The organism is Chryseobacterium sp. TB1-D10 (assembly GCF_059803555.1).
Window position 1 is genome coordinate 173,015 of record NZ_JAPFHB010000007.1, and the last position, 99,323, is coordinate 272,337.

Below are 99,323 nucleotides of genomic sequence, written 5' to 3' on the forward strand. Positions count from 1 at the left end.
TTTCCGTAGAAGCACATCACGGTTTGATGGATGGTTTTCATCTGGCGAAATATTTGGAGGCGTTTCAGAGGGAATTAAATTTGGAATAGTCTTATTTATTTATGTTTTCAATCAAGACCTGCTCCAGCGGAGCAATCTGTTTGTAGAAAATAATTCAACCAACACAATCGAGCTCCGTAGGAGTTCAATTTTTTACAGTAAAATTGAAACAAAATGTCAATTTCAACAGAAATAAATCATGCTCTCGAAATCCTCGCCATCCCTGAAAAAGCTGAATTTCTCCCAAAGTTTTTCAAAACCGGAAAAGGCGAATACGGTGAAGGTGACCTTTTTCTAGGCGTCATTGTTCCAGACCAAAGAAAAGTCGCAAAGGAATTTTATAATAAAGTTTCTCCTAAAGAACTCAGCGAATTGCTGTCTTCAGAAATCCACGAACATCGTTTGACGGCTTTGCTGATGTTGATTCTGAAATTTGAAAAGTCAAAAGAAAAATCCCAGCAAAAAGAAATCATCAATTTTTATTTGAGCCATCTCGATCATATTAATAATTGGGATTTGGTGGATACATCGTGTTACAAGATTTTGGGTCGATATTGTTTTGAAAATCAAGAAGAAAAGCTATTAGTTGATTTATCGAATTCTGATAAAATGTGGGAAAAACGCATTGCGATTGTCGGAACGATGTATTACATCAAGAAAGAAAGTTTTGAACTCACTAAAGAATTTGCAGAGAGAAATCTCCATCATCCACACGATTTGATGCATAAGGCCAACGGCTGGCTTCTTCGCGAAATGGGAAACAAAAATGAACAAGAATTGCTGGATTTCCTCGATCAGCATTACAAAGAAATGCCACGAACTTGCCTGCGATATGCGATTGAAAAATTGGATGAAAGTTTGCGTCAGGATTATTTGAAAGGAAGGATTTAAATTAAAGTCTTTCTTTCGGCTGAAAACAATCCTTATTTATCGAAAGAAAATTTATCTTTGTTAAAAACCAATTCCTAATTCTGTGAAGATTTTCAAATATCTCTTTCTTTTCTGCATTTTCTTCAGCTTAACAAGTTGCTTTGACATTATTGATAAAATAAGTCTGAAAGCCGATGGAAGCGGAGAATATGCTGTGATCCTGAATGCCAGTAAAAGCAAAACAAGATTGCAGTCCATTTCAAAAATGGAAACCATCAACGGCAAAAAAGTTCCTAAAAAATCTGAAATTGAAAGTAAAGTAAATCAGGCTTCCAATATTTTCAAAAGTGTTTCGGGAATCAGCAATGTGAAAACCAGTCTGGACTTCGATAATTTCATTATAAAACTGAGCTGTAATTTCAAAAAGATAGAAAATATCAATACAGGTTTGGAACAGCTGAAAGCAAAGAACATCATCGGGAAAACAATTCCAACGCAATTGTACAAACAAAATGTCGCCGAAAAGACGTTCATCAGAAACAAAATTGGAAGTTACAAAAACGATTACGACAAGCTGAGCAAAGCGGACAAAGAGGTTTTCAGCGATGCGACTTACACTTCAATCTTACAATTCGAAAACGTCATAAAATCCCAAACCAACAATTCTTACACAGTTTCGCCCAACAAAAAAGCAATAAAACTGAGTGGAAATATTTTGGATTTTATTCTTCAGAAAAAACAAATTCAGAACAACATTTCATTACAGTAAAAACAGGAAAAATATCAAACTATGAAATCAATTTTATTCAAAAAACAACTTATATTTTTCTTGATATTCTGTTGCGGTTTTGCTTTTTCTCAAACCAAAATCCAGGTTCCGGCCAATGCCGTTTTTTATATGGAAGTGAATGGAAAACTGCTGAATAGCAAAACAAACTGGCAAAAGCTGAATCCAATTTTACAAAATCTAAATAAAAACGATCAGGAAAAACCAACCTGGAAAGATTTCTCGGACACGGGAATTCAGAAAGATGCGAGACAATATCACTATGTCAGTTTCAACGATTCTGTGAAAACTTATACAGCACATTTGGTTTTGGAAGATGCTGTGAAATTTCTGGATTTTATTAAAGTTTCAGCAAAGAAAGAACTTGAAATTACGAAGAAAAACAAATATTCTTTTGTCAATTTGAATGACGATACTTTTGTGGCTTGGGATGGGAAACGAGCAGTTGTGACCGGAATCAGCTACACGAAAAAGTTGCCAAAATTTGATTACGATCATCCTATTGACAGTGTGGCAGCAGTGGCTGATTCTGCGGTAGCAATGATAGACAGCGTTGCAGCTGCGACAGATTCTACTTATTACGAACCTGAAAAACCCTTCAATTACAAAGATGAAATCAAGTATCTGAAGGACGAAATCAAATACCAGAAAGAAGATATCAAGGAACATCAGGAGGAAATCGTTCGCCTGCAAAAAGATATTAAATATCTGGAAAAGCATCACAAATATCCTGAGGAAAAAAAGTCTGCGGAAGTTGCTGATGTTGACGAAGTTGCCTCTGCAAAACCAACGGAAGAATATGATGAGGAAGCGCAAGATTTGAAATATCAGAAGGAAATGGATTCTATCAAAATGGTTGATTTCAAAATCGTGAAAGCCTTTGCGGAAAAGGATTTTGATAGATATTTCGATTCCAACCTCGAGATCGAAACGCCAAAGGAAATGGTCAAATTTCAAGATTTAAATTCCGATGTTTTTATTTATTCCAATTATGGTGAGATTTACAGAAATGGCGTTTACAAGGACGTGCTGAAGCTCTACAGTTTTGGTGATCTGATTGATAATCTTTACAATGCGGACTCTTCTTATAATTTATATTTTGATAAAAATAAAGTAAAAGTAATAAGTAATTATCAACACAGAGACCGCGAAATTCAAAAGCGTTTTTCAGCACTTTATAATGGTAAGAAAAATAAAAAACTGATGTCTTTGATTTCTGACAAAAGTGTAGGTTATTATGCAATAAACGTAGATGGCTACAGATATTTTGACCTAATGTACAGCTTATTCGAAAGTAAAAATGAGAATGGCAAATACCAAAAAGAACTGGAACTGATGATGGAAACGGTGAAGATTGTTCTGGATGAAGAAGCGATCTCCAAAATCGCTCCCGGAAACGGTATTTTTGTTCTCAATGATTTGAAAAACAAAAAAATAGATTACACAGATTATGAATACGATGAAAACTATAACAGTAAAGAAATCAAAAAAACGAAAGACGTTGTAGTTCCGGATTTCACGTTTGCATTTGCGACAGAGAACGAAAATTATTGGAAACGTGTTTTTGAAGTTTTGACTTCCAACAAAGAATTATCGGAGAAATTTGCTAAAAATGGTAACATTTATTATCTGAAAAAAGATCCTAAAAACAGCAATTACATCGATCAAATCTATTTCACAGTGAAAGACAATATTGTCTATCTGACTACTTCACTGGAAAACCTTGCTCCTAAAAAGCAATCGTCAGATTCGGAAAAATGGGCGAAAGATGCTGCCAAACATCCGTCCTCCGGAACGATTAATATGCAGAGATTGCTTCAGGGTCTGGAAAAAGAATTCAAAACCATTTCCCAGAAAGAAGGTTTTGATTTGTTCAGGAAAAATATTGGTGATGTTTATTTTAAAAGCGAAGTGAAAAAAGAAAGCATCGAAACCGAATTCAACTACACAACGCCGAATTCCTCCGAAAACAGCCTGATGTATTTCTTTGATTTTTGTAACGATTTGATTAAATTTTCTGAACCGAAAACAGGGAAAGCTTTGTAAATGAAAAGATTATTCATCTTTATCTCATTTGTTTTTGTGCTCGGTGTTATCAGCTATTTTTTGTGGTCTGTCAAGGATAAAGATTTAAAAGCTGTTCCCAAGAATTCGGATGTGGTGGTTTTGGTTGATGCTAAAGAATTGAAAGAGCAATATGTGTTTTCTTTAATAAAGAATCCATCCAAATGGTTTGAAACTTCGAAAAATTCTAGTGAAAATTGTGGAGTAGAAGTTCCGGATTATATTCAGATTTTTCATTTGAAAGACACCAGTTTTTCCTATTGGTACAGTGTTTTTGAGATTTCTCATAAAGATAAATTGCTTTGTTTTCTGAAGAAAAAAGATTTTAAATTAATTAATGGCATCTACACTAGAGATCAATTTTCAGTAAAAATCGAAGCTTCGAAATGTGTTGTCGGATTTTCAAATCCAAGTTTCAGTAAAATATCTTCAGAAATTCTTAATTCTAAAACAAAAAATTTGCACGCTGACCAACTGATCAATAATTCGGTTGCCAGCGTTTCTTATCTTGCAAAATCTAAAATTCAAAATTTTGCAGTTGATATCAATGATCACAATATTGAAATTAAAACTAAAACAACTGACGATATTTTCTCTCAGATGATTTCAGTCTTGCAGAAGAAGACGTCATTTTTGAAACTTAATTTAGATTCTGCAAACGTTAAAATTGCATCAAAATTATTCAATAAAAAACTAACTGATTCCATCAAAATAAAGTCAGTTTCTGCTGTTTCAGAACTGGAATTGGTGAATGATAAAATCATTAGTTATAGATATGATGACAACTTTAATGAAGTGGAAACAATAAGTTATCAGAAGATTCTGCAGCCTCATTATTCTATCAATTTACAAACATGGGAACCGGAGCAAACTTGGTTTTATTTTCAACAGAAAAAATGGATTAATGCCCAAAACCAGTTCACGCCAATTCCCTTTCAGCCTAATCTGATTAAGAAAAATGGGAATGAAATTTCAATTAAATCCGCAAGAAAAGAAATAGATCTCGGAGAACATTTTTCTGGTAATTATATTTTTCTTAAAAATAATCCGTTATTAATTAACTCAGTAAAATCTATTTCACAATCGCAAAAAGAAGTCATTTCGAATATTGAATACTGTTTTTATGGGAACAAAGGCGATTATTATTACCTGAAAATTACTTTTAGAATAGAAAAATTACCACTTATTTTAAGGTGATAAATAGGAAGGAATTGAGATGAATTATTTAGAGTTTTTTCCTTTGCGGATTGCGGTTCATTATTTTTTACACCTGATTTTTCCGGCAGCTATTGCTTATGCTTTTTTCAGAAAAGATTGGCGGAAGGCGTATCTCATCATGCTGGGAACGATGCTTGTAGACACAGATCATTTGCTTAGCACTCCTATTTTTGCGCCAGACCGCTACAGTATCAATTTCCACCTACTGCATACTTACTGGGCAATGGGATTTTATGTTTTGCTCACGTTTTTCAAAGGCGTTCCCAGAATCATTGGCGTCGGATTGTTATTTCACATGCTGACAGATTGGATAGACCATCAGATGCTTCTTTGAAAAATCTTAATTTCTTCTTGCGTTCACCATTTTGTGATGCATAATTCTGGCAATGTTTAAGGCTCTCAAAACGGCTGTTTCTGCATTTTCACCTTCGAAGTTTTCGTGAATGGTTTCTTCCCAAATCTGTAACCAGCGGTTGAAATGTTTCTCTTCCATCGCCATAACTTCATTGATTGGGAAATGTTTCGCCATCGGATGACCATCATAAACAGGATTTCCCAGAAGAATGCTTTCCCAGAAATTATACATTTTCGGAAGATGTTTGCTGAGTTCTATCTTCGCGACATCCGTAAAGAAAAACCCGATGAGATCATCTTTGATCACTTTGTCATAAAATTTATTGATTAAGATTTCTACATCTTCTCGGCTTGTAATGTCTTTCATTTTTCAAAATTAAAACAAATTAAAATGTAATTTTGCAATTATGTCAAAATTCAGTTTTCCCAGATTGAAGTCGATCAATGATACAGGCTTTGGGGATAATTTTTCCGGAAGATTTATCAATAAAGATGGTTATCCGAATATCAAAAAGAAAGGTGTTAACATCCTGAATCGCTACAGCTGGTACCACACGATGCTGAATCTCAAGCGATGGCAATTCATTGGGTTATTGGTTGGTAGCTATATCCTTGTCAATTTCATTTTTGCGCTGATTTATTATTTAATTGGAATAGAACATCTTACCGGAATCGATAAAAGTAATTTCCAGAATGAATTTACAGATGTTTTCTTTTTCAGCTCCCAAACCTTTACCACAGTTGGTTATGGTCGGATTGCACCCGTGGGTTTTCTGGCAAGTCTGGTGGCAACCTTCGAGGCATTCTTAGGATTGTTGGCATTTGCAATCGCAACAGGACTTTTCTATGGAAGATTTTCCCGTCCGAGAGCATTTTTACAATTCAGTGATGTGGCGCTCATCTCGCCTCACAAAGACAAGACAGGATTGATGTTCCGGATGGCGCCGTTCAAGAATACGTCTCTCACAGATGCCAGCATCACGGTTTTGACTTCATTTGAAATTATAGAAAACGGACAGACAAAAAGTTCATTTTACAATCTGAAACTTGAAGTTACAAAAATTACTTCCCTGATTCTTAATTGGACCATTGTACATTATATAGATGAAGAATCTCCTTTTTATGGATTAAATGCTGAAGATCTTAAAAATACGGACATTGAGATCATCGTTCATGTTAAGGCATTTGACAGTATATTTTCCAGTGAGGTAGTGCAGAGAACGAGTTACACATCAGACGAAATTGTTTACGGAGCCAAATTCGAAAAGATGTATGGACCAGATGAAACCAATAAGTTTACAGTTCTGAATCTCGATATGATTAATACACACTTCCCAATTATTTTACCAGAAAATTCTTAATGATGGATCTTGATTTCTATAAAAAACAAGCGCTGCAGAAACAAAAAGATCACAGAAAATTTCTGGATGGACTCAAAAAGAAACCACCGAAAAATCTGGATTATCTGGTGGTGGAAAAACACGAAGAAACTTTTCAGGAAATCGATTGTCTCAATTGTGCTAATTGCTGTAAGACTACAGGTCCGCTATACACAGAAAAAGACATCAAGCGGATTTCCAAACATCTTCGTATGAAACCTTCGGACTTCGAGGCGAAATTTCTCCGGATAGATGAAGATCAGGACAAAGTTTTGCAAAATCTGCCTTGCTTTTTTCTTAATGATGATAATTCCTGCTCGATATATGAAATTCGTCCAAAAGCTTGCCGAGAATATCCGCATACCGATAGAAAGAAATTTTATCAGATTAATAATTTGACCATTCAAAATACCTTGATTTGCCCTGCAACCTATGTTTTTGTGGAGAAACTGATGAAAGTTTTGGACAAAAAATGATTTCCAAATTAAGTTAAAGTTTACTATTTTTTCATAATTCATTAAATTATGGTTTGATGTTTGGACTTGATTGTCAAATCATTAAAAATAAAGTATTATGAAAAAGTTAATTGCAACAACAGTATTTGTAATGTTTGGGACAATGTTTATCACAGCTCAAACGACTCAGAAAAAAGACAACACAACCAAAATGAAAGACAAGCCGGCAAACGGTACAGAAATGAAGCTGCAGACGCCAGTTCAGCCAAACGGAATGAATAGAACAGTTGACACGGCGACGATGAATAACTCGTCAAAAATGCAGAATAATACAAACAGGCTACAGCAAAATCAAACATTACCAAACAACGGAACTTTGCAAAATCCAAGCACAACAATGCCAAACAATGGAACTTTGCAAAATCCAAACACAACAATGCCGAACAATTCTACAGCAACACCACAAGTGCAACCGGTGAGTCCTGTAGATCCTGCAAAAACCAAATAAATATTTAGAAAAACCAGAGCAAACTGTTCTGGTTTTTTTATGTTTTACGTTTAATGTTATTGCTGTTTAAATAGATTTAAGAAAAGTTGGTTTGATTTTTGGCTTGATTATTAAAATCATTAAAATAAATCGTTATGAAAAAGATAATCATCACCACAGCCTTTCTTGTTTTTGGAACGATGCTGACAATGGCGCAAACCACAAAGAAAAAAGAAATGAAATCAGCCACTACAAAAACAGAAATGAAAGTAAAATCTTCTGTAAAGCAAAACAATACGACCAAAATGGTGGATACTGCCAATCTTGAGCAAAGACAAAAAGAAGCAGATGAAAAATTGCAAAGACAGACCATTCCTCAAAAAGACGGATTGAATAATGAGACCGTCAGACCAGCACAACCACAGCCGGTTCCAGGACAATTAGAATAAAAAAAGCCAGAGCAAATCGCTCTGGCTTTTTGTTTTATGCTTTCCAATCTACAACGGCTCGTATAAACGCCTCTGCATTTTCAACCGGAATATTGGGTAAAATCCCGTGTCCGAGATTCACAATATATTTATCTTTTCCAAAACGGTCAATCATCTCGTGAACCATTCTCCGAATTGTCGCCGGCGTAGAATGCAATCTAGAAGGGTCAAAATTCCCCTGAAGCGTCACAGCATTATTCGTGAATTTTCTAGCTAATTCCGGCGTAATCGTCCAGTCAACACCCAAAGCGGACGCTTTAGATTTCGTCATATCTTCCAACGCAAACCAACAGCCTTTCCCGAAAACCACAACGTGCGTCAACGGAGCCAAAGCTTCTACAATCTGATTGATGTACTGCCAGGAAAACTCCTGATAATCCGCTGGCGAAAGCATTCCGCCCCAACTGTCAAAAACCTGAACAGCCGAAACGCCTTTCTCTACTTTTCTTTTCAGATAAGCAATCGTCGTGTCCGTAATTTTTTGCAATAATTTGTGCGCCGCTTCCGTTTGCAAAAAACAAAATGATTTTGCAATATTGAAATCCTTAGAACCTCTTCCCTCTATACAATAGCAGAAAATTGTCCAAGGCGAACCAGCAAATCCAATCAACGGAATCTCATTGTCCAGCTTTTCCAAAGTCATTTCTATGGCGTCGAAAACGTAACCTAACGTTTCATTCACGTCCGGAACTACCACATCACCAACTTGTTGAGCCGTTCTGATAGGTTCTTCCAGCCAAGGCCCAACGGATTCCTTCATTTTGAAATCGATGCCCATCGCTTGCGGAACCACCAAAATATCGGAGAATAAAATCGCTGCGTCCAAAGGAAATCTTCTGATCGGCTGAACCGTAATTTCTGAGGCCAGCTCCGGCGTCTGGCATCTTGTGAAAAAGTCGTATTTGTCACGAAGCGCAATGAATTCCGGTAAATATCTTCCGGCTTGTCTCATCATCCACACGGGCGGTCTTTCCACGGTTTCGCCCCGAAGTGCTTTTAAATATAGATCGTTTTTAATCATAATATAAGTTGAAAGTTGTCGGTGCAGTTGATGGACTATGATCCTTCAAAAGTTTTTTTAATTACTGACAACAGGTTTGATAATGTATTTTCTGTGCTGGTAAAAATCTCAGATTTTGTAAATGTTCTTAATTCCTGCGATGTCGTTTCTCCGATTGAAAAAAGTAATGTATTTTCTAAAGAATTATTTTTCGCAAAACTACGAACTCCACTCGGACTGAAGAAAACAACAGCCTGATATTTCTCATCGATTTTTGGATAAAGCAATTCTGTTCTGTAAACCGGGATTTTTTTGTACGAGATATTCTGCAATGGTAATCTCTCGTCCAAAATATCAAGTGCAAGGTCGCCGCAAAAATGCAAAAATTTTTCGTCGGCAGAGTTTTCTATGATAAAATTTGAAAGTTCAGAAGCATTTTTACAAAGTTTAAAAGTCCAGAAATTTTGTTTCCTGAGTTCCTTTTTTGTCTGCGAGCCAACCGCATAAATCTTGTTGTAATTTTTCTCTGCAAAATTTTCATTCGCTACAAAACCATTTTCGAAGAAAGCTTTCACGCCATTCACGCTCGTGAAAATTACCGAATTGTTTTTTAAACCGAAAGTTTTCGTTTTAATGATTTCAGTTTTGATGACCTCCACAAAATCAACCGCCATTTCAGTTCCTAATTTCTCAGAAACTTCTTCTTTGTCCAGTGATTTTGTAAAAAGGATTTTCATATTTATAAAGTCTTCGGGAGCCTCAGACTGACATTGCTAAAGTATTTATAAACTTTTTCTAATCTCATCCATCAGTTCTTTCCCGCCGTTTTCCAAAACTTTCACAGCTAATTTCGCTCCAAAATTTTCAGATTCGTTCCAGTCTAAGATTTCATCTGTTTCGATACAATCTTTTCCGTCCAGCGAACAAAGTCTTCCAACAAACCGGATCTGATTTCCAGCTAATTCAGCTTTGGCGCCTATCGGCGCAGTACATCCGCCTTCCAAAGTTTTCAGGAATTCTCTTTCTATCGTAATACAAATCTCAGTTTCCTTATGAGAAATTGATTTTAAAATATCGCTAAGTTCTGGGTTGTCAATTTTACTCGCAATTGCGACAACACCCTGAGAAGGCGCCTGCAGCAAAAATGGGATTTGCTCATATTCGACATCCAGATTCATTCTTTTGATTCCTGCTAATGAAAAAATGGTCGCGTCTGCAACGCCGTCATCCAGTTTTTTTAATCGCGTTTGTACATTTCCGCGGATGTCTGTGAATTCAGCTTCCGGAAATTCCTTTAACCAAAAAGCGCGTCTTCTCAAACTGCTGGTTGCGATTTTCAAAACATTCAAATCTAAAGATGCCGCATCTTTATTTCTTACCAAAACATCTTCGGGAAAATCACGTTCCAAAACCGCAGAAATCTGAACGTTTTCAGGCAAAAGTGTCGGAACATCTTTCAAGGAATGTACAGCAATATCAATTTCATCGTTCAATAAAGCAATGTCTAAATCTTTTGTGAAAATTCCGGTAATTCCCAATGCGTAAAGCGGTTGGTTTAGGTTTTTGTCGCCGGAACTGATGATTGGAACGATTTCCGTTTGCAGACCAAGATTTTGAAGTTTTGCTTCAACTTCGTGAGCCTGCCAAAGTGCAAGCGGACTATTTCTTGTTCCTATTCTTATGGTTTTCATTGTTTTACTGTTTGTGGATGTCGAGGATTTCTTCCATCAATTTTGTGATTTCGTCGGCGCGGGAAGGGTTTTCCATTATGTATTTCGCAAATCGATTCGTGATTTTCTGAACCAGATTGTTGGACAATTCCATATCCTCGATCTTAGCGTAATGGAATTTCTTGTGAATATTGTGCATTTCGTTTTCCTCAATCTTTTTCAAAGTATTTTTGAAATGATTGATTTGTGGAGCGAGTTTTCTTTTCTTTTCCCAATCCGCAAATTCTTTTGACATTTCTTTGATAATAGCTTCCGCTTTTGGGATTTCTTTTTTCCGCTGATCCATCGTTTCTTTGATGGTTTGCGAAAGCTGATCCACATCTATCAAAGTCACATTTTCCAATTTTCCAATTTCCTTCTGAACGTTGTTGGGAATCGAAAGATCGATGACGAGCATTTCCTTGTCTTTAGGAAAATTAGTTTCATCAATAATGTATTTCTGTGCACCGGTTGCTACGATCAGAACATCGGTTTGTTTCAGTTCCTCCGGGAAAGTTTCAAAATCGATTTGAGGAATATTGTATTTGTCGGCAATTTTCTCCGCTTTTTCAAAAGAACGGTTGGCGATTTTTATTTTGGGCTGATAGATGTGTTTTACCAGATTTTCGATCGTATTCTGACCAATTTCACCTACACCCAAAAGCAAAATATTTTTCTCGTGGATGTGTTTTGTCTGATTCAGAATATAATGAACCGCAGCGTAGGAAACTGAAGCCGAACCTGTGCTGATTCCTGTTTCGTTCTTGATCTTTTTCGAAATCTGAATTGAGGAATTAATGGCACGTTCCAGATAAGGATTAGAAAAATCTTTGTAAGTTTTGAATCTATGATAAGCATTTTTGATTTGAGAAACGATCTCGAAATCGCCAATAATCTGACTTTCCAAACCTGCAGCCACGCGAAAAAGATGAAACAATGCGTCTTCTCTTTGCAGGACATTCACATATTTCAGAAACTCCGAAAGCGAAACGCCAACTGTATTGCAATACAGTTCTGCAATGTGAAGATAATTTTTGGTAGTAGAGTAGATTTCTGTCCTGTTACAAGTTGAAACCACGAATGCGTCTCCGTAATCCTGCTCGTGGATCTGGTTTACAAAAGCTTTGATATGATCATCAAAAAACGCAAATCTGCCACGTGTTTCGGCATCTGCTTTTTCGTAACTGATGCTGAGAACGGCAAAATCGGATGTCTGATGAAATTTATTTTTAGTGCTCATTTTCAGTATGCGAATTTACGAATTTTAATACAAAGACTGTTTCCGAATATCATTTTGATAAATTGATAAAATCTATAGATACAACAAGTAATCGTATAAGAATAATAATGTTTTAGAAGATTTTTTGTAAGAGTAATAATATTTAATTTCAGATTGATTTTCAGAATTTTGAAATCTTAATTTAAAAGGAAATTTTAAGGAAATTTTAACCAAATTATTTTTAATTCGTCAGATAGAATGACTCTAAATTTATATCTTTGTAAACTTAATAATTACTGAACAAAATGGGTATATTGGATATGTTTACGCAAGAGATTGCGATTGACTTGGGAACTGCGAACACGCTTATCATACACAATAACAAAATAGTTGTGGATCAGCCGTCTATTGTTGCGATAGAGCGCTCGACTGGCAAACCGATTGCGGTAGGTGAACAAGCAAAGCATATGCAAGGTAAGACCCACGAAGATATAAAAACTGTAAGACCATTGAAGGATGGTGTAATTGCAGATTTCCATGCATCGGAGCATATGATCAAGGAATTCATCAAACAGATTCCGGGCATCAAAGGCAAATTTTTCCAGCCTGCGCTTAGAATCGTGATCTGTATCCCTTCAGGAATTACAGAAGTTGAAAAGAGAGCGGTAAGAGATTCTGCACAGAAAGTAAATGCGAAAGAAGTACGTTTGATTTACGAACCAATGGCTGCTGCAATAGGAGTTGGCATAGATGTTCAGAAGCCGGAAGGTAATATGATTATCGACATAGGTGGTGGAACAACGGAAATTGCTGTAGTTGCATTAGGTGGAATTGTTTGTGACAAATCTGTGAAAATCGCGGGTGACGTTTTCACAAATGACATTGCTTATTATCTGAGAACGCATCATAATTTATACATTGGAGAAAGAACGGCTGAGAGAATCAAAATCGAAGTTGGTTCCGCTGTGGAAGAATTGGATGTTCCAATTGACGATATTCCTGTACAAGGACGTGATCTCATCACCGGGAAACCAAAAGAGATTATGGTCAACTACAAAGAAATTGCAAAAGCACTTGACAAATCCATCATCAGAATCGAGGATGCAGTAATGGAAACATTATCATTGACGCCTCCTGAATTGGCTGCAGATATTTACAAAACCGGAATCTATCTTGCAGGTGGTGGAGCGCTTCTGAGAGGTTTGGCAGACAGGCTTCACAGAAAAACGGGACTTCCTGTTTTCGTGGCAGAAGATCCTTTGAGAGCGGTTGTAAGAGGAACCGGAATTGCTCTTAAAAATATGGATAAGTTTAATTTCCTGATCAAATAATAATTTTTCTCTAAAATTTGAATGATTGTACAGTTTTGATAAATAAGTTTTAGACTTTTATCAGATCATTTATAATTTTTCAATTATCATTTACAACTTAGATGGGTGCTTTGCTGAGATTTTTTTCTAAGAATGCTTTATTCGTGTTCTTTGTCTTCCTGCAATTGGTTGCAATTGTACTTATTTTCAGCAAAAATACAATGCAGCAAAGTTTCATTGCAGCAAAAACTGCGGCTTTCAATTCCTGGGTTTCAGGTTATATAGATGAAGGAACTTCTTATCTGAAACTGAAACAGATTAACGAAGATCTTGTTACTCAAAATAAAGCTTTGATGCTTGAACTTTACGGAAAAGATAAAGCTAAAAACCCGAGTTTCAGAAAAGTTTACGATACCATAGGAGGTGGACAGATTTACACTTTTGTAGATGGAGAAGTGGTTTTCAACAGTATCAACAGGAGAGACAATTACTATACTATCAACCGCGGACGTCTTCAGGGCGTGAGTTCCAATATGGGCGTTATTGCGCCGAAAGGAATTGCCGGGATCGTTATTAACACAACTGATAATTATTCTTTGGTAAAGTCAATCTTAAGTGTCAATAAAATCAAGATCAGCGCATCACTTAAAAAAACGGGCTATTTCGGGACATTATCCTGGAAAGGCGATGATACCAGAACAATGACGCTTTCTGATATTCCAAAATATGTTCCTCTGAAAGTTGGCGATACCGTGATAACCGATGGAAAATCTTCCATTTTCCCGGCAGGAATTTTGGTCGGAACTGTAGCCGGATATGAAGTTGACAGCAAAACAGGATTCTGGGATATTTCGGTAGAACTCAGCGAGAAAATCGGAAAACTAAGTAAAGTTTATGTCGTTCGAAACCTGAAAAAATCCGAAGTTCAGAAAATAGATGATTCATTAAAAGTTCAAATTCAAAAAGATGATCAGTAGAAACGTTGTATCAGATCTGGCTTTGATCGCACTATTGACCGCTTTTCAGATTTTTATTCTGAACAGAGTTGCTCTTTTTGGGCAGTATATTCCGGTGCTTTATCCTGTTTTTGTAATGTTTTATCCATTCTTCAGAAACAGATTTCATTTCCTGGCGTTGAGCTTTATCTTAGGATTATGTGTTGATGCATTTCTCGGAACCTGGGGAATCAATGCTTTCGCAACTACGGTTGTCGCTTACTTTAGAACAATCATATTCCGGACTTCCACAGATACTACGACAGATTTTTTCTCTTTCCAAAGTATCCAGTGGACGCAGTTCATATTTTTTATTGTAACCAGTATTTTTATTCATCAGCTTTTGGTTCAGTACATCGAATTTTTTAAGTTCGACAGATTTTTTGAAATTTTATTTAATGTAATAGTTACCAGTATAATCTCGTTTGTATTCATATTAGTCTATGCATTAGCATTTAAAATCAAGCAAAAAGTTTGAAACCACAATATCTCAAAATCATTTTCGCCCTTTCCATCATTGCATTAATTTTTATTGCAAGGCTTTCTTATTTACAGCTTTTCACAGACAGATATGCCCTGAATGCTGCAAATACATCCATCAAAATAGAATATGTCATCCCGCCGAGAGGTGTCATCTTTGACAGAAACGGAAAAATATTAGTGGGAAATCAGCCATCATTTGAAATTTCTTACACAGCTGCACTTTTAAAACCTGATTTTGATACGATAGGATTTTGTAAATTATTGGGAATCACAGAATCGGATTTCATCAAGACGATGAAGAATATTGAGAGGGAAAAATACTATTCCAGGTTGACACCGATGACTTTTATGAAAAATCTAAGTCGTGAGGAAATGGCAAGAATTCAGGAATTGATTTTCAAATATCCGGCTTTCAGCATCGTTCCGCGTCCACAGAGACAGTATGAAGTCAATACATCAGGAAATCTTTTGGGCTATACCAATCAGGTAAATGATAATGATATCAAGAAAGATTCAACCTATTATTTACCGGGAGATTTTGTCGGGAAAAGTGGTGTTGAAAAATCTTATGAAAAAGAACTTCGGGGCGAAAAAGGAATGAAGTATATCCAAAAAGACATTCGCCAAAGAAGCATCGGTTCTTACAAAAACGGAGAACTTGACAAAGAAGTGGTTACAGGTAAAGATCTGACTTTGACCATTGATTATGACCTTCAAAGAATGGCGGAAGAAATGCTCGTGAACAAACACGGCGCAGTCGTAGCCCTCGACCCAAATAATGGCGAAATCCTGACGATGGCAACAGGTCCGGACATTGATCCCAATCTTTTCACAGGTCCGGAAAAATCCAGAAATCTCTACAAATTGGCTAACGATACCATTTTCGAAAATAAGCCAACTTTTGACAGATCTGTTCAGGCTGCATATCCGCCGGGATCGACATTCAAATTGTTAACAGCTTTGGCTGCAATGGAAATGGGCGTGATGACAGACAAAACGATTTTCCCTTGCGGAAGAGGATTTTTCTATCGTGGTAAAAGTATCAAAGGCCACGGCGGTGCAGATCCGCTGATTCCTTCGATCCAGGTTTCCAGTAACTGTTATTTTACGTATGCATATCTGGCAATTTTAAAAAAATATCCCGGCAATCCTTCAAGAGGTGTTGATGAATGGAAAAAAATCATCAATAGTTTTGGCGTTGGCGAATTTCTTAATAATGATTTAGCGGTCGGTGCAAAAGGCAGAATTCCTTCTGGAGAGTTTTACGAGAAGCGAATGAAGTCTATTTATAAAGCGAATGGATCAAAGCGGACTGATTATAAAAACTGGGACGAGATGCCAACAGGCGCTTTATACAATGGGATGGGACAGGGTGATGTTTTATTAACACCTCTGCAAATGGCAAACTTTGTAGGAGCAATCGCCAACAAAGGCTGGTATTACACGCCTCACATTGTTAAATCTATTGATGGAAAACCTAATCCGGATCCAAGATTCAAGAAGAAACACATGACGATGATCCAGAATCCGCATTATTATAATGTGGTTCTTCAGGGGATGGAAGCAGTAATGATCAATGGCACCGGAAGAAGTCTCAGGTCAAAAGACTTTACACAATTGGCAAAAACAGGAACTGCGCAGGTTCCTCAGGGAAAAGATAATTCGATTTTTGTATTGATTGCGCCTGCAGATAAACCCAAAATTGTTGTGGTTGCTGTGATGGAGCACGCAGGATTTGGAGCGACCTGGGCAGGTCCGGCCTGTACTGTCATCGCAGAAAAATACATTACCGGAGAACTTAAGAGAGAAAATCTGTACAAGAAAATGATCACTTCCAGCTTTATGCCGGAGTACAAGCGACAGTATATTTCCGAAATGAAACGAAAAGGCTGGTACAAAGAGCCTCCGAAAGATACTTTGAAGCTCAAAAGAATTAAAGACAGCCTTCTGGCTATCCAAAATAAGAAATTAAAGAAAGACAGTTCCAAAGTTAAACCTCTAAAAAGCAATTCAAAATGAAGTGGGCAGAAGGGATCGATAAATTAGGAATTGGACTTTACATCATACTTTGCGTTTTCGCTATAATTAATATTAATAGTGTGGATGCAAAATTGGGAAGCAAACAGTTGATGTTTTTTGGAATCTCTTTGTTTGTTGGGATGATCATATTTTTTATGAGAACCAAATTCTTCGAGAATATGTCGGCTATTATTTATGTGGGCGGTGTTTTACTTTTGGTAGGATTATTTCCTTTTGGTACGGAGATTCTTGGACAGAAAAACTGGTACAAATTCGGTGGGTTTACGATGCAGCCTGTTGAGTTTGCGAAGATCGGAACCACGCTGATGCTGGCAAATTACGTTTCTAATCCGGATTTTAATATTAATAACAGAAAAGTACTATACACCGCTTTGGCAATTGTTGCCATTCCCGGCGTTGTAGTTTCGATGATTCCTGATGTTGGCTCACTTCTCGTATTTTTTGCTTTCGTCATAGCGCTTTACAGAGAAGGACTTTCCGGTTGGTTCTTTGGGGTTATCTTTATTTTTGCCACGACTTTTTTGATTTCGATTGCCGTAGATCCATTATTTATTACAATTGGAATTCTTATCATCGCAGCTATTTTTGTCTTCTTTAATTTTTATAAGATCAAGGGTAACTTGATGTTGATCATTGCAATTGTATTCACAGTTGGTATTCTCAGCGGATTATCATATTCCTCCGGCTACATTCTTACAAAGCTTCCAAAACACCAGCGAGAAAGAATCGAGGTTTTATACAAGGGTGAAAAAGCATTTCGAGATACTTCCGGCTACAACTTACTCTATTCCAAAACGGCCATCGGTTCTGGCGGTGTAACCGGCAAAGGTTACAAACAAGGTTCTGTGACACAAGGAAAATTTGTTCCCGAGCAGGAAACAGATTACATCTTCTGCACCGTTGGCGAAGAGTGGGGCTTCCTTGGGAGTACTATTTTAATACTCTGTTACTCCATTTTCATTGGCCGGATTTACTATCTCGCCGAGAATCAGAAATCAACCTTCAACCGCGTTTTCGGATATTGTTTCGCCTCTATTTTATTGATTCACTTTGCCATCAATCTGGGGATGGTAATGGGACTTTTTCCGACAGTTGGGATTCCGCTTCCGTTTTTCAGTTACGGTGGAAGTTCGCTTCTGGCATTCTCGATTATGACTTTTATTTTCTTCAAGCTTAACTATGCAGACAAAAACAGCCTCGTATAAAACGAAGCTGCTCTGTTCTTATTAATATAATTGAAACGACACTAAAAAAAATCTGAAGAATCAGCCTGATCTGCGAGAATCAAGAGTCATCTTTAAATTCAATTCTTCACCAACACCAGATATTCTCAGGGCTTCAGATTGATTATTGTCTTTTCAGAATTAATATTGAAGATTTTCCCGGTAAACAATTCCCGATATTGCCCGTAATAATATTTGGTATCAACACTCGTAGGAAGGTTTTTATCAGAAAAATTATAAATCGATAGAACCGCGTCACTATTTTTTTCACGGTAAATTGACAGAACATCATTCATCTGATTATTCGTTACACGGATCATTTCACCGCCATATTTTCCGTTCCACAAAGCTTGATTTTTATGTTTCAAATCAAACAATTTCTGATACATTCCATAGAACTTGTGGTCTTTCCAAACGATTTCATCTTTTTCAAAGAACTCCAGACTTCTGTCAAGTCCGGCTTCTTGTCCGCTATAAACCAAAGGCATTCCGTTGGCAGTTCCGCAAAGAACCATCGCAGTTTCCAGTCCTTTCCCGAAGTTGGAATATTGATTGCCTTCCCAGGAATTTTTATCGTGATTATCTGTAAACAACATTCTGTAAGAGTCCAAAGGAAAACTCCCGACATCGTGCGCCATATATTCGTAAAGAGCATTTGCACCTTTTCCACCGGTGGTTGCCAATTTAAGTTTGTCCCAAAGTGTCCAGGAATAAGTGGCGTCAAAAGATTTTTTGTAAAGATCTCGTGATTCCCACTCAGCCAGCATAAAGACTGGTTTTATTTGATCAAGTTCTTCTCTTGCATTTTCCCAGAAATCTACCGGAATAAAACCTGCGACATCACATCTGTAACCATCAATTTTGGCCTCTTTTACCCAATATTTCAAAGCACCAGTCATATATTCTCGAAAGTCCGGATTGTTGTAATCAAAATCGATGACGTCGTCCCAATCATACCATGGCGTTGGCTGGAAGTTGCCTTCTCTGGATTTTGTGTACCAGTCCGGATGCTCTTTTGTCAAAGGATTATCCCAAGCGGAATGATTCCCGACCCAATCGATAATGACGTACATTCCCATTGAGTGGATTTTGTCAACCAGAGTTTTAAAGTCCTTCAAAGTTCCAAAATCGGGATTCACACCTTTGAAATCTTTTACCGAATAATAACTTCCCAATTTTCCTTTTCTGTGCTGTTCTCCAATTGGGTGGATTGGCATTAGCCAAAGAATATCAACGCCCATTTTTTTGAGTCTTGGCAAATGTTTTTCAAAGGCTTTGAAAGTGCCTTCTTTGGTGTATTGTTGAATGTTGACCTCATAGATTGTTGCGTTTTTGCTCCATTCCGGATGTTTCAGTTCAACGTAAGGTTTTGGCTGATAACGTGGATCTTTGGTCTGAGAAAATCCCAAGAAAGGAATAATCAGAATTAATAGTAAGTATCTTAATGAATTCATAAGATTATATATTTCTCTAAATTAAAAAGAGTTTTTGATTTTTTTAAATTTTAATGGAAAAATAATCTGTCTGTAAAACTTTGTCAAAGATTTGAAACTTTAACAAAGTAAAAACCCTTTCAGAGTTCAAAACTCTGAAAGGGTTGTATGTAAAACCTTGTTTTGAAGACAAAGCACTCTTTTATTGTAGAAACCCGCGCCCCGACTTGAGCGGAAATCCTTTTTTGCTTGTACTCAAGTTCTATTTTGATTGAAATCGTCGTGCAAAAAAGATTGGGAGCGGAAGGCGGATAAAGGCGCCCAAAACTTAAAATAGTGGTTCGAACTTATTCAAATTATTTTAAGAATACATCTGCTCCTGCAATTCTTTGATCTTTTTATCAGAAAGATATTCATCGTAAGTCATATCTCTGTCGATGATTCCTTTTGGTGTCAACTCGATGATTCTGTTACAAACAGTTCCTAGCAATTCGTGGTCATGAGAAGACAAAAGGATGTTTCCTTTAAAGTTGTTCAATGAGTTATTCAAAGTGGTGATACTTTCCAAATCCAGGTGATTCGTAGGCTCATCAAGCAAAAGAACATTCGCTTTCTGAAGCATCATTCTACTGAACATACAACGCATTTTCTCACCTCCGGAAAGCACTTTACATGATTTTAGAGCCTCGTCTCCTGAGAAAAGCATTCTTCCAAGGAAACCTCTCATAAATTCTTCATGACGTTCCTCATCATTCTTAGTGAATTGTCTCAACCAATCTACCAGATTGATATCATCCTGGAAGAAAGTCGTGTTGTCCAAAGGCATATGAGACTGGTTTGTTGTAACACCCCAAGCGATATTTCCTTTGTCTGCAGGAAGATTTCCAGCAAGGATTTCGAAAAATTCTGTGATTGCCAAAGAGTTTCTGGAGATTACCGCTACTTTATCACCTTTTTTAAGGTTAAGATCGATGTTTGAGAATAATAATTCGCCGTCTTTTGTTTTTTCAAGACCTTTCACGTCAAGAATCTGATCTCCAACTTCTCTCTCTGTATCGAAGATGATTGCCGGATATCTTCTTGAAGAAGGCTTGATATCATCGATATTCAATTTATCAATCATCTTCTTACGAGCAGTTGCCTGTTTTGCTTTCGCCACGTTGGAACTGAATCGTGCGATGAAGTCCTGTAATTCTTTTTTCTTGTCCTCAGCTTTTTTATTAGCCTGATTTCTTTGTCTGGTAGCCAATTGTGAAGCCTGATACCAGAAAGAGTAGTTACCTGTGTAAAGATTTAGTTTAGCATAATCCAAATCGCCGATGTGTGTACAAACGGTGTCAAGGAAGTGACGGTCGTGAGAAACCACGATTACCGTGTTCTCATAATCTGCTAAGAAATCCTCCAGCCAAGCAATCGTTGCAATGTCCAGGTCATTGGTAGGCTCATCCAGAATCAATACATCAGGATTACCGAACAAAGCTTGTGCAAGTAAAACTCTTACTTTGTCTTTGTTCTCCAGTTCGCCCATTAATTGATAATGCATATCTTCCGAAATACCAACATTTGAAAGCAAGGTTTGTGCATCAGCTTCTGAATTCCATCCGCCCATCTCGTCATAGACAACTCCAAGTTCTCCGGCTTTGATTCCGTCTGCATCAGAAAAATCCTCCTTTGCATATAATGCATCCATTTCTTCCTTAATATCGAAAAGCATTTTGTTACCTCTAAGAATGGTTTCAAGAACCGTAAAACCGTCGTAAGCAAAGTGATCCTGCTCCAGAACAGACATTCTTTTGCCGTTTTCCAAAGAAACGTGGCCGGAAGTGGGATCCTGTTTTCCACTTAATATTTTAAGGAAAGTTGACTTCCCTGCGCCATTGGCACCAATGATACCATAGCAATTTCCTTTTGTAAATTTTATATTGACTTCATCAAAAAGAACTCTTTTCCCGAACTGTAATGATAAATTAGATACTGTTAACATATTGTTTTGTAAGTTTGTGCAAAAATACGAAAATAAGTTGGGATGAGGAAAGCCTTATACTTATAATAATTTAACACTATGAAAATAGAAAAAACTGTTAATATCTTCAATAAAAGAGCTCGTTTTGAGTATGAAATTCTGGATGAATATGAAGCCGGTTTGGTCCTGACGGGTACAGAAATAAAATCTCTCCGATCTTCCAAAGCTTCAATCACAGAAAGCTTTTGCCAGTTTATTGATGATGAACTTTATGTCATTAATATGATGATAGATGAATATAAATTAGGAACTTTTTACAATCATAAAACAAAAAGGGAACGGAAGTTGCTAATGCATAATTACGAATTGCAAAAACTTAAAAAAAAGTTAAAGGATGTTGGCAATACGATAATTCCACTCAAGCTATATATTAATGATAATGGGAAAGCTAAGCTACTTATATCATTAGCTAAAGGGAAAAAACTCTTTGATAAAAGAGAAGCTATCAAGGACAGAGAGAATAAAGTAAATATCCAAAGGATATTAAAGAAAAGTTAAAAAAACTTTGTTTATAAAGAAAAATTATATTTATTTTGCATTATCAATTATTTAATCATTTAATTCTATGAAAAATCTAAAATTAGGAATTACAGCTTTGGCACTTACTGTTGCCTCTTCTGTTTTTGCGCAAACTACTACTAACCCTTGGGTTATAGGTGTAGGTGCTCATGGGGTGAATCACGTTGCTCAAAGAAACAATTTCAGCAATACGTTCTCATTCAACAATTTTAAAGAAAACTTATTCGGTGTTTCTAAGTATTCAATTACACCACCACTTTCTAAATTGACAGTTGCAAGAAGCCTTGGAAAAGGTTTGGTACTTGACTGGCAAACGACTGTTGGTAATGTTGACAACAAAAGATTCGCAATGGAAAAAGAATTTTTCCTAATGACAGGTCTTGGTGTTCAATTCAAAGCTGCAGGTTTATTGTGGGATGAAGAGTCTTGGTTCGATCCTTACTTAAGAGTAGGTGCTAACTATTTAAGACATGACTATACAGGTCTTACTTTTCCTCAAACAGATACTAAGTCGGGTGAAGTAATTGGAGCTTACAACGAAGACGGAGATCTTACTGGAAAAGCTAACCACTTTACAGTTAGTACTGGTGCTGGTATCAATTTCTGGGTAACTAAAAACTTTGGTTTAGGTGTTCAAGGAGATTATGTTACTACTCCTGTTGATAAATCAGGTGTTGCAAACTTCTGGCAAGCTTCTGCATCTTTACTATTTAGATTCGGAAACACAGATAGAGATAAGGACGGAATTCCAGACAAAGAAGATGCTTGTCCAGATACTCCAGGTTTACCAGAATTCCAAGGATGTCCTGACACAGATGGAGATGGTATTCCAGACAAAGACGATCAATGTCCAGATGTAGCAGGTCCTAAAGAAAACAACGGTTGTCCTTGGCCAGATACAGACGGAGACGGAGTATTAGACAAAGATGATGCTTGTGTTGACGTTCCTGGTCCAGCAGAAAACAAAGGTTGTCCTTGGCCAGATACAGACGGAGACGGAGTGTTAGACAAAGATGATGCTTGTCCTACAGTATTCGGTCTTGCTCAATACCAAGGTTGTCCTAAACCAGCTTCAGCTTACGCTGAAGAAGCTACAGGTGCTTTAACAAATATCTTGTTTGATTTCAACAAAGCTACTGTAAGAGCAGAATCTGCTGGAAAAATTGAACAAGCAGCTGCTATTCTTAATGGCGCTAAAGATGCTACATTCTTAGTAACTGGCTATACGGATGCTAAAGGTGCTGCAGCATACAACTTGAAACTTTCTAGACAAAGAGCTGCTGCTGTAGTTGCTGCGTTGGAAGCTAAAGGTGTTAGCTCAACTCAATTGAAATCAGTTGGTGTAGGTGCTAGAGATGCTAAAGTTCCTGCAACTGCTACAGATGCTGAAAGACAAGCTGATAGAAAAGTAGTAGTAGAAGCTGTAAACGGCGCTGCTTGGGATGCTCTTCAAAAATCAGATCTTCCGGTAGTTGAGAAAAAAGTAGTTAAGAAAAAAGCTACTAAAAAAAGAAAATAATTCTAAATAATTAATTTCTAAATATAAATACCTCCAATTTGATTGGAGGTATTTTTTTTGTTTCCATATTTCAGTACTTTTGTATCATAAAATAAAACTTGTAATGGGAAGAGCATTCGAATATAGAAAAGCCTCAAAAATGGCCAGATGGGATAAGATGGCCAAAACGTTTTCAAAAATAGGAAAAGATATAGCTTTAGCGGTAAAAGCTGGCGGTTCAGATCCGGAAGCCAATCCTGCACTTAGAAGATGCATCCAGAATGCTAAAGGTGCTAATATGCCAAAGGACAATGTAGAAAGAGCAATCAAAAAAGCAAGTGGGGCAGATGCGGAAAACTATGAAGAAGTAACTTATGAAGGTTACGGACAAGGTGGTGTTGCGTTCTTTGTTGAATGTACAACAAACAATACCACAAGAACAGTTGCCAATGTAAGAGCTATTTTCAATAAGTTTGACGGCAATCTTGGGAAGAACGGAGAATTAGCTTTCATCTTTGATAGAAAGGGGATTTTCACCATCGAGAAGGCGCAGATTAAAACCGAATGGGATGATTTTGAAATGGAAATGATAGACGGTGGAGCAGAAGAGATCGACCAGGACGAAACAGAAGTTCTAATCACAACAGCATTCGAAGACTTCGGCGCAATGTCTCACAAACTTGACGACTTAAAAATCGAAGTTAAAAGTGCAGAACTGCAAAGAATCCCGAACAATACCAAAGAAATGACAGACGATCAATTTAAAGCCAATATGAAGATGCTGGAACGTTTCGAAGAAGACGACGATGTTCAGAACGTTTTCCACAATATGGAATTCACAGAAGCACAATTAGAAACGCTTTAACAAACAGATAACAAATAAAAAATCCTGAAACATAAGTCTCAGGATTTTTTATTTTTATAAAACGCTTTTTAATTATGCGTTTGGTTCAATAGATACAAATGATCTGTTGTTAGCTTTCTTTCTGAAAACAACTTTACCGTCAACAAGAGCGTGCAAAGTGTGATCTTTACCCATCCCAACATTTTCACCTGGGTGATGTTGAGTCCCTCTTTGTCTGATGATGATGTTACCAGCAATAGCGTCTTGTCCTCCGAAAATCTTTACGCCCAATCTTTTGGAATGAGATTCTCTACCGTTTTTGGAACTACCAACTCCTTTCTTATGTGCCATTTTATTTAAACTTTGTGGTTAAAAATTATTCAGCAGTTTCGCTGGTTTCTGTTACTTCCGCTTTAGCAGCTTTCTTAGGAGCAGCTTTTTTAGCTTCTTTTTTCTCAGAATCAAAACCAGTGATACCAGTTACGATGATTTGAGTAAGAGATTGTCTGTGACCATTTTTCTTAGCATAACCTTTTCTTCTCTTCTTTTTGAAGATGATTACTTTGTCAGCCTGAACGTGGTCAAGAATTTCTACATCTACGGTAATACCGCTTACAGCCGGGGCACCAATAGTGATTGCGCCGTTTACAGTAAGAAGAACTTTATCAAAAGAAACTTTCGTTCCTTTGTCTCCTTTCAAACGGTTCACAAACAACTTTTGGTTTTGCTCAACTTTGTATTGAAGCCCTGCTATTTCTACAATTGCAAACATTGTTTATAAATTTTATATTATTCGAGGTGCAAAAGTACTATTTTTCTTTCTAAAACACAAACACTTATCACAAACTTTTCAATAATAATTATTGTGGCAGCATTATCCGCCTTCCGCTCCCAATCTTTTTTGCAGACGATTTCAGTCTAAACTGAACCGGAAGTCAAAGCAAAAAAGGATTTCCGCTCAAGTCGGGCTGCAGATTCAGCATAAAATCACCAGAAAAGACAAAATCAAATTTTGCAATCTCAAATGTATTTCAGCAGTCAATCTTTCTGAATTTCAAGTGCATTTTTTAAAAGAAGCTAAATCTAATTTCTAAAATCTAATTTCTAACATCTATTATATAAAAGAATACTTATAAATTTGACAATCGAAAATTCTTAATTGATGCTGGATTTTATCAAGAAAAAAATTGCGCTCATCTGGGCCAAAAAACATATTGCCAAAACGAAAGATTTCAAAACCAATGCTGTCAGGAATCAGGAAGAACTCTTGCTTTCACTTGTCAAAACGGCTGAGAAAACCTTATTCGGCAGAGAATATCAATTTGAAACGATAAAGAATATTGAGGATTTCCGAACTACTGTTCCCATCGCAGATTACGAAGATTTAAAACCTTACATCGAAAAAATCAAAAAGGGACAATCCAAAATTCTTTGGCCAGATTTGCCGGAATATTTTGCAAAAACTTCAGGAACAACTTCCGGCGCCAAATACATTCCGATTTCCAAAGAAGCAATGCCTTTCCAAATCGCAGCTGCTCAAAGTGCTTTATTTCATTACATCGAAAAGAAAAACAGTGCAGATTTCGTCAACGGAAAAATGATATTCCTTCAAGGTTCGCCGGAATTGCAAGAAATCAACGGCATCAAAAATGGAAGATTATCCGGAATCGTGGCGCATCACATTCCAAATTATCTTCAGAAAAACAGATTGCCAAGCTGGGAAACCAACTGTATCGAAGATTGGGAAACCAAAATCGATAAAATCGTAGAAGAAACCGAGAAAGAAAATATGACTTTGATTTCCGGAATTCCACCTTGGCTCATTATGTACTTCGAAAAACTAATTGACCGTCACGGAAAAAAAATCACAGAGATTTTCCCAAATCTTAAATTAATAATAACTGGCGGCGTAAACTACGAACCGTACCGGGATAAAATGAATGAATTGCTGGGAAAACCAGTCGATATTGTTCAGACTTTTCCGGCTTCGGAAGGTTTCTTTGCGTTTCAGGATGATTATACGAAGGAAGGTTTGTTGCTATTGACCAACCACGGGATTTTCTATGAGTTTGTTCCTTTGGAAGAATTCGGAAAACCAAATGCAAGAAGATTGACATTGAAAGATGTAGAACTCAATAAAGATTACGCCTTGATTTTGACGACCAATTCAGGACTTTGGGCATATTCCATCGGCGATGTGGTGAGATTTATTGATAAGAATCCTTACCGGATTTTGGTTTCCGGAAGAACCAAACATTTCACTTCGGCTTTTGGTGAACACGTGATTGCATTTGAAGTGGAAGAAGCATTGAAAGCTACTGTTGAGAAATTCCCGGCTCAAATCACAGAGTTTCACCTTGCACCACAAGTGAATCCTGCAGAAGGTTTGCCTTATCACGAATGGTTCATAGAGTTTGAAAAAGAACCGGAGAATTTTAAAGCTTTCAAATCTGAATTGGATTTGCAACTCAGAAAACGAAATACTTACTATGATGATCTGATTTCCGGAAATATTCTGCAGCCTTTGGTAATTACAAAATTGAAGAAAAATGCGTTTCAGGATTATGCAAAATCTGAAGGGAAATTGGGCGGACAAAACAAGATTCCACGTTTAGCTAATGATAGGAAGATTGGGGATTTTTTGTCTGAGTTCGAACTGTAAGCTGTGTGTTTAAAGTTTGTCAAAGATCTTAAATTTTGGGTGAAGGCTGATTTACAAACAAATGCTCTAGCCCCGATGGGAACGGCATCCTTTTTTGGCATTGCGGTAGAAACTTCAATCAAAAATACTTCAAGTCGTTTGCAATGCCAAAAAAGATATAGTGGACAGCGGGATTAAGCTCCTGAAATATTAATGACTCACGGCTTTCAAACCAACAATGGACGCAATCAAAGTTGAAACGAAAAAGAGTCTCCAAAATGTTGCTGGTTCTTTGAAAATCAGGATTCCGACAATTACGCCACCAACCGCGCCAATGCCTGTCCAGACTGCATAAGCGGTTCCGATGGGTAGTCCGTTGGTTCCGGAGATGGCTTTGAACATCAGGAACATACTGATGAAAAGACTTGTGAAAAATCCAAGCCACCAAAACATACTTTCTTTCCCCGATGTTTCCTGCGCTTTTCCGAGACAAGCTGCAAATCCGGTCTCGAAAAGTCCTGCGATGATGAGTATAATCCAATTCATTTTGCGAAGATAAAATTTTGAAAATTAATGTGTAATTAATAGCGATCAATTACTTTTGCATAATGATTTCTCTCACACCGCTCCGCGTCTTAAAAAATATAGAATTTCGTCACCTTCTCACAGGAAGATTTTTTCTGATCATCGCCTTCCGAATGCTGGCAACTTTGCTGGGCTGGTGGGTTTATCAGTTGACGCACGATCCGTTTTCTATTGGATTGATAGGACTTTCGGAGGTTGTTCCGGCTGTTTCCTGTGCACTCTATGCCGGACATGTGATTGATATGAATGAGAAAAAACGACTGCTTTTGATTTGTAATTATGCCTATGTTGTTTTGATAAGTCTGCTTTTGATTCCGGCATTTTTGGGTCATAAATTACATTTTACAGGTCACGAAATCACTTATTTTATCTATGCGGTTATCTTTTTTACCGGAATTTGCCGTTCTTTTCTAGGTCCTTTGGTTCCAAGTATGATTCCGAGAATCGTGAAGCAGGAAAATCTGCCTTACGCTGTTACATTGAATCAGGCAACGTTTTTGATTGCGTCTGTTTCCGGGCACGCTTTGGGAGGATTTTTGATTGCGTTGATTACGATAAAATGGACTTTGGTGGTCATTGTGAGTTGCATGGTTTTGTCATCATTATTCTTTTGGACAATCAACAAACAATTTTCTGAAAATAAGAATAAGGATATAAAAATATTCGAAAGTGTGAAGGAAGGTCTGGCGTACATTTATAAAACTAAGGAAATCTTGGGTGCTCAAATGTTGGATATGTTTGCAGTACTTTTTGGCGGTGCAGTGGCGATGATTCCGGTTTTTGCGAGTGATATTCTGAAGGTTGGTTCCGAAGGTTTTGGACTGTTGAATGCGGCGTCTGATATTGGTTCGATGTTGATTATCATTACATTGTCAATGGTTCCGCTTCGTAAAAATCAAGGGAAGATATTGCTTTTTGTGGCGACTGGTTTTGGACTTTGTATCATTGGATTTGGATTGTCGAAAATGTATTGGCTGTCGTTTGCATTCTTGGTTTTGAGCGGAATGTTGGACGGAATCAGCGTCGTAATTCGTGGAACAATCGTTCAGTTGAAAACGCCGGAAGAAATCCGTGGACGTGTTTTGAGCGTGAATTCGATTTTCATAATGTCGAGTAATGAGCTTGGACAATTTGAAAGTGGATTAACGGCCAAGTTGATAGGCGTTGTCCGTTCCGTGGTTTTTGGTGGGGCAATGACGGTTTTGACGGCTTTGTTTATTGGGGCGAGTTCTAAGAAATTGAGGAAAATGCAGTATTAAATCCAAATCTTAATGAAGAGGTTTTTCAGCTTTATTAAATCAATTTTTATCATTCTGATAGTTTGGTTTTTGGTGCATTCAATTTGTATTACGATTGATGGACTGACAGATAAACAGACAAAAGCTGATGTAGCAATCGTATTGGGTAATAAAGTGAATAAAGATGGAACTCTGTCCGAAAGATTGAAGGCTCGTCTTGATAAAAGTATTGAATTGTTCAATCAAAAAAGAGTGAAATCAATTATTGTCAGTGGTGGTTTGGGCAAAGAAGGCTTTTGGGAAGGAAATAAAATGCAGGAATATTTAGTTGAAAATAAAATTCCGTCAGAAAAAATATTAGTTGACAATTACGGAAATGATACGGAGAAAACGGTTGAGAATTCGATAAGAATAATGGATAGTTTGAATTTCAAAAGTGCGATTTCTGTTTCTCAATATTTTCACCAGACTAGAACAAAGAAATTATTCCACAACAAAGGTTTTAGGAATATTGAAAGTGCAAGTCCGGGTTATTTTGAGTTCAGAGATTTCTACTCAATCTTTCGAGAGTTTGTGGCTTATTATAAAGAGGCAATTTGATTGAAATGAAAAAGGAAGCAAACTCTTGCTTCCTTTAATTTTTATAATGCGTTTGGATTTCTTCTGTTGTCGAAAAATGAGGCGATTTGAATATGATTTTTTAAAATTCTATACGTAAGAGAAAAATTCTCTAAAACCAAAACCCGCCGTAATTTGTTCTTTTTATTTTCTGCTCCTATTTTTGGATTTTCTAAGATAATATTGATTTTGCGCAAAGTTTCATCCAACAATTTATCAGAATACGTTTGCGATTGGTTCTTTTTTATCCAATAATCACGCGTTTCATCAAATTCATTTTTTGCTCGTAGTGACCAAATGACTTTCACCTTCCATAAGATTTCAAGAAATCCTTGTGAGAAATTACTCGTCCTGCCTCAATATCTTTTAATCCTTCTTCTATTAATTCTTTCTCAGCGTCGGATATTTCATCCCACCAATCAGACTCTTCCTTTTTTGAAATCAAAGTTTTGATAAACAAATGTAGTTCTTCCAATTTATTTACTGGAACATCTTTTATTTCTTCAAGAATTGTATTGAGAGTAAGCATCTTATCTAATTTTTATTAAAATTAATAAAAATATTTTATATCAAACTTCTAATCTTCGCAATCATATCATCGCCCAATTTATCAGCTTCTTCCTGAGAAAATGCCTCCGTATAAATTCTGATAATCGGTTCTGTATTCGACTTTCTTAGATGAACCCAGTTTTCAGGGAAATCGATTTTTACACCGTCAACGGTTGAGATTTCTTCGTTTTTATATTCTTCCTGAACTTTGATTAATAAAGCATCAACGTCGATATCCGGCGTCAATTCGATTTTCTTTTTACCCATAAAATAACTTGGATAAGTTGCTCTCAGTTCAGAAACCGTTTTGTTTTCTTTTGCTAAATGAGTTAAGAATAAAGCAACACCAACCAAAGAATCACGTCCGTAATGAAGTTCCGGATAGATGATTCCACCGTTTCCTTCGCCACCAATGACGGCATTTTTTTCTTTCATTAAGTTAACGACGTTCACTTCGCCAACAGCGCTTGCAAAATACTCTGAATTCAGGTTTTTTGCAACATCTCTCAACGCACGGCTGGAAGAAAGATTGGAAATTGCTACGCCTTTTTTATCTTTCAAAAGGTAATCTGCAACGGCAACCAACGTATATTCTTCGCCGAACATTTCGCCTTTTTCGTCCACCAAAGCCAATCTGTCAACATCCGGATCCACCACGATTCCCATATCTGCTTTTTCCTTGATGACCAATTCGCAGATGTCGCCAAGATGTTCCTTCAAAGGTTCTGGGTTGTGGGGAAATTGTCCGTTTGGTTCGCAATAAAGTTTTACCACCTCAATGCCTAATTTTTTCAAAAGTGGTGGAATAGAAATTCCGCCGGTAGAATTTACAGCGTCAAGTACAACTTTGAATTTCTTAGCTTTTATCGCCTCAACATCTACAGTTGGTAAGTCTAAAATTTGTTTGATGTGAATCTCGAAAGCGTCATCTCTGGCTTCATATTTCCCCAAATCATCAACTTCAGCGTAATTGAAATCTTCATTTTCTGCCAAAGACAAAACTTCTGCACCGTTTTCTCCGTTGATGAATTCACCTTTGTCATTCAATAATTTCAAGGCGTTCCATTGTTTTGGATTGTGAGAAGCGGTCAGGATGATTCCGCCGTCCGCTTTCAATTCAGGAACCATAATTTCTACAGTTGGCGTTGTGGAAAGTCCTAAATCCACAACATTAATTCCCAAACCTTGTAAAGTTGAAGCAACGAGAGAAGAAACCATTTGACCCGAAATCCTCGCATCACGACCAATGACAAGTGTTAAATCTTTTTTATTTTTATTGTTTTGAAGCCAAGTTCCAAAAGCAGAAGCGAATTTCACGACATCCAGCGGCGTCAAATTATCGTTTACTTTTCCGCCAATAGTTCCTCGGATTCCGGAGATTGATTTTATTAATGACATTATTGAATTTTAAGGTTTATTATTTGAATGCAAATGTATTAAAAAGAAGTGATTTTAAATTTAACCAAAGATTACAATGCTGGAATTTTGTCCTGAATCTTGTCGTAAACTTTTTTCACTTTTGCAGGTGGATTTAGTCTGTATCCAAAGAAAAAAAGCACGTAAAAATCATTCTGAATTACATTCGATCCGTCGTCTTTGTAATGATTTCCAGTATAATTAAATTTAGAACCGAAGAATATTTTCTCAGAATTATAGCCCGAATGCAATCCTGCTCCGAAATTCTGCGTGAAATAGTTTGCTTTTTCTATCTTATCCTGCTGGACATCATCTTTATAGTTACTCCATTTTTTTCCAAGACCTGCGTATGCAAAAGGTGCGATATTAATATTTTTTGTAACGACATAGTTGTAATGGTAACCTAAATCAACATTTAAATCCAAGTGTTTTTCACGGGATTTTATTTCATCTTGTTTATCAGAAAATATCACATATTCATAATTAAAAGAGGGAACAAAACTTCCGCTGCTGTTTTTCTGCCATTCTTTTTGATAATAAATTCCCTTCAGAGAAAAATCTTTATTAAAAATATAAGAAGTAGAGCCGCCAAAACTCTGAATCCTGAGATTCGGAAAGATCAGATATGGATCACGATCCTTCTGCCAATCGCTTATAAAATCGCGGGTATTGCTGATATAATAGCCTTTGCTATTTTTATATGAGAACGTCTGAATAATATTTTTCGGAAACAATCTGAAGTTAAAATTGGTGTAGCTGCTTTTTCCTTTCAGTTCGTTGTTGTTTCCCGGGAAAAATTTTGGTGCAAATGAAACACTCGCACTGATGATTTTATAATCGAATCCAAAACTTGTATTGATCTGGTTGTTGAGTGCAAGTTTTGGTTTAATGCCTAATTCTCTGGAAGAAATTACGAATTCGTCTGTATTGGTATCAATATTCAGTCGAAGCATAATCTTCTCATCATAGGAAATCACCTGATTATTGATGCTGTCATTCTGTGCAGATATGAAAATGCAGAAGTTGAGCAGAATAATAATGAGGATTCGCATTGATCAGCTTTAATTCAAAGCTAAAGTACTGACTTTTTCTGAGATCAGGAACAACCACAATCAGATCCGCAGTTTTTCCCGTCTTTCTTTTTGGAAAATGTCTTTGCCAATTTTTTGAAAGTAAAATAAAGTGCTCCCAAAATCAATATTCCAATGATTGCGTATTGTATGATGATTGAGTTTTCCATTTTTCTGATCTTTAGATTTATTTCAGAATTTGATAAACTATAAGAGCTGAAAAGTATGCCAAAACTGTCATAGCAAAAGTTTGCAATAGCGTCCATTTCAAACTCTGCGTTTCTCTGTAAACCACTGCAATTGTGGAAATACATTGCATCGCAAAAGCGTAAAATAATAAGATCGAAACGCCGGTAGCAAAGCTGAACACCTTTTCGCCATTGGGATGAACATCCAGTCTCATTTTCTCGATCAATCTGCCTTCAGGAGCTTCATCGTCCAGACTGTAAAGCGTAGATAATGTCCCTACGAAAACCTCTCTCGCAGCAAAACTTGTCAAAATCCCGATTCCCATTTTCCAGTCGTAACCTAGAGGTGCAATCGCAGGTTCTATGCCGCGACCGATTTTCCCAAGGTAAGATTGTTCCAGTTTGACGTCAGAAGCAATACTTTGATTTTCTTTTTGTGAAGGTCCGAAATAACTTAACGTCCAAAGGATAATGCTGACCGTGAAAATAACTTTTCCGGCTCCGCTGATGAATTCCCAAACCTTTCCTAAAACTAATTTGAAATCATAGGCAAACAAAGGCATTTTGTAAGTCGGCAAGTCCATTACCAGGAAACTTTTGACTTTGGTTTTTATGACATATTTTAATATTAATGAAGAAAATAATGACATCCCGAAACCTAAAAGATACATTGCCATCAAAGCCAACGCCCGGTATTTTATGCCGTAAATACTTTCGTCCGGAATGATTAAACCAATGATGATGCTATAAACCGGTAATCTCGCAGAGCAAGTCATAAAAGGTGTTACGAGAATCGTAATTAGCCTTTCCTTTATGTTTTCGATATTTCTTGTGGACATAATCGCTGGAATTGCACAAGCCGTTCCAGAAACTAGGGGAACAATGCTTTTCCCATTCAGTCCAAAAGGTCGTAAAAATCTGTCCATCAAAAAGATAACTCTTGCCATGTAGCCGGAATCTTCTAATAAATAAAGAAAATAAAGCAATATTCCAATCTGTGGTGCAAAAATCACGATTCCACCAATTCCGGGAAGTATTCCGTTTGAAATTAATGAATTGATTGGCCCTTCCGGAAGATATTCTGCTGAGAAAGTTGAAAACCAGCTGAATAATCCTTCGATCCAGTTCATCGGATATTCTGCCAAAAAGAAAACGCTTTGGAATATAATTAATAAAATAAAAAGAAAAATTAAATAACCCCAAATTGGATGAACCAAAATCCGGTCTAACTTCTCTGTTAATAATTGTTTTCTCTGAGGAATCTTTTCCGTTGTTTCAGAAATGATTTTATCAATGTTTTGATATCTACGGACAGTTTCCTGAATTTGAAGTCGTTTCGGAACGTTGCACTTCGCATCTTCCTGACTTATGATTTCATTGATTCTCTCAATCTTTCCGAGGTAAGTATCTGCGGCAAGAAGTGTCCAGATTTTATAAAGATTTTTGTCTTTCGTATTCTCGGAAATTTTGTAAACCAGACCTTTCTGCTCAATCGGGATTTCAAAGGTGCTTTGGGAAGTTTTCTTAAATTGATTATTCAGAATCGCTTCACGGATTTCTTCGATTCCAATATGTTCCTTCGCGTTGGTTCTTAAAATGTCAACATTTAGTTTCTGCGAAAGTTTTTCTGTATCTATTTTAATGCCTCGTTTTTCAGCTTCATCTATTTGATTTACAACCATCAGAATAGGAATTCCAAGATCCTGAATCTGCTGAAACAAAAGCAGACTTCGTTTCATATTTATGGCGTCAGCAATGTAGAGAACACCAACGTAGTTTTCCTGTTCCTGAATCAGATATCTGGAAAAAATCGCTTCATCTTCCGAAGTCGGGTAGATGCTGTAAGAGCCGGGAAGATCTGTGATTTCAACCTCCTCGTTTTTATAAGTATACTTTCCGGAAAGACTCGCAACGGTGACGCCAGCGTAGTTTCCGGTTTTTTGTTTTCTGTTGCACAGACTGTTGAAAAGGGTGGATTTTCCGACATTCGGATTGCCAACCAACAGCAGCTGTTTCTGTTTTTTCTGATCCTGCATGTGATCTTATTATAAAGCCAAAACTTCTACTTTGATAAATTTTGCTTCCTCTTCCCTGAGCGCAACTCTGGTTTTTTCCGAGCCGTATTCTATGTAAAGCGGACCTTTGAAAGGCGCCTGATAAAGTACTTTGAAGGATGTTTCCGGAAGCAGTCCCATTTCCAGAATTTTGGTAGGCATTTGCAGATTGTCATTGTCGTAACCTGTAATCTTTCCCAATTTGTTTTTAGGAAAGCAGCACAATTTATCGGGATGTTTGTTTTGCAAAATTCGTCTTTTTAGAAGTGCAAATATAGCTTGTTTTAAATAAATCTAAATAAGGATATTAATCATAAAAAAACCGGGAAGAAAATGTCCCGGTTTATAAGTTTTGAATTATTTTTTCTTTTTGTCTTTTGCAACTGGCAGTTCGATTGGATTGTCATTGGCATTGTAAAAATCTTTCAGCATTTTTTCCTGCGTTTTTACCATTTCGCCAATGCTCACATCGCTTCCCGGTAATTTTTGAGACATCATTTCCGGTTTCAGCATAGGGCGGATTGTAGCAAAAGGATCTTTTTTGAAGTCTGCAATTGTACTTTCAAATTTGTCTCTGGAAACTTCAACGCGTTTTGCGCTTCCGCCTGGAGAAATTTTTTCTATGTAAGAAAGTTCTTCAAAGTTGTTAACTTTTTTGTTTCCCTTCAGTTCCCACGAGTAATTTCCACCGTCATCTTCAATTTTTACAATTAGTCCCGGCAATCCATAGAATTTATAGGGTCCGTCCTGGAAAGGAAGATCCGTTGTAAACCATGCATTCCATTTTCTGCCTCCGAATTCTGTAGTTGCCTTCTGTGTATTGTAAGTTCCGATTTTTACTTTGTCAGAAGTGATATTCCAATTGAATTTTGTAGGATCAACATAACCCAGTTTCATTGGAGTCATTCCGTTTTGAAGGCCTTCTTCGAAAATCACTTTCATATCAGGATAAACTTTCTCTACCTTATAAGCAAATTTCGGCATTCTCATAGATTTTGACATATCCTTGAAAACACCCGCTTTTTGCATTGCTTCAACTTCAACTTTGATGATAGAATCCTGAGCAACCCACGTGAAATCTCTGTAAAGCGATTTATCTTTTGTAATATCAAGCGTTGTCATTACTTTTTCAACTTTAGCTGAATCTTTTTTCGGTTTGAAAGTCAGTTCATAGAAAAAACGGTTGGAAGCCGTTTGAGAAAACACCATTGTTCCAACCATCAAAATTGGAAGAATGAATAATTTTTTGAGAGATTTCATAAGCGATTTTATATTTTTTGTTTCTGAATAATTAGTGCAGGATTTTTTAAAATGTTACAGAATTATTCATACATTTTTTTGATGGATTCATTCAAGGTCTTATAAATATGAAGTTGCTCCTCATTTTTAATCAATTCTTCGTGGAGTTTTAAAACTCTCTCGTCGCCTCGTACAGCTGGTCCTGTTTGGGCGAGTTTAGGCTCGATGTGCTGGATTTTCTCAAAGGTTTCATTAATCAGAGGAAGGAAATAATTAAAATCCAAATCCTGAGAATCTGATATTTCCTTGGCTCTTGCAAAAAGATGATTCACAAAGTTGCAGGCAAAAACTGCTGTCAGATGGATGTATTTTCTATTTTCGTAAGTTGAAACTTCAACACTATCTGAAATGATGGAAGCTAATTCAAACAAAGATTTTTCATCAATTTGATTATCAGCTTCTATGAACAAGGGAATTTTGGAATAATCCAGATCTTTGGTTTTCGAGAAAGTCTGGAGCGGATAAAAACTGGCTTTTCTGTAATTTCCTTTTAAGATTTCCTTTGGAAGAGAACCGGAAGTGTGAGCAACCAGCGCATTTTCATTTTTAATTAATTCAGAAACATTTTCCACAGCAGAATCGGAAACGGCGATGATGTAAAGTTCAGCTTCATCTAATTTTTCTGTTGAATAAGGAATGTCAAACTCATTTGAAATCTTCGAAAGTTCAATCTCATTTCGTCCAAAGATTTGTTTAACCTTAATATTATTCTGAGTGAAAGCTTTTGCCAAATGATAAGCTACATTTCCCGAGCCGATAATTATTGTTTTCATATAACAAAGATAAGATTTTGATGATTTGGATTTGATTAATAATATTTAAGGCTCGATTTTAGATTTAGGTTTTATCCAAAGAAATTGAAAAAATAATTTAACTTTGGTCTTATTTTTTAATCAAAACTACGAACATCTGAATGAAGCTCAAAGATGAGGAAATTGTAAATCTGTTTGCTACACCTCAAACGGTAGAGAAAGGTTTGCGTGCGATGATGGATGCTTATCAGAGTCGTCTTTACTGGCATATCCGGCGGTTGATTGTAGATCACGACGGCGCTCAGGATGTTTTACAGGATACATTTATCAAAGCGTATCAGAATATTCATCAGTTCAAAAATGACAGCAAATTGTACACCTGGCTGTACAGAATTGCGACCAATGAGGCTTTGCAGGCTCTCAATAAAATGAACAGGATGAAAAAGACAGATGAAGATGCGGAATATCACATGCAGAATCTGGTGGCGGACAATGCCGGACAGGATGCTGAAGAGATTCAGGTTTTTTTGCAGAAGGCAATTCAGACTTTGCCGGAAAAGCAGAAATTGGTCTTTAACATGAGATATTATGATGATTTGCCTTATGAGGAGATTTCGAAGATTCTGGATATGTCGGTCGGAACTTTGAAAACGAATTATCATTACGCAAAAGATAAAGTGGAACAATACATTAAAGATAATTACTCGCAAGAGTTCTAAAGAAAATAAAGGAAATGAAAATAGATATAGAAAAACTCAACAGAAAAACACCTTATCCGGAACCTTCGGAGGATTTTTTTACACAAATGCAGGCGAATGTGATTTCTAAAACAGTTGGACAAAATCCAGTTGTTGCGATGAAAGAAACTAAAGTTTTCTCCCTCAATGTTAAATGGATGGCTGCTGCTGCCGTTATTTTGATCGGTGGAATCACCGCATTTTTTAGTCTTAATAATAATCCGGAAGTCTCTATGGCTCAGCAAGCGCCAATTGTTGACAGTGTTTACGAAATTGAACACCCGATTCAAAAACCATCTACAGATCTATTGGCAGAAAATGTGATTTCGGCAGAAACTCAGAATGAAATTTCGGAACCAAAAATTTTGAGAACCAATTCTGCAATTGCAGCTTCTAAATCTAAAAATGAAGTTTCATCTGATAGATATATGACTGACAGACAGGATTACGCTGTTGCAACAAAAAACGGATCTAAAATGGATGTGGAAAAAGTATTGGCCGCTTTCACACCGGACCAATTGAAAGATATTGACAGAAATAGCGAACAAGACGTGTATCTCGATCTGTATAATTAATTAAAAATCAGAAAAATGAATAAATTCTTATTAATGATTTTGATTGCAGGATTTTCCTCCGCACACACCGCGAAAGGTCAACAACGGAATTCTGGAAATACAGCTGGCAGAAATAGTACTTCATCACCTACATTTAGAAGTGGTTCTGCAAGTTCATTATCGCCCTCGGGAACTATGCAAAGACAACAGTCTATTCCAAGAACATCTGAGTGGCAGTCGATGAATATGAAAGAAAGAAAACAAGCTGTAAGCAATATGTCTGTAAAAGACCGAACCGTTTTCCTTCAAAATATAAAACAGAATATTGTGATTGATGATCTTGATATTCCAAAAGAAAAACAGGATGAATTCAAAACGATGTATGCAGAATATCAAAATAATCAGAAACAGATTAAGGAAAGATTTCACGTCGATAAAAATCTGGATAACCTTTCTGACGAAGAAGCAACAAAACGCCTGGATCAAAGCTTTGAAGTGGGACAGCAGCTTCTGAATAACAGAAAAACTTATGCGGATAAATTCTTAAAAATACTGACGCCGCAACAGGTTCTTACCCTTTTCCAGACAGAAGGGAAAATGCGGGAAAAAATGCTGGACAAAAAGAATGATAAATAGTTTCAAAACCTCTAATTTTTAGAGGTTTTTTTTATTTTATCTCGCACATTTGCAATTGTCTGTAATTTATTTTCCTATTCTGTGAAAAATATGTATTTTCGCACACTATTATAAATACATACTATAAAATGGCAATTTTAGGCGAAATTAGAAAAAGATCATGGCTTCTGTTGGGCGTAATAGCTTTGGGGTTGTTAGCATTTCTTTTCAACGCAGATACCTTTGATAAGTTATTTTCAAAGAATCCAAATGTTTTTGGACAGGTCAATGGCGAAGATATTACAAGAGACGAATTCAATGACCAGTTGTTTATTATGCAACAGCAGGCTCAGCAGCAAGGACAGCCTACAAAAGGTTTGGAAGAGCAGGCTTGGCAGATTCTTGTACAGTCCAAACTGATCAAACAGCAATTTGACAAAACAGGATTGACGCTTTCAGATGAAACTTTCTGGAGCCAGTTGCAATACGATCCTATTTTCGCTCAGAATCAACAATATTTTGATGAGAAAGGTAATTTCAAACTTAAAGAGATTAAAGGCGAGATAGAAAAATCTCAGGCAACGAATCCTGAAAATTATACTTTCTGGTTGAAAAATAAAAAAGCAATCGAGTACAGAATGATGGCCAGAATGCTTTTCGGAAACATCACTTCCGGAATCACAACCAGCAAAAAAGAAGCTGAGTTGATGGTGAAATTTCGTGATGAAGTTGCAAACATCGATTTTGTGAAAGTTGATTACCTTGAATTTTCTAAAAAGAATAATGTAAAAGTAACAACTCAGGATCTTGCAGATTATATCAAGTTACATCCTACAAGATTCAAAGCGACAGCCAGCAGAAATATTGCTTATGCCTATTTCCCAGCTGCACCAAGTGCCTCTGATGATGCTGCAACGCTTAACGAGATCAATAAACTTTTCCTAAAAGGAACTGATGCTTCAAACGGAACGGAAAACTTCCAGAACACAAAGAATGATTCTATGTTCGTGGAACTTAATTCTGATGTGCCTTTCATTCCTCAGTATGTAAGTCCAGCTCAATTGCCAACAGAGTTGAAAGATAAAATTGCAACTGCAGCTATCGGACAGACTTTTGGTCCTTACAAAGAGCAAACGCTTTACGTAGTTTCAAAATTATTGGACAAAAAAGCTTCTGACTCTACATTGTCAAAACATATTTTAATTGCTTATAAAGGCGCAGAAAGATCTACAGCAACCAGAACCAAAGAAGCGGCTAAGAAAACTGCAGACAGTTTATTGGCAGTGATAAAAGCTGACCCTGCAAAATTTGCTGAAGGACTTAAATTGTCTGATGAGCCAAACGCCGTAGAAAGAAACGGAAGCGTGGGTTGGACAACACCAGCAAGTCAGTTTGCGCCAGGATATCTTAGTTTCTTAGCGAATAACACAAAAGGCGCCACCGGATTACAGGAAACAGCTTTCGGATATCACATCATCAATGTTGAAGATAAGAAAAGCGGCGCAATGACTTATAAAATTGCACACCTTGCTAAAAATATCAAAGCTTCTGACAAAACTGAAAACCAGGTTCTGACTCAAGCGACAAGATTTATCCAGCAGACTGAAGGTAAAAGCTTTAACCAGTTCAAAAACTTAGCTGAGAAAAACAAATACAGATTTGATAATCCTAAAACTGTAGGAAGATTTCAAGGAACACTTCCGGGATTGGGAACAGACAAAGATGCAGACGTAATTACTTGGGCTTTTGATAAGAAAAGAGAAATCGGAGATACAGATATTTTTACAGTAGAAGGTACTGGCGACAGAATCGTAGCTTACGTGGTAGGAAAACAGGATGAAGGTCTTGCTGATCCTGAAACTGTAAGAGATCAAATCGAGCCAATTGTAAAAAATAAAGTTCTTGCCAAGAAAATCCTAGAGAAAATCAATGCAGGGAAATATGCTTCACTTGACCAGGCTGCAAAAGCACTTGGAACAACAAAACCAAGCGCGACGGTTAATATGTTCAATCCTTCTGTAAATGGTGCAATGGAACCTAAAGTTGCAGGAGCGGCATTTGGAGTTGCTGTAAACAAATTATCTCAACCAATCGAAGGGATGACTGGTGTTTATTTGGTAGTTAAAAAATCAGTTACAACTAACAAGTTGCCAGGCGATATCAAACAAATTACTGAGTCTATTACACAGCAGAATTCTCAGCAGTTTACAGGCGCATTCCTGAAGAGCCTTCAGGATAATGCAAAAATCAAAGATTACAGAATTGAAGTTTGGGATAAGAATCCACAGCAATAATTTTAAAATATTTTAGAATAAGCAAAAGCGGCATAATTGTCGCTTTTGTTGTTTTTTATTTATAATTATTATAAATCCAATATTCATATATTTGCTAATTAGTAAAACTCAAAAACGTGAATTTAAGTAAAGAATTAAAAACAGGGCTGATAGCTATTTTCGCCATAATAGGTTTCGTTGTACTTTATCAATTTATGAAAGGCAAAAGCCTTTTTACGACAGATAATGTTTTCTATGTGAAATATGACAATGTTGAAGGTCTTGCTGTTTCCAATCCTGTTTCTATAAACGGACTGAAAGTAGGACAAGTGGATGAAATAAAGCCTATAACAACTGGTGGTAAATTGCATTTTGTTGTTAAGTTAACTATTGATGATAATTTTCAATTTTCCAAGAGATCTACAGTTGAGATTTTCGAACCTGGATTGATGTCTGGTAAGGAGATGAGAGTCAACTTGTTCTATGGTGGGGAAACTGCAAAAGACGGAGATACATTGGCCGGTAATTATCAATTGTCAATGCTGAATTCATTGTCTTCTCAAGTAAAACCGGTTAAAGATCAATTGTCAAATGTCTTATTGAAATTAGACTCTACACTTGCCAGCACAAACAAAATCGTTGATGAACAAAATAGAAGAGAAATCAAATTGTTGCTTTCAAATCTTAATAAAACTATTGAGTCTTTCAAAGGTGCATCTGACAGAACAAATTCTATCCTTGCTAATAACGAAAAAGGCTTGCACGAAGTTGTTGAAAACGCAAATGCTGCCATGTTGACAGCTAATAAAACTTTGGACAAATATGGTTCAGTTGCAGAACGTGTAGATATTGAAAAACTGAATGGAACAATTGACCAATTCAACCAAACAGCTGGCAAATTGAATAACGTTATTTCCGGCATACAAAACGGCGAAGGTTCTCTTGGTAAATTGGCAAAAGATGAAGAGCTTTACAATAATCTTACAAAGACTTCAAAGAATCTTAATGAGCTTGTGGAAGACTTCAAAGCCAATCCTAAGAGATACGTGAACTTCTCGGTTTTTGGTAAAAACGCAGATAAAAAATAATATATGCAATATATCGATAATGCTATTTTCCTGATTCTTTTAATTGCTGGTTTTGGACTGTTTTTTAAAAGTCTGAAAGAAATTTACCGCAATATCAAATTAGGAAAAGAGATCAACAGAACAGACAGAAAAGCAGAACGATGGGCCATTATGACCAGAGTTGCACTTGGACAGAGCAAAATGGTAAAACGCCCGATCGCAGGAGTTTTACATATTTTCGTCTATGTAGGTTTTGTGATTATCAATATTGAATTATTAGAAATTATTATCGATGGAATCTTTGGAACCCATCGTTTCTTACAAAGTGTTCTAGGCGATTCATTATACGCATTTTTCACAGCAACTCTTGAAGTTTTAGCACTGTTGGTTGTGATTGCAGTGGTAGTTTTTTTCATCAGAAGAAATTTCTACGGTGTGAAAAGACTGACAATGAAAGAACTTTTCGGCTGGCCAAAGAAAGATGCCAATTGGATCTTGATCATTGAGTTTGCTTTGATGGTTGCTTTCTTTACAATGAATGGAGCTGATTATTATTCCGATGCCAATCGTTTTGCAAGTAATTTTCCAATTTCAAGATACCTGTTTCCATTCTTTCAGAATTTCGGTTTAGAAACACTTCATATTATCGAAAAATCGGCTTGGTGGTTTCACTTTGTCGGGATTTTGTTCTTTATGAATTATCTTTATTATTCAAAACATCTTCATATCATTTTGGCATTTCCAAATACTTGGTTTTCCAATCTTGAGAAAAAAGGGAAATTCAATAATCTGGATTCTGTTACCAAAGAAATTAAGTTGATGATGGATCCAAATGCAGATCCTTACGCTGTTCCCGCTGAAGGTGAAGCAGAAGTTCCTTCGAAATTTGGCGCAGAAGATATTTTCGATCTTAATCAGCATCAGTTGATGAGTGCTTATTCCTGTACAGAATGCGGAAGATGTACTTCGGTTTGTCCTGCGAATATTACGGGTAAAAAATTATCTCCAAGATTGATTATGATGAAAACCAGAGATCGCCTTGAGGAAGTTGGAAAAAATATCAATCAAAACGGCGGTAAGTTTGTAGACGATGGTAAAAAACTAGTCAACGATTATATTACGAAAGAAGAACTTTGGGCTTGTACGACTTGTAACGCTTGTGTAGAAGCTTGTCCGGTTCTGATAGATCCTTTATCCATCATTTTCGAAATGAGAAGATTTTTGGTAATGGAGCAATCTGCAGCGCCACAGGAATTAAATCTGATGATGACCAATGTGGAAAATAATGCTGCGCCTTGGCAGTACAATCAGGCAGATCGTGTGAACTGGGCGAAAGATTAATTTGCAAAAAACTAAAGTAAAAGGACTTTTTACATAATACAAAATACATTTTACAACAAATGGATTTCACTATAAAAACGATGGCGGATTACGCTGCTGAAGGCAAATCCCCCGAAGTTCTCTTCTGGGTTGGATGTGCCGGAAGTTTTGATGATCGTGCGAAAAAAATAACCAAAGCGTTCTGTAAAATTCTAAATAAAATTGGAGTTGAATTCGCTGTTCTTGGACAAGAGGAATCCTGCACAGGCGATCCCGCAAAACGTGCCGGAAATGAATTTGTTTTCCAAATGATGGCTTTGACCAACATCGAAGTTCTGAATGCTTACGAAGTCAAAAAAATAGTAACGGCTTGCCCGCATTGTTTCAATACTTTGAAGAATGAATATCCAAGTTTGGGCGGGAATTATGAAGTTCTGCATCATACTCAATTCCTGAAAGATTTGATGAATGAGGGCAGACTGAAAATAGAAGGCGGAAGTTTCAAAGGAAAAAAAATCACCTTTCATGATCCATGTTATCTTGGAAGAGGCAATGACGAATATGAGGCGCCAAGAATGCTTCTTGAAAAACTGGACGCAGAATTGGTGGAAATGAAACGCTGCAAAACCAACGGACTCTGTTGTGGAGCCGGAGGTGCACAGATGTTCAAAGAGCCGGAAAAAGGTTATAAAGATGTGAATATTGAAAGAACAGAAGAAGCGCTTTCTTTCGAGCCGAAAATTATTGCAACGGGTTGTCCTTTCTGTAATACAATGATGACAGATGGTGTAAAGCATTTCAATAAAAATACAGAGGTAGAAGTTAAAGATATTGTTGAGCTTTTGGCTGAAGCAGAAGATTTGTAACTTTCATTACTATTATAATTATAAAGCCCAGATCATTTCTGGGTTTTTCGTTTTTACAGAATTGGATAAAAATCCGTAATTTTATATCTTTAAATTATTAAAATGAAAATCGAGGAATCAAGTATTGTAGAAACAAACGATTATCGGGTTATTATATATCCGGCTTCCAGACCTTTTACAGCAAAGGAAAGCAAAACCATTGCTGAGAAATTATACGATTTCTTAGGCGATTGGGCTGCTCACGGAAAAGAACTGTCTTCTTCTTTTAAAATTGAAAAAAACCAATTCATCATTATTTGTGTAGATGAAGAAAAAGAACCGGCTTCCGGTTGCAGCATTGATGCTTTGGGAAAAATAATGAGAGAGCTGGATTTCGAATTTGAACTTGGATTGTTTGACAGGATGAAAGCCAGCTTTATAGAGAATGGTGAAGTCAAAACTTTGAAGCTTTCTGACTTTAAAAATAAAGTAAGAAGCGGCGAATTATCAAAAGATATAGAGGTTTTCGATTTTTCCAAGAACACTTACCTTGATTTCCTGAGCCATTTTATCCAGCCTTTCAACAGAAGTTGGGCCGCGTCAATATCTTAGTTTTTCATAAAGTCAAGATTCTTCAATTTCAAAATTAAACTTTGAAAATACTTTTTCTTTCTTCCTGGTTTCCGAATAAATTAGAACCTACAAATGGCAACTTTGTGCAGCGTCACGCAGAAGCTGTTGCGCTAAAGCACGATGTGGAAATTCTCCATACGATAGGAGATTTTAGTCAAAAAGAAACGTTCATTTTCGATGATAAAGTTATTAATGGAATCAGGACTTTGATTATTTATTATAAAAACTCTAGAAACCCGATTCAGAATTTTATTAGACGAATGAAGGCTTATAAAGAGGGATTTGCCAAAATGCAAAAACCGGATTTGGTTCACGCCAATGTTCTTCACAACAATATGCTTTTCGCTGTTTTTCTGAAAAAGAAATATCAAATTCCGTTTGTGGTATCAGAGCATTGGTCCAGTTTTCTAAAGATTAATAGAGCCAAACTTTCTTTCGCCACATTAAGTATCGCTCGTTTTATAGCGAAAAATGCATCTTATTTATTCCCAGTAAGTAAAGACTTGATGGAAGATCTAAAGAAATTGAAACTTGGGAAAGACTTTAAAGTGATAGGTAATGTGGTAGATACAGGTCTTTTTTTTCCTATTGGCTCTCGTGCAAAAACTTTTACATTTCTACATATATCGAGTCTGCTACCACTTAAAAATCCCGATTTTATAATAGAGACTGCTATTCGCCTTAGGAAAGAGTTCCTTAATTTTGAATTTCATATTGGTGGAGACGGAGATGTAGAAAGGTTAAATAGAATTATAAAAAAACATACTGCTGAAGATTATATTAAGACATTTGGAGAAATCTCTCATAGGGAAGTAGCTGAAAAGATGAAAAATAGTAATTGTTTTATTCTCTTCAGTAATTACGAAAACTTACCCTGTGTTCTTCTCGAGTCCATTTCTTCCGGGACACCAGTTATTGCTACTCGTGTAGGTGGGATTCCAGAAATTGTAAATAATAATCAGGGAATCCTTATCGATAAATCTACGGAAGAATTATATTTGGCTATGAAAACAATACTGACTGGAAATCACATAATGGATTCTCCAAATGAACTCCATCAATATATTGTAGATAATTTTTCTATGTCAAAAATCGCCAAAGATTTTGATGAAGTTTATAATTGTGTTGTTTAAATTGCTAATAATTTAGGCAATCCAGAATGAAAAGTTTAAAGGATTTTATCAGAGCATTTTTTGCCAATAAGGGACAACACGTTTTTTTATCTTTATTGATAACCAAAATATGTGCTTTTTCAGGTTCTCTTTTTATGATCAGAATTTTACCAGAAAAAGAGTTTGGATTGCTAAGTATTGTGTCTTCTTTTTTTGTTGTTTTTGTCTCTTTTAGTGGATTCGGAAGTTTCCAAAGTTTGATCAGGTTTGGATCATTAGCGAATTCTGATGAGGAAAAAAAAGAATTGGCAGAATATCTTCTGAAGAAAGGTTTTATGAATCAACTTATTCTGAGTGTCGTATTTTTTTTAATTTCGTTTCTATACGTAAGTCATTATTATTACATTTTTTATATTTTCTTTTTTTTTACAATTCGTTTGATTGGGGTTTACTTCTTTAGCCACATTCAAGCAGAGAGGCGTGTTTATCTCAAGAATGATGAATTTGCAATGATAAACAATGTTGTCAATATTTCAGGATTGATCCTTATGATTATATTCTCCATCTTTTGGGGATTATATGGATATTTAATAGCAAATGCTATTGTGCCTTTTATTTCCCTATTCTGGTACAAGCGGTCTTTTGGGATTAAAAAACCATTATTGAGATATACCAAAAAAGAAATTTGGAGTTTTGCTGTATATGCCTCCTTAACAGCATTATTGTCGGATGCTTTTTTTTCAGCAGATATATTATTATTGAATTTTTTTAAAGATGAAACCGCGGTTGCTAATTATAAAGCAGCATTACTCATTCCCTCAAATATTACTTTTTTAGCACTATCATTTATGCAGAGTGATTATCCTGTTTTGGCAAAAAATCATCTGAATAGATCTTTTTTAATCAATTATATTATTAATTATTATAAAATTTTTATTCCCATATCTATTGTAATATTGATCGTTGGTTGTGTTTTTAGCGAAATGATAATTAGGCTTTTTTTTGGAATACAATACCTAGATAATTCATTGGAATTTTCAATTTTATTAGCAGCATTTTGTGCGAGTATGTTGCTCAGAAATCTCTATGGGAATATGTTGTCCGCAGTAGGTTTGATGAAGAAAAATACTTTTTTTTCGATCCTTTCGCTTATCCTTTTAGCAGCCTTTTCTTATTTTCTTGTTCCTGAATTTGGTGTAAGGGGAATGGTCATTTCTCTAGCAGTTACTTTAACCATTATCGGATTATCGATGATGTTTACATTTCTAACCTATCTCAGAACTTTGAAATAATTATCTTTGTCATAATGAAACTCAAGATATCAATCATTGTAACGACTATTTTACTTTTGTTTTCCTGCCAAAGAGATGAAGCAGAAATACAAACAATAGATCAGGTTTTGACGCTTTATATGAATAGTGCTGCTACCGGACAGGATTTGTTAAATCCAAATATTCCAGGTTCGTATTCTACGCCGTCTTTGCTGGATCTATTGGGAGAAAGAGACTTACAGCCTATTTCAGGATATACTTTTCCGAAAGATGCAGATACATTAGTTTATATGGATTATCCGGCTGGTGCAATCAGATTGAAAATCGATTCTTTGAGTAATGATGACGAACAGACTTATTATTCCAGATTTATAATCAGGTTACCCAGAACAATAAATGATGTTGTGGTAAACGACGATGACACAATCCAGATAGAATATAAATCCACCTCGTCACTTTTCCAGATTTCAAAACTCTGGTATAATGATAAATTGAAATTTACAAAAACCCAAGGAGGGCAAAACATTGTAAAGATCGTGAAATAAATCCTTAAATTTGCACAAGTTCTGTTGGGTGATGGAAGCGGGATGATGGAAGTTACGCTACAACACCCAACATCAAACACCTAACACCCAACAAAAATGTTACAGGTTAATTTTTTGCGCGAGAACAAAGAGCGCGTTTTGGAAGGCTTGAAGAAAAGAAGCTTCAAGGAATTAGATTTGGTCGATGCAGCAATCAATGCTGACGACGAAAGAAAAAAACTACAGTTTGAGCTGGACTCACAACTTTCCGAGATGAACAAAATTTCGAAAGAAATCGGAATTCTGATGAAAGACGGAAAAAAAGAGGAAGCCGAAGCTGCAAAATCCAAAACTTCGCAATACAAAGATTCGAGCAAAGAATTACAATCTCAACTAAACGATGCTGAGATCAACTTGATTAATATTCTTTATCAGATCCCAAATATTCCTTACGAAAAAGTGGTTGCCGGCGTTTCTGCTGACGACAACGAGATTATTTATGAATCTACAACGGTTGAAGGTCTTGGCGAAGGTGCCATCCCACATTGGGAATTGGCGAAAAAATACAATTTGATCGACTTCGAATTGGGCGTTAAAATCGCTGGTGCCGGTTTCCCTGTTTATTTCGGAAAAGGTGCGAGATTACAGAGAGCTTTGGTTCAGTATTTCCTTGATAAAAATGTTGATGCAGGTTATCTGGAAGTGAATCCGCCACACGTTGTAAATGAAGCTTCTGGCTACGGAACCGGACAATTGCCTGATAAAGAGGGACAAATGTACTATGTGAACGAAGATAAATTGTTTCTGATTCCAACGGCGGAAGTTCCGGTGACAAATCTTTACCGTGATGTTTTATTGGATGAGAAAGATCTGCCAATCAAAAATACAGCATTTTCACAGTGTTACAGAAGAGAAGCGGGAAGTTATGGTGCTCACGTGAGAGGCCTTAACAGACTTCACCAATTCGAAAAAGTGGAGATTGTAAGAATTGAAAAACCTGAAAATTCTTACGCAGTTTTAGAAGAAATGGTAGAGCATATTAAATCGATTTTGGAAGATCTGGAATTACCTTACAGAATCCTGAGACTTTGCGGAGGCGACACAGGTTTTGCATCAGCAATGACCTATGACTTCGAAGTTTGGAGTGCGGCGCAGGAAAAATGGCTGGAAGTAAGTTCTGTTTCAAACTTCGAGACTTTCCAGGCCAACCGTTTGAAATGCCGATACAAAGCAGACGGAAAATCGCAATTGGTTCACACGCTAAACGGATCTGCAATGGCTTTGCCAAGAATTATGGCTGCACTTTTGGAAAATAACCAAACAGAAGAGGGAATCAAATTACCAAAGAAAATCGCAGAATATGCCAAATTTGAATTGATCAATTAATTCAGTTTCTTAGATATAACAAAAGCCGCAAATTTATACTTTGCGGCTTTTGTTATATTAAATTAATTTTTTATTAAAAAAACTCAAATGATTAGTAAACATTTTCTAAATTTGCAATTCAATTAAAGCCGTGAAAAAGTCCACAATCTTTTCCCTATTATTTATATCAGTTCTTGTTTTCAGCATGCTTTCTTTTACATCCAATAAGAAAGTGATAGCCGTTGTTTTCAATAAAGAGATGACGAGAAGAGATCTACTAAGTCTGCAAAAAAATCTCAAAGAAAAAAACATTATTCTTATATTTAATAAGATGAAGTTTGTCAGAAATAAATTGAGTTACATCGATTTTACTATCGATTTTGGGGATGGGTTTGCAGGCAGTTCAAAATCTGAAATTAATAAATCAAAAGAAATCGGATTTGTAAGAGATTATAATGAGGATGCCGAACAACCCTTTGTTGTAGGTGATTTAAAATAAAAAAAGCTTCCAATTTGGAAGCTTTTTGCTTTTATAGATTCTGTTTGTCTTTCCGTTTATTATCCAAGTCTGTTTTAAAATCATCAATCCTGTAATCTGTATGATAATTACCCTTCGTCATTTTTTCTTTGGAATAAAGCCTGAAATCATTTTCTGTTTTTTCCAAAAGATAATCATAAGGGCCAACGTGAGAAATCAGTTTGATCAAAACCGGTGAGATTTCCAAACAAACAAATAATCCCATAATGAAACTTGCCGCTAGAGCAATGATTGCAGAATTTTTTCCCAATTCATCCAGCGCCTGCAGACGTGCTGCAAATCCGTTGAATTTATCTTCCACAGTTTCCGTAGATTTCCTTTCCGTTTCCAGATTGGTGTAAACTTTCGACACTTCCTTGTCCAAATATTCCAATCGCGATTGCTGTTGTTTCTGGTAATTTTCCAGATCAAGGCGTTTTTGTTCTTTAAGTTCGGCCTTTCGTTTGGCGTTGGATCCAAAGCCAACTTTTCCACTCGTCAAGCCGGATTCTTTGCCCAGAATTTCTTTCTCCAATTCCACAGACGCAGAATCATAAGCCATTTGGTAATTCTTGATTTGATTCTGAATTTGTTTTTTCTCCGTGTCAAAAGGTCCAGATTGTTGCAGAATTCTGCCATTCATTTCTGCCTGAAGTTGTTTTTTATTTCTTTGAATAATGGTGTTCAACTGTTTATTAACTTCTTTTTCAAAAATCTTAAGTTCCAATGGTTTTGAAATAATAATTCCAAGGAAAGTTGCTAAAATTAATCTCGGAATTGTCATCAAAATTTGATTCCACCAGATTCCGGTTTTCTTGATCGAGGAAACAATGTACCTGTCAAGATTGAAAATCATCAATCCCCAAAGAATTCCAAATCCAACCGCTGTCCAAACATTATCAAAAACTGTAAACATAGCATAACCAGCAGAAAGTGTAGCGAAAATTGCTGTAAATAGAACGATTCCACCAATCCCCGCAAACTTGTTCCATTCGCTTGGCGATTTTTTCAAAAGATGAATATTAGCTCCTGAGCAGATCATCAAGAAGTGCTGAAACCAATTCATTTTATAATTATCAGATATTTTTTTCATATTAATGATTATCAGAATATGTAATTCAAAACGTTAAATTGTTACAAATAGTATTAGGTAAAGCCTAATATCATATTTTATACCAATATTTTTTAACTATAAAAGATTTGTAGGTATTATATTTGATGGTGCAAATCAAAATTAAGTTATGAAAAAGTTGATATTATTAGGTGTTTCTTATGTATTTGTCTTCTCATGCAAACCTTCTTACACAGTATACAATCTCCCAAAGCCATTACCAGAAAGACAAAAAGATGAGATTCCTACCAGTGGTTTAACCGTTGAAGAATCCAAAGAAATGGAAGACCTGAAAAATGAAATCAAAACATTAGCAAGCAGTGAAAAATGCAGTAATCCTGCAGATTGGAAAACGGTTGGATTAGGCGCAAAAGCATGTGGAGGACCAGTAGAATATATTGCTTATTCTAATAAAATTGATGAGAAAAGTTTTCTCGAAAAAGTGGAAGTATATAATCAAAAATCCTCTAACTATAACAAAAAATACAACCTGGTATCAGATTGTATGTTGGTAATGCAGCCGGAAAATATCGTTTGTGATAATGATAAACCAGTATTTAAATAAGTTATATTTCTTTAGAAATCAATTTATTTTTCTCTTCTTCGGAATCTCTGTATAATTTCGCTTTGCTCCAAGTGGCGTGTTTAGAAGGAACAATACTGTGACCTTTTCTCAACGCATAAACTTTGGTAAATTCTGCCCCGAAGAAGATTAACTGACAAGAATAATTAATCCACATCATCAATAAAATCACAGTTCCTGCCGCACCAAAAACTGAAGTCGGTTTTGACATATCAAAGTAAAAACTCATTGCCATTTTTCCAATATTGAAGAGTAAGGCTGTGACAATCGCACCAATCCAGACAGATTTCCATTTGATTTCCACATCTGGTAAGACTTTGAACATAATGGCAAACAAAACGGTAATCACAGCAAATCCTAAGATAAAATTACTTCCTTGGATGATAACATAAGTCTCCAAACCGAAATATTTTGTTATCAGTCCATTGGCCAAACCTATAACGGAAGACAAAACCATACTGATAAGAAGTAGAAAAGCAATTACTAATATCATTCCCAGAGAATTTGCACGATCCAGGATGAATTTTTGCCATGCTTTTTTCGGTGTAGCTTCCACATCCCAAAGATTGTTGAGCGTAGTCTGCATTTGGAAAAATAAACTGGTGGCACCAAAAACCAGAGTTATAACGCCAAGCGCTTTCATCCAGAAATTCTCTTTGTCTATCATTGCACTGGCAATAATATCCTGAATGCTTTTTGCACTATCGTAGCCCATTACACCTTGGATCTGGCGTCTTATCTCGCCATTTACGGCTTCTTCGCCAAAAAAATGTCCAGCAGTCCAAATGATGATGATTAGCAAACCCGGCAATGCAAATATCGCATTATAAGCCATACTTGCACTGTCTTTGGAAGCGGACGAGGATGTCCACTCACTGAAAGTTGCTTTTAAGATTTCCCAAAAAGATTTGAGCTTTGTCATAGTTTACATTTCTCTGGAAAATTCAATAGTTGTACCAATCTACTCCTGTTTATACCAGCTGGAGTATTTAATATAATTATTTGCAATCCTGTCGATCTCGCCTTCAATCAGACTTTGCGAAATATCTTTCACTTTTTTTGCCGGAACACCAGCCCATATTTCGCCTTCCTTGATATTGGTATTTGCTATTACAACTGCGCCCGCAGCAACGATCGAATTGCTTTCCACAACACAATCATCCATCACAATGGCGCCCATTCCGATCAGCACATTATCTTTTATCGTGCAACCGTGAACAATTGCATTATGACCGATCGAAACATTATTCCCAATCGTAGTTGGACTTTTCTTATAAGTACAGTGGATCATTGCGTTGTCTTGGACATTTACTTTATTTCCCATTTTGATGTAATGTACATCACCTCTCAAAACCGTATTGTACCAGATGCTACAATCGTCTCCCATCGTTACATCGCCGATTATTACAGCAGTTTCTGCCACAAAAACATTATTGCCAAGTTGAGGCGTTTTGCCTAAAAGTTCTTTTATAATTGCCATATTTTATATAATTGATGATTTATAAATGTAATTGATTTTTTGATTTATATAAATGTTTGACGCCTTCATCCGTTCTCCGTTCCCAAGGTTACTCTGAGGTTCTCCACGAGTCGCTCCATCCGGGGCGCAGATTCGTCATAATTTTACTTTATCGTATATGAAACAGCCAAAATCAAACCAATAGAAAAAATCGAATATCCGCAAACCTACTCATAATCAAAACTTAACACAACATTGGGATTCATCGGCTTTTTTGTTCCACCAAATTACGATATTTTTGTACTTCAATATACTTAAAATGAGACAAATCATTATAGAACCAACAGAGAATCCAAAAGTGATGAAGTTTGTAACAGACTACAATCTGATTCCCGGATCTTTGGAGCTTGACAGAAAATCTGATATTTCAGAGATTCCGTTGGCACAAGAACTTTTCAATTATCCTTTTGTCAACAGAATATTCATTACAGCTAATTTCATTGCAGTTGCAAAAGAAGATACGGTAGAATGGGAACATGTTGCAGAAAGTCTGAAAAATATCATCGAGGACGAATTGCTAGCAAACCCGAGAATCTATCTTCAGAAGAAAAAAGAACTTTACCAGATCTATTCTGAAATGACACCAAATCCAGCGGTTATGAAATTCATCTCCAGCAAAATGCTGATGGACGGTTTTATCGAGGTCAAGTCCAGAGAAGAAGCAGACGAAGTTCCATTAGCAAAAGAACTGTATGAGGCTTTTGATTTTGTAAAAGAAATTTATGTGAGTGATAATTTCGTTGCTGTAACCAGAGACAGCCAGTTTGAGTGGCACGAGATTATGAATCAGGTTCGTTCTTTCATTGCAGAATTTTTGCAGGCCGGAAAAAAGATTTCCAATGCTGAGCCTCACACCCACGAGAATCCAATGCTGAAAATCATCAACAGAGAATATACAAGTGATGAGCAGAAAATCAGCGACATCCTGAATGAATATGTTGCACCAGCGGTGGAAAACGACGGTGGAAAAATCTCGTTGATCGAATATGATCAGGAAAATAAAACCGCAAGAATGCTGCTACAAGGCGCTTGCAGCGGATGTCCGTCTTCTACAGCAACTTTGAAAAACGGAATCCAGAATATTCTGAAACAATTCGTTCCGGAATTGGTGGAGAATGTGGAAGCTGTAAATGGATAAGTTATGAAGAATTTTCTTCTTTCTTTAATCTTAATTCTGACTGTTTCCTGTAAAAAAGAAGCACAACTGAATGATGGTATTCACGAAGATTTGGTAGAATTAAAACTAGCCAAAGACAGCCTTCAAAAAATGGATGTTGTTTTAGATAAGCTCAATAAGAAAAATACCACTTTCCTGGATTATTATGTTCATTATTATTACGGATTGGATCAGAAAGCGATAGAAGAATTTCATAAGATTTATGGCGAAGACGTTTATTTTGGCAATAAAGATTACATTACTAAATTTGATTCTATCAGCCATATTTTAAGCGACAAATACAATAAAGAAATTGGATTGTCAGATGATGATGAAATGCTTGCAAGAGAGATTTATATCAATCATTTGAAATCGAAATATAACCCGACTGTAGAAAGTCAAATGAAATCAATTTACAAATGAAAGGAATTCTTCTGGTCAACCTTGGATCTCCGAGATCAACGGACGTAAAAGATGTAAAAGAATATCTGGACGAGTTTCTGATGGACGAAAAAGTCATCGATTACCGTTGGATCTTTCGTGCACTTTTGGTACAGGGAATCATCCTGAAAACCAGACCAAAAAAATCTGCCGAGGCTTATAAAACCGTTTGGACAGACGAAGGTTCGCCCTTGATCGTGATTTCCAAACATCTTCAAAAGAGACTTCAGGAGATTGTGGACGTCCCGGTTGGTTTGGGAATGCGTTATGCAGAACCATCGATACAAACTGGAATTCAGGAGTTGGTGGACAAAGGCGTGACCGAGATCTCTCTGTTCCCGCTTTATCCGCAATATGCGATGAGCACTACGGAAACCGTGATTGACAAAGCTGAGGAAGTTAGGCTGAAGTTCTTCCCAGATATTAAGATCAATTACGTAGAGCCTTTTTATGACCGCGAGATCTACATCAATTCTTTAGCTGAAAGTATCAGGGAAAAACTCCCTGCGGATTTTGATTTGCTGCAATTTTCGTATCACGGTGTGCCTGAACGTCATATTTACAAAACCGATCCTACGAACACTTGCAATATGAATAATTGTTGCCAAAAGGAAGACAATCCTTCGCACAAATTCTGCTACAGACACCAATGTTATAAAGTGACCGAATTGGTGTGCAAAAAACTGGGATTGCCAAAAGAAAAAGTGATAGTCACATTCCAGTCCAGATTGGGAAAAGACAAATGGATGGAACCTTACACAGACGCCACTTTGGAAGGTCTTGGCAAGAAAGGCATCAAAAAACTGGCGATTGTTTGTCCGGCTTTTGTCTCGGATTGTCTAGAAACTTTGGAAGAAATCTCTGTAGAAGGTAAAGAGATTTTCCTGCACGGCGGCGGCGAAAGATTCGATTATATTCCTTGTCTGAATGAGGAACAAAGTTGGGTGAATGTGGTGAAAACGCTGTGTGAAGAAAAGCTGAATGATTTTTATTTTCATTAATTTCTACATCGAATGGTTTTCCGATACGCACGACATACGCAGAATCTTGAGAAACTGATTTACTTTTATACTTCCGTTCTGGAGTTGGAAGTGATTGGTAAGTTTGAAGACCACAATGGTTATGACGGTGTTTTCCTTGGGAAACCTGGTGAGAACTGGCATCTGGAATTTACCCAAGACAAGAATTTGCCGGAGTCTCAATTTGATGATGACGACATCCTGGTTTTTTATCCGGAAACCTTGGAAGAATTTCAAAAGATCTCGGCCAATCTAGAACATTTTAAAGTTCCGACTTTGACGCCTAAAAATCCCTATTGGAGAGAGAACGGTATCTGCTTCGAGGATTGCGACCATTACAAGATCATTATTTCAGACCTTAGAATTACTAAATAAATTATACGACCTCAATAAATATTGAGGTCGTTTTTTATTATTTTGACATTAGCTTTGAGGTGGTACGTCCGTACACTCGCTGTACACTTTCCGTACCCTTTCTGTACTCTAGATGTATTTTTGTTTTTTTTGTCAAATAAGGGTGTTTTTTGTCATTTTGATAATTTATATACAGCTTTCCTCCGTCATTTCTTCGTTAATTATTTGTAGGAACTAGTTTATATCTTGGATGGTTTTCACAATTTCTTTATTAGTTTTAATTATATTTACATTACTAAAAATTTATACCATTGGCTTTTCTAATTTTTATTATAACATAAAATGAAAAAAAATTTCAGAGGATATTATCCTATAACAGAAGAGGAAATAATAGACATATGGAAAAAGGGATTTATCTCTGTAGACACAAATGTTCTATTTAATTTATATCGTTATTCTGACGAAACTAGAACTGAATTATTAAAAATAATTAAAAAATATTCTAAACAAATATTTCTATCACATCATTCAGCTTATGAATTTCATAAAAATAGAATTAATGTTATTTCAGAACAAATTGCTATTTATGATGATACAATAAAGGCATTTAATAAATTAGAAAATGATATTGTTAAAAATTTGAAAACACCGCATCTTAGTAAAGAGACCTTGGATAATTTTAAAAATTCATTAGAAAGTATCATTAAAGATTTAGAATCCAAAAAGACCTTTTTTATAGAATTGTTAAGAAATGATTCAATACTTGAATCAATATCTGAAATTTTTACTGACAGTAAGGTCGGAAATCCTTTTACAAAAGACGAAAAAATTAAAATAGAAAAAGAAGGTGTTGAGCGTTATCAAAATAAAACACCACCTGGTTATAAAGACAACGATAAAAAGACAAATAAGTATGGAGATCTAATTATTTGGAAAGAGCTTCTAAAGGAATCAAAAGAAAAAAAGATTCCTTTTATTTTTATTTTAGACGATGTCAAAAAGGATTGGTGGTTGAGAATTAATGGACAAACTTTAAGTCCACGACCAGAACTTTTGCAAGAAGCTTTTGAAGAAACAGAGCAATTATTTCACTTGTATACCACAGATAGATTTTTAGAATTTGCTGGTCAATCGGAAGAAATAATGAAGGAAACTATAGAAGAAGTTAGAGAAATAAATAATTGGCAAAATTCTAAACTTAATAATAAATCATTTCAAGAAATTTTAGATAATACTGAGCGATGGAAAAAAAGTGTTGATTATGTGAAATTATTAAATAGTCTAACACATTTTAAAGATATAAATGATCGATTATCAAAACAAATGTCTTTTAAATTTGATGAAAATATAACAAAAATGTACATTAAAAAATATTTGGATCAAAATGATAAGGATCAAAATGACGGTGAAGATGGCGAAGAAACTTTTGAAGAAGTTTAAAGCAATATGCCTTGACCATTAAAAAATCCTAAATTCAGGAATGACAAATATGATGGATAGTTTCTGCTGTATGAGAAATGTCCGTTTTATACTGAAATCCCATAGCCCTGATGGTAGTGGAAATCCCACAGCAAGCGATGGGAAAAGCTTTGGCGCGAGGAATTGCAACGTAAAGCAGGTTCCCGGCTCCTGAAAATTTATAAATCTGTTAGTGTGAATTTTATTCCTTGATTTTCCAAAGGCAAAATAATTATCTTTACGGAAAATAAGTGCGAACGAGAATGGGAAACAGGATTATAAATGGATAAAATGGATCTATTGGGAATTGTGACGGTAATATCGCTGTTCATTTCGTTTTTCTTAGCATTTTTTTTACTGACTGTTAAGACTGAGCACAAAATTGGCAATCGTCTTTTTGCCTTTTTCCTCATCATCACTGTGATTGACACGAGCGAACCATTGGTCAGTCAATTTACAGACGGTCCATCGAATCTTGGAATGTTGAGGACTACGATTGCTTTTTTGCAAATTCCCGCTTTTTATCTTTATGTTTTGTCGGTTTGTTATTCCGATTTTAAGTGGAAGTCGAAATATCTGATCCATCTGCTTCCGTTTTTTATTGGAAACCTTGTTTTGGTGCCTCGGTTTTATTCGGTGGATGTAGCTTCGAAGCTTGATTTTATCGTCAACCGTCAAAATATGGTTGAGTTACAGTTCACTCATTGGCTGTTTCATTTTCAGGTTGTGGTTTATTTTACGGCCGTTTTTCTATTGTTGAAAAAAGTAAAAAAGCTTTATCTTGAAAATAATTCAGGCGGTAATCTTAATTCTTACAACTGGCTGTTTCAGTTCACAAGAGTTCTTACAGCGCTCTACCTGATTGTTATTTTAAAGAATATTTTTAAATTTTCCAATTATCCATACGTTTCCAATTGGATCAAAATCGGTATTCTGGTATTGCAACTTTTTATCATTTGCTGGTATCTGTACAAAGCGTTGAATAATCCTGGACTTTTCAGAAATATTGATTCGAAGTTGAAACTCGTTTCCGACTTGATCTTGGTGGAAAAGAAAATTGAGCTTAAAACTTTGAATGAAGATCTTTTGAAGTTGAAAAAATATATGATTGATGAAAGGCCATTTCTGGATCCGGCTTTGACGATTCAGGATATTTCGAAGGCAATGAACGTTCCGGTTCGGGAATTATCTGTTTTGATCAATCATCAGCTGGGACAGCATTTTTATGATTTTGTGAATACTTACCGGATCCAAAATGCGATGAAAATCCTGAAAGATCCGTCAAAATCTAAAGTGACGATTCTTGAAATTCTTTATGAAGTTGGTTTTAATTCGAAATCATCTTTTAATTCAGCCTTCAAAAAACATACGAGAACTACACCAACTGAATATCGCAAGGTGCTATAAAACAAAGCTTTGTAATTACTCGTACTTCTTAATCTAATTATTCCTACCAATTTTTTTTGCGAAATATGGACGAATACTTTTACTCGGTCGCATAGGATACTGCGCTTCCACATCTTTGTATCGAAATATTGATTAACCTTTAAACCACGATACAATGAAAACATTAAAATTATTCGCAACGCTGTTATTCATCAGCAACATTTCTTTTGGGCAAGAGTATTCTCAAAAGATTGATTCTATCATCAAAGCCAATTATGAGAAAAATCCGGACGTCGGAATCAGTGTCGGTTTCATTAGTAATAATCAAGAATTCTACACTTCCTATGGTAAACTGAGCAGAGAAAGTAAAGTTGATATTAATGAACATTCCATCTTCGAAATTGCATCAATCACCAAAATTCTGACCGGAAATATGATCGCTCAAGCGGTTATCGAAAAGAAATTGAAAGTGGATGACTACATCGACGGCTACCTTCCTAAACAATATGTTTTACATAAAAATCTCCAGAATAAAATAAAAATCTCAGATCTGGCCTCACATCAATCCGGATTGCCAGATGTGGATTTTCAAAAATTAATACAATTGAATCCTCAGCAACCAGTAAGTAGTGTAACCGAACAATCATTAGCTAAAATGATCAATGATTGCAAAGACCTCATCGATTATGGTAAGTACAGATATTCTACAGTTAGTTATACCTTGCTTGGGCAAATCTTAGAAAAAGTATATGGTAAAAGTTACGAAGCAATCATCAAAGAAAAAATACTGAAGCCTGCAAAAATGTCCCAAACTTTGACCAAAAATTTTGATGTGAAAAACAGAACAACCGGCTACAATCCCGAAGGTGGTGTTCAGGAATTTTTCACTTGGAATGTGACTGCTCCGGCAGGATTGGTAAAATCCAATACTTCTGATATGGTTAAGTATTTAAAAACACTGTTAACCAAAGGAAACCCAATATCCGAAGCTGAATTGATCACAGAAAAGATCTACTATAAAGATGAGAAGCGGGAAATGGGATTGGGACTTGGCATCAGCACCATTGACGGAGACACCATCTATTTAAAATCCGGCGATTCTATGGGACAATCTTCGATCATCTGCTACAGCAGAGCGAAAAATTGGGGAATCATCATTCTTGTAAATAAAAGAGACTCTAAAATGAGACAGACGATTCTGAATGAAATTTATGAAAATGTCTTGAAATAATTCTTTATTAATAACAATAAAAAACCGCCTCAGATTGCTGAGGCGGTTTTCTTGTAATATGTGAAATTGTATTATTTCTTATTAAAATCTCCTGCAAAAACAGAAGTCATCTTATCCTCGCTGATGTATTTTCTAAGAACATCATTTACCTGATTCACTTTGAGTGCAGATACTTTTGCTTCCAAAGCATCATATTCTTCCAGTGGGATGCCGTATTGCAACTGGGTATTTACAAGATTCATCAGGGTATTGTCATTTCCTAAGCCTGTTTTTCTGGAGTTGAGCCAAGAAGTGAGATTGGATTTGAATTCAGTCTCCGTGAAGCCATCCTTTACAGCTTTGTTCACTTCTTCCTTCAAAGCTTTGTTGACTGCATCTTTCTTAGTCGGGTTGAAGAATGCATACCAGGCCCAAGACGCAACAGTGTTATCGATCGGGATATTCATGTAAGATCCTGCGCCATAACTGATGCCTTCTTTTTCACGAAGTCTGGTCGGGATTCTCGCCGTCAGGAAACCACCGCTTCCCAACATCTCGTTGGCAATGGTAAGAGCCGGATAGTCCGGAGATTTACGATCCATAGAGAAGCTGATCTTCCCAACTGCAGCTGCATTTTCTTTGTCCGGTGTCAGATATTCTTTGTCCTGTTTTTTGGTTGCAAAAAGTTCCGGTTTTACGAATTCATAATTGGATTTGGAATTCCATTTTCCGAAAGTGTCTTCTAATAATGCAGAAGCCGCTTTGCCGTCTACATCGCCAACCACAGTTCCAACGCCATTGTTGCTTCCAAGAATTTTATTGTAAAAATCTACGAGTTGATCTCTCTTCACTTTCTTGTTGTTTTCGATCTGTTCTTTCGTAGAAGCTGTGTAATAGATACTTTCTTTCGGGTAGTTTTCTGTGATTTTCTCGATTTCTGTAAAGGCAAGCGACTGAGGATCGTTAAGGGAACCTTCCAGATACGTGTTGTACTCGCTTACGGTTTTTGCTAACTCTGCGTCCGGGAAAGTAGATTCTGTAAGGATTTCTTTGATGAGCCCCATTACTTTCGGCAGGCTTTCTTTGTACGTGCTGAAGTTCACAAACAAAGTCTGACCACTAAACCCGAAATTGACATTGGATTTCCACTGGTCCAGCATATCCTGGATCTGTTCTTTTGTATGGGATTTGGTTCCGGTTTTCAGAACTTGCGCCATAAGAGATCCGACATCAGATTTACCTGATAAATCCTTAGCATTACTTACAGGAAATTTGAAACTTCCAAGAATTTTTCCGCCTTTGATTTCTTTTTTGATCAAGCCGTACTTCATTCCGTTGCTCAGCTTGCCTTCTACAAGATTTGCTTTCAGGTTTTTGATGCTTGCCTCAAAAGGAGCGGTGTCTTTTTCCAACGCTTTTCCTTTGTAATCGTTTGTAAGAGAAGCAATCTGATCATTGGTATATTCTACATTTTTGACTCTGATTTCATCTTTTGTCGGGATGAAAACACCTACGGTTCTGTTATTAACCTTGAAATATTTATCAGCAACTCTTTGAACATCTGCAACCGTCAGTTTTTCAACATTATCCCGGTAAAGCATTCCCAGCTTGTAATTTCCCGCACCAATGATTTCTGTTAAGTTAATGGCTGAACCAATTGTATTATTCTTTATATTTTCGATTTGCTTAAGGATCTTCGCCTTTGCTCTTGCAACATCTTGTTCTGTATATTTGATGGTAGCAATTTTGTCCAATTCTGTACGGAAATCACTTTCAGTCGCTTTGATATCCTTGTCTGCAGGCACATCCAGTCCGAAATACATAAAACTCGCGTCTCTTACCAATGGCTGATAAGCGTAGACAGAAGCTGCTTTTTTGGAATCGATCATTGCTTTATATAAATACCCCGAAGGATCAGAAGTCAAAATCTCCTGAAGTGCATCCAGTGCAGCGTAATCTTTGTCTGCATAAGGCGCAGTGTGGTATAATGCACCCACAACTTTGCTGTCGCCGGAACGTTTCAGCTCCACAAATCGCTCGCCGTCCTGAGCAGGTTCTACTGTGTAAGGTGTTTCCAGAACTCTGGCAGGTTTCGGAATTGCAGAGAAATATTCGGAGATGTAGTCCAATGTTTTTTTCTCATCAAACTTACCTGCAACAATCAAAGTTGCATTATCTGGCTGATAGTATTTTTCGTAGAATTTCCTTAGCGTTACAGCTTTCACCCTTTCCACATCTTCCTTGCTTCCGATAGTAGAATTTCCGTAGTTGTGCCAAAGGTAAGCCGTGGAAACAATACGCTCCATCAATACTCCGCTTGGGCTATTCTCACCAATTTCGAATTCATTTCGCACCACAGAAAATTCTTTATCAAGATCTGACTGAAGAATCGTTGCGTTTACCATTCTGTCGGCTTCCATGGCGAGGAACCATTTCAGGTTCTCATCATTGGAGGGGAAAACTTCATAATAGTTGGTTCTGTCATACCAAGTGGTTCCGTTGGCATTTCCGCCTTTGTCTGACAACATTTTTTTGATGTCGCCTAATTTTTTTGTACTCTTGAACAACATATGTTCCAGCAAATGCGCCATTCCTTTTTCACCGTAACCTTCGTGCTTTGATCCCACATTGTACACGATGTTTACTACCGCATTGCTTTGTGACGGATCTGCCAGCAAAAGAACTTTCATCCCATTGCTGAGAGAATATTCCTTAATTCCTTCTGTATTGCTGATAAACTTAGGGGTTTCGGCTTTTTGGGAAAATACAGGTGTATTAAGGCCTGCATAGAAAACGACTGCCACAGTCAGTAAAAGATTCTTCATATCTTGATAGTTATTATTTTAGGTTTCTAAATTTAATAACTTTTTATTAAAAATATCATTAGACTGTTGATTTTTATGAAAATCTTAACGTATTTTTGTCATTATGCAAGTTGAAAAAATAATATTAGGAATCGATCCGGGAACATCCATTATGGGATTTGGGATCATTTCTGTGAAAGGCGGGAAAATGGAGTTGCTTGCAATGCACGAACTTATACTTAAGAAATATGAAAATCACGAAACGAAGCTTAAAGTGATTTTCGACAGAACATTGGCCATCATTGATGAATATCATCCGGACGAAACCGCTCTGGAAGCACCCTTCTTTGGGAAGAATGTCCAAAGTATGCTGAAACTGGGAAGAGCGCAGGGCGTTGCGATTGCAGCAAGTCTTCACAGAAATATTCCGATCACCGAATATTCTCCTAAAAAAGTAAAAATGGCCATCACCGGAAACGGAAATGCCAGCAAAGAACAGGTTGCCGGAATGCTCCAAAACTTATTGAAACTGAAAGAATTCCCAACGAAATATCTGGATGCTTCCGATGGTTTGGCAGTGGCGGTTTGTCATCATTTTAATTCCGGAACTATTGCTACAGATAAATCTTACTCCGGCTGGGACAGTTTTTTGAAACAGAATCCGGATAGGATAAAATAGATGCTGGATACTAAAGGCAAAATTACTTTTCAGACCTGATTCTTGTTACTTTTATCTTGTCTCTTGATTTTTGTTTCCTGATTCTTTACCTTTGAACCCGATGAATGATTCCCTTTTTGACCTGATCGAACATACCAACAGAAGTCTGTTTCTTACCGGAAAAGCCGGAACGGGAAAGACCACTTTTCTGAACGATTTTGTCAAAAAAACCAAGAAAAAGCACATTGTAGTTGCGCCGACAGGAATCGCAGCAATCAATGCGGGCGGCGTTACCATCCATTCTATGTTTGGCTTGCCGCTGAGAACTTTCCTTCCGACAACAGAAAGGATTGATCAGAATATGGCGAACAATATCGCCGATCTGATGGTTCACTTCAAATACAGAAAAGACAAATTAAAACTACTCCGGGAAATTGAAATCATCGTCATTGATGAAGCCTCGATGCTGCGTGCTGATGTGCTTGATATGATGGATTTTTCATTAAGGCACGTTCGCAGGAATCAGCAGAAATTTGGCGGTGTTCAGATCCTTTTTATTGGCGATCTTTACCAGTTGCCACCTGTTGTTCGGGACGAATATGTTCTGGCAAAATATTACAGTTCGCCTTTCTTCTTTCACGCCAAAGCTTTGGAAGAAGTTAAATTAATCACCATTGAACTTACCAAAGTTTATCGCCAGACCGACGAAACTTTTCTTGAAATTCTAAATGCCATCCGAAACGGAATCTCAGAAGACATTGATTTTGAATTGCTAAATTCAAGATATCTGCCAGACTTTGATCCTAAAGATGAAGCCTATGTTTACTTGTGTTCGCACAACAAAATGGCAGATGACATTAATCAGAAAAAACTGAAAGAACTCGGCGGCAGATCTCATTTTTACAACACAGATGTGGTAGGCGATTTTAAGGAAACGCAATATCCGAATGATGAAGTTCTGGAACTTAAGATTGGAACTCAGATTATGTTTATCAGAAATGATACTTCTCCTGACAAGAAATATTTCAACGGAAAACTGGCGCAGGTTTCCTATCTGGATGAGGACGAAATCTCCGTAATCCTAGACGGTAGCGAAGAAGAAATCACCTTGAAAGCAGAAACGTGGGAACAGAAACGCTATTCTCTGGATTCGGATAAGAATATCAAAGAAGAAGTTCTGGGAAGCTTCAAACAATTCCCGATCCGTCTCGCCTGGGCGGTTACGATTCATAAAAGTCAGGGTTTGACCTTTGACAGATTGATTATTGATGCCGGGAAAAGTTTCGCCTCCGGACAGGTTTACGTCGCACTTTCACGCTGCAGGACTTTGGAAGGAATTGTTTTGAAATCGAAAATCACGCCTGAAGTGATTTTCAGTGACAAGCGGGTTTCGAAGTTTCAGGATGAGACGCACGCCAATTCTAAAATGGAAGAGATCATTAATTCTGAAAAATACGATTACAGCATCCAGAAAGTCATCAGAAGAATAGATTGTGTGTGGTTTTTGTCGGCTTTGGAAGATTTTAATCTATCTACCAAAACAAGCAAATTCATTGATAAAGACAAGACTCAAAAACTATACATTACGTTAAGATCTGAGATAGAAAATCTGACCGTTATCTTTCAGAAATTTGAGCGAATTTTGGTCCAGAAAACCCAGAAATTCCTGAAAGGCGAGGAAGAATGGGCAGAAGTTGAAATAAAAGCAAAAGGTGCAGTCAACTTCTTTTTTTCAAACGTGAATGAGAAGATTTTTTCGCCACTCAAAGATTATTATTCCGAGACGAAAGGCGTCAAAGGTTTGAAAGCATTTAATGAAGATTTCCGGATTTGGCTGGATGATTTAGAAGAATATCTCAAGGACCTGAAAGACGTTTATCTTCTGGAAACACCTCTGTTTGATAAAGAAAAAGATACGGAAATCTCTATGGCAATCAAAAAAGTTCCAACTCATATTTTGACTTATCAGCTCTTTCAGGATGGGAAAATGATTTCTGAAATTGCTAAAGAAAGAGGTTTGGTCAATTCCACTATTTTCGGTCATTTGTCTAAGTTTGCAGAACAGAATCTACTGGATAAAAATGACTTGCTGAGAATCTATCCGAAAGAGAAAATCAATGCTTTTGAAAAACTGTTTAAGCAAAATCCAAAAGATAACATTAATGATTGGAAAGCTATTTTGCCTGCGGATTTTGATTACGGCGAGATCCGTTTGATCTGGAATTATTATTTGAATTTGAAGTAACCGAAAAATAAGAAAGGTTGCATTTTTTGCAACCTTTCTTATTTTGAATTTAGGAATTATATTTTAAAAAGAATAATTCGGAGCTTCCTGTGTGATGATAACATCGTGAGGATGAGATTCTTTCAATCCGCTTCCTGTGATCATGACTAATTTTGAATCTTTCTGCAAAGCTTCGATATCTTTTGCACCGCAATATCCCATTCCTGCGCGTAAACCACCAGTCAATTGGAAAATTACATCTTCCAGTTTCCCTTTGTGAGGAACTCTACCTTCAATTCCTTCTGGTACAAATTTCTTAGCTTCACTTTGGAAATATCTTTCTTTACCACCACGTTTCATTGCGGAAAGAGAACCCATTCCTTGATATGATTTGAATTTTCTGCCTTGGAAAATAATTTCTTCTCCCGGAGCTTCATCCGTTCCTGCAAGAAGAGAACCAAGCATTACTGCGCCAGCACCGCTTGCAATTGCTTTCACAATATCACCGGAAAGTTTGATTCCACCGTCTGCAATTACTGCTACATTTTTCTTTTTTGCAAATTCGTAAACGTTGTAGATTGCGGAAAGTTGAGGAACGCCAACTCCGGCAACAACTCTGGTTGTACAGATGGATCCGGGACCAACACCAACTTTTAGGACATTTGCTCCAGCCTTGATGAGGTCTTTTGCTGCTTCGGCGGTTACGATGTTCCCACCGACGATGTCCAAGTCTGGGAATGTTTTTCTGATTTCAGAAATCTTATCCAAAACACCTTTCGAATGTCCGTGAGCTGAATCGATTGCGACAATGTCAACGCCTGCTTTTACCAACGCAGTGATTCTTTCAATCGTATCTTCACCAACACCAACGCCGGCTCCTACAATTAATCTTCCGCTTCTGTCTTTGTTGGCATTTGGATATTCTAATTGATTGTCGATATCTTTAATCGTAATCAATCCAACTAATTTGTTTTTCTTGTCAACAATAGGAAGTTTCTCGATTCTGTTTTTTAGCAAAATTTCTTTCGCAGTTTCCAGATTCGTGGTTTTATCTGAAGTGATGAGGTTTTCTTTTGTCATAATCTCTTCAACCTTAGCCTCGAGGTTTTGTTGATATTTTACATCTCTGTTTGTGATAATTCCAATAAGGTAATTGTTTTTATCAACGACAGGAAGACCGGAGATCTTATATTCTGCCATTAATGCCTTTGCTTCGGCTAATGTATGATCTTTGGAAAGTGTTACCGGATCAGCGATCATTCCATTTTCGGAACGCTTCACGCTGTTGACCTGAGCGGCTTGTTCCGCAATCGTCATATTTTTATGAATGAATCCAAGACCGCCAACTCGTGCGAGTGCTATTGCCAAATCTGCTTCTGTCACTGTATCCATCGCTGCAGAAACAATCGGAACATTAAGCGAAATCTTGTCTGTAAGTCTTGATTTAAGGGAAACCTGATTAGGTAAAACTTCTGAATAAGAAGGGACTAATAGAACGTCATCGAAAGTGATGGCTGCCTCTACAATTTTGTTATGAATAGACATCTTTACTTTCTGTGCAAAATTAAGCTATTTTTATTGAATTTGAAAATAGAGTTATTTATTTGAACTAAAGTTAATATAGCTATAAGTTATAGATAATAATAATTAAAAAACAACAAAGTTGCAGAGCGACGAACTGTTAGTAAAACAACAGCTAACAGCATAAAGAAAGCTCCGTAGAGACGACCTGTTGATACGAGTTTGGAAACAAATAATGAACTGATTGTTGAAACTTTGGCAAAATGTGATTGGATGACAAAACCCATAGCCCTGATTGCAGTGAAAATCCCACAGCAAGCGTTGGACAATGCAAGGCGCGAGGAATTGTAACGGAAAGTAGGTTCCTGACTCCTGAAAATTCTAAAACCTACTGAGAATTCCCCAATGGATTTTTATTTCGTTGAATTTGAATGGATTACCAAACTGATTTCCGTTCGAAATCTGGAAACTCATCAAACCGATGGGTAGGAAAAAATTGAACCCTAATCCTAAACTGTAGAGTTTCGGTGAAATCCCCAAGGCTTTGTTGGACATTTGTCCGTACTGTGCAAAGAGGTCAAAGAACGCTTGATCGTTGACTAAATAACGATATTCAGCTCCGGCAAATGCGTAGAAATCACTGATCAGACTTTGCTCATTGAAACCCCGCATCGAGTTCCAACCACCGAACCTAAAAAGTTCGTTTGTGGATAATTCGTTCTTTGCGCTGAGTAATGCGGATTCTGCTTTTATGTTAAGGAAGTGATTTCCTGACAAGTTGAAGTTATGTTCGGCAAAAAGGAAATACCGGATTTGATCAAATTTCTCCTGTGTATCGTCGTAATTTGTTTTGAGAAAATCAGCTTCAACACGGATATTGCTTTTGTTGATGAACAGCGGAATGTCACTCCCTTCCTGATATTGATACCAAAGTCCAATCCCTTTTTTGCTGTAATCGCGACCGCCAGTATAAAGCGAATCCAAAATGGCAGACGACTCGAAAGTCCCTTTGAAACCAAGTTTTTGACGTGGAGAAAGGTGGTAGTAAACTGCGGGCAAAAATTTCACATTCGCAAAAGTGGAATCTTGGCGGAAAATATTGACGTTGATGTTCAGACCAACATTGCTTCCAAAAGTGTACGGAATATCTGTCTGCATATCGAAAGTTTGACCTTTGTCCGGATTTCTTTGCCAGTAAACGCCGATGCTTTCGAAGCTGTTGAACATATTTTTTAGTTGGACGTTCAAGGTTCCGTTGACGGTGAATTTTTCAGTTTTGTCGTTTCCGAAGCCAATCATTCCGTCGAAAGTGTTGGTTTTTTTCTTTTGTGTAAAGAGAAAAACCTGCGTGGAATCCTTTGTAAATAAAGTCTGAGGCGGTTTTTCCAAAGTCACGAATTGGTGATTTTGCAAAGCCTGATTCATCGAAACTAAGTTTTTGTCTTCGTAATTTTTCCCGACATATTCTTTGTTCAAAGCTTTAACGAATTGTTTCGGTAAACGTGTGTAACCTTTGAAAACAATAGCGTCGATTTTCCTTTGAGATGATGTGACAACGGAGATCTTTACCGTAGGAATTCCGTTTTCCATTTTCTGGAATTTGGTTTTCACTCGGTTGAAGGCGAAACCTTTGTTGCGGTATTTTTGGTTTATATTTTTCTTGAGGGAATCGAGGTTTTTTGTGTAGATTTCGTTCTTTTGAAGTTTTAAATCTGAAACTAATGAGTCCGAAAATTTGACATTGGCTTTGTTGAAATTCGGGCCTTTTTCGTAATAGATTTCGGTGCGATTTTCAATTTTTTTGACGTCTTTAAGTTCTGTGAAAAAGTATGAATTTTCCGTCAATGAATCCAGAAATTTCACTGCTTTTGCGGAGTCGGAAACGATTTTTTTGGCGTTGGTTTCTTTGTCTATGAGCCAGTATTCTTTTTTCTGCGCGTTGATTGAACCACAAAAGGCACAAAAGAGAAACAGGAATGTTATGTTTTTCAAAAGATTACAAAAGAAAGTGTCTTCGATTTTTATCTTTTTTTTTCTTGATATATCGAACTTTACAAACATTATACTTTTGTGACTTTTGTGGTTATATAACAGAAAATTAATCCATTTTATTGTATTTCTTCATCAGATTCTCGTAAGTGCTCTGCGGAAGAATCCATTTGAGCGGAACGCCAATCTTTTGTCCGAATTTCCCGAAATAATAATGTGCTTTCCATTTCGATTTCCCTAAAAGTCCATCAATATAAACCGCCACATCCAGAGGTTCGGTGCCATCGCCAACGTGAGAATTCATCAACGCATAAACTTTATCGAAGACATTTTTATAAGGTTGTGAAACTTTTGTTTTGACTCGGTTTTCTGCAATATTCGTTTTGATATCGCCCAAATGAAGTGAACAAACGTGGATGTTCCAAGGGTAAACTTCGTAGCGCATTGCTTCCGTCACTTTATCCAAAGCCGATTTGGAAGCGGAATAGAATCCTCGGAAAGGCAATCCCATTTCGGAACCGATGCTGGAAACATTGATGATTTTTCCTAATTTCTGTTCACGCATTTTTGGCAAAACGGCGGTCATCATCTGGACAGAACCAATCAAATTGAGATTGAATAATTTCGTAATATCTTCTTTCGTAGAATCTTCAACCGAGCCAACCATTCCCATTCCAGCGTTGTTGATAAGCACATCGATTCTGGTTTCTGTTTTCAGGATTTCAGAAATGGCGTTGTCTATTTGTTCTTTCTCCGTAATGTCTGTCGGAATCGAAACGAAATAATCGGAGCTCACAGATTTTCTGCTCAGTCCGTAAACTTTGTTCCCTTTTTTTCCGAAATATTCTGCGAGCGCAAATCCAATTCCGGATGAAGTGCCTGTGATGATGATTGTTTTTGACATTTAGAAATTAAAAGATTTATTTGAATTAGGAATTTTGATTTCATTCTTTCCCATTTTGTAATCATTCATTTTTATCAATTTGGGAAGTTTGTATATAAATTCTTTGTGATAATTTTCTGGAATTTTTCTGTTCGAGCCATCATCACAATCTGAATATTCTTCGCTTACAATGACTTTCCCAGTCGAAAAATTGATTTCATCGGAGAAACTGAATTCGCAAGTATCATCAAATTTTACCAAAGCGCCAATCAGATAGAAATCACCATTCTGAAATCGATAGGTATTTTTCGAAGTCACTGTATGTCGGGAATTGGAAAAATACGATTGAATAATTACCAAACAATTATTTTTGATGTTCAATTCCAGTTCGTTGCCTTCGGGATAGAATCCTTCTTTGCTGTCAAATATCAAATTAGAATTCTCTTTCCAGATTTTCAATTTGCCATTGACGTTTTTTAGAATATAAAACTTTCTAACGAGTCCAGGAGATTCTGAGTCAGGTGTTTTATCTGTATTGAAAACGATGACGGTTTCATCTTTTCCATCTATGTCCAGGTCGCCTTTTGTTTCCAAGATTTTCTCGTAACCTTTTGGGATTGTGAAATCTTTCAATTCTTGAGAGTGTAGAAATGAGAAGAATATGATTGTACAGAAAAATAGAAACTTTTTCATCAAAATTCATACAAATCCTGAGTGGAGAATCTCAAATCTGGAAATTTGATGGATTGAAGCATTTCGCCATCTGCAACGGGTTTTCTGCTTATATATTCACCATTTTCCAAACTGTAAATCAAGATGAATTTTTCGCTGGAATCCACAACCCAATATTCTGAAACACCGGATTCTTCGTACAAACTGAATTTGAGATTCATTTCCTTTTTCGAATTTCCCGGGGATAGAATTTCAATCACCAAATCCGGCGCACCAAGACAGCCTTTGTCGTCAATCTTATTTCGGTCACAAATCACACATAAATCTGGCTGTACAACCGTAAGGACTTCCCCATTTTTATTAGGTAAACGTACATCAAATGGAGCATAGAATAATTCACAAGGTGTGCTTTCGAAAAACGAATAAAGTTTTTGATTAATCTTTTGTGAAATTCTCTGATGATTCGGTGCAGGAGCCGGACTCATCTTTAGGATTTTACCTTTTATCAATTCCACTCTTTCTTTGAATCTCCACATCAGATAATCTGTGAAAGTGTAAGTTTTATTGAGGTCCAATTGATTGATATTTGTGATTTCCATAACGCTGTTTTGAATTAACGGCTTGCTACTAACAAAGATAGGTATTTTTTAAATCGTAAAAATTTATCAGATCAATTGCTCGTCACCTTCTCAAAATCCTCCCAAAACTCAGGATAAGATTTCTCGACAACGTCTTCATTTTCGATATTCAATTTTTTAATTAAGGCAAACGGCGCAAAAGCCATCGCCATTCTGTGGTCGTTGTAAGTCGCGATTGAAATATTTTCTTCAGGTTCTATGAATTCCGAAGATTCTATTTTCTCAACCGTAATGTGAGTTTTTGCTCCAATTTTCAACAATTCATTTTGAAGCGCAACCAATCGGTCGGTTTCTTTTACCTTTAACGTGTGAAGTCCTGTGATTTCAAAAGGGATTTTCAAAGCGGTTGCCGTCACACAAAGTGTTTGCGCAATGTCTGGACAGTCATTCATATCCAAAGTAATCAATTCAGGATACTCGAAAGCTGGTTCTGGCAAAAGTGAAATCGAGTTTTCTGCATAATCCGAAACTGTGTTGATTCCGAAGTATTTCCAGTAAAGTTCTTTGATCACGCTGTCCCCTTGTAAAGAAAGTGTGTGGTAACTTTTTAAAGTGATGGTTTTTCTTCCAATTGCAGCCAAGGAATAAAAGTAAGAAGCTGACGACCAGTCGCTTTCTACTTCGTAGCGTTCCGTTCTGTATTGATTGTTGTGCGTTACGATTTCGATTTTATTTTCTGCAAAATGAGATTTGATTCCGATTTCGTCCAGGATTTTCAATGTCATTTCGAGGTAAGGTCGAGATGTGATTTCACCTTCCAACTCCAAAGTCAATCCATTTTCCAATTTTCCTCCGATTAATATTAATGAAGTCAAAAACTGACTGGAAACGTTGGCTGAAATCTTGACCACATTTTTTTCTAATTTCTTTCCGATGATTTGCAACGGCGGAAAACCTTCTTTTTCAAGATAAGTAATATCTGCACCAAGTGATTGCAGTGCCTCAACCAAAGGTTTTATGGGGCGGTTTTTCATTCTGTCAGAACCTGTCAGAATTGTTTTTCTACCTTCAGAAATCGAATAATAAGAAGCCAGGAAACGCATTGCAGTTCCGGCGTGGTGGATGTCTACAATTTCGGAATCGGATTCCAACGCTTTTTTGAGCAAGGTCGTGTCCTGAGAGTTGGAAAGATTGAACATATCAATGTTCCCAAAGAGTTTCCCTAAAATCAAAAGACGGTTCGAAATGCTTTTCGAACCGGTAATTTGGATTTGTTGATTATCGATTAATTCTGATTTTTTTAATATCATTTCTATGTATTGATGTAAAAAGTACTAAAGTATTAATGATTCTAATTCGTGAATACACTCTACATTAATACATTTTACAAATTATTTTAATTTTTCATTATTCTGATGTCGGTCTTTGTCTCTATCAGTTTTGATTTTCATTTTTTTGTCGAATGCTGACTGCAAATCTGTTCCGGTTTGATTCGCCAAACAAAGCGTTACGAATAAAACATCTGCCAATTCTTCTCCAAGGTCTTTTGATTTGTCGGATTCCTTTTCAGATTGTTCACCGTATCTTCTGGCGATGATTCTGGCAACTTCGCCGACTTCTTCTGTCAACATTGCCATATTGGTTAGCTCATTGAAATAGCGGACGCCAATGGTTTTTATCCATTCATCAACCTGATTTTGGAGTGTTGTGATTTCCATTATTGATAAGCGCCTAAAGTTGCAGGATAAGTTCGAGTGTTTCCTACAATATCTTGAATGGTATTATTGTTATTCAGATTAGTACCTTTTCCTCTTGCTTTAGAGTTCGCCTTAACTCTCAAATTCATTTTTTGAGTGAAATAATTTTGAAATTCTGGGTCTTCGTTTTTAACAATATTATCTCCAATAGGATTGAAGCTTGAAGAAGCACTCAACTTTAATAATGAATTATCAAATCTTGCGTTGATTGTTCCACCATTCGCAATCTCATTTAGAGAAATCATCTCAGGTGTATCTCCATAGATAATGGAATTGTTGACTCTCAGGATTGTACTTTCAGAAAACAGTTCGTTTCCATTTTGATAGACATTACTCGCATAGATTCCCGCAGCATTCATCGATGGATTGAGATTCCAATAGTTGGCAAGCGTAGAGTAGTTAAGCGTATAATTTCCACCACCAGCTATGGCAAAATCGGCTTCACCACAGTTGTTCATCACCAAATTGTTGGCAGTAATATTTGATGCAATCCCGTAGATTCCAGCATTCTGAAATGTATGGATGATGGTATTATTAATTGTAGCAGTATTATTTTTAAGTTGAAGACCAACGTTTCCACCAAAAAGTCTGGCGTAATTCATTTTCAATTCGGTGTCTTCTTCCATTTTGATTCCGTTCCAGTTCGCAGGAAGCGTGTCGTATTTCGTGTCACTTCTGTCACCTCGGAAAATGACTTCATCGCCCAAAGCTCCTTTCACATCAAGAATAGAATTTTTCGCAAAGTTCATTCCGCTGTTTTTTCGGAAATAGACTTTCGTGCCTTTTTCCATTGTCAAAGTTTTCCCTTCTGCAACAGTTAAATCGCCGAAAATGATTTTCGCTTTATCCTTTGTCCAGGTTGTATTCTCAGAAATTATATTCGGATTTGTATCGGTTTTAATAAAATATTCCGCATCCTGAACGACTGAAAACAATGTTACTTTTTGCTCACCAGCCGGCGTATTGAAAACCACTTTATCTTCGGCAATCGCTTCTGGCGCGTTGGCAATCGGTGCAATTTCTACGAAAACATAAAGGCTGTCTTTTCTTCTAAGTGCCACATTTTCGAAACTGGTCCCGACTTTCCCATCAACATTGATTCTGTAAAGTGAACCGCTTCCGCCTTCCAGCGCAATTTTAGGAATCAATACATCCTTATCTTCATTGTTGTAAACCTTTACGGCGTAAGTTTCCGAACGCATCTGGTTGTAAACCGTGTCGCAAAAAACGGTGTCGGTAGAGAATCTCAACAGTTGCGTTGGCGATTCAAACGAAATATCATCGCGATTACATCCTGCTAATAATAAAAGGGACCAAAATGCAATGCCAAGGAATATTTTAATTTTCATTTATTTTGTTTAATCTTCAAAACTACAAAATTTAAATTTTTATTTTGTGAAGAGGTAGATATTTTAATGATTTTAAATAAAAAATCCTTTCAAGAGCTGAAAGGATGAAATAATTAGAACAGTAATTTACTCTTTTATAAATTTCTTATTGATAACTTCTCCAGTCTTAGTAGTTGCAGTGATTATATAAATTCCTTTTATAAAATTTGAAACATCAATAGATTTTTCTGAACTCGTGATTTGCTTTACGACTTTTCCGGAAAAGTCTGTTATTTTGATATTCGAAATTTCTTCAGAGAAAGTGAGATTATCTTTTGCCGGATTTGGGAATATCCTTAATGATTTTAATCGAGAATCAGAAACGGCCAACATTATACCTCCTACTTGAAAAGAAAAAGATTCTGATTCAATATTTCCTTCATAAACAGCTTTGACAGAGCCAGTAAATGAACCGCCACTATTATAATTTATAAAATCACAGCCAGAAGTTATTCCCCAATCTGGATTGCAGCCTATGGTTGTTGATGTTTGGAATTTATACAATTCATTTCCACGATAGATATTGTATCCAATCAATTCATTATGCGGCGTTGCTGGTTCTTGCCAAGAAAGCGAGAAAATATTTTGGTAGTTACTGTAATCATAATAATGATTCCACTGTAAATTTTGAACTGAATTAACTTGTCCAAATCCTAAACTGGAGGCAATGATTGTAAAAATAAAGAGTAAAGATTGTTTCATAGGTTAAGTTTTTTATAAAAATAATGATTTTCAATGAGATTCAAATATTAAATTTAAACTAACTAACATTTGTTAGTTTAATAAAAATGCGTAAGTTTGTTTAAATCACATTCATAATTCAATATTTGAATTAATAATCTGAATGTCAAATGTTTAAATATGGAAATGACCAAAAGACATTTTTTAAACAAAGAAATTTCTCTGACTGATTTGCTCAAATCAGCTTACCGTTTGATGTTTACGGCCAAAACGATGACCGATTTGTTTGAACAGGAAAAAAAGATCACTTCAAAATACGTTCACGCGACTTCCCGCGGACACGAGGCGATTCAACTGGCTTTGGGAATGCAGTTGTTGCCACAGGATTTCGTGAGTCCTTATTATAGAGACGATTCTATTTTACTCGGAATCGGAATCACACCTTACGAATTGATGCTTCAACTTTTAGCAAAACGCGACGACCCATTTTCCGGTGGAAGAACTTACTACGCACATCCAAGTCTTAGACGAGATTATTTTCCAAAAATCATCCACCAAAGTTCCGGAACAGGAATGCAGGCCATCCCAACCACTGGAATTGCAATGGGAATGAAGTACAAAGAGGAAACCGGAATCGCCGAAAACCTTGATGATAAACCAATCGCAGTCTGCTCACTCGGCGACGCAAGTTGTACAGAAGGCGAAGTTTCCGAAGCGTTCCAAATGTCAGCGTTGAAACAATTGCCAATTCTTTATTTGGTTCAGGACAACGAATGGGATATTTCTGCCAATGCCAAAGAAATAAGAGCGCAGGATATCACACAATATATGCAGGGTTTCAACGGCATCGAAACAAGAACAATTGATGGAACCGATTTTATCAAATCCTACGAAACCGTAAAAGAATGCATCAAAATCATCCGCGAAGAACGCCGACCAATGCTGATTCACGCCAAAGTTCCTTTATTAAATCATCACACTTCCGGCGTCAGAAAAGAGTGGTATCGCGACGATTTGGAAGAATGCGCAAAGAATGACCCATTAATTAAATTAAGAAACACACTTTCAGAATTTAGCATAGAAGATTCTGAAATCGAAACCATAGAAAAAGAAGTTGCAGAACTCGTAAGGGCTGATTTCGAAAACGCTGTTTTAGCAGAAGACCCAAAACCGGAAGACGCGTACAAACACGATTTCGCACCAACACCAATCACCGAGGAAAAAGGAGAACGTTCCCCAACCGGAAAAATCCCAACTGTAATGGTAGATTGTGCACTTTTCGCCATCAGAGAATTGATGACAAAACATCCGGAAGCCTTATTATATGGACAAGATGTTGGCTTAAGGTTAGGCGGCGTTTTCCGAGAAGCGATCACGTTGGCGGCACAATTCGGAGAGAAAAGAGTTTTCAATACACCAATTCAGGAAGCATTTATCGTTGGTTCAACGGTTGGAATGAGCGCAGTCGGACTAAAACCAATTGTCGAAGTCCAGTTTGCCGATTACATTTGGCCAGGCTTGAATCAATTATTCACCGAAGTTTCCAGAAGTTATTATTTGTCTAATGGAAAATGGCCGGTGTCAATGATTCTCCGCGTTCCGATTGGCGCTTACGGCAGCGGCGGGCCTTATCATTCAAGTTCGGTTGAAAGTGTTTTGACGAATATCAAAGGCATCAAAATCGCGTATCCTTCAACCGGTGCCGATTTGAAAGGTTTGATGAAAGCCGCTTTCTACGACCCAAATCCGGTTGTAATGTTAGAGCATAAAGGCTTGTATTGGTCAAAAATAGAAGGCACAGAAAATGCTAAAACCATAGAGCCAGACGAAGATTACATTATCCCATTTGGGAAAGCGAGAGAGGTTTTGCTTTGCGAAAATCGTCAGGACAAACCAACGTTGACCATCATCACGTATGGAATGGGCGTTTATTGGGCTTCCAATGCAGCAAAAGAGTTTGATAATCAAATCGAAATCATTGATTTAAGAACGCTCGCACCTTTAGATGAAAACCGCGTTTTCGAAAGTGTGAAAAAACACAACCGTTGCATCGTTTTGACAGAAGAACCTGTGAATAACAGCTTTGCGCAAAGTCTGGCAGCAAGAATCAGTGACAATTGTTTTAGAAATTTGGACGCTCCGGTAAAAGTGGTTGGTGCCAAAGATTTGCCAGCAATTCCTATTAATTCCGAATTGGAAAAGGAAATGTTGCCGAACACACAGAAATTGATTAAAGAAATAGAAAAACTGTTGAAATACTAAGCTCCGTAGGAGCGAAACGTTTGTAGTAAATGTTTTTTAAATTTAGCAGAACTCCGTAGGAGTGACACATTATGATACAGGAATTAACTATTAATAAGAAAAATAAAATCAATAAAAAAGAGTTGATTTTGTCTGAGGCCGCAATGCTTTTCAAAGAAAAAGGTTTCGGTGGAACAAGTATGCGCGACCTCGCTGAAAAAGTGGGAATGGAAGCCGCAAGTATGTACAACCACATCAAATCCAAAGACGAAATTCTGGAATTGATTTGCTTCAAAATTGCCAACCAATACATTTCTCAACTTCAGGAAATCGAAAGCACCGACCAGACTTTTCAGGAAAAACTGAATGCCATCATCGGACTTCACGTTCAATTGATTATCGAAGATGCAGCCTCAGTTTCTGTAGCCAATAACGATTGGAAATATTTGTCTAATGACAAGAAAGAACAATACAAACAAACCAGAAAATCTTACGAAAAAAGTTTTGCCAACATCATAGAACAGGGAATGCAAACCGGCGAATTCAAAAAAATGAATGTTTCCGTCGCATTGTTCACAATGTTATCTTCCTTAAGGTGGATAGAACTGTGGTACAAACCAAGCCGCGAAATCACACCACAGGAATTGGAAGATGATTTAAAAACATTGTTAATGAAAGGCCTTAACTCATAAATGATAAACGATGAATGATAATCTCTACAATTTGAATTAATCATTTATCAATTATCGCTCATCAATTATAAATAAGAATGTCAGTAAATTTTCATCCTTTAAAAGTCAAAAAAGTCAAGAAAGAAACGCAGGATTGTGTTTCTGTAAATTTTGATGTGCCTGCAGAATTGGCAGAACAATTTAAATTCACGCAAGGACAATATTTGACTTTCCGACAAATCAATGGCAGCGAAGAACTTCGTCGGTCTTACTCAATATGCGCAAGTCCACACGAAAACGAATTGAAAGTTGCCGTGAAAAAAGTGCCAGAAGGTCTGTTCTCTTCTTTTATGAATGAAAACCTGAAAGAAGGCGACGTATTGGAAGTAATGCCTCCAATGGGAAAATTCTACACAGAACTGAATTCCGAAAACAAGAAAACGTACGTTGCTTTTGCAGCTGGAAGTGGAATCACACCTATAATTTCCATCATCAAATCAGTTTTGAAAAACGAGCCTCAAAGCCGGTTCATTCTGATTTACGGGAACAAAAATAAAGCAACCATCATTTTCAAAGAAGAAATTGAAGCGTTGAAAAACCGTTTTATGGAACGCCTCAGCATTTATCATATTCTCAGCCGCGAGGTTGCAGATGCCGATTTGTTGAGTGGCAGAATCAATTCTGAGAAAGCAAAATCATTCCTCAATCATATCATTCCGGCAGAGAAAATCGATGAGGTTTTCCTTTGTGGGCCAGAGGAAATGATTCTCGGCGTGAGAGACACTTTGGTCAGTTCCGGCGTGGATGCTAAGAAGATTCACTTCGAATTATTCTTCAGCGCGGCCTCTGCCGAAAAGAAAAAAGAACACGAATCCGCAATTAATAAGTCTGATGACACATTCAGCAAAGTCACCGTCAAGTTGGATGCAACTGCTTTGAAATTAGACTTAGCTTACCACGGCCCAACCATTTTGGATGCCGCTTTGCAAAACGGAGCAGACTTGCCGTACGCCTGCAAAGGCGGTGTGTGCGCCACGTGCAAATGCAAACTGGAAAAAGGCGAAGTCGTGATGGACATCAATTATTCCTTGGAACCGGACGAGATTGCAGCAGGATTTATCCTGTCTTGCCAGGCACACCCGAGGTCGGAGGAAGTGGTTGTGAATTTTGATATTAAGTAAGAGCCACGAAGTGGTGAAATATAATAGCATAGGGTTTAGCCCTATGAGTAGTGAATTTTGATATTAAATAAACCAACAAACTACAAAGTGGCGATATAAGCCAGCATAGGGTGATGCCCTATGAAATTGTGAATTTTGATATTAAATAAAATAATAATTATGGCAGCTTAATCCGCCTTCCGCTCCCAATCTTTTTTGCAGACGATTTCAGTTGAATAGAAAATGAAGTCCACGCAAAAAAGGATTTCCGCTCAAGTCGGGCTGCGGATTCGGTATAAAACAAGAGAAGGTTATAACCAAGAAGTTTGTCATTCCGTAGGAAACCTAACGAAGTGGTTCGACGAAGTCAATCTAAACCGTTGAGATTCCTACGGAATGACAAAAAAACTTTGAAGTTTGATTCTTTGATGAGTTTTACGTCTTTGCGAACTTAAAAACAGTAGAATAAATAAAAAACTTTGCGCACTTTGCGTTTAAATAAATTCCATTAAACCAAAACATTATGGAAACAACAGAAATCAATTTAGAAGAACATTTTCAGAATAAAATAGACAGCGAAATCCGCATCGAACCAAAAGACTGGATGCCAGACGCGTACAGAAAAACACTGATTCGTCAGATTTCTCAGCACGCGCATTCCGAGATTGTAGGAATGTTGCCAGAAGCCAACTGGATTACGCGCGCTCCAACTTTGAACCGAAAGAAAATCCTTTTGGCAAAAGTTCAGGATGAGGCTGGTCACGGTTTGTATCTCTATTGCGCCGCCGAAACTTTGGGCGTTACAAGGGACGAAACCATCAATGATTTGCATTCCGGAAAGGCCAAATATTCCAGCATTTTCAATTATCCAACGCTCACTTGGGCAGATATGGGCGCAATTGGCTGGCTGGTAGATGGTGCTGCGATTTTGAATCAGGTGCCACTTTGCCGAGCTTCTTACGGACCTTACGCCAGAGCGATGGTTCGGATTTGCAAGGAAGAAAGTTTTCACCAAAGACAAGGTTACGAGCTGATGATGAAACTCGCACAAGGTTCGCCAGAGCAGAAAGCAATGGCTCAGGATGCGTTCAACCGTTGGTGGTGGCCGACTTTGATGATGTTCGGACCCAAAGACGCCGAATCCGGAAATACAGAACTGTCAATGAAGTGGCGTATCAAACGCTTCACCAATGACGAGCTGAGACAGCGTTTCGTAGATGTTTCCATTCCCCAAGCAGAATATCTGGGCTTGACGATTCCCGACCCAGACTTGAAATTCAATGAAGAAACCGGACATTACGAATTCGGGGAAATCGATTGGGATGAGTTCTGGAAAGTGGTAAAAGGCAACGGCGCGTGTAACAAAGAACGTGTTGAAACCCGCAAAAAAGCCTTCGACGACGGCGCTTGGGTAAGAGAAGCCGCAACCGCTTACCACGAGAAAAGAAAGTTAAGAGAAGAACAAAACAGAAAAACAGTTTAATGCCTTTGCGATAAAATCAACAATAATAAACCGATAGGTTAAAATCTATTATCTCTAATCTATCCGTCTCTAATCTGAAATATTATGCAAAATACAGAATGGCCACTTTGGGAGGTTTTCATCAGAAGCAGACAAGGCCTAGACCACAAGCACGTCGGCAGTCTCCACGCGGCAGATGCTGATATGGCAATCCAAAACGCACGTGACGTTTACACCAGAAGGATGGAGGGCGTCAGCATTTGGGTCGTAGAATCAAAGCACATCCACGCCACAAACCCTGATGATTCCGAAGCGTTTTACGAGCCTTCCGAAGATAAAGTTTACCGCCACCCGACGTTTTACCACGTTCCTGAGGAGGTGAAGAATATGTAAAAGCTTCGTTTCAATAAAAAGTAAGCTTACTTATTAGAGAAAGCAAGCTTGCTTTGACTCAAAACCTAGCTTGCTCTTGCCTCGTAGCAAGCTTGCTTTCTGAAAGATCTTCAATAAAGGCTTTCAATAGCATTATAATTCCCCTCCCTTGGAGGGGGAGAATTTCAAAATATTTGAAATTCGTGGTGGTCAATAATGACAATAAAAATTGAAGAAAAAAAATGAACAATAATTATCTCAATTATCTCCTGCATCTCGCAGACACAAGTCTCATTCTCGGACAGCGTTTGTGCGAATGGTGTGGAAAAGGTCCCGTCTTGGAGCAGGATATTGCCTTGTCAAACATCGCTTTGGATTTGCTGGGAGAATCTTCCAACTATTATCAATATGCCACAGAGATTCAGAACAAAGGAAAAACGGAAGATGATTTGGCTTTCCTACGAAACGAAAGAGATTTCAAAAACCTGTTGTTGGTAGAAAAAGAAAATGGCCATTTCGGAGACACCATTGTAAGACAGTTTTTCTTCGATGCCTATCATCATTTATTATTAAACGAACTGAAACACCTCTCAGATTTGAAACTCGCTTCCATCGCAGAAAAGTCTTTGAAAGAAGTTACTTATCACTTAAAATGGAGCAGTGAATGGATGATTCGATTAGGCGACGGCACAGAAGAAAGCCACAGCAGAATCCAGAAGTCAGTCAATGATTTGGTAGATTTTACAGACGAAATGTTCATCCCTACAAATTGGGAATCAGAATTAATTGAGCAACAAATAATTCCCGACATCAGAAACTTCCGAACAAAATGGGAAACCAAAGTTCTGGAAATCCTGAACGAAGCTACTTTGACAATCGATATCGAAAAATCAAGAAAGCTGACAGGCGGAAAAGAGGGAAAACACACCGAGAAAATGGGTTACATCTTAGCAGAAATGCAAATAATGCAACGCACTTATCCTAATATGGAATGGTAAGATAAAGTAGTAAAGCAAAATTATCTTTGAGTTCTTAGCTGAGTTTTACGCCTTTGCGAACTTAAAAATATTTTCAATAATGATAAAAAAAATCTTTGCGGACTTTGCGTTCAAAAAGAATTCAAAATAAAAAATGACAATTACAGAAAACGACATATGGCAAATCTTGAAGGAAATTCCCGACCCGGAAGTTCCTGTTCTCAATCTTTTAGATTTGGGAATCATCCGTGATGTGAGATTCAATGAAGACGATATCGAAGTGGTAGTGACACCAACTTACTCAGGTTGTCCCGCCACATCGATGATTAATATGTCGATTAAACTAAAACTGATTGAAAAAGGTTTCAACAATATCAAAATAACCAACCAACTGAGTCCAGCCTGGACAACCGATTGGATGACGGAAGAAGGAAAACAAAAATTGAAAGCTTACGGTATTGCACCGCCTGTTTACTCAAAAAATAGTGACGAATTATTTTCAAAAACAGATGAGGTCGAATGTCCTCTTTGCAGTTCAAAACACACCCATTTGGTAAGTCAATTCGGTTCCACGGCGTGCAAAGCACTATACCAATGCGATGATTGCAAAGAACCTTTTGATTATTTTAAATGCCATTAATTAAACAAATGAATAAATCTTTTGAACTAAAACTGCTGAGTTTATATTGGCTTGAAAATATCAACGAAGAAATTGATTTGTGCGCACACGGAAAATTAATGGTAAAAATTGGAGATGAAACAATTTGCGATGAGGATACTTTTGAAATTACTGTTAGTTCAACGGCATTATATTTAATGAGAACTTTAGAAGAAAATTATACAGGTGGAGATTATGCAGGTCAACTTCTTCCTTGTTGTGGCTTTAATTACATTGCAGAAAGTAAGGAAGATGATTTTGTCAACGTTCTAGGTTGTCCAAGTGGAATAGATTGGACAATTATTCATACAGATGACACTGTAAAATTAATAACAGAAAAAGGAACCGAAGCAGTAATAAATTTTGAAAACTATAAAGAAATTGTTTTAGACTTTGCAGATAAAATTGAAAGTTTTTACAATGAAAGTAAACCAAAGATAGTTGAGCAAGAAAATGAAATGAATGTAATTGGCTATCCAGCGTTTTGGAATGAGTGGAATAAGTTAAGAAGCAGATGGAAGTAAATAATTAATTTCCGCTAAAATTATATCAATAAAAAAAGTCATTGTACTTTTTACATTATACATTTTACAATAAAAAATGAAAATAGGAATAGTCGGTAGTGGCGCAATGGGAAGCGGAATAGCACAGGTTTTGGCAACAGCTGGAAACGAGGTTTTGTTGTACGACAGCAATCCACTTGCCGTAGAAAAAGCAGGACAAAATCTCGAAGCGCAGTTTCAAAAATTGACTGAAAAAGGCAAAATGACATTCGAAGAAGCGGAAACTTATTTTGATAATATCCGATTGAGCGATAAATTATCCGAATTAGAATATTCCGAATTAATCATCGAAGCGATTGTTGAAGATTTGGAAATCAAGAAAGATTTGTTTCAAAAACTGGAAAGTCTGGTTTCTGAAGATTGTATTTTGGCAACTAATACTTCATCGTTATCAATTGCATCCATTGCATCATCTTGCCAAAAACCGGAACGTGTGATTGGAATTCACTTTTTCAATCCTGCGCCTTTGATGGCTTTGGTTGAGGTGATTCCTGCAGTTCAGACGGATAAAAATTTAATTTCGAAAGTGAAAAGCTTAGTTGAAAGCTGGAGAAAACTGCCGGTAATTGCAAAAGATACACCTGGATTTATTGTGAATCGCGTCGCAAGACCATTTTACGGAGAAGCAATTCGGATTTTGGAAGAAGGAATTGCCGACTGCGCAACCATTGATTTTGCAATGACGAGTTTGGGCGGATTCAAAATGGGACCATTTCAGTTAATGGATTTCATTGGGCACGATGTGAATTACCGAGTAACGGAAAGTGTGTTCAAAGAATTTTTCTACGACCCGAAATTCAAACCGTCATTCACGCAAAAAAGATTATTTGAAGCGGGATATTTCGGAAGAAAATCAGGAAAAGGTTTTTATGATTATTCTCAAGATAAAGAACAGCCGAAACCAAATGAAAATCCTGAATTATTAGAATTAATATTCAAAAGAATCTTGGTAATGCTAATGAACGAAGCGGCAGATGCTTATTTCTTAAATATTGCTTCCGCAGAAGACATCGATTTGGCAATGACAAAAGGCGTGAATTACCCAAAAGGATTATTGAAATGGGCAGATGAATTTGGTCTGGAAAATCTTCAGAACGAACTCGATGAACTTTATCATTTCTACCACGAAGACCGCTACAGATGCAGTCCGGTTATCAGAAACTTAGTAAAACAAAATAGGAAATTCTATGAGATTTAATCGCAAAGGCGGAAAGTAGAAGGTGGAAATTAGGATGCTTTAAGTCGCAAATTCTCGCATAGTAAAAAACACAAATAAGATGAACGAAAACGAATTAGCCAAAATCATTGTTGATTTAGGATTTAATATTTACAAAAAACTTGGAGCAGGATTATTTGAAAATGTTTATGAGCAATGTCTTTATCACGATATCAAAAAGTCGGGTTTACAAGTTGAAAGACAAAAATATTTACCTATTATTTATGATGATTTAAAAATTGAAAATGCATACAAAATAGATTTATTAATAGAAAACAAATTAATAATTGAAATAAAAACTGTTGATGCGCTTAATGATATTCACAAAGCTCAAATCCTTACATATTTGAAAATGACAGGATGTAAACTTGGATTATTAATAAATTTCAGAACCGATTTCTATAAAGATAATGTAAAAAGGGTGGTTAACAAATTATAATTTTAAAGAAATAAATTTTGAAAAGAGTCTTTTGCGACTTAAAACAGTTTTAAAAAATTAACAAATGCGCCTTGGCGATAAATGCAGAAAAATGAACCAAGTATATATAATAGACGGCGTCCGAACGCCAATCGGAAAGCTAAAAGGAAGCTTATCTTCCGTCCGTCCCGATGATATGGCGGCTTTTGTCATCAAAAAATTATTGGAAAGAAATCCGAACATCGACCAAAGTAAAATCTACGATGTCGTTTTAGGTTGCGCCAATCAAGCTGGCGAGGACAACCGAAATATCGCAAGAATGTCGGCGTTGCTTTCCGGTTTGGATTATCACGTTCCCGGAGAAACGGTGAATAGACTTTGCGCTTCCGGATTGTCAGCAGCGATTAATGCTACGAGAGCGATTCAGGTTGGCGATGCTGATTTGATGATTTCGGGTGGTGTTGAGAATATGACGCGCGGACCATTGGTGATTTCAAAATCTGAGAGTCCTTTTGGTGGCGATGCAAAAATCTACGATACAACTTTCGGCTGGCGGTTCATTAATCCGAAAATGAAAGAAATGTATGGCGTAGATGCAATGGGTGAAACAGCAGAAAATCTGGCTGAGCGCGACCAAATTTCTCGTGAAGACCAGGATTTGTTTGCCTTCAACTCTCAGCAAAAAGCGAAAGTTGCTCAGGAAAACGGAAGATTATCACAGGAAATTATTCCGGTCAATATTCCTCAAAGAAAAGGCGACGATTTGATTTTCGATAAAGATGAATTTCCTAAAAATGATACAACCTTAGAAGGCTTATCAAAATTAAGAACGGCTTTCAAAAAAGACGGAACAGTCACTGCAGGAAATGCTTCTGGTTTGAATGACGGTGCAGCAGTTAATTTATTGGCCTCTGAAAATGCGATTAAAGAATTTGGATTAACACCAAAAGCAAGAATAGTTTCAAGCGCAGTTGTCGGTGTTGAACCGAGATTGATGGGAATTGGTCCTGTAAAAGCCGCAGAATTGGCATTGCAAAAAGCAGGGTTGACATTTAATGATTTGGATATTATTGAATTGAATGAAGCTTTCGCTGCACAAAGTTTAGCGTGTATCAGAGCTTGGGGATTGGATGACAACGATTCCAGAATCAATCCAAATGGCGGAGCCATTGCACTCGGACATCCACTAGGAATGAGTGGTGCAAGAATCCTGAATTCCGCAATGTATGAACTTCAAAACCAAAATAAAAAATATGCCTTGGCAACAATGTGTGTTGGCTTGGGACAAGGTTTTGCGGTGATTATTGAGAAAGTTTAGTGAATTGTAAAATTTATTAATGTAAAAAGTATTTACGATTTACATTGAACTTATTTTAAGGCATTAATACATTTTACATAATACATAAATACAAAAAGAAATTATGCAACTAGAAAATTACGCGCTCGGCAGATGGACAAAAGGAGAGGGAGAAGGGCAGGCTTTATATAATTCCATCAACGGCGATTTGGTGGCAACAGCGACTTCTAAAGGTTTGGATTTTGCAGAAATGATGGATTATGCCAGAAAAATTGGCGGTCCGGCTCTTCGAAAATTAACTTTCCAGGAAAGAGGATTGATGCTGAAGAAACTCGCTTTCCATCTTTTGGAAAAGAAAGAAACGTTCTACAAAGTGAGTTGGGCAACCGGCGCAACAAAAGCGGACAGTTGGGTTGACATCGAAGGTGGCATCGGAAATCTTTTTGCGAATGCTTCTTTGCGGAGACAATTTCCGGACTTACCTTATTATATAGATGGCGAATCGGTGAAGCTTTCCAAGGAAGGAACGTTCATCGGTCATCACATTTGCACGCCGAAACGTGGGGTTGCGATTCATATCAATGCGTTTAATTTCCCGGTTTGGGGAATGTTGGAGAAAATTGCGGTCAATCTTTTGGCTGGCGTTCCGGCAATCGTAAAGCCTGCAACTGCAACGAGTTTTTTAACGGAAGTTGTCGTTAAAGAAATCATCTCTTCTCAAATTTTACCTGAAGGAAGTCTGCAATTGATTTGCGGTTCAGCCAACGGAATTCTGGAAAGTGTGACCAGCGAAGATGTTGTAACCTTCACAGGTTCGGCTTCCACAGGGAAAATGTTGAAGTCTCATCCAAGAATTCTTGAAGAATCTGTTCCTTTCAATTTAGAAGCGGATTCATTAAATGCAATGGTTTTAGGAGAAGATGCAAAACCCGGAACAGCGGAATTTGATTTGTTCATCAAAGAAGCCGTTCGTGAAATGACCACCAAGGCCGGACAAAAATGTACGGCGGTGAGAAGGATTTTAGTGCCTGTCAATTTGGTCGAAGATGTTCAGATTGCACTTGGACAAAGACTTTCCGCAGTTGTGATAGGCGACCCGAATGTAGAAGGTGTGAGAATGGGCGCTTTGGCAAATAAAGACCAAGTGAAGGAAGTTTCCGAGAAAGTTCAGGAATTATCCAAAACTCAGGAAATCGTTTTCGGAAATTTGGATGATTTCGATGTGAAAGGAGCGGACAAAAACAAAGGCGCATTCATTTCTCCGATTTTATTCCTTAATTCCGACCCTTTTAAATATACAGATTGCCACAATATTGAAGCTTTCGGGCCAGTCAGCACGATTATTCCTTATCATAATATTGATGAAGCGATTGAGTTGGCGAGAATGGGAAAAGGTTCGCTTTGTTGTTCCGTTGTGACAGCTGATGACGATTTTGCAAGAGAATTTGTCATTGGCGCAGCATCGATGCACGGCCGGATTTTGATTCTCAATTCAGATTGTGCGAAAGAAAGCACAGGTCACGGTTCGCCTTTGCCAATGCTGGTTCACGGTGGCCCGGGAAGAGCTGGCGGAGGTGAAGAAATGGGTGGAAAACGTGGCGTTCTTCATTATATGCAACGCACGGCCATCCAAGGTTCGCCAACGACTTTGACGAATATCACTCAACAATATCAATACGGTGGAAAACAGTTCGAGGACAATATTCATCCATTCAGAAAACATTTTGAAGAACTGAAAATCAGTGAAACTTACATCACGGCAAAACATACGGTTACAGAAACGGATATTACCAATTTTGCCAATGTTTCCGGTGATAATTTCTATGCACATATGGACGCAACATCTTTAGAAGGAACGATTTTCGAAGGTCGGGTCGCGCACGGATATTTCATTCTCAGTAAAGCCGCAGGATTATTTGTTGACCCGAGAAAAGGTCCGGTTTTACTAAATTATGGTTTGGACGAATGCCGTTTCGTGAAACCCGTTTATCCGGGAATGACGATTGGCGTAAAGTTTACCTGCAAAGAAAAAATCAGTCAGGAAAAACGCGACGAAGATGATATTGCCAAAGGAATCGTCCGCTGGCTCGTGGATGTTTACGACGAAACCGGAGAAACTGTAGCGATCGCAACGATTCTGACGATGGTGAAAAAACTTAATCAAGAATAAATTAAGAAACAGGATAAAAGTAAAAAGAATCAAGTATTTTCGAAGTTTTGTAATTATGGCAGCTATTTCCGCCTTCCGCTCCCAATCTTTTTTGCAGACAATTTCAGTTAAGTTTAACTCGAAGACCATGCAAAAAAGGATTTCCGCTCAAGTCGGGCTGCAGATTCAACATAAATCAAATCAACAGATAACTATCAACCAACAAAAAAATGACAGCTTACGTAAAATCAACCATAGAAAACGGAATCGGAACCGTCGAGTTTTTTCATCCGCAAAGCAACTCGATGCCGAGTTCGCAACTTAAAAACCTTGTAGAAGAAATCGAAAAACTAGGAAAAAATGACGACGCAAAAGTTATCATCCTGAAAAGTGGTGGCGAAAAAGCCTTTTGTGCAGGAGCATCTTTTGACGAACTGATTTCCATTCAAGACTTCGAAACGGGGAAAACATTTTTCTCAGGTTTTGCTAATGTCATTAATGCAATGCGGAAATCTCCAAAACTAATTATTGCCAGAATCCACGGAAAAGCTGTCGGTGGCGGTGTTGGAATTGCGTGCGCAGCAGATTACACGTTTGCAACAGAAAATGCCTCGGTTAAGTTGAGTGAATTGGCGGTCGGAATTGGACCTTTCGTTATCAGTCCTGTTGTAGAAAAGAAAATCGGAACTTCCGCTTTTGCGCAACTGGCAATTAATGCGACAGAATTTTACTCGGCTGAATGGGCTAGAGAAAAAAATATGTTCCAGGATATGTACGAAACAACTGAAGAAATGGATGCGGAAATTCAAATTTTGGCAGAAAAATTATCCAAATCAAATCCTGAAGCAATGTTTGAGTTGAAAAATATTCTCTGGAAAGGAACAGATCATTGGGATCATCTTTTAACCGAACGGGCTGCAGTTAGTGGGCAATTGGTTCTCTCAGATTTTACAATCAATGCAATTAATCAATTTAAAAATAAATAATTACCAACAAAAAAGCCTTTCAAAATTAGAAAGGCTTTCGTTTTATTCTTTGATGATTTTCTGTGTGATTGCTTCTTTATCCGTTTTGATTTTTACAAGGTAATTTCCTTTTGATAAATTGGAAATGTTGACTTCTTTGGATTTTACAGTTTTCAGAAGTTGTCCGTTTTGGGAATAGATTTCTACGCTTTCTATTTTATTATTGGTATTGATAATTAATTTTTCTTTTACTGGATTTGGGTAAATTTGGATTGATGATTTTTTAACGTCATTTACACCTAAACCGCAGTCTGTACTGTAGGTTGCCCAGCTGTCTTTCCACCAGCTTAGTCCACTTGGCTTCCCTGCATCTACTTGGATACAAAAAAGATTAGGATTATTATATGAAGTTAAATATTGAATTTTATTATTTTGTCCATTTTTCAAATTAAGAGAAATCAATTGATTATTGTTGCAAGTCAAGAACATCAAATCTGAGTTTTTAGAAATATCAATATTTTTTAATAAATTAAATCCGCAATTTAAAGATTTTAAAGAGAGATGTTTTGATGTATCAACACTACTTATCTGATTGTTTGTGAAGTGTAGATTTTCGAGCAAAAGATTTTTAGAGATATCTAAAATAGTAAGTAGATTATCTGAACAATCAAGAGTTTTTAAATTGATGTTTTTAGACACGTCCAAACTTCCTATTTGATTATTTGCACAATTTAATGATTTAAGCTGAATATATTTAGAATGATCAAAATTCGAGATGTTATTAGAGTTATAACTCAGACCAGTTAAGAGTGTGTTTTTCGAAATATCCAGATCCGTTAATTGATTTTTGCTGCAGTTCAAACCTTCGAGCAGAATATTTTTTGAAATATCCAAACTTGTGAGCTGATTTGATTCACACCATAGAATTTTTAATTTGATGTTTTTAGAGACATCGAGTGTCATTATAGGATTGTTGTAACAGTATAATTCTGTAATATTAATAAAAGCCTCAATTCCCGTAAGATCTTCTATAAACCTATTACTACAATCTAAAAGTCCCGTAAAATTTTCTGCTTCCGAAATCTGTATTTGATTATCGTTATTTGTGTCAATTTCGTTATTCCATATAAGGTAATTTTTAAAATTAGCATCAGGAATATTGACGATCTGCGCAGAAAATGTAATTGACAGCAGCAATAAAAAATGAGTAAAAATGAATTTCATAATGATTATAAGTTTAGCCGCAAAAGTAATATTTTTTATTTATGAAATTGTAAAAAACAAAAACCGCCTTCCCAATCTGGAAGGCGGTTCTGTTTTCATTCGGAAATTAAATTAACTAACTCTAACTAAATTTCAAAATAAGTTCTCATCGTTGTTTGTTTTTAGAATATCTAATATGTGTTTGTGTCGTATTGACATGTCAAAAGTAGAAAGATTCGAGATGCTCCAGTAGAGTAGAAATTACCAATTTACAGATTGCGTATTTATACGGATTTCTAATTTTCCATAAAAAAAGCCCCGCAAAAAAATTTGATGAGACTTAGAAAAAATATCAAAAGTTATCTTATTGATGTTCCAGAAATTTTTGTTCGTAAGTATTGATTGTTGCAAGCTTCTTAGCTTCGGAGTTTTTCTTCCTTACAACTTTGAAAACATTCTCTCGTAATTCTACTACTTCGAATCGGTTGTAATTGGTTCCTACGGAAATATATGGTTTGGCTGTAAAAATTCCTCTGGGCGTGTGGATCTCGGCAGAAACTTGTATGATTGGAAAGATTCCTCGTTTTTCTGATTTCCATCCGGAGCTTGGTTTTACAAAAAAATAGTGGCTAGTGCAAAAAATAGTCATATATGTGACTTCGCCTCTGATGATATAATCTGTGGAATTGACTATTTCTAGTGATTGGGGCATTTTACTAATTGTTTTCAATTTTCTTATACCAAAGAAACCACAAAAATGAAAAGTAGGATAGCGTAGAAATACTGAATTTTCCAGTTACAACTTAATAGGTACAGAGTAGATGTTGTTGATAACAGCATAAATTACAATCCCAACTGTGTTTTTTGCGCCAATTTTATCAAGGATTCTCTGCCGATGACTTTCCACAGTTCTGGGACTGAGGAAGAGAATGTCTGCAATCTCCTGATTTGTTTTTTCCTGGCAGATGAGTTTTACCACATCCACCTCTCTGTTGGAAAGTGTTTCTTCATTTTCGAAAAGCGATTTTTTGCGGGCAGGCATATTCATATACGAGGTCAGCATCTCGTGGTCTTCTTTGGTAAAGTACATTCCGTTTTGGTCCACGGCTTCTATTGCATCAATGAAAGTCTTTTTGTCAGAATTTTTCGGGAGAAAAGCAGAAACGCCTAATTTTATCATATAACCCAAAACGCTGCTTTTGTAATGAGAAGAGAGAATTATGATCTTAAGGTCAGGATATTTTTTTTTGAGAATCTCTACCAGTTCAAAACCATCCATCGGCTGCATTTGTACATCTATCATTGCAATATCCGGAAAGTCTTCTTTTGCAATGGTTTCCAAATGATTTAGGATTTCTGCCCCACTTGTTGCCATATAATTCACAGAAATATTCTTTTGCATGGAAAGCAGCATTTTGATGCCTTCCAGAATAAGTTGTTCATCATCTACCAAAACTATCTTAATTTTTTCTTTCATCATAATCAATTTGGAATATTAATAATCAATCGGCTGCCAGTTCCTATTCTGTTTTTCCATTTGTAAAAACTTTTCAGAGATGCGATTCGGGATTCTATATTTTTAAGTCCCATTCCTCTGCTTGCCGTTTTGTAATCGAAGCTTTGACCATTATCAGAAAGAATTATTGTTAAATATTTCTGATGTTTCCTGATGTATATCGACACTTCATCTGCATTAGAATGTTTGATGACATTGGATGTGAACTCCTGAATGACTCTATAAATCTGAACTTCCGTGAAATTATCTTTCTTTTGGTACCTGTTATCTATAAATAGTGAAAGAGTGATTTTGTAAGAAAGATTTGTGACCAGCTCCTGCAGATACAAAACCAAACCAAGCTTTTCCAGATTGACAGGATAGAGTGAGTGGGAAATGTTTCTTGTAGAATCTATCAGTTCTGTAATTTGGGCAGTAATAACTTTTTTGGAAGCTTCCTGATTTTCCGGTTCCAGATTATTAAGCCAAAGTGAAAGAATATTAAGACGATTTCCAATGTCATCGTGCACGGAGATGGCAATTCTCTTCCGCTCATCTTCCTGGCCTTTTATGTTTTCCAGCGTCAGTTCTTTCTGATGTTCCATCTCAGCCTGAAACTGGAGATCTTTTTCCTTAACGATTCTTTGGATGAAAGTTCGGTATGCTAATAAGATAAAAGAGATAATGATGATCAAAACAATGATCAACATAATCAAAAATATGATATTGAGTTTTATTTCTTTAATTTTAAAAAAGTGTATAAGAATGTAAAATATAAAACTGCAAGTAATGTATTATTAATGATCCATAATGCGTAGAAATAATCAACAGGAAATCCTAAAAGCTGATGTTGAAACATAAATATAAAAATACTTACCGTATAATAAAGGAAAAGTACAGCATCCAAAATTACAAAACGACTTTTATCCGAAAAGTGTTTGATTTCCTGAATCAATGAATAGGCAATAAGACAAACAATAATAAGATTAGAAATTGCCTTGGAATAATCATTTTCATAATGAGGTAGCATTTTGCTTAAAACTAAAATCACCAGGCTTAAAATTCCGGTTAAAGCAAAAGTGTATTTATGTAATCTTAGTTTTTTAATAAAAATACCTGTCAGTAAAAAAAATTCTCCTGCTATATAGATAGGATACAAAACTTTGTCTGTCCAGCTTGTTCTAATAAAAAGAATCATCTCTACACAAAAAACGAAAAAGGCATAATAGATATACCATTTTTCATTTTTTGAGAAAAGTTTAAATTTTATTAGCGCAATTATCAGAGCAGTGGCTAAAAATATATCAGCCAAATTTGCACTAATTTTGAAAAATTGTTCCACGAATTATTAACCTAAAGTTGAAGCCGTGTAAGGTGGATTTGGTCTGGACCAATCATAAGTATTAGAAGGTATTTTAGTCGTGACATTTACCAGGCTTGGATTCTCAAAACAGGAAATAAAAATTAACGTTGGCAGCAATCTTTGGTAAACTGCAGACGGTTTCAATCCAAAAGCACATACAATACTGGTTGCATCTTCCTGGTTTTGCAAAAGGTCAGCTTTCGGAACAAAAAAACTTTGGAAAATTCTTTCCCCATGAAATTCATTTGATTCCAAACTTAGCCAATCCATTCCATTTTCTCTCCAGGATTCTATCTCTGCAACAGCAACTTGCTGCCCGGTTACAGGCTGGTCAAGAATAGGAAAATTAATATCAGTATCATTTTGACTTTTTTCAAGATCTTTTGTTAAAGTATAGTTATTTGTCAAAGTGTAAGTCTTCGTCTGTGTCAGCAGCAAATCATTTTCCAGAAATCCCAAGGTTGCGAATTTGTAGTCCAATAATTGTATGACATCGCTTGCACTTGTTCTTGGTGCCAGGATCAATATCAGTTCGTTGTTCCAAACACCAATATCCATCCGGAAGTAGTTTCCAGATTCATCCAGATCATTCATCCACTGTATCTGCTCAGGAAATAATCTGAAAACCTTTTGTGGGGCGATAAGTGTTTGTATTTCCGAGTAGTTAGATTTTGCTTGGTTCCAATTTTCAACAGAATCATTGTAATCCTCAAAGTTAAAATTAGCCATATATTTTCAATATTTATAGTTTGCATAAAATTAAACAAACATTCTAATAAAACTACATTAATAATTGATTATTGATGGTAAAATGATAATTAATTATAAATATGAACCGAGGTTAATTCCTGTTTTCTTAAAAAAAGACATCAACTTTCCATTATTTTTTCTATTATTAAGTCATAAAAATTTGCAGAATAAAAAATAATTCCTATTTTTGCATCCTCAAAACCAGAGTTGTCGGATCCATTAGTCCACTGCTCATATTATATTAAATTTTAAAACTTCTGAAAATGAAACCGAAAGGTTCCATTTGATAATTAAAAAAAAAGTATATCCAAATGAAACAAGGCATACACCCAGAAAATTATAGATTGGTAGTTTTCAAAGATATGAGCAACGACGAGATGTTCCTTTGCAAATCTACTGCTGACACAAAAGATACTATCGAATTCGAAGGATCTGAATATCCATTGATCAAAATGGAGATTTCTTCTACTTCTCACCCTTTCTACACTGGTAAAACCAAATTGGTTGACACTGCAGGTAGAGTTGACAAGTTTATGAACAAATACAAAAAATTCGCTAAATAATTTTAGACGATTTTTACAAATATCAAAACCTTTCGGATTTTCCGAGAGGTTTTTTTATTATTTTTGCTTTTAGATGCTGGAAGTTTGATGTCTGATGTCAGATGTCTCTTCCAACACCCAACACCCAACACCCAACAAATATGCAACTCGTTTTTTCGGACGCACAATATTGGGAAGATTTTCTTCCGCTCACTTTTACAAAACCGGTTGCAGAAATGCGAATGGGAATCCTGACTTTTTCAGAAAGATGGAAAAAACTTCTCGAGATAGACGAGGTTTTCTACATCACAGAAAATTATCTTCAGGAAAAGTTCAAAAAGCCGGAACCGAAACAAAGTCTTTTCATTGTTCCAAACTTTTTCCCTTCAGAAGATGTTTTGAAGCAAATTAAAGAACTTCAGCCCGGTGAAGCTTTGGTTTATGATAATGAAGTTCTTGTCGCCAACATCAATATGGATCAGTTTTCTCTGAATCAGATTAATAAAATGACTGACATCACAGAAAAACTGTTGTTCATAGAAAAACCAACCGACATATTTTCCCACAACGATTTTGCTATCAATTTCGATTTTGAACTAGTGACAAAAGGCAGAACTTCTCAGGAATTATCATCGACCAACGGATTCATCGGTGACAAAGAAAATATGTTTATAGAAGAAGGAGCTGTTATCGAATTTTCCACACTCAATTGCAAAACCGGAAAAATCTATATCGGAAAAAATGCCGAAATTATGGAAGGTTCCAATATTCGCGGATCATTGGCACTTTGTGAAGATTCAAAAATCAATCTCGGAACCAAACTTTATGGCGGAACCACTATTGGTCCATATTCCAAAGTTGGCGGCGAAGTCAATAATATTGTGATTTTCGGCTATTCTAATAAAGGTCACGACGGTTTCTTAGGAAATTCGGTAGTAGGCGAGTGGTGTAATTTGGGTGCAGATACCAACTCATCCAACTTAAAAAATAATTACGCCTCCGTAAAACTTTGGAATTATCGTAAAGAAAGATTCCTCGATACAGGTTTGCAGTTTTGCGGCCTGATAATGGGTGATCATTCCAAAACGGCGATTAATACCCAGCTCAATACAGGAACTGTAGTCGGCGTTGCTTCCAATATTTTCAAATCCGGCTTCCCACCAAATCTTGTAGACAATTTTTCCTGGGGCGGAATGAAAGGCGACGAAAAATTCCGACTCGACAAATCCTATGAAGTGGCAGAAAAAGTAATGGAACGACGAAAAATCCCAATCACCGAAGCTGACAAAGATATTTTGAAGTACATCTATAATGAGTTTTAAAATTAAAACTCATTTTTTTTATGATAAAATTGGCTCCCTTTATGCTTAGGGAAAACCAATTTATATCAAAGTTTGCTTATTTTTGCTGATTGAGGTTTTGGTCTAAGCCTAAAATCTAATTTTTAACATCTATATATAATAATGAAGCAGTTTCTTCTTTGGCTATTTGCATCGTTGGTTTTGGTAAGCTGTGCCAGAGTTGGTTCGCCCGTTGGCGGCGCAAAAGATTCTATCGCCCCAAAAATGATAGGTTCTAATATTGACACCACCAGAATCAATGTCTCAAGAAATCTCAAAGAACTCAGAATAGATTTTGATGAATACATCATGTTGAAAGATGTAAGCAAGAATTTGATTATTTCCCCTCCGATTCAGTACACCAAGATTATTCCTTCTTCCACCGGAAACAAATATCTGGAAATCCAATGGAAAGATACGCTTCAGGCAAACACGACTTACAATTTCAATTTCGGAAATTCTATTGTAGATCTTAATGAGAGTAATGTCTTGCCTTATTTCAATTTTGCATTTTCGACGGGAGAAAAATTGGATGACCTTTACATCAGCGGAACGGTTTCCGATGCGTTGGGAAATGAGAAAAATTCTGAGGGAAAAGAAAAAAATCTGGTCGTTGGACTTTATCAGGTCAAAGACACGATGAATTATCGTCAAAAACCCTACTATGTTTCGAAAGCTGACATTGATGGTTATTTTGAATTAAATTATTTGACACCCGGAAAATATAGAATTATCGGTTTCGATGACGAGAATTCTAATTCCATTTATGACATCGGAAAAGAAAATGTTGCTTTCCAGAAAGAAGTGATCGATCTTCAAACAAGTATTTCCGGACTGAAGCTAAAATCTTTCCCATCCAAAAAAGATGTAAAATATAAAGAAATGACAGTTTCTACCGGAGGGGTCCTTATGACATTTGATGGGAAGCCGGAAAAAGTAGTGGTGAAAACCGTTGGGGAAAAGCCTGCAGATTACAAAGTGACACACAAATCAAAATCAGACTCTGTAAGGATTTGGTTTGATGCAACCAAAGAAAACATCAGAGCAACAGTCAGCGAAAATCTAAAATTCTCCTATGACACAGGTTCCAAGCAGGACACAGTCTCTATATTTTATAAAAGACCATCGAAAGAAGAGATGACAATAGCCAATCCTTTTTCAAATAAGTTGGCTCCGGAAACAGATTTTAGATTTTCTTCTAATTATATCATTAATAAAATCCAACCGGAGAACTGGAAGCTGGAATCTGACAGCATTGCGCAAGACTTCACAGCCAGAATTTCTGAATTGGATTCCACGCAGGTTATTGTAAAATCAAATTTCATAATCGGGAAAAAATACAAATTGACTGTTCCGAAAAATACATTGAGTTCCTTTTACAACAGATCAAGTGAAAGTGTCCGTTTCGATTTCGAAGTTGCAAAACTGGCAGATTTCGGAAGTTTTTCCGCACATCTTAAAAACCTTCCTGCTCAAAAATTCTGGATCCAATTGTTAGATGAAAAAAATGAACCAGCTTATCAGCAATACACCAATCTGGCGGATGTCAAATTCGTTAATATCAAACCCGGAACTTACAGACTTCGGATTTTGGTAGATAATAATGAAAACGGAATCTGGGACAGCTCCGATTTTTCTACAGAAGTGGTGGCAGAAGATGTTTATTTGTTTAAGAAATTTGGGGATAAAGAAGTGATGAGCAAGATTAATATCCGCCCTATGTGGGAAATCAATGAGAATTGGGATCTTACTTTAGAAGAACAACCTGCCAATTGAAAAAGATAATTTTTTGGGTCGCTGCTGTTTTTTTAGGAATTCAGTTGATTCCTGTTGACAGGGAAAACAAACCCGTCAATAAGAATGATAATTTTTTTGATATTCATAAAACACCGGAAAACATAAGGGTTATTTTGAAAAATGCCTGTTACGACTGCCATTCCAATGAAACCAAATATCCAAATTATTCCTACATTGCTCCAATTTCTTGGACAATTAAAGATCACATCAACGAAGGTCGTTATCATCTCAACTTTTCAGAATGGGGTTCGTACAATAAGGAACTCAGACAAAATGCAATTGAGAAAACGATTTCTACTGTTCGTGATGTGGAAATGCCGCTGCCTTCATACATAGGTTATCATCCCAAAGCTAATTTAACAACCAAACAAAGAGAAACTCTGGAGCATTATTTTCAAAAATTAGTAGAATAAATAATACTTTAAAAATTATTTCTATTCAGATATCAATTATTTTATATATTTGATAAAAACTGAAAGTTATGAATAAGTTATTAATTACTATTTCTCTGTTTTGTTCATTAATTGCTAATGCGCAGCAAAAAGAGGATCAGGAAAAGATGAATCTTGTAAAGATGAATCTTACATCCATTGTTTTTCGCAATTATCAATTTGCTTACGAGCGTTTGTTTACAAAAAGGTTTTCTGTTCAGGTATCTTATGGCTTTATCCCAGCCGGTCAGGTTCCGTTGATAGATGAAATTATCAAAGACGAAAATGTTGATAATATAAAATTAGGTGGAAACAATATTACAATAGAACCTAGATTCTATCTTGGTAAAGGCTATGGTCATGGTTTTTATATTGCGCCTTATTATAGATACTCACATTTCAACATAGATAATTTGACTTACCGCTACACATCAGAAGATCCTGCTGCGGCTGATAAAAAGATTCCGATTGCATTTAATGGGAAAACCAATTCTAATAATGTAGGTTTACTGCTAGGCGCCCAATGGTTATTGGGTCGGAGAGACAATTGGGTATTGGATGTTTGGTTCATAGGTGGTCATTATGGTGGCGCAACAGGAACGATTACAGGGAAGTCCTCCAGGTCTCTTACCTCTTATGAGCAGAATCAGCTTAAAGAAGATATTAAGGACTTAGATATCTCGTTATTTAATTACAAGGTTACAACGGATTCCTCTGGCGCCGTGATTGCTTTGGATTCGGATTGGTTGGGTGTTAGGTCTGGGATATCGTTCGGTTACAGATTTTAAGAATATAATAAATAGGGCAATTCCACAAAATTGCCCTTTCATATGCCTCGTCATTTTGCGAACCGGGCTATCCGCTGCAATCTTTTTATAAAGATTTGCTCTATTTTATCCATTACAAATCTTTATAAAAAGGATTTCCACTACTATCCCTATTGCGGGGTTGCTGATAAATCCACGATTATTTCCTCTAAATAAAACATTCATCAAAAACAATGTCGTTGATAACCAGCGTTGTACTTAAATGTTTATTTAAAAAGAGCAAATAAACTTGCAGTTTGGGAAAAAGTTCCTACTTTTGCAACCGCTTTAAGAGAGCAGCGCAGAAGCCTAACAGGGAAATATGAGAAGATTGGCACTTATTAAATAAGTATTAATTTTCGGATAAAAGACTTG

The 99,323-nt window shown here is 36.7% G+C and carries 101 protein-coding genes (1 of these 101 cut by a window edge); 63 read left to right on the top strand and 38 right to left on the bottom strand.

The features are described from left to right. The 6 genes from OPU68_RS11230 to OPU68_RS11255 all read left to right on the top strand — a co-directional run. On the top strand, positions 1-89 hold the end of the coding sequence (locus OPU68_RS11230; protein WP_498474076.1) for a CatA-like O-acetyltransferase. The gene continues 541 nt to the left of window position 1, outside the view; the window shows 89 of its 630 coding nt (coding positions 542-630); the start codon falls outside the window, past its left edge; it ends in the stop codon at positions 87-89. A gap of 124 nt (positions 90-213) precedes the next feature. Further along, positions 214-930, top strand: coding sequence for a DNA alkylation repair protein (locus OPU68_RS11235; RefSeq protein ID WP_498474077.1), 717 nt, complete (start codon positions 214-216; stop codon positions 928-930). A gap of 82 nt (positions 931-1,012) precedes the next feature. Beyond that, positions 1,013-1,678 carry a hypothetical protein gene (locus OPU68_RS11240; protein WP_498474078.1) on the top strand — a complete coding sequence of 222 codons (666 nt, stop codon included), beginning with the start codon at positions 1,013-1,015 and terminating at the stop codon, positions 1,676-1,678. A 21-nt stretch (positions 1,679-1,699) separates the two neighbouring features. Further along, entirely contained in the window at positions 1,700-3,742 is a 2,043-nt protein-coding gene (locus OPU68_RS11245) for a hypothetical protein (RefSeq protein WP_498474079.1), read from the top strand. Beyond that, the gene (locus OPU68_RS11250; RefSeq protein ID WP_498474080.1) at positions 3,743-4,957 is read left to right on the top strand and encodes a hypothetical protein; all 1,215 of its coding nucleotides are present in this window, start codon (positions 3,743-3,745) and stop codon (positions 4,955-4,957) included. A gap of 19 nt (positions 4,958-4,976) precedes the next feature. Next, positions 4,977-5,312, top strand: a complete 336-nt coding sequence (locus OPU68_RS11255; RefSeq protein ID WP_498474081.1) for a DUF6122 family protein — start codon at positions 4,977-4,979, stop codon at positions 5,310-5,312. A gap of 6 nt (positions 5,313-5,318) precedes the next feature. On the opposite strand, the gene OPU68_RS11260 is transcribed toward OPU68_RS11255, so the two are convergent. Continuing rightward, on the bottom strand, positions 5,319-5,699 hold the full coding sequence (locus tag OPU68_RS11260) for a group III truncated hemoglobin (RefSeq protein ID WP_498474082.1): 381 nt from the start codon (positions 5,697-5,699) through the stop codon (positions 5,319-5,321). A 40-nt stretch (positions 5,700-5,739) separates the two neighbouring features. On the opposite strand from OPU68_RS11260, the gene OPU68_RS11265 reads away from it, so the two are divergent. The 4 genes from OPU68_RS11265 (at position 5,740) to OPU68_RS11280 (ending at position 8,102) form a co-directional block, all read left to right on the top strand. Beyond that, positions 5,740-6,693 (top strand): ion channel, encoded by a 954-nt coding sequence (locus OPU68_RS11265; protein ID WP_498474083.1) that lies wholly within the window; start codon positions 5,740-5,742, stop codon positions 6,691-6,693. A gap of 2 nt (positions 6,694-6,695) precedes the next feature. Then, positions 6,696-7,187, top strand: coding sequence for a YkgJ family cysteine cluster protein (locus OPU68_RS11270; RefSeq protein WP_498474176.1), 492 nt, complete (start codon positions 6,696-6,698; stop codon positions 7,185-7,187). A 97-nt stretch (positions 7,188-7,284) separates the two neighbouring features. Next, the gene (locus OPU68_RS11275) at positions 7,285-7,674 is read left to right on the top strand and encodes a hypothetical protein (RefSeq protein WP_498474084.1); all 390 of its coding nucleotides are present in this window, start codon (positions 7,285-7,287) and stop codon (positions 7,672-7,674) included. A 134-nt stretch (positions 7,675-7,808) separates the two neighbouring features. Continuing rightward, the gene (locus tag OPU68_RS11280; protein WP_498474085.1) at positions 7,809-8,102 is read left to right on the top strand and encodes a hypothetical protein; all 294 of its coding nucleotides are present in this window, start codon (positions 7,809-7,811) and stop codon (positions 8,100-8,102) included. A 34-nt stretch (positions 8,103-8,136) separates the two neighbouring features. On the opposite strand, the gene hemE is transcribed toward OPU68_RS11280, so the two are convergent. The 4 genes from hemE to hemA are packed head-to-tail and all read right to left on the bottom strand — an operon-like array spanning position 8,137 to position 12,090. Then, positions 8,137-9,162, bottom strand: a complete 1,026-nt coding sequence (gene hemE / locus OPU68_RS11285; RefSeq protein ID WP_498474086.1) for a uroporphyrinogen decarboxylase — start codon at positions 9,160-9,162, stop codon at positions 8,137-8,139. A gap of 35 nt (positions 9,163-9,197) precedes the next feature. Further along, on the bottom strand, positions 9,198-9,878 hold the full coding sequence (locus OPU68_RS11290; RefSeq protein ID WP_498474087.1) for a uroporphyrinogen-III synthase: 681 nt from the start codon (positions 9,876-9,878) through the stop codon (positions 9,198-9,200). A 45-nt stretch (positions 9,879-9,923) separates the two neighbouring features. Next, entirely contained in the window at positions 9,924-10,832 is a 909-nt protein-coding gene (hemC, locus tag OPU68_RS11295; protein ID WP_498474088.1) for a hydroxymethylbilane synthase, read from the bottom strand. A gap of 4 nt (positions 10,833-10,836) precedes the next feature. Then, positions 10,837-12,090 carry a glutamyl-tRNA reductase gene (hemA, locus tag OPU68_RS11300; protein ID WP_498474089.1) on the bottom strand — a complete coding sequence of 418 codons (1,254 nt, stop codon included), beginning with the start codon at positions 12,088-12,090 and terminating at the stop codon, positions 10,837-10,839. Between the two features lie 284 nt (positions 12,091-12,374). Between hemA and OPU68_RS11305 the strand changes: the two genes are divergently transcribed. From OPU68_RS11305 to rodA, 5 genes are all read left to right on the top strand, one after another. Continuing rightward, positions 12,375-13,400 carry a rod shape-determining protein gene (locus OPU68_RS11305; protein WP_028121656.1) on the top strand — a complete coding sequence of 342 codons (1,026 nt, stop codon included), beginning with the start codon at positions 12,375-12,377 and terminating at the stop codon, positions 13,398-13,400. Positions 13,401-13,501: 101 nt separating this feature from the next. After that, entirely contained in the window at positions 13,502-14,356 is an 855-nt protein-coding gene (mreC, locus tag OPU68_RS11310; RefSeq protein WP_498474090.1) for a rod shape-determining protein MreC, read from the top strand. After that, complete coding sequence (locus OPU68_RS11315; protein WP_498474091.1) at positions 14,346-14,852, top strand: rod shape-determining protein MreD; 507 nt, start codon at positions 14,346-14,348, stop codon at positions 14,850-14,852. Before mreC ends, OPU68_RS11315 begins: the two co-directional genes overlap by 11 nt. Continuing rightward, on the top strand, positions 14,849-16,876 hold the full coding sequence (locus OPU68_RS11320) for a peptidoglycan D,D-transpeptidase FtsI family protein (RefSeq protein WP_498474092.1): 2,028 nt from the start codon (positions 14,849-14,851) through the stop codon (positions 16,874-16,876). Before OPU68_RS11315 ends, OPU68_RS11320 begins: the two co-directional genes overlap by 4 nt. Next, positions 16,873-18,102 carry a rod shape-determining protein RodA gene (rodA, locus tag OPU68_RS11325; protein ID WP_498474093.1) on the top strand — a complete coding sequence of 410 codons (1,230 nt, stop codon included), beginning with the start codon at positions 16,873-16,875 and terminating at the stop codon, positions 18,100-18,102. The genes OPU68_RS11320 and rodA overlap by 4 nt, the downstream gene beginning before the upstream one ends. A 125-nt stretch (positions 18,103-18,227) precedes the next feature. On the opposite strand, the gene OPU68_RS11330 is transcribed toward rodA, so the two are convergent. Beyond that, positions 18,228-19,574 carry an alpha-amylase family glycosyl hydrolase gene (locus tag OPU68_RS11330; RefSeq protein WP_498474094.1) on the bottom strand — a complete coding sequence of 449 codons (1,347 nt, stop codon included), beginning with the start codon at positions 19,572-19,574 and terminating at the stop codon, positions 18,228-18,230. Positions 19,575-19,914: 340 nt separating this feature from the next. After that, the gene (locus OPU68_RS11335) at positions 19,915-21,537 is read right to left on the bottom strand and encodes an ABC-F family ATP-binding cassette domain-containing protein (protein ID WP_498474095.1); all 1,623 of its coding nucleotides are present in this window, start codon (positions 21,535-21,537) and stop codon (positions 19,915-19,917) included. A 78-nt stretch (positions 21,538-21,615) separates the two neighbouring features. Between OPU68_RS11335 and smpB the strand changes: the two genes are divergently transcribed. The 3 genes from smpB to OPU68_RS11350 all read left to right on the top strand — a co-directional run bounded on the left by smpB (position 21,616) and on the right by OPU68_RS11350 (position 24,458). Then, positions 21,616-22,074, top strand: coding sequence for an SsrA-binding protein SmpB (gene smpB, locus OPU68_RS11340; RefSeq protein WP_498474096.1), 459 nt, complete (start codon positions 21,616-21,618; stop codon positions 22,072-22,074). A 67-nt stretch (positions 22,075-22,141) separates the two neighbouring features. Next, on the top strand, positions 22,142-23,614 hold the full coding sequence (locus OPU68_RS11345) for an OmpA family protein (RefSeq protein ID WP_498474097.1): 1,473 nt from the start codon (positions 22,142-22,144) through the stop codon (positions 23,612-23,614). 103 nt (positions 23,615-23,717) lie between these two features. Beyond that, entirely contained in the window at positions 23,718-24,458 is a 741-nt protein-coding gene (locus OPU68_RS11350; protein WP_498474098.1) for a YebC/PmpR family DNA-binding transcriptional regulator, read from the top strand. A gap of 72 nt (positions 24,459-24,530) precedes the next feature. Here the strand turns inward: OPU68_RS11350 and rpmA are convergent, their stop codons facing one another. Further along, the gene (gene rpmA / locus OPU68_RS11355; RefSeq protein WP_028121647.1) at positions 24,531-24,788 is read right to left on the bottom strand and encodes a 50S ribosomal protein L27; all 258 of its coding nucleotides are present in this window, start codon (positions 24,786-24,788) and stop codon (positions 24,531-24,533) included. Positions 24,789-24,813: 25 nt separating this feature from the next. Then, entirely contained in the window at positions 24,814-25,209 is a 396-nt protein-coding gene (gene rplU, locus OPU68_RS11360) for a 50S ribosomal protein L21 (protein WP_498474099.1), read from the bottom strand. Between the two features lie 390 nt (positions 25,210-25,599). Here rplU and OPU68_RS11365 point away from each other — a divergent pair, with 390 nt between their 5' ends. Then, complete coding sequence (locus OPU68_RS11365; RefSeq protein ID WP_498474100.1) at positions 25,600-27,099, top strand: GH3 auxin-responsive promoter family protein; 1,500 nt, start codon at positions 25,600-25,602, stop codon at positions 27,097-27,099. A 189-nt stretch (positions 27,100-27,288) separates the two neighbouring features. Here the strand turns inward: OPU68_RS11365 and OPU68_RS11370 are convergent, their stop codons facing one another. Then, positions 27,289-27,624, bottom strand: a complete 336-nt coding sequence (locus OPU68_RS11370) for a DMT family transporter (protein WP_498474101.1) — start codon at positions 27,622-27,624, stop codon at positions 27,289-27,291. A gap of 62 nt (positions 27,625-27,686) precedes the next feature. On the opposite strand from OPU68_RS11370, the gene OPU68_RS11375 reads away from it, so the two are divergent. Beyond that, positions 27,687-28,922, top strand: coding sequence for an MFS transporter (locus OPU68_RS11375; protein WP_498474102.1), 1,236 nt, complete (start codon positions 27,687-27,689; stop codon positions 28,920-28,922). Positions 28,923-28,934: 12 nt separating this feature from the next. Next, entirely contained in the window at positions 28,935-29,501 is a 567-nt protein-coding gene (locus OPU68_RS11380; RefSeq protein ID WP_498474103.1) for a YdcF family protein, read from the top strand. 41 nt (positions 29,502-29,542) lie between these two features. On the opposite strand, the gene OPU68_RS11385 is transcribed toward OPU68_RS11380, so the two are convergent. The 9 genes from OPU68_RS11385 to OPU68_RS11425 all read right to left on the bottom strand — a co-directional run bounded on the left by OPU68_RS11385 (position 29,543) and on the right by OPU68_RS11425 (position 36,868). Further along, the gene (locus OPU68_RS11385; protein WP_498474104.1) at positions 29,543-29,827 is read right to left on the bottom strand and encodes a type II toxin-antitoxin system RelE/ParE family toxin; all 285 of its coding nucleotides are present in this window, start codon (positions 29,825-29,827) and stop codon (positions 29,543-29,545) included. After that, positions 29,824-30,048 (bottom strand): hypothetical protein, encoded by a 225-nt coding sequence (locus OPU68_RS11390; RefSeq protein WP_498474105.1) that lies wholly within the window; start codon positions 30,046-30,048, stop codon positions 29,824-29,826. Before OPU68_RS11390 ends, OPU68_RS11385 begins: the two co-directional genes overlap by 4 nt. Positions 30,049-30,083: 35 nt before the next feature. Continuing rightward, positions 30,084-31,466, bottom strand: a complete 1,383-nt coding sequence (gene glmM, locus OPU68_RS11395; RefSeq protein ID WP_498474106.1) for a phosphoglucosamine mutase — start codon at positions 31,464-31,466, stop codon at positions 30,084-30,086. 71 nt (positions 31,467-31,537) lie between these two features. Then, positions 31,538-32,536 carry a DUF4421 family protein gene (locus OPU68_RS11400; RefSeq protein WP_498474107.1) on the bottom strand — a complete coding sequence of 333 codons (999 nt, stop codon included), beginning with the start codon at positions 32,534-32,536 and terminating at the stop codon, positions 31,538-31,540. Between the two features lie 44 nt (positions 32,537-32,580). After that, complete coding sequence (locus OPU68_RS11405) at positions 32,581-32,724, bottom strand: FeoB-associated Cys-rich membrane protein (RefSeq protein ID WP_498474108.1); 144 nt, start codon at positions 32,722-32,724, stop codon at positions 32,581-32,583. Between the two features lie 17 nt (positions 32,725-32,741). Further along, positions 32,742-34,778: a ferrous iron transport protein B gene (gene feoB, locus OPU68_RS11410; RefSeq protein ID WP_498474109.1), complete on the bottom strand. Its 2,037-nt coding sequence runs from the start codon at positions 34,776-34,778 to the stop codon at positions 32,742-32,744. A 9-nt stretch (positions 34,779-34,787) separates the two neighbouring features. Beyond that, a complete protein-coding gene (locus OPU68_RS11415) occupies positions 34,788-35,045 on the bottom strand; it encodes a FeoA family protein (RefSeq protein ID WP_498474110.1) in 258 nt (85 codons plus the stop codon). A gap of 108 nt (positions 35,046-35,153) precedes the next feature. After that, positions 35,154-36,056, bottom strand: a complete 903-nt coding sequence (locus tag OPU68_RS11420; RefSeq protein WP_498474111.1) for a GLPGLI family protein — start codon at positions 36,054-36,056, stop codon at positions 35,154-35,156. Between the two features lie 62 nt (positions 36,057-36,118). Beyond that, positions 36,119-36,868 (bottom strand): Rossmann-like and DUF2520 domain-containing protein, encoded by a 750-nt coding sequence (locus OPU68_RS11425; protein ID WP_498474112.1) that lies wholly within the window; start codon positions 36,866-36,868, stop codon positions 36,119-36,121. Between the two features lie 140 nt (positions 36,869-37,008). Between OPU68_RS11425 and OPU68_RS11430 the strand changes: the two genes are divergently transcribed. The 13 genes from OPU68_RS11430 to OPU68_RS11490 all read left to right on the top strand — a co-directional run bounded on the left by OPU68_RS11430 (position 37,009) and on the right by OPU68_RS11490 (position 49,662). Continuing rightward, entirely contained in the window at positions 37,009-37,566 is a 558-nt protein-coding gene (locus tag OPU68_RS11430; RefSeq protein WP_498474113.1) for an RNA polymerase sigma factor, read from the top strand. A 14-nt stretch (positions 37,567-37,580) separates the two neighbouring features. After that, positions 37,581-38,159, top strand: a complete 579-nt coding sequence (locus tag OPU68_RS11435; protein ID WP_498474114.1) for a hypothetical protein — start codon at positions 37,581-37,583, stop codon at positions 38,157-38,159. A 15-nt stretch (positions 38,160-38,174) separates the two neighbouring features. Further along, positions 38,175-38,774, top strand: coding sequence for a hypothetical protein (locus OPU68_RS11440; protein ID WP_498474115.1), 600 nt, complete (start codon positions 38,175-38,177; stop codon positions 38,772-38,774). 128 nt (positions 38,775-38,902) lie between these two features. Beyond that, positions 38,903-41,047, top strand: a complete 2,145-nt coding sequence (locus tag OPU68_RS11445; RefSeq protein ID WP_498474116.1) for a peptidylprolyl isomerase — start codon at positions 38,903-38,905, stop codon at positions 41,045-41,047. Positions 41,048-41,163: 116 nt separating this feature from the next. After that, the gene (locus tag OPU68_RS11450) at positions 41,164-42,114 is read left to right on the top strand and encodes an MlaD family protein (protein WP_498474117.1); all 951 of its coding nucleotides are present in this window, start codon (positions 41,164-41,166) and stop codon (positions 42,112-42,114) included. Positions 42,115-42,117: 3 nt separating this feature from the next. Continuing rightward, entirely contained in the window at positions 42,118-43,434 is a 1,317-nt protein-coding gene (locus OPU68_RS11455; protein WP_498474118.1) for a 4Fe-4S dicluster domain-containing protein, read from the top strand. Positions 43,435-43,493: 59 nt separating this feature from the next. After that, positions 43,494-44,279, top strand: coding sequence for a (Fe-S)-binding protein (locus OPU68_RS11460; RefSeq protein WP_498474119.1), 786 nt, complete (start codon positions 43,494-43,496; stop codon positions 44,277-44,279). Positions 44,280-44,381: 102 nt separating this feature from the next. Continuing rightward, a complete protein-coding gene (locus tag OPU68_RS11465; RefSeq protein WP_498474120.1) occupies positions 44,382-44,870 on the top strand; it encodes a hypothetical protein in 489 nt (162 codons plus the stop codon). Positions 44,871-44,911: 41 nt separating this feature from the next. Continuing rightward, entirely contained in the window at positions 44,912-46,024 is a 1,113-nt protein-coding gene (locus OPU68_RS11470) for a glycosyltransferase (RefSeq protein ID WP_498474121.1), read from the top strand. Positions 46,025-46,050: 26 nt separating this feature from the next. Further along, complete coding sequence (locus OPU68_RS11475; RefSeq protein WP_498474122.1) at positions 46,051-47,295, top strand: oligosaccharide flippase family protein; 1,245 nt, start codon at positions 46,051-46,053, stop codon at positions 47,293-47,295. Between the two features lie 14 nt (positions 47,296-47,309). Then, positions 47,310-47,819 carry a hypothetical protein gene (locus tag OPU68_RS11480; protein WP_498474123.1) on the top strand — a complete coding sequence of 170 codons (510 nt, stop codon included), beginning with the start codon at positions 47,310-47,312 and terminating at the stop codon, positions 47,817-47,819. Positions 47,820-47,915: 96 nt separating this feature from the next. After that, entirely contained in the window at positions 47,916-49,184 is a 1,269-nt protein-coding gene (gene serS, locus OPU68_RS11485; RefSeq protein WP_498474124.1) for a serine--tRNA ligase, read from the top strand. 130 nt (positions 49,185-49,314) lie between these two features. Then, positions 49,315-49,662, top strand: coding sequence for a hypothetical protein (locus OPU68_RS11490; RefSeq protein ID WP_498474125.1), 348 nt, complete (start codon positions 49,315-49,317; stop codon positions 49,660-49,662). 31 nt (positions 49,663-49,693) lie between these two features. Here the strand turns inward: OPU68_RS11490 and OPU68_RS11495 are convergent, their stop codons facing one another. After that, complete coding sequence (locus tag OPU68_RS11495; protein WP_498474126.1) at positions 49,694-50,773, bottom strand: DUF4407 domain-containing protein; 1,080 nt, start codon at positions 50,771-50,773, stop codon at positions 49,694-49,696. 148 nt (positions 50,774-50,921) lie between these two features. On the opposite strand from OPU68_RS11495, the gene OPU68_RS11500 reads away from it, so the two are divergent. After that, on the top strand, positions 50,922-51,356 hold the full coding sequence (locus tag OPU68_RS11500; RefSeq protein ID WP_498474127.1) for a hypothetical protein: 435 nt from the start codon (positions 50,922-50,924) through the stop codon (positions 51,354-51,356). Between the two features lies 1 nt (position 51,357). Here the strand turns inward: OPU68_RS11500 and OPU68_RS11505 are convergent, their stop codons facing one another. Further along, the gene (locus tag OPU68_RS11505; protein ID WP_498474128.1) at positions 51,358-52,296 is read right to left on the bottom strand and encodes a YihY/virulence factor BrkB family protein; all 939 of its coding nucleotides are present in this window, start codon (positions 52,294-52,296) and stop codon (positions 51,358-51,360) included. 39 nt (positions 52,297-52,335) lie between these two features. Continuing rightward, complete coding sequence (locus OPU68_RS11510; RefSeq protein ID WP_498474129.1) at positions 52,336-52,854, bottom strand: gamma carbonic anhydrase family protein; 519 nt, start codon at positions 52,852-52,854, stop codon at positions 52,336-52,338. Positions 52,855-53,152: 298 nt separating this feature from the next. Between OPU68_RS11510 and OPU68_RS11515 the strand changes: the two genes are divergently transcribed. From OPU68_RS11515 to OPU68_RS11545, 7 genes are all read left to right on the top strand, one after another. Further along, positions 53,153-54,031 (top strand): NifU family protein, encoded by an 879-nt coding sequence (locus OPU68_RS11515; protein WP_498474130.1) that lies wholly within the window; start codon positions 53,153-53,155, stop codon positions 54,029-54,031. A gap of 3 nt (positions 54,032-54,034) precedes the next feature. Next, the gene (locus OPU68_RS11520) at positions 54,035-54,472 is read left to right on the top strand and encodes a hypothetical protein (RefSeq protein WP_498474131.1); all 438 of its coding nucleotides are present in this window, start codon (positions 54,035-54,037) and stop codon (positions 54,470-54,472) included. Continuing rightward, positions 54,469-55,491, top strand: coding sequence for a ferrochelatase (gene hemH / locus OPU68_RS11525; RefSeq protein ID WP_498474132.1), 1,023 nt, complete (start codon positions 54,469-54,471; stop codon positions 55,489-55,491). The genes OPU68_RS11520 and hemH overlap by 4 nt, the downstream gene beginning before the upstream one ends. A 12-nt stretch (positions 55,492-55,503) precedes the next feature. Further along, positions 55,504-55,884: a VOC family protein gene (locus OPU68_RS11530; RefSeq protein ID WP_498474133.1), complete on the top strand. Its 381-nt coding sequence runs from the start codon at positions 55,504-55,506 to the stop codon at positions 55,882-55,884. A gap of 321 nt (positions 55,885-56,205) precedes the next feature. Further along, positions 56,206-57,303, top strand: coding sequence for a PIN-like domain-containing protein (locus tag OPU68_RS11535; RefSeq protein ID WP_498474134.1), 1,098 nt, complete (start codon positions 56,206-56,208; stop codon positions 57,301-57,303). A 300-nt stretch (positions 57,304-57,603) separates the two neighbouring features. Next, the gene (locus OPU68_RS11540) at positions 57,604-58,728 is read left to right on the top strand and encodes a helix-turn-helix domain-containing protein (RefSeq protein ID WP_498474135.1); all 1,125 of its coding nucleotides are present in this window, start codon (positions 57,604-57,606) and stop codon (positions 58,726-58,728) included. A gap of 154 nt (positions 58,729-58,882) precedes the next feature. Beyond that, positions 58,883-59,938, top strand: a complete 1,056-nt coding sequence (locus tag OPU68_RS11545; protein ID WP_498474136.1) for a serine hydrolase domain-containing protein — start codon at positions 58,883-58,885, stop codon at positions 59,936-59,938. Positions 59,939-60,009: 71 nt separating this feature from the next. Here the strand turns inward: OPU68_RS11545 and OPU68_RS11550 are convergent, their stop codons facing one another. Further along, a complete protein-coding gene (locus OPU68_RS11550) occupies positions 60,010-62,742 on the bottom strand; it encodes a M16 family metallopeptidase (protein WP_498474137.1) in 2,733 nt (910 codons plus the stop codon). Positions 62,743-62,845: 103 nt separating this feature from the next. On the opposite strand from OPU68_RS11550, the gene ruvC reads away from it, so the two are divergent. Beyond that, complete coding sequence (ruvC, locus tag OPU68_RS11555; protein ID WP_498474138.1) at positions 62,846-63,400, top strand: crossover junction endodeoxyribonuclease RuvC; 555 nt, start codon at positions 62,846-62,848, stop codon at positions 63,398-63,400. Positions 63,401-63,500: 100 nt separating this feature from the next. Next, positions 63,501-65,624 (top strand): helix-turn-helix domain-containing protein, encoded by a 2,124-nt coding sequence (locus OPU68_RS11560; RefSeq protein WP_498474139.1) that lies wholly within the window; start codon positions 63,501-63,503, stop codon positions 65,622-65,624. A 63-nt stretch (positions 65,625-65,687) separates the two neighbouring features. On the opposite strand, the gene guaB is transcribed toward OPU68_RS11560, so the two are convergent. Next, positions 65,688-67,148: an IMP dehydrogenase gene (gene guaB / locus OPU68_RS11565; RefSeq protein WP_498474140.1), complete on the bottom strand. Its 1,461-nt coding sequence runs from the start codon at positions 67,146-67,148 to the stop codon at positions 65,688-65,690. Between the two features lie 198 nt (positions 67,149-67,346). Between guaB and OPU68_RS11570 the strand changes: the two genes are divergently transcribed. Beyond that, positions 67,347-67,475, top strand: coding sequence for a hypothetical protein (locus OPU68_RS11570; protein WP_498474141.1), 129 nt, complete (start codon positions 67,347-67,349; stop codon positions 67,473-67,475). Positions 67,476-67,505: 30 nt separating this feature from the next. Here the strand turns inward: OPU68_RS11570 and OPU68_RS11575 are convergent, their stop codons facing one another. The 8 genes from OPU68_RS11575 to OPU68_RS11610 form a co-directional block, all read right to left on the bottom strand. Next, on the bottom strand, positions 67,506-69,116 hold the full coding sequence (locus OPU68_RS11575; protein ID WP_498474142.1) for a BamA/TamA family outer membrane protein: 1,611 nt from the start codon (positions 69,114-69,116) through the stop codon (positions 67,506-67,508). Positions 69,117-69,222: 106 nt separating this feature from the next. Beyond that, positions 69,223-70,017 carry an SDR family NAD(P)-dependent oxidoreductase gene (locus OPU68_RS11580; RefSeq protein WP_498474143.1) on the bottom strand — a complete coding sequence of 265 codons (795 nt, stop codon included), beginning with the start codon at positions 70,015-70,017 and terminating at the stop codon, positions 69,223-69,225. Then, on the bottom strand, positions 70,018-70,689 hold the full coding sequence (locus OPU68_RS11585; protein WP_498474144.1) for a hypothetical protein: 672 nt from the start codon (positions 70,687-70,689) through the stop codon (positions 70,018-70,020). It lies immediately after the preceding gene. Beyond that, positions 70,689-71,267 carry a Uma2 family endonuclease gene (locus OPU68_RS11590; protein ID WP_498474146.1) on the bottom strand — a complete coding sequence of 193 codons (579 nt, stop codon included), beginning with the start codon at positions 71,265-71,267 and terminating at the stop codon, positions 70,689-70,691. Before OPU68_RS11590 ends, OPU68_RS11585 begins: the two co-directional genes overlap by 1 nt. Before the next feature lie 71 nt (positions 71,268-71,338). Further along, positions 71,339-72,556 (bottom strand): 3-phosphoshikimate 1-carboxyvinyltransferase, encoded by a 1,218-nt coding sequence (locus OPU68_RS11595; protein WP_498474147.1) that lies wholly within the window; start codon positions 72,554-72,556, stop codon positions 71,339-71,341. Positions 72,557-72,637: 81 nt separating this feature from the next. After that, positions 72,638-72,964, bottom strand: coding sequence for a nucleotide pyrophosphohydrolase (locus OPU68_RS11600; protein WP_498474148.1), 327 nt, complete (start codon positions 72,962-72,964; stop codon positions 72,638-72,640). Continuing rightward, positions 72,964-74,352, bottom strand: coding sequence for a hypothetical protein (locus OPU68_RS11605; protein ID WP_498474149.1), 1,389 nt, complete (start codon positions 74,350-74,352; stop codon positions 72,964-72,966). Before OPU68_RS11605 ends, OPU68_RS11600 begins: the two co-directional genes overlap by 1 nt. A 126-nt stretch (positions 74,353-74,478) precedes the next feature. Further along, entirely contained in the window at positions 74,479-75,093 is a 615-nt protein-coding gene (locus OPU68_RS11610; RefSeq protein ID WP_498474150.1) for a T9SS type A sorting domain-containing protein, read from the bottom strand. A gap of 159 nt (positions 75,094-75,252) precedes the next feature. Between OPU68_RS11610 and OPU68_RS11615 the strand changes: the two genes are divergently transcribed. From OPU68_RS11615 to OPU68_RS11675, 13 genes are all read left to right on the top strand, one after another. After that, the gene (locus tag OPU68_RS11615; protein ID WP_498474151.1) at positions 75,253-77,334 is read left to right on the top strand and encodes an alpha-ketoacid dehydrogenase subunit alpha/beta; all 2,082 of its coding nucleotides are present in this window, start codon (positions 75,253-75,255) and stop codon (positions 77,332-77,334) included. Positions 77,335-77,405: 71 nt separating this feature from the next. Beyond that, positions 77,406-78,005, top strand: coding sequence for a TetR/AcrR family transcriptional regulator (locus OPU68_RS11620; protein ID WP_498474152.1), 600 nt, complete (start codon positions 77,406-77,408; stop codon positions 78,003-78,005). 77 nt (positions 78,006-78,082) lie between these two features. Beyond that, complete coding sequence (gene paaE / locus OPU68_RS11625; RefSeq protein ID WP_498474153.1) at positions 78,083-79,165, top strand: 1,2-phenylacetyl-CoA epoxidase subunit PaaE; 1,083 nt, start codon at positions 78,083-78,085, stop codon at positions 79,163-79,165. A gap of 502 nt (positions 79,166-79,667) precedes the next feature. Further along, positions 79,668-80,627 (top strand): 1,2-phenylacetyl-CoA epoxidase subunit PaaA, encoded by a 960-nt coding sequence (gene paaA, locus OPU68_RS11630; RefSeq protein ID WP_498474154.1) that lies wholly within the window; start codon positions 79,668-79,670, stop codon positions 80,625-80,627. A gap of 84 nt (positions 80,628-80,711) precedes the next feature. Further along, positions 80,712-80,999, top strand: a complete 288-nt coding sequence (gene paaB / locus OPU68_RS11635; protein ID WP_028123345.1) for a 1,2-phenylacetyl-CoA epoxidase subunit PaaB — start codon at positions 80,712-80,714, stop codon at positions 80,997-80,999. A gap of 221 nt (positions 81,000-81,220) precedes the next feature. Further along, positions 81,221-81,976 carry a 1,2-phenylacetyl-CoA epoxidase subunit PaaC gene (paaC, locus tag OPU68_RS11640; RefSeq protein WP_498474155.1) on the top strand — a complete coding sequence of 252 codons (756 nt, stop codon included), beginning with the start codon at positions 81,221-81,223 and terminating at the stop codon, positions 81,974-81,976. A gap of 133 nt (positions 81,977-82,109) precedes the next feature. Further along, on the top strand, positions 82,110-82,595 hold the full coding sequence (paaD, locus tag OPU68_RS11645; protein ID WP_498474156.1) for a 1,2-phenylacetyl-CoA epoxidase subunit PaaD: 486 nt from the start codon (positions 82,110-82,112) through the stop codon (positions 82,593-82,595). 8 nt (positions 82,596-82,603) lie between these two features. Next, the gene (locus OPU68_RS11650; RefSeq protein WP_498474157.1) at positions 82,604-83,137 is read left to right on the top strand and encodes a hypothetical protein; all 534 of its coding nucleotides are present in this window, start codon (positions 82,604-82,606) and stop codon (positions 83,135-83,137) included. 76 nt (positions 83,138-83,213) lie between these two features. Then, a complete protein-coding gene (locus tag OPU68_RS11655) occupies positions 83,214-84,374 on the top strand; it encodes a 3-hydroxyacyl-CoA dehydrogenase NAD-binding domain-containing protein (protein ID WP_498474158.1) in 1,161 nt (386 codons plus the stop codon). 79 nt (positions 84,375-84,453) lie between these two features. Beyond that, positions 84,454-84,831 (top strand): GxxExxY protein, encoded by a 378-nt coding sequence (locus OPU68_RS11660; protein WP_498474159.1) that lies wholly within the window; start codon positions 84,454-84,456, stop codon positions 84,829-84,831. A 91-nt stretch (positions 84,832-84,922) separates the two neighbouring features. Next, positions 84,923-86,128, top strand: a complete 1,206-nt coding sequence (gene pcaF, locus OPU68_RS11665) for a 3-oxoadipyl-CoA thiolase (protein ID WP_498474160.1) — start codon at positions 84,923-84,925, stop codon at positions 86,126-86,128. A gap of 103 nt (positions 86,129-86,231) precedes the next feature. Further along, entirely contained in the window at positions 86,232-88,277 is a 2,046-nt protein-coding gene (gene paaZ / locus OPU68_RS11670) for a phenylacetic acid degradation bifunctional protein PaaZ (protein WP_498474161.1), read from the top strand. 209 nt (positions 88,278-88,486) lie between these two features. Then, a complete protein-coding gene (locus OPU68_RS11675; RefSeq protein WP_498474162.1) occupies positions 88,487-89,242 on the top strand; it encodes an enoyl-CoA hydratase/isomerase family protein in 756 nt (251 codons plus the stop codon). A gap of 42 nt (positions 89,243-89,284) precedes the next feature. On the opposite strand, the gene OPU68_RS11680 is transcribed toward OPU68_RS11675, so the two are convergent. The 6 genes from OPU68_RS11680 to OPU68_RS11705 all read right to left on the bottom strand — a co-directional run bounded on the left by OPU68_RS11680 (position 89,285) and on the right by OPU68_RS11705 (position 94,011). Beyond that, positions 89,285-90,445: a T9SS type A sorting domain-containing protein gene (locus OPU68_RS11680; protein ID WP_498474163.1), complete on the bottom strand. Its 1,161-nt coding sequence runs from the start codon at positions 90,443-90,445 to the stop codon at positions 89,285-89,287. A 343-nt stretch (positions 90,446-90,788) separates the two neighbouring features. Beyond that, positions 90,789-91,136 (bottom strand): hypothetical protein, encoded by a 348-nt coding sequence (locus tag OPU68_RS11685; protein WP_498474164.1) that lies wholly within the window; start codon positions 91,134-91,136, stop codon positions 90,789-90,791. Positions 91,137-91,220: 84 nt separating this feature from the next. Further along, on the bottom strand, positions 91,221-91,901 hold the full coding sequence (locus OPU68_RS11690; RefSeq protein ID WP_498474165.1) for a response regulator transcription factor: 681 nt from the start codon (positions 91,899-91,901) through the stop codon (positions 91,221-91,223). Between the two features lie 5 nt (positions 91,902-91,906). Continuing rightward, on the bottom strand, positions 91,907-92,629 hold the full coding sequence (locus tag OPU68_RS11695) for a sensor histidine kinase (protein WP_498474166.1): 723 nt from the start codon (positions 92,627-92,629) through the stop codon (positions 91,907-91,909). 23 nt (positions 92,630-92,652) lie between these two features. Continuing rightward, entirely contained in the window at positions 92,653-93,261 is a 609-nt protein-coding gene (locus OPU68_RS11700; RefSeq protein ID WP_498474167.1) for a hypothetical protein, read from the bottom strand. Positions 93,262-93,267: 6 nt separating this feature from the next. Next, the gene (locus OPU68_RS11705) at positions 93,268-94,011 is read right to left on the bottom strand and encodes a hypothetical protein (RefSeq protein ID WP_498474168.1); all 744 of its coding nucleotides are present in this window, start codon (positions 94,009-94,011) and stop codon (positions 93,268-93,270) included. A gap of 332 nt (positions 94,012-94,343) precedes the next feature. Here OPU68_RS11705 and OPU68_RS11710 point away from each other — a divergent pair, with 332 nt between their 5' ends. From OPU68_RS11710 to OPU68_RS11730, 5 genes are all read left to right on the top strand, one after another. Continuing rightward, the gene (locus OPU68_RS11710) at positions 94,344-94,595 is read left to right on the top strand and encodes a type B 50S ribosomal protein L31 (protein ID WP_034964157.1); all 252 of its coding nucleotides are present in this window, start codon (positions 94,344-94,346) and stop codon (positions 94,593-94,595) included. A 140-nt stretch (positions 94,596-94,735) separates the two neighbouring features. Continuing rightward, positions 94,736-95,896, top strand: coding sequence for a GlmU family protein (locus OPU68_RS11715; protein WP_498474169.1), 1,161 nt, complete (start codon positions 94,736-94,738; stop codon positions 95,894-95,896). Positions 95,897-96,037: 141 nt separating this feature from the next. Beyond that, on the top strand, positions 96,038-97,690 hold the full coding sequence (locus OPU68_RS11720; protein ID WP_498474170.1) for an Ig-like domain-containing domain: 1,653 nt from the start codon (positions 96,038-96,040) through the stop codon (positions 97,688-97,690). Next, positions 97,687-98,124 (top strand): heme-binding domain-containing protein, encoded by a 438-nt coding sequence (locus OPU68_RS11725; protein WP_498474171.1) that lies wholly within the window; start codon positions 97,687-97,689, stop codon positions 98,122-98,124. The genes OPU68_RS11720 and OPU68_RS11725 overlap by 4 nt, the downstream gene beginning before the upstream one ends. Before the next feature lie 68 nt (positions 98,125-98,192). Beyond that, positions 98,193-98,930, top strand: a complete 738-nt coding sequence (locus OPU68_RS11730; RefSeq protein ID WP_498474172.1) for a DUF3575 domain-containing protein — start codon at positions 98,193-98,195, stop codon at positions 98,928-98,930. The last annotated feature ends 393 nt before the right edge of the window (positions 98,931-99,323 follow it).

What these genes read in the sequence shown, in the direction of transcription:
- OPU68_RS11250 (WP_498474080.1), top strand. Translation starts at nt 3,743, where the DNA reads ATGAAAAGATTATTCATCTTTATCTCATTTGTTTTTGTGCTCGGTGTT.
- OPU68_RS11390 (WP_498474105.1), bottom strand. Translation starts at nt 30,048, where the DNA reads ATGCTTACTCTCAATACAATTCTTGAAGAAATAAAAGATGTTCCAGTA.
- OPU68_RS11255 (WP_498474081.1), top strand. Translation starts at nt 4,977, where the DNA reads ATGAATTATTTAGAGTTTTTTCCTTTGCGGATTGCGGTTCATTATTTT.
- OPU68_RS11580 (WP_498474143.1), bottom strand. Translation starts at nt 70,017, where the DNA reads ATGTCAAAAACAATCATCATCACAGGCACTTCATCCGGAATTGGATTT.
- OPU68_RS11720 (WP_498474170.1), top strand. Translation starts at nt 96,038, where the DNA reads ATGAAGCAGTTTCTTCTTTGGCTATTTGCATCGTTGGTTTTGGTAAGC.
- OPU68_RS11515 (WP_498474130.1), top strand. Translation starts at nt 53,153, where the DNA reads ATGAGACAAATCATTATAGAACCAACAGAGAATCCAAAAGTGATGAAG.
- OPU68_RS11730 (WP_498474172.1), top strand. Translation starts at nt 98,193, where the DNA reads ATGAATAAGTTATTAATTACTATTTCTCTGTTTTGTTCATTAATTGCT.
- OPU68_RS11650 (WP_498474157.1), top strand. Translation starts at nt 82,604, where the DNA reads ATGAATAAATCTTTTGAACTAAAACTGCTGAGTTTATATTGGCTTGAA.
- OPU68_RS11520 (WP_498474131.1), top strand. Translation starts at nt 54,035, where the DNA reads ATGAAGAATTTTCTTCTTTCTTTAATCTTAATTCTGACTGTTTCCTGT.
- OPU68_RS11695 (WP_498474166.1), bottom strand. Translation starts at nt 92,629, where the DNA reads ATGTTGATCATTGTTTTGATCATCATTATCTCTTTTATCTTATTAGCA.
- pcaF (WP_498474160.1), top strand. Translation starts at nt 84,923, where the DNA reads ATGAACCAAGTATATATAATAGACGGCGTCCGAACGCCAATCGGAAAG.
- OPU68_RS11530 (WP_498474133.1), top strand. Translation starts at nt 55,504, where the DNA reads ATGGTTTTCCGATACGCACGACATACGCAGAATCTTGAGAAACTGATT.
- OPU68_RS11400 (WP_498474107.1), bottom strand. Translation starts at nt 32,536, where the DNA reads ATGCGAATCCTCATTATTATTCTGCTCAACTTCTGCATTTTCATATCT.
- OPU68_RS11505 (WP_498474128.1), bottom strand. Translation starts at nt 52,296, where the DNA reads ATGACAAAGCTCAAATCTTTTTGGGAAATCTTAAAAGCAACTTTCAGT.
- OPU68_RS11590 (WP_498474146.1), bottom strand. Translation starts at nt 71,267, where the DNA reads ATGGAAATCACAAATATCAATCAATTGGACCTCAATAAAACTTACACT.
- OPU68_RS11465 (WP_498474120.1), top strand. Translation starts at nt 44,382, where the DNA reads ATGAAAATCGAGGAATCAAGTATTGTAGAAACAAACGATTATCGGGTT.
- OPU68_RS11585 (WP_498474144.1), bottom strand. Translation starts at nt 70,689, where the DNA reads ATGAAAAAGTTTCTATTTTTCTGTACAATCATATTCTTCTCATTTCTA.
- OPU68_RS11365 (WP_498474100.1), top strand. Translation starts at nt 25,600, where the DNA reads ATGCTGGATTTTATCAAGAAAAAAATTGCGCTCATCTGGGCCAAAAAA.
- OPU68_RS11345 (WP_498474097.1), top strand. Translation starts at nt 22,142, where the DNA reads ATGAAAAATCTAAAATTAGGAATTACAGCTTTGGCACTTACTGTTGCC.
- OPU68_RS11535 (WP_498474134.1), top strand. Translation starts at nt 56,206, where the DNA reads ATGAAAAAAAATTTCAGAGGATATTATCCTATAACAGAAGAGGAAATA.
- rodA (WP_498474093.1), top strand. Translation starts at nt 16,873, where the DNA reads ATGAAGTGGGCAGAAGGGATCGATAAATTAGGAATTGGACTTTACATC.
- OPU68_RS11540 (WP_498474135.1), top strand. Translation starts at nt 57,604, where the DNA reads ATGGATAAAATGGATCTATTGGGAATTGTGACGGTAATATCGCTGTTC.
- OPU68_RS11370 (WP_498474101.1), bottom strand. Translation starts at nt 27,624, where the DNA reads ATGAATTGGATTATACTCATCATCGCAGGACTTTTCGAGACCGGATTT.
- OPU68_RS11460 (WP_498474119.1), top strand. Translation starts at nt 43,494, where the DNA reads ATGGATTTCACTATAAAAACGATGGCGGATTACGCTGCTGAAGGCAAA.
- OPU68_RS11350 (WP_498474098.1), top strand. Translation starts at nt 23,718, where the DNA reads ATGGGAAGAGCATTCGAATATAGAAAAGCCTCAAAAATGGCCAGATGG.
- hemH (WP_498474132.1), top strand. Translation starts at nt 54,469, where the DNA reads ATGAAAGGAATTCTTCTGGTCAACCTTGGATCTCCGAGATCAACGGAC.
- guaB (WP_498474140.1), bottom strand. Translation starts at nt 67,148, where the DNA reads ATGTCTATTCATAACAAAATTGTAGAGGCAGCCATCACTTTCGATGAC.
- ruvC (WP_498474138.1), top strand. Translation starts at nt 62,846, where the DNA reads ATGCAAGTTGAAAAAATAATATTAGGAATCGATCCGGGAACATCCATT.
- mreC (WP_498474090.1), top strand. Translation starts at nt 13,502, where the DNA reads ATGGGTGCTTTGCTGAGATTTTTTTCTAAGAATGCTTTATTCGTGTTC.
- smpB (WP_498474096.1), top strand. Translation starts at nt 21,616, where the DNA reads ATGAAAATAGAAAAAACTGTTAATATCTTCAATAAAAGAGCTCGTTTT.
- OPU68_RS11330 (WP_498474094.1), bottom strand. Translation starts at nt 19,574, where the DNA reads ATGAATTCATTAAGATACTTACTATTAATTCTGATTATTCCTTTCTTG.
- glmM (WP_498474106.1), bottom strand. Translation starts at nt 31,466, where the DNA reads ATGTCATTAATAAAATCAATCTCCGGAATCCGAGGAACTATTGGCGGA.
- OPU68_RS11615 (WP_498474151.1), top strand. Translation starts at nt 75,253, where the DNA reads ATGGAAATGACCAAAAGACATTTTTTAAACAAAGAAATTTCTCTGACT.
- OPU68_RS11265 (WP_498474083.1), top strand. Translation starts at nt 5,740, where the DNA reads ATGTCAAAATTCAGTTTTCCCAGATTGAAGTCGATCAATGATACAGGC.
- OPU68_RS11420 (WP_498474111.1), bottom strand. Translation starts at nt 36,056, where the DNA reads ATGAAATCTCTCAAAAAATTATTCATTCTTCCAATTTTGATGGTTGGA.
- OPU68_RS11315 (WP_498474091.1), top strand. Translation starts at nt 14,346, where the DNA reads ATGATCAGTAGAAACGTTGTATCAGATCTGGCTTTGATCGCACTATTG.
- paaE (WP_498474153.1), top strand. Translation starts at nt 78,083, where the DNA reads ATGTCAGTAAATTTTCATCCTTTAAAAGTCAAAAAAGTCAAGAAAGAA.
- hemC (WP_498474088.1), bottom strand. Translation starts at nt 10,832, where the DNA reads ATGAAAACCATAAGAATAGGAACAAGAAATAGTCCGCTTGCACTTTGG.
- OPU68_RS11235 (WP_498474077.1), top strand. Translation starts at nt 214, where the DNA reads ATGTCAATTTCAACAGAAATAAATCATGCTCTCGAAATCCTCGCCATC.
- OPU68_RS11705 (WP_498474168.1), bottom strand. Translation starts at nt 94,011, where the DNA reads ATGGCTAATTTTAACTTTGAGGATTACAATGATTCTGTTGAAAATTGG.
- paaA (WP_498474154.1), top strand. Translation starts at nt 79,668, where the DNA reads ATGGAAACAACAGAAATCAATTTAGAAGAACATTTTCAGAATAAAATA.
- OPU68_RS11270 (WP_498474176.1), top strand. Translation starts at nt 6,696, where the DNA reads ATGGATCTTGATTTCTATAAAAAACAAGCGCTGCAGAAACAAAAAGAT.
- OPU68_RS11275 (WP_498474084.1), top strand. Translation starts at nt 7,285, where the DNA reads ATGAAAAAGTTAATTGCAACAACAGTATTTGTAATGTTTGGGACAATG.
- OPU68_RS11600 (WP_498474148.1), bottom strand. Translation starts at nt 72,964, where the DNA reads ATGGAAATCACAACACTCCAAAATCAGGTTGATGAATGGATAAAAACC.
- OPU68_RS11435 (WP_498474114.1), top strand. Translation starts at nt 37,581, where the DNA reads ATGAAAATAGATATAGAAAAACTCAACAGAAAAACACCTTATCCGGAA.
- paaB (WP_028123345.1), top strand. Translation starts at nt 80,712, where the DNA reads ATGCAAAATACAGAATGGCCACTTTGGGAGGTTTTCATCAGAAGCAGA.
- OPU68_RS11375 (WP_498474102.1), top strand. Translation starts at nt 27,687, where the DNA reads ATGATTTCTCTCACACCGCTCCGCGTCTTAAAAAATATAGAATTTCGT.
- OPU68_RS11510 (WP_498474129.1), bottom strand. Translation starts at nt 52,854, where the DNA reads ATGGCAATTATAAAAGAACTTTTAGGCAAAACGCCTCAACTTGGCAAT.
- paaC (WP_498474155.1), top strand. Translation starts at nt 81,221, where the DNA reads ATGAACAATAATTATCTCAATTATCTCCTGCATCTCGCAGACACAAGT.
- OPU68_RS11380 (WP_498474103.1), top strand. Translation starts at nt 28,935, where the DNA reads ATGAAGAGGTTTTTCAGCTTTATTAAATCAATTTTTATCATTCTGATA.
- OPU68_RS11560 (WP_498474139.1), top strand. Translation starts at nt 63,501, where the DNA reads ATGAATGATTCCCTTTTTGACCTGATCGAACATACCAACAGAAGTCTG.
- feoB (WP_498474109.1), bottom strand. Translation starts at nt 34,778, where the DNA reads ATGCAGGATCAGAAAAAACAGAAACAGCTGCTGTTGGTTGGCAATCCG.
- OPU68_RS11495 (WP_498474126.1), bottom strand. Translation starts at nt 50,773, where the DNA reads ATGAAAAAAATATCTGATAATTATAAAATGAATTGGTTTCAGCACTTC.
- OPU68_RS11425 (WP_498474112.1), bottom strand. Translation starts at nt 36,868, where the DNA reads ATGAAAACAATAATTATCGGCTCGGGAAATGTAGCTTATCATTTGGCA.
- hemA (WP_498474089.1), bottom strand. Translation starts at nt 12,090, where the DNA reads ATGAGCACTAAAAATAAATTTCATCAGACATCCGATTTTGCCGTTCTC.
- OPU68_RS11690 (WP_498474165.1), bottom strand. Translation starts at nt 91,901, where the DNA reads ATGAAAGAAAAAATTAAGATAGTTTTGGTAGATGATGAACAACTTATT.
- OPU68_RS11245 (WP_498474079.1), top strand. Translation starts at nt 1,700, where the DNA reads ATGAAATCAATTTTATTCAAAAAACAACTTATATTTTTCTTGATATTC.
- OPU68_RS11280 (WP_498474085.1), top strand. Translation starts at nt 7,809, where the DNA reads ATGAAAAAGATAATCATCACCACAGCCTTTCTTGTTTTTGGAACGATG.
- serS (WP_498474124.1), top strand. Translation starts at nt 47,916, where the DNA reads ATGTTACAGGTTAATTTTTTGCGCGAGAACAAAGAGCGCGTTTTGGAA.
- OPU68_RS11430 (WP_498474113.1), top strand. Translation starts at nt 37,009, where the DNA reads ATGAAGCTCAAAGATGAGGAAATTGTAAATCTGTTTGCTACACCTCAA.
- OPU68_RS11475 (WP_498474122.1), top strand. Translation starts at nt 46,051, where the DNA reads ATGAAAAGTTTAAAGGATTTTATCAGAGCATTTTTTGCCAATAAGGGA.
- OPU68_RS11680 (WP_498474163.1), bottom strand. Translation starts at nt 90,445, where the DNA reads ATGAAATTCATTTTTACTCATTTTTTATTGCTGCTGTCAATTACATTT.
- OPU68_RS11675 (WP_498474162.1), top strand. Translation starts at nt 88,487, where the DNA reads ATGACAGCTTACGTAAAATCAACCATAGAAAACGGAATCGGAACCGTC.
- OPU68_RS11290 (WP_498474087.1), bottom strand. Translation starts at nt 9,878, where the DNA reads ATGAAAATCCTTTTTACAAAATCACTGGACAAAGAAGAAGTTTCTGAG.
- OPU68_RS11305 (WP_028121656.1), top strand. Translation starts at nt 12,375, where the DNA reads ATGGGTATATTGGATATGTTTACGCAAGAGATTGCGATTGACTTGGGA.
- OPU68_RS11260 (WP_498474082.1), bottom strand. Translation starts at nt 5,699, where the DNA reads ATGAAAGACATTACAAGCCGAGAAGATGTAGAAATCTTAATCAATAAA.
- paaZ (WP_498474161.1), top strand. Translation starts at nt 86,232, where the DNA reads ATGCAACTAGAAAATTACGCGCTCGGCAGATGGACAAAAGGAGAGGGA.
- rplU (WP_498474099.1), bottom strand. Translation starts at nt 25,209, where the DNA reads ATGTTTGCAATTGTAGAAATAGCAGGGCTTCAATACAAAGTTGAGCAA.
- OPU68_RS11685 (WP_498474164.1), bottom strand. Translation starts at nt 91,136, where the DNA reads ATGCCCCAATCACTAGAAATAGTCAATTCCACAGATTATATCATCAGA.
- OPU68_RS11440 (WP_498474115.1), top strand. Translation starts at nt 38,175, where the DNA reads ATGAATAAATTCTTATTAATGATTTTGATTGCAGGATTTTCCTCCGCA.
- OPU68_RS11455 (WP_498474118.1), top strand. Translation starts at nt 42,118, where the DNA reads ATGCAATATATCGATAATGCTATTTTCCTGATTCTTTTAATTGCTGGT.
- OPU68_RS11335 (WP_498474095.1), bottom strand. Translation starts at nt 21,537, where the DNA reads ATGTTAACAGTATCTAATTTATCATTACAGTTCGGGAAAAGAGTTCTT.
- OPU68_RS11710 (WP_034964157.1), top strand. Translation starts at nt 94,344, where the DNA reads ATGAAACAAGGCATACACCCAGAAAATTATAGATTGGTAGTTTTCAAA.
- OPU68_RS11620 (WP_498474152.1), top strand. Translation starts at nt 77,406, where the DNA reads ATGATACAGGAATTAACTATTAATAAGAAAAATAAAATCAATAAAAAA.
- OPU68_RS11480 (WP_498474123.1), top strand. Translation starts at nt 47,310, where the DNA reads ATGAAACTCAAGATATCAATCATTGTAACGACTATTTTACTTTTGTTT.
- OPU68_RS11610 (WP_498474150.1), bottom strand. Translation starts at nt 75,093, where the DNA reads ATGAAACAATCTTTACTCTTTATTTTTACAATCATTGCCTCCAGTTTA.
- hemE (WP_498474086.1), bottom strand. Translation starts at nt 9,162, where the DNA reads ATGATTAAAAACGATCTATATTTAAAAGCACTTCGGGGCGAAACCGTG.
- OPU68_RS11550 (WP_498474137.1), bottom strand. Translation starts at nt 62,742, where the DNA reads ATGAAGAATCTTTTACTGACTGTGGCAGTCGTTTTCTATGCAGGCCTT.
- OPU68_RS11660 (WP_498474159.1), top strand. Translation starts at nt 84,454, where the DNA reads ATGAACGAAAACGAATTAGCCAAAATCATTGTTGATTTAGGATTTAAT.
- OPU68_RS11595 (WP_498474147.1), bottom strand. Translation starts at nt 72,556, where the DNA reads ATGATATTAAAAAAATCAGAATTAATCGATAATCAACAAATCCAAATT.
- OPU68_RS11405 (WP_498474108.1), bottom strand. Translation starts at nt 32,724, where the DNA reads ATGGAAAACTCAATCATCATACAATACGCAATCATTGGAATATTGATT.
- OPU68_RS11445 (WP_498474116.1), top strand. Translation starts at nt 38,903, where the DNA reads ATGGCAATTTTAGGCGAAATTAGAAAAAGATCATGGCTTCTGTTGGGC.
- OPU68_RS11605 (WP_498474149.1), bottom strand. Translation starts at nt 74,352, where the DNA reads ATGAAAATTAAAATATTCCTTGGCATTGCATTTTGGTCCCTTTTATTA.
- OPU68_RS11715 (WP_498474169.1), top strand. Translation starts at nt 94,736, where the DNA reads ATGCAACTCGTTTTTTCGGACGCACAATATTGGGAAGATTTTCTTCCG.
- OPU68_RS11500 (WP_498474127.1), top strand. Translation starts at nt 50,922, where the DNA reads ATGAAAAAGTTGATATTATTAGGTGTTTCTTATGTATTTGTCTTCTCA.
- OPU68_RS11655 (WP_498474158.1), top strand. Translation starts at nt 83,214, where the DNA reads ATGAAAATAGGAATAGTCGGTAGTGGCGCAATGGGAAGCGGAATAGCA.
- OPU68_RS11545 (WP_498474136.1), top strand. Translation starts at nt 58,883, where the DNA reads ATGAAAACATTAAAATTATTCGCAACGCTGTTATTCATCAGCAACATT.
- paaD (WP_498474156.1), top strand. Translation starts at nt 82,110, where the DNA reads ATGACAATTACAGAAAACGACATATGGCAAATCTTGAAGGAAATTCCC.
- rpmA (WP_028121647.1), bottom strand. Translation starts at nt 24,788, where the DNA reads ATGGCACATAAGAAAGGAGTTGGTAGTTCCAAAAACGGTAGAGAATCT.